This is a genomic window from Flavobacterium sp. 102, from assembly GCF_003634615.1.
In the GTDB taxonomy this organism is placed as follows: domain Bacteria; phylum Bacteroidota; class Bacteroidia; order Flavobacteriales; family Flavobacteriaceae; genus Flavobacterium.
The window spans coordinates 1,845,487-1,960,829 of the sequence record NZ_RBKX01000001.1 but is presented as its reverse complement, the minus strand read 5'-3'; the positions used below and the strand labels follow the sequence as shown (position 1 = coordinate 1,960,829).

General features: G+C 37.0%; 94 protein-coding genes, 4 tRNA genes and 3 rRNA genes (2 of these 101 only partly in view). 51 read left to right on the top strand and 50 right to left on the bottom strand.

What is annotated here, in order from left to right; translation table 11 throughout:
• From cmk to C8C84_RS08425, 10 genes are all read right to left on the bottom strand, one after another.
• A protein-coding gene (gene cmk / locus C8C84_RS08470; protein WP_121313118.1) for a (d)CMP kinase crosses the window boundary here: on the bottom strand, positions 1–586 show its 5' portion. It extends 110 nt beyond the left edge of the window; the window shows 586 of its 696 coding nt (coding positions 1–586); the start codon lies at positions 584–586; its stop codon lies beyond the left edge, outside the window.
• Positions 587–636: 50 nt separating this feature from the next.
• Positions 637–1,668, bottom strand: coding sequence for a type IX secretion system protein PorQ (porQ, locus tag C8C84_RS08465; RefSeq protein ID WP_121313117.1), 1,032 nt, complete (start codon positions 1,666–1,668; stop codon positions 637–639).
• Positions 1,669–1,797: 129 nt separating this feature from the next.
• Positions 1,798–4,251 (bottom strand): endopeptidase La, encoded by a 2,454-nt coding sequence (gene lon / locus C8C84_RS08460; RefSeq protein WP_121313116.1) that lies wholly within the window; start codon positions 4,249–4,251, stop codon positions 1,798–1,800.
• Between the two features lie 200 nt (positions 4,252–4,451).
• Positions 4,452–5,219 (bottom strand): hypothetical protein, encoded by a 768-nt coding sequence (locus tag C8C84_RS08455; protein ID WP_121313115.1) that lies wholly within the window; start codon positions 5,217–5,219, stop codon positions 4,452–4,454.
• 44 nt (positions 5,220–5,263) lie between these two features.
• The gene (locus C8C84_RS08450) at positions 5,264–6,556 is read right to left on the bottom strand and encodes an MFS transporter (RefSeq protein WP_121313114.1); all 1,293 of its coding nucleotides are present in this window, start codon (positions 6,554–6,556) and stop codon (positions 5,264–5,266) included.
• 71 nt (positions 6,557–6,627) lie between these two features.
• Positions 6,628–7,446 (bottom strand): M48 family metallopeptidase, encoded by an 819-nt coding sequence (locus tag C8C84_RS08445; protein WP_121313113.1) that lies wholly within the window; start codon positions 7,444–7,446, stop codon positions 6,628–6,630.
• Between the two features lie 79 nt (positions 7,447–7,525).
• Positions 7,526–9,925 (bottom strand): glycoside hydrolase family 31 protein, encoded by a 2,400-nt coding sequence (locus C8C84_RS08440; protein ID WP_121313112.1) that lies wholly within the window; start codon positions 9,923–9,925, stop codon positions 7,526–7,528.
• Positions 9,926–10,091: 166 nt separating this feature from the next.
• Positions 10,092–11,996, bottom strand: a complete 1,905-nt coding sequence (gene glgB / locus C8C84_RS08435; RefSeq protein WP_121313111.1) for a 1,4-alpha-glucan branching protein GlgB — start codon at positions 11,994–11,996, stop codon at positions 10,092–10,094.
• A gap of 157 nt (positions 11,997–12,153) precedes the next feature.
• The gene (locus C8C84_RS08430; protein WP_121313110.1) at positions 12,154–13,791 is read right to left on the bottom strand and encodes a trehalose synthase; all 1,638 of its coding nucleotides are present in this window, start codon (positions 13,789–13,791) and stop codon (positions 12,154–12,156) included.
• Positions 13,791–15,731 (bottom strand): alpha-1,4-glucan--maltose-1-phosphate maltosyltransferase, encoded by a 1,941-nt coding sequence (locus C8C84_RS08425; protein ID WP_121313109.1) that lies wholly within the window; start codon positions 15,729–15,731, stop codon positions 13,791–13,793. The genes C8C84_RS08430 and C8C84_RS08425 overlap by 1 nt, the downstream gene beginning before the upstream one ends.
• 75 nt (positions 15,732–15,806) lie before the next feature.
• Between C8C84_RS08425 and C8C84_RS08420 the strand changes: the two genes are divergently transcribed.
• The 4 genes from C8C84_RS08420 to C8C84_RS17035 all read left to right on the top strand — a co-directional run bounded on the left by C8C84_RS08420 (position 15,807) and on the right by C8C84_RS17035 (position 17,972).
• Entirely contained in the window at positions 15,807–16,670 is an 864-nt protein-coding gene (locus tag C8C84_RS08420) for an alpha/beta fold hydrolase (protein ID WP_121313108.1), read from the top strand.
• A gap of 3 nt (positions 16,671–16,673) precedes the next feature.
• Positions 16,674–17,315: an endonuclease III gene (nth, locus tag C8C84_RS08415; RefSeq protein ID WP_121313107.1), complete on the top strand. Its 642-nt coding sequence runs from the start codon at positions 16,674–16,676 to the stop codon at positions 17,313–17,315.
• A 127-nt stretch (positions 17,316–17,442) separates the two neighbouring features.
• Positions 17,443–17,805 (top strand): hypothetical protein, encoded by a 363-nt coding sequence (locus tag C8C84_RS08410; protein ID WP_121313106.1) that lies wholly within the window; start codon positions 17,443–17,445, stop codon positions 17,803–17,805.
• Positions 17,806–17,834: 29 nt separating this feature from the next.
• On the top strand, positions 17,835–17,972 hold the full coding sequence (locus C8C84_RS17035) for a hypothetical protein (RefSeq protein ID WP_158592557.1): 138 nt from the start codon (positions 17,835–17,837) through the stop codon (positions 17,970–17,972).
• A 163-nt stretch (positions 17,973–18,135) separates the two neighbouring features.
• Here C8C84_RS17035 and rrf read toward each other — a convergent pair.
• The 5 genes from rrf to C8C84_RS08385 form a co-directional block, all read right to left on the bottom strand.
• Positions 18,136–18,245 (bottom strand): 5S ribosomal RNA (rrf, locus tag C8C84_RS08405).
• Positions 18,246–18,414: 169 nt separating this feature from the next.
• Positions 18,415–21,295: ribosomal RNA gene (locus C8C84_RS08400) — 23S ribosomal RNA — on the bottom strand.
• A 132-nt stretch (positions 21,296–21,427) separates the two neighbouring features.
• Positions 21,428–21,501, bottom strand: a tRNA-Ala gene (locus C8C84_RS08395).
• Between the two features lie 154 nt (positions 21,502–21,655).
• Positions 21,656–21,729 (bottom strand) — tRNA-Ile (locus C8C84_RS08390).
• An 88-nt stretch (positions 21,730–21,817) separates the two neighbouring features.
• A 16S ribosomal RNA gene (locus C8C84_RS08385) occupies positions 21,818–23,329 on the bottom strand.
• Together the 16S, 23S and 5S rRNA genes with 2 tRNA genes alongside form the textbook arrangement of a ribosomal RNA operon.
• A gap of 596 nt (positions 23,330–23,925) precedes the next feature.
• On the opposite strand from C8C84_RS08385, the gene thrS reads away from it, so the two are divergent.
• From thrS to C8C84_RS08335, 10 genes are all read left to right on the top strand, one after another.
• Positions 23,926–25,872, top strand: coding sequence for a threonine--tRNA ligase (thrS, locus tag C8C84_RS08380; protein WP_121313105.1), 1,947 nt, complete (start codon positions 23,926–23,928; stop codon positions 25,870–25,872).
• A gap of 76 nt (positions 25,873–25,948) precedes the next feature.
• Positions 25,949–26,449: a translation initiation factor IF-3 gene (gene infC, locus C8C84_RS08375; RefSeq protein ID WP_199717202.1), complete on the top strand. Its 501-nt coding sequence runs from the start codon at positions 25,949–25,951 to the stop codon at positions 26,447–26,449.
• Between the two features lie 29 nt (positions 26,450–26,478).
• A complete protein-coding gene (gene rpmI / locus C8C84_RS08370) occupies positions 26,479–26,676 on the top strand; it encodes a 50S ribosomal protein L35 (protein WP_011921545.1) in 198 nt (65 codons plus the stop codon).
• 177 nt (positions 26,677–26,853) lie between these two features.
• Complete coding sequence (gene rplT, locus C8C84_RS08365; protein ID WP_121313103.1) at positions 26,854–27,198, top strand: 50S ribosomal protein L20; 345 nt, start codon at positions 26,854–26,856, stop codon at positions 27,196–27,198.
• Between the two features lie 122 nt (positions 27,199–27,320).
• Positions 27,321–27,731 carry a hypothetical protein gene (locus C8C84_RS08360; RefSeq protein WP_121313102.1) on the top strand — a complete coding sequence of 137 codons (411 nt, stop codon included), beginning with the start codon at positions 27,321–27,323 and terminating at the stop codon, positions 27,729–27,731.
• A 64-nt stretch (positions 27,732–27,795) separates the two neighbouring features.
• The gene (locus C8C84_RS08355; protein ID WP_147406828.1) at positions 27,796–28,209 is read left to right on the top strand and encodes a hypothetical protein; all 414 of its coding nucleotides are present in this window, start codon (positions 27,796–27,798) and stop codon (positions 28,207–28,209) included.
• Positions 28,210–28,443: 234 nt separating this feature from the next.
• Complete coding sequence (locus tag C8C84_RS08350; protein WP_121313100.1) at positions 28,444–31,362, top strand: pitrilysin family protein; 2,919 nt, start codon at positions 28,444–28,446, stop codon at positions 31,360–31,362.
• A 179-nt stretch (positions 31,363–31,541) separates the two neighbouring features.
• Entirely contained in the window at positions 31,542–34,151 is a 2,610-nt protein-coding gene (locus C8C84_RS08345; RefSeq protein ID WP_121313099.1) for a zinc-dependent metalloprotease, read from the top strand.
• 89 nt (positions 34,152–34,240) lie between these two features.
• Complete coding sequence (locus C8C84_RS08340; RefSeq protein ID WP_121313098.1) at positions 34,241–34,813, top strand: Crp/Fnr family transcriptional regulator; 573 nt, start codon at positions 34,241–34,243, stop codon at positions 34,811–34,813.
• A 78-nt stretch (positions 34,814–34,891) separates the two neighbouring features.
• Positions 34,892–35,326, top strand: a complete 435-nt coding sequence (locus C8C84_RS08335; protein ID WP_121313097.1) for a carboxymuconolactone decarboxylase family protein — start codon at positions 34,892–34,894, stop codon at positions 35,324–35,326.
• Positions 35,327–35,379: 53 nt separating this feature from the next.
• On the opposite strand, the gene C8C84_RS08330 is transcribed toward C8C84_RS08335, so the two are convergent.
• Together C8C84_RS08330 and C8C84_RS08325 are read right to left on the bottom strand one after the other, a co-directional pair.
• Positions 35,380–36,225 (bottom strand): isoaspartyl peptidase/L-asparaginase, encoded by an 846-nt coding sequence (locus C8C84_RS08330; RefSeq protein ID WP_121313096.1) that lies wholly within the window; start codon positions 36,223–36,225, stop codon positions 35,380–35,382.
• Between the two features lie 92 nt (positions 36,226–36,317).
• A complete protein-coding gene (locus C8C84_RS08325) occupies positions 36,318–37,190 on the bottom strand; it encodes a cyanophycinase (protein WP_121313095.1) in 873 nt (290 codons plus the stop codon).
• A 147-nt stretch (positions 37,191–37,337) separates the two neighbouring features.
• On the opposite strand from C8C84_RS08325, the gene rluF reads away from it, so the two are divergent.
• Genes rluF through C8C84_RS08295 form a run of 6 tightly spaced genes read left to right on the top strand, consistent with a single transcriptional unit; the run spans position 37,338 to position 42,446 of the window.
• On the top strand, positions 37,338–38,156 hold the full coding sequence (gene rluF / locus C8C84_RS08320) for a 23S rRNA pseudouridine(2604) synthase RluF (RefSeq protein WP_121313094.1): 819 nt from the start codon (positions 37,338–37,340) through the stop codon (positions 38,154–38,156).
• A 6-nt stretch (positions 38,157–38,162) separates the two neighbouring features.
• A complete protein-coding gene (gene crcB, locus C8C84_RS08315) occupies positions 38,163–38,534 on the top strand; it encodes a fluoride efflux transporter CrcB (RefSeq protein ID WP_121313093.1) in 372 nt (123 codons plus the stop codon).
• Between the two features lie 36 nt (positions 38,535–38,570).
• Positions 38,571–39,575 carry a bifunctional oligoribonuclease/PAP phosphatase NrnA gene (locus C8C84_RS08310; RefSeq protein ID WP_121313092.1) on the top strand — a complete coding sequence of 335 codons (1,005 nt, stop codon included), beginning with the start codon at positions 38,571–38,573 and terminating at the stop codon, positions 39,573–39,575.
• Between the two features lie 3 nt (positions 39,576–39,578).
• Complete coding sequence (gene gldI, locus C8C84_RS08305) at positions 39,579–40,145, top strand: gliding motility-associated peptidyl-prolyl isomerase GldI (protein WP_121313091.1); 567 nt, start codon at positions 39,579–39,581, stop codon at positions 40,143–40,145.
• A gap of 10 nt (positions 40,146–40,155) precedes the next feature.
• Positions 40,156–41,202 (top strand): peptidylprolyl isomerase, encoded by a 1,047-nt coding sequence (locus tag C8C84_RS08300; protein ID WP_121313090.1) that lies wholly within the window; start codon positions 40,156–40,158, stop codon positions 41,200–41,202.
• 23 nt (positions 41,203–41,225) lie between these two features.
• Entirely contained in the window at positions 41,226–42,446 is a 1,221-nt protein-coding gene (locus tag C8C84_RS08295) for a peptidylprolyl isomerase (protein WP_121313089.1), read from the top strand.
• Between the two features lie 49 nt (positions 42,447–42,495).
• Here C8C84_RS08295 and C8C84_RS08290 read toward each other — a convergent pair whose 3' ends face one another.
• From C8C84_RS08290 to C8C84_RS08265, 6 genes are all read right to left on the bottom strand, one after another.
• On the bottom strand, positions 42,496–43,944 hold the full coding sequence (locus C8C84_RS08290; protein ID WP_121313088.1) for an APC family permease: 1,449 nt from the start codon (positions 43,942–43,944) through the stop codon (positions 42,496–42,498).
• Between the two features lie 129 nt (positions 43,945–44,073).
• A complete protein-coding gene (gene mazG / locus C8C84_RS08285) occupies positions 44,074–44,847 on the bottom strand; it encodes a nucleoside triphosphate pyrophosphohydrolase (RefSeq protein ID WP_121313087.1) in 774 nt (257 codons plus the stop codon).
• Between the two features lie 111 nt (positions 44,848–44,958).
• Positions 44,959–45,471 carry a DUF5606 domain-containing protein gene (locus C8C84_RS08280; protein WP_121313086.1) on the bottom strand — a complete coding sequence of 171 codons (513 nt, stop codon included), beginning with the start codon at positions 45,469–45,471 and terminating at the stop codon, positions 44,959–44,961.
• Positions 45,472–45,594: 123 nt separating this feature from the next.
• Complete coding sequence (gene def / locus C8C84_RS08275) at positions 45,595–46,182, bottom strand: peptide deformylase (RefSeq protein WP_121313085.1); 588 nt, start codon at positions 46,180–46,182, stop codon at positions 45,595–45,597.
• Between the two features lie 30 nt (positions 46,183–46,212).
• Positions 46,213–46,629 (bottom strand): Holliday junction resolvase RuvX, encoded by a 417-nt coding sequence (ruvX, locus tag C8C84_RS08270; RefSeq protein WP_121313084.1) that lies wholly within the window; start codon positions 46,627–46,629, stop codon positions 46,213–46,215.
• 7 nt (positions 46,630–46,636) lie between these two features.
• A complete protein-coding gene (locus C8C84_RS08265) occupies positions 46,637–47,548 on the bottom strand; it encodes a copper resistance protein NlpE N-terminal domain-containing protein (RefSeq protein WP_121313083.1) in 912 nt (303 codons plus the stop codon).
• 201 nt (positions 47,549–47,749) lie between these two features.
• On the opposite strand from C8C84_RS08265, the gene C8C84_RS08260 reads away from it, so the two are divergent.
• Complete coding sequence (locus C8C84_RS08260; RefSeq protein ID WP_121313082.1) at positions 47,750–48,589, top strand: 2,3,4,5-tetrahydropyridine-2,6-dicarboxylate N-succinyltransferase; 840 nt, start codon at positions 47,750–47,752, stop codon at positions 48,587–48,589.
• Between the two features lie 16 nt (positions 48,590–48,605).
• Complete coding sequence (locus C8C84_RS08255; RefSeq protein WP_121313081.1) at positions 48,606–49,655, top strand: glycosyltransferase family 9 protein; 1,050 nt, start codon at positions 48,606–48,608, stop codon at positions 49,653–49,655.
• Here C8C84_RS08255 and C8C84_RS08250 read toward each other — a convergent pair.
• From C8C84_RS08250 to C8C84_RS08240, 3 genes are read right to left on the bottom strand one after another with little or no spacing between them, the layout of a single operon-like run.
• The gene (locus C8C84_RS08250) at positions 49,645–50,589 is read right to left on the bottom strand and encodes an NAD(P)-dependent oxidoreductase (protein WP_121313080.1); all 945 of its coding nucleotides are present in this window, start codon (positions 50,587–50,589) and stop codon (positions 49,645–49,647) included. The genes C8C84_RS08255 and C8C84_RS08250 overlap by 11 nt on opposite strands.
• 3 nt (positions 50,590–50,592) lie before the next feature.
• Positions 50,593–51,411: a glycosyltransferase family 2 protein gene (locus tag C8C84_RS08245; protein WP_121313079.1), complete on the bottom strand. Its 819-nt coding sequence runs from the start codon at positions 51,409–51,411 to the stop codon at positions 50,593–50,595.
• A 26-nt stretch (positions 51,412–51,437) separates the two neighbouring features.
• On the bottom strand, positions 51,438–52,256 hold the full coding sequence (locus tag C8C84_RS08240; protein WP_121313078.1) for a glycosyltransferase family 2 protein: 819 nt from the start codon (positions 52,254–52,256) through the stop codon (positions 51,438–51,440).
• A gap of 139 nt (positions 52,257–52,395) precedes the next feature.
• Between C8C84_RS08240 and C8C84_RS08235 the strand changes: the two genes are divergently transcribed.
• The 8 genes from C8C84_RS08235 (at position 52,396) to C8C84_RS08200 (ending at position 59,321) form a co-directional block, all read left to right on the top strand.
• Entirely contained in the window at positions 52,396–53,244 is an 849-nt protein-coding gene (locus tag C8C84_RS08235; RefSeq protein WP_121313077.1) for a glycosyltransferase, read from the top strand.
• Positions 53,245–53,248: 4 nt separating this feature from the next.
• The gene (locus C8C84_RS08230; protein ID WP_121313076.1) at positions 53,249–53,935 is read left to right on the top strand and encodes an NTP transferase domain-containing protein; all 687 of its coding nucleotides are present in this window, start codon (positions 53,249–53,251) and stop codon (positions 53,933–53,935) included.
• Positions 53,935–54,978 carry a CDP-glycerol glycerophosphotransferase family protein gene (locus C8C84_RS08225; protein WP_121313075.1) on the top strand — a complete coding sequence of 348 codons (1,044 nt, stop codon included), beginning with the start codon at positions 53,935–53,937 and terminating at the stop codon, positions 54,976–54,978. Before C8C84_RS08230 ends, C8C84_RS08225 begins: the two co-directional genes overlap by 1 nt.
• On the top strand, positions 54,979–55,545 hold the full coding sequence (locus C8C84_RS08220) for an L-threonylcarbamoyladenylate synthase (RefSeq protein WP_121313074.1): 567 nt from the start codon (positions 54,979–54,981) through the stop codon (positions 55,543–55,545). It begins immediately after the preceding gene.
• Between the two features lie 103 nt (positions 55,546–55,648).
• Complete coding sequence (locus C8C84_RS08215; RefSeq protein WP_121313073.1) at positions 55,649–57,070, top strand: CCA tRNA nucleotidyltransferase; 1,422 nt, start codon at positions 55,649–55,651, stop codon at positions 57,068–57,070.
• Between the two features lie 143 nt (positions 57,071–57,213).
• Positions 57,214–58,233 carry a COX15/CtaA family protein gene (locus C8C84_RS08210; RefSeq protein ID WP_121313072.1) on the top strand — a complete coding sequence of 340 codons (1,020 nt, stop codon included), beginning with the start codon at positions 57,214–57,216 and terminating at the stop codon, positions 58,231–58,233.
• 47 nt (positions 58,234–58,280) lie between these two features.
• Positions 58,281–59,051 carry a CDP-alcohol phosphatidyltransferase family protein gene (locus tag C8C84_RS08205; protein ID WP_121313071.1) on the top strand — a complete coding sequence of 257 codons (771 nt, stop codon included), beginning with the start codon at positions 58,281–58,283 and terminating at the stop codon, positions 59,049–59,051.
• Between the two features lie 87 nt (positions 59,052–59,138).
• The gene (locus C8C84_RS08200) at positions 59,139–59,321 is read left to right on the top strand and encodes a CsbD family protein (RefSeq protein WP_121313070.1); all 183 of its coding nucleotides are present in this window, start codon (positions 59,139–59,141) and stop codon (positions 59,319–59,321) included.
• A gap of 87 nt (positions 59,322–59,408) precedes the next feature.
• Here the strand turns inward: C8C84_RS08200 and C8C84_RS08195 are convergent, their stop codons facing one another.
• Together C8C84_RS08195 and C8C84_RS08190 are read right to left on the bottom strand one after the other, a co-directional pair.
• Entirely contained in the window at positions 59,409–60,014 is a 606-nt protein-coding gene (locus C8C84_RS08195; protein WP_121313069.1) for a thioredoxin family protein, read from the bottom strand.
• A gap of 6 nt (positions 60,015–60,020) precedes the next feature.
• Positions 60,021–60,506: a TlpA disulfide reductase family protein gene (locus tag C8C84_RS08190; RefSeq protein WP_121313068.1), complete on the bottom strand. Its 486-nt coding sequence runs from the start codon at positions 60,504–60,506 to the stop codon at positions 60,021–60,023.
• A gap of 474 nt (positions 60,507–60,980) precedes the next feature.
• On the opposite strand from C8C84_RS08190, the gene C8C84_RS08185 reads away from it, so the two are divergent.
• Entirely contained in the window at positions 60,981–61,841 is an 861-nt protein-coding gene (locus C8C84_RS08185; protein ID WP_121313067.1) for an OmpA family protein, read from the top strand.
• A 9-nt stretch (positions 61,842–61,850) separates the two neighbouring features.
• Here the strand turns inward: C8C84_RS08185 and C8C84_RS08180 are convergent, their stop codons facing one another.
• From C8C84_RS08180 to C8C84_RS08145, 8 genes are all read right to left on the bottom strand, one after another.
• On the bottom strand, positions 61,851–62,606 hold the full coding sequence (locus C8C84_RS08180) for a LytTR family DNA-binding domain-containing protein (protein WP_121313066.1): 756 nt from the start codon (positions 62,604–62,606) through the stop codon (positions 61,851–61,853).
• A 154-nt stretch (positions 62,607–62,760) separates the two neighbouring features.
• Positions 62,761–63,063, bottom strand: coding sequence for a 2TM domain-containing protein (locus C8C84_RS08175; RefSeq protein ID WP_121313065.1), 303 nt, complete (start codon positions 63,061–63,063; stop codon positions 62,761–62,763).
• Between the two features lie 2 nt (positions 63,064–63,065).
• Positions 63,066–63,365 carry a 2TM domain-containing protein gene (locus C8C84_RS08170; RefSeq protein WP_233549762.1) on the bottom strand — a complete coding sequence of 100 codons (300 nt, stop codon included), beginning with the start codon at positions 63,363–63,365 and terminating at the stop codon, positions 63,066–63,068.
• Positions 63,366–63,367: 2 nt separating this feature from the next.
• Positions 63,368–63,682, bottom strand: a complete 315-nt coding sequence (locus C8C84_RS08165) for a 2TM domain-containing protein (protein ID WP_158592556.1) — start codon at positions 63,680–63,682, stop codon at positions 63,368–63,370.
• Between the two features lie 2 nt (positions 63,683–63,684).
• Positions 63,685–65,022, bottom strand: coding sequence for a 2TM domain-containing protein (locus C8C84_RS08160; RefSeq protein WP_121313062.1), 1,338 nt, complete (start codon positions 65,020–65,022; stop codon positions 63,685–63,687).
• A gap of 98 nt (positions 65,023–65,120) precedes the next feature.
• Positions 65,121–65,306, bottom strand: a complete 186-nt coding sequence (locus C8C84_RS08155) for a hypothetical protein (RefSeq protein WP_121313061.1) — start codon at positions 65,304–65,306, stop codon at positions 65,121–65,123.
• A 94-nt stretch (positions 65,307–65,400) separates the two neighbouring features.
• Positions 65,401–66,021 (bottom strand): hypothetical protein, encoded by a 621-nt coding sequence (locus C8C84_RS08150; protein WP_121313060.1) that lies wholly within the window; start codon positions 66,019–66,021, stop codon positions 65,401–65,403.
• 198 nt (positions 66,022–66,219) lie between these two features.
• On the bottom strand, positions 66,220–68,373 hold the full coding sequence (locus C8C84_RS08145; protein WP_121313059.1) for a TonB-dependent receptor: 2,154 nt from the start codon (positions 68,371–68,373) through the stop codon (positions 66,220–66,222).
• 409 nt (positions 68,374–68,782) lie between these two features.
• On the opposite strand from C8C84_RS08145, the gene C8C84_RS08140 reads away from it, so the two are divergent.
• The 14 genes from C8C84_RS08140 to C8C84_RS08075 all read left to right on the top strand — a co-directional run bounded on the left by C8C84_RS08140 (position 68,783) and on the right by C8C84_RS08075 (position 88,247).
• Complete coding sequence (locus tag C8C84_RS08140; RefSeq protein ID WP_121313058.1) at positions 68,783–69,178, top strand: hypothetical protein; 396 nt, start codon at positions 68,783–68,785, stop codon at positions 69,176–69,178.
• Between the two features lie 49 nt (positions 69,179–69,227).
• The gene (locus C8C84_RS08135) at positions 69,228–69,857 is read left to right on the top strand and encodes a DUF998 domain-containing protein (RefSeq protein ID WP_121313057.1); all 630 of its coding nucleotides are present in this window, start codon (positions 69,228–69,230) and stop codon (positions 69,855–69,857) included.
• A gap of 63 nt (positions 69,858–69,920) precedes the next feature.
• A complete protein-coding gene (locus C8C84_RS08130; RefSeq protein WP_121313056.1) occupies positions 69,921–70,457 on the top strand; it encodes a hypothetical protein in 537 nt (178 codons plus the stop codon).
• Between the two features lie 94 nt (positions 70,458–70,551).
• A complete protein-coding gene (locus C8C84_RS08125) occupies positions 70,552–70,911 on the top strand; it encodes a four helix bundle protein (protein WP_121313055.1) in 360 nt (119 codons plus the stop codon).
• 47 nt (positions 70,912–70,958) lie between these two features.
• Positions 70,959–72,017, top strand: coding sequence for a nucleoid-associated protein (locus tag C8C84_RS08120; RefSeq protein ID WP_121313054.1), 1,059 nt, complete (start codon positions 70,959–70,961; stop codon positions 72,015–72,017).
• Positions 72,018–72,135: 118 nt separating this feature from the next.
• Complete coding sequence (locus C8C84_RS08115; protein ID WP_121313053.1) at positions 72,136–73,629, top strand: YfcC family protein; 1,494 nt, start codon at positions 72,136–72,138, stop codon at positions 73,627–73,629.
• 129 nt (positions 73,630–73,758) lie between these two features.
• Complete coding sequence (locus tag C8C84_RS08110; protein WP_121313052.1) at positions 73,759–75,549, top strand: hypothetical protein; 1,791 nt, start codon at positions 73,759–73,761, stop codon at positions 75,547–75,549.
• 136 nt (positions 75,550–75,685) lie between these two features.
• Positions 75,686–75,952: a hypothetical protein gene (locus C8C84_RS08105; RefSeq protein ID WP_121313051.1), complete on the top strand. Its 267-nt coding sequence runs from the start codon at positions 75,686–75,688 to the stop codon at positions 75,950–75,952.
• Between the two features lie 47 nt (positions 75,953–75,999).
• Positions 76,000–76,896: an ABC transporter ATP-binding protein gene (locus C8C84_RS08100; RefSeq protein ID WP_121313050.1), complete on the top strand. Its 897-nt coding sequence runs from the start codon at positions 76,000–76,002 to the stop codon at positions 76,894–76,896.
• Between the two features lie 11 nt (positions 76,897–76,907).
• Positions 76,908–77,744, top strand: coding sequence for an ABC transporter permease (locus C8C84_RS08095; RefSeq protein WP_121313049.1), 837 nt, complete (start codon positions 76,908–76,910; stop codon positions 77,742–77,744).
• Between the two features lie 71 nt (positions 77,745–77,815).
• The gene (locus C8C84_RS08090; protein ID WP_121313048.1) at positions 77,816–82,915 is read left to right on the top strand and encodes a T9SS type B sorting domain-containing protein; all 5,100 of its coding nucleotides are present in this window, start codon (positions 77,816–77,818) and stop codon (positions 82,913–82,915) included.
• A gap of 88 nt (positions 82,916–83,003) precedes the next feature.
• Entirely contained in the window at positions 83,004–85,286 is a 2,283-nt protein-coding gene (locus C8C84_RS08085) for a T9SS type B sorting domain-containing protein (protein WP_158592555.1), read from the top strand.
• A 30-nt stretch (positions 85,287–85,316) separates the two neighbouring features.
• Positions 85,317–87,329: a T9SS type B sorting domain-containing protein gene (locus tag C8C84_RS08080; RefSeq protein ID WP_121313046.1), complete on the top strand. Its 2,013-nt coding sequence runs from the start codon at positions 85,317–85,319 to the stop codon at positions 87,327–87,329.
• 3 nt (positions 87,330–87,332) lie between these two features.
• Positions 87,333–88,247 (top strand): alpha/beta hydrolase, encoded by a 915-nt coding sequence (locus C8C84_RS08075; protein ID WP_121313045.1) that lies wholly within the window; start codon positions 87,333–87,335, stop codon positions 88,245–88,247.
• A gap of 265 nt (positions 88,248–88,512) precedes the next feature.
• On the opposite strand, the gene C8C84_RS08070 is transcribed toward C8C84_RS08075, so the two are convergent.
• The 6 genes from C8C84_RS08070 to typA all read right to left on the bottom strand — a co-directional run bounded on the left by C8C84_RS08070 (position 88,513) and on the right by typA (position 97,702).
• Positions 88,513–91,317, bottom strand: a complete 2,805-nt coding sequence (locus C8C84_RS08070; protein ID WP_121313044.1) for a fibronectin type III domain-containing protein — start codon at positions 91,315–91,317, stop codon at positions 88,513–88,515.
• Between the two features lie 393 nt (positions 91,318–91,710).
• Positions 91,711–92,181, bottom strand: a complete 471-nt coding sequence (locus tag C8C84_RS08065; RefSeq protein ID WP_121313043.1) for a lipocalin family protein — start codon at positions 92,179–92,181, stop codon at positions 91,711–91,713.
• Between the two features lie 24 nt (positions 92,182–92,205).
• Entirely contained in the window at positions 92,206–92,886 is a 681-nt protein-coding gene (locus tag C8C84_RS08060; RefSeq protein WP_121313042.1) for a hypothetical protein, read from the bottom strand.
• 149 nt (positions 92,887–93,035) lie between these two features.
• On the bottom strand, positions 93,036–93,785 hold the full coding sequence (locus C8C84_RS08055) for a LytTR family DNA-binding domain-containing protein (protein WP_121313041.1): 750 nt from the start codon (positions 93,783–93,785) through the stop codon (positions 93,036–93,038).
• Positions 93,786–93,793: 8 nt separating this feature from the next.
• Positions 93,794–95,743, bottom strand: a complete 1,950-nt coding sequence (locus C8C84_RS08050) for a histidine kinase (protein ID WP_121313040.1) — start codon at positions 95,741–95,743, stop codon at positions 93,794–93,796.
• A 162-nt stretch (positions 95,744–95,905) separates the two neighbouring features.
• On the bottom strand, positions 95,906–97,702 hold the full coding sequence (typA, locus tag C8C84_RS08045) for a translational GTPase TypA (RefSeq protein ID WP_121313039.1): 1,797 nt from the start codon (positions 97,700–97,702) through the stop codon (positions 95,906–95,908).
• A gap of 162 nt (positions 97,703–97,864) precedes the next feature.
• Here typA and C8C84_RS08040 point away from each other — a divergent pair, with 162 nt between their 5' ends.
• On the top strand, positions 97,865–99,580 hold the full coding sequence (locus C8C84_RS08040; protein WP_121313038.1) for a PAS domain S-box protein: 1,716 nt from the start codon (positions 97,865–97,867) through the stop codon (positions 99,578–99,580).
• A 9-nt stretch (positions 99,581–99,589) separates the two neighbouring features.
• Positions 99,590–100,000 (top strand): response regulator, encoded by a 411-nt coding sequence (locus C8C84_RS08035; protein ID WP_121313037.1) that lies wholly within the window; start codon positions 99,590–99,592, stop codon positions 99,998–100,000.
• A gap of 72 nt (positions 100,001–100,072) precedes the next feature.
• On the opposite strand, the gene rpsT is transcribed toward C8C84_RS08035, so the two are convergent.
• From rpsT to proS, 4 genes are all read right to left on the bottom strand, one after another.
• Positions 100,073–100,324 (bottom strand): 30S ribosomal protein S20, encoded by a 252-nt coding sequence (rpsT, locus tag C8C84_RS08030; protein WP_121313036.1) that lies wholly within the window; start codon positions 100,322–100,324, stop codon positions 100,073–100,075.
• Between the two features lie 153 nt (positions 100,325–100,477).
• Positions 100,478–100,549, bottom strand: a tRNA-Glu gene (locus tag C8C84_RS08025).
• A gap of 18 nt (positions 100,550–100,567) precedes the next feature.
• A tRNA-Glu gene (locus tag C8C84_RS08020) sits at positions 100,568–100,639 on the bottom strand.
• An 82-nt stretch (positions 100,640–100,721) separates the two neighbouring features.
• The gene (proS, locus tag C8C84_RS08015) at positions 100,722–102,200 is read right to left on the bottom strand and encodes a proline--tRNA ligase (RefSeq protein WP_121313035.1); all 1,479 of its coding nucleotides are present in this window, start codon (positions 102,198–102,200) and stop codon (positions 100,722–100,724) included.
• A gap of 100 nt (positions 102,201–102,300) precedes the next feature.
• Here proS and C8C84_RS08010 point away from each other — a divergent pair, with 100 nt between their 5' ends.
• The 3 genes from C8C84_RS08010 (at position 102,301) to rimO (ending at position 106,251) form a co-directional block, all read left to right on the top strand.
• On the top strand, positions 102,301–103,233 hold the full coding sequence (locus C8C84_RS08010) for a hypothetical protein (protein WP_121313034.1): 933 nt from the start codon (positions 102,301–102,303) through the stop codon (positions 103,231–103,233).
• Positions 103,234–103,308: 75 nt separating this feature from the next.
• Positions 103,309–104,820 carry an OmpP1/FadL family transporter gene (locus C8C84_RS08005; protein ID WP_121313033.1) on the top strand — a complete coding sequence of 504 codons (1,512 nt, stop codon included), beginning with the start codon at positions 103,309–103,311 and terminating at the stop codon, positions 104,818–104,820.
• A 126-nt stretch (positions 104,821–104,946) separates the two neighbouring features.
• Positions 104,947–106,251 carry a 30S ribosomal protein S12 methylthiotransferase RimO gene (rimO, locus tag C8C84_RS08000; RefSeq protein ID WP_121313032.1) on the top strand — a complete coding sequence of 435 codons (1,305 nt, stop codon included), beginning with the start codon at positions 104,947–104,949 and terminating at the stop codon, positions 106,249–106,251.
• On the opposite strand, the gene C8C84_RS07995 is transcribed toward rimO, so the two are convergent.
• The 3 genes from C8C84_RS07995 to C8C84_RS07985 all read right to left on the bottom strand — a co-directional run bounded on the left by C8C84_RS07995 (position 106,245) and on the right by C8C84_RS07985 (position 111,512).
• A complete protein-coding gene (locus tag C8C84_RS07995; protein ID WP_147406826.1) occupies positions 106,245–107,123 on the bottom strand; it encodes a TorF family putative porin in 879 nt (292 codons plus the stop codon). The genes rimO and C8C84_RS07995 overlap by 7 nt on opposite strands.
• A gap of 8 nt (positions 107,124–107,131) precedes the next feature.
• Positions 107,132–109,216 (bottom strand): ATP-binding protein, encoded by a 2,085-nt coding sequence (locus C8C84_RS07990; RefSeq protein ID WP_121313030.1) that lies wholly within the window; start codon positions 109,214–109,216, stop codon positions 107,132–107,134.
• A gap of 112 nt (positions 109,217–109,328) precedes the next feature.
• On the bottom strand, positions 109,329–111,512 hold the full coding sequence (locus C8C84_RS07985) for a radical SAM protein (RefSeq protein ID WP_121313029.1): 2,184 nt from the start codon (positions 111,510–111,512) through the stop codon (positions 109,329–109,331).
• Between the two features lie 164 nt (positions 111,513–111,676).
• Here C8C84_RS07985 and C8C84_RS07980 point away from each other — a divergent pair, with 164 nt between their 5' ends.
• The gene (locus tag C8C84_RS07980; RefSeq protein WP_121313028.1) at positions 111,677–115,306 is read left to right on the top strand and encodes a T9SS type B sorting domain-containing protein; all 3,630 of its coding nucleotides are present in this window, start codon (positions 111,677–111,679) and stop codon (positions 115,304–115,306) included.
• Positions 115,307–115,311: 5 nt separating this feature from the next.
• On the opposite strand, the gene C8C84_RS07975 is transcribed toward C8C84_RS07980, so the two are convergent.
• Positions 115,312–115,343, bottom strand: partial view of a DUF4369 domain-containing protein gene (locus tag C8C84_RS07975; protein ID WP_121313027.1) — the final stretch only. It continues 709 nt past the right edge of the window; 32 of the gene's 741 nt are visible here — the last part of the coding sequence; the start codon falls outside the window, past its right edge; its stop codon occupies positions 115,312–115,314.

Here is a 115,343-nt window from a genome sequence, read left to right as displayed (position 1 = left end):
GAGAATCATCTCTGTGTGTATCAATATAATCGCGTTCTTCGACGTTCTTTAAAACAGCTTCGAATGAAACGTTTTGTCCTTTGGCTTGTAATTCGTCAAAACGACGACGTGCGCGCGTTTCCGGACTGGCGGTCATGAATACTTTGAGTTCAGCATCCGGAAAAACAACGGTTCCGATATCGCGACCGTCCATGACAATCCCTTTTCCTTTGCCCATTTCTTGCTGTTGTTCGACCAATTTGGCCCGAACTTCAGAAACTTCAGCTACTTTGCTCACAAAACCGGAAACTTCTATAGTTCTGATAGCCGATTCAACATTCTCATCATTCAAATACATTTCGGCGAAACCCAATTCTGAGTTGAACTCGAAATGTAATTTGATAAAAGGCAAAGAGTTGATTAAAGTTTCTTTGTCGAAAAACTCATCGCCAATACAACCATTTTGCATCGCAAAATAAGTCACTGCGCGATACATCGCACCCGAATCTACATAAACATATCCTAAGTGTTTGGCCAATTGTTTGGCTAAAGTGCTCTTTCCTGTGGAAGAAAATCCGTCAATGGCAATGGTAATTTTTTTACTCACAATTATAAAATTATTTTTTGATGTTCGTGAACCTGCGGTTTCATTAGTATTTAATATCTGTTCCCTGAAAAATCGATAGTCAAACCAAACAAACTCGTGTTGGCCGCCAAAGTATATCTGGAATAGGAATAATTGAATTTTAAATTATTGACTTTCAGTCCGAAACCAACCGAGATTCCGGAGAAATTTCGCTGCTCTAAGATACGTAATTCTTCTGCTCGTCTGAAATTGTAACCCAATCTGAGGTTGAATCCTTTGTCGGGAAACAATTCGGCACCAACAATAACATGTCGTAAAGCGTTGTTGAAAAATGAAACTTTTTCAGGTGTCGAACCGCCGTCTAAATTTCCTTCTGCCCTATTTGGGTTCGCAAAAGCCACTTGCCATTGTTGCATGTTTTCCAAAGTCAAGTGCCAACGAATCGGTACGTTTTCCATCAATTGAGAAACGCCAATTAATACTTCTAAAGGAAGTTTTTCACGAGTTTCAGCATAAGGTGTAATTTGGGTTCCAATATTTCTAATAGAGATTGCCCAATTGACATCATTTCGAGTGTCTATAAACAAGGCTCCAATATCAACTGCCGCCCCATAAGAATTGTAACTTTCTAAAGTAGAAGAAATCAGTTTGGCATTGGCACCAATATAAAAATCAGAAAAAGGAATGTTGTAAGCATATCCAAAAGACAAGGCTATTTCACTTCCGGTAAAGCTTGATGTTTGCTGACCGTTTTCGTCATAACCGTCAAATTTTCCATAGTTAACATAGTTTACGCCACCAAAAAACGTTTGCACATGTCGGTCATAAGTATAAGCGTAAGAGGCTGTTCCGTAAGTCACTTCGCCAAAATAACTACCGTAATTCAACGATAATTTATTGTCCATTTCGCCATTGATACAAGCCGGATTAAAATGCGCTTGATTGACATCTTGGTCGTAAAAAGTAATCACTTTTCCGCCAATAGCCGCTTGTCTTGGTGAAGTCACTAAGTTTAGAAATTGGTATACTGACTTTCCTCCAACTTGTCCGAAAGAGATCAAATTGGCGAGGCAAAATACAATACAAATTGTTGTTCTAAACATTAAAATAGACTTATGGCTATACACTATAACGGAAATGCGAAGATATTATTTTATATCGGAGGAAAAAAGTTAATAAAAAAAGGCATCAGCGTTATTTTGCTCATGCCTTTCAACCTTTTATTTTGAATTTTATTTTAGTGTTTTAGCATTTTTTACCTTTTGGTTGGTCAAGGCGAAATCAATCACTTCACTCATTTCTTTTACGTAATGAAACGTCAAACCATCAATATATTCAGGCTTGATTTCATCAATGTCGCTTTTGTTTTCGTGACACAAAATGATTTCTTTGATGTTGGCTCTTTTGGCTGCCAATATTTTTTCTTTGATACCACCAACCGGTAATACTTTACCACGAAGCGTAATTTCTCCGGTCATGGCCAAGTTTTTCTTTACTTTCTTTTGCGTAAATAATGACACTAAAGAAGTCAACATCGCAATTCCGGCACTTGGCCCGTCTTTTGGCGTAGCACCTTCCGGAACGTGTAAGTGGATGTTGTATTTGGCAATCATTTCAGGATCAAGCCCAAAAATTTCTGCGTTGGCTTTAATATATTCTAAAGCAATCGTCGCTGATTCTTTCATTACTGTCCCTAAATTTCCGGTCAAGGTTAAAGTCCCTTTTCCGGCAGAAATTAAAGATTCAATAAATAAAATATCACCACCAACCGATGTCCAAGCCAATCCGGTCACCACTCCGGCTACATCATTGCTTTCGGATTTGTCTCGGGCTAATTTTGGTGCACCAAGAATAGTCACGATATCTTCATCAGTTACTTTCTTGTTGTATTCTTCTTCCATTGCTACTGATTTGGCTGCATTTCTAATCACCTGAGCAATTTTGGCTTCCAAACTACGCACACCGGATTCACGAGTATACCCTTCAACAATTTTTTCTAATTGTCTTTTTCCTATCGTTAAATCTTTAGTAGTTAAACCGTGTTCCTTTAATTGCTTTGGTAACAAATGTTGGCGCGCAATTTCGGTTTTTTCTTCGATGGTATAACCGGTCATTTTAATGACTTCCATTCTGTCTTTCAACGCCGGTTGAATGGCTGACATATTATTCGAAGTTGCAATGAACATTACTTTGGACAGGTCGTAACCCATTTCGAGGAAATTGTCGTAGAATTCGCTGTTTTGTTCCGGATCTAAAACCTCTAACAAAGCCGAAGACGGATCGCCTTGGTGACTGTTAGACAATTTATCGATTTCATCCAGAACAAACACCGGATTGGAAGTTCCCGCTTTTTTCAAACTTTGGATGATTCTTCCCGGCATCGCACCAATATAGGTTTTACGATGCCCGCGAATTTCAGCTTCGTCACGCAAACCGCCTAAAGAAACGCGAACATATTCTCTGCCTAAAGCTTCAGCAATAGATTTTCCGATTGACGTTTTACCAACACCCGGAGGACCGGTTAAACAGATGATTGGCGATTTCATGTCATTTCGCAATTTCAAAACCGCTAAATGCTCAATGATTCTTTTCTTAACATCTTCTAAACCGAAATGGTCACGGTCTAATATTTTCTGAGCGCGTTTTAAATCGAAATTGTCTTTGGAAAAATGGTTCCAAGGCAATTCTAAAAACAGCTCTAAGTAGTTTCTTTGGATACCAAAATCGGGCGCTTGCGGATTCATGCGTTGCATTTTAGAAATTTCTTTCTCAAAATGTTTGGCTGTTTTTTCGTCCCAGGTTTTGGTTTTGGATTTGATGCGCATTTCTTCAATTTCCTGCTCATACGAAACGCCACCCAATTCTTCTTGGATGGTTTTCATTTGCTGTTGCAAGAAATATTCGCGTTGTTGTTGGTCTAAATCGAAACGAACTTTAGACTGAATATCGTTTTTCAATTCCAATTTTTGCAACTCTACATTCATGTAGCGCAAAGTTTCCAAAGCTCTTTCTTTCAAGATGTTGATCATCAATAAATCTTGTTTTTCTTTCACCGTAAGGTTCATATTAGAAGAAACAAAATTGATTAAGAAAGATTGACTTTCTATATTTTTTATAGCGAATGTCGCTTCGGTTGGAATATTTGGACTTTCCTTGATAATCTCGATAGCCAATTCTCTGATAGAATCCACTATGGCTTGAAATTCGGTATCTTTTTTGGTCGGACGCTTTTCTTCAACTTCTTTGATAGTCGCTTTCAGATAAGGACTTTCTGCTGTAACTTCGTTTATTTCGAAACGCTTTTTACCTTGTAAAATAACCGTAATATTACCATCGGGCATTTTTAAAACCCTTAGAATTTGGGCTACTGTTCCCACAGTATGAATGTCATTTTTGGTTGGATCTTCATCGTCTTCATTCTTCTGAGCGACTACACCGATAATCTTATTGCCGGCATTAGCATCATTGATTAACTTGATGGATTTGTCTCTTCCGGCGGTAATTGGAATTACTACTCCCGGAAATAAAACGGTGTTTCTTAAAGGCAAAATAGGTAATGAATTGGGTAATTCTTCCTTATTCATTTCCTCTTCATCTTCGGGAGTTAAAAGCGGAATTAAATCGGTTTGTTCATCGAATTCCTGCAATGACAGACTGTCAAGAGTTAAAATATTGTGGTTTGACATGTGGTACTTGATTTAGTCAAATTGACATTAAAAATAAATAATGCTTGACAAAAGTAGGACATCTTTAGATACAAATAAATTATAATCGACGTACTACAAATGATTTAGGTTTAAATAAACCTAAAACTTTATATCGTTAAGCGCAATGGTAGGACAAGGATTATGCCGAAAAAAAAATCCGCCAATTTGGCGGATTTGATTTAGTTTACGATGTGTGATTGTAACTCATTCGTTATCGTCTCTGTTCCGGTATCGTCGGTTGAAATTGTAACCGCCTTAATCGGCCCAATGTCTTTGGAAAACCAATACTCCGTTACAACATTACTTGTAGCTGTTCCCATTACAGTAACGGATTGGGTTAATTTCATTTTGATTACGTTAGTATAATTGATTCCATTTACAGTAACTGATGCATCTTTTTCGAGTATAACTCCGCTGTAGTTTGTAGCTTGTGTTGTACTTGGCAAACCTGTGAAAGTGGCTGTTTGTGAAAAACTACCTGACCATGTTTGGTTGACATTTAAATAATCTTTCAAAATCAACATTTCGTATCCCGTTAATAAACCTGTGATTCCCAAACCTGTATCAAAAGTGAAGTCTTCAATTTTAAGATAATAATCGCCTGAATTTTTTCTCAAGCGAGCTACAACTCCTGCTGAAACTCCGCTGCTGCCAGTACCGAATAATTGATCGAAAGTATAATAGGTAAAAGAACCGATACTATTAATCGAAACCATTTTCATGGGTGGTTGCACAACACCATCTTGTTTGAAAACCCATTGGTTATTTAAAGCTGTTGGCCAATAATCTCCTGTCGAAGTTCCGCCTCCGCCCGGATTTCCACCTCCACCGGGATTTGTTGGATTTCCTAAATCAATGGCGCTGTCAATCGGCTCGTTTTCACAAGAAGTGAAAGTAAAAGCAGTAAGGACTAAAAATATTCCAATTAAAAGTTTTATGTTTTTCATGACTTTTTATAAATTTTGTTCAAATATAATTTTTTTTGGATTTATTACAAGTGTTTTTTTGGTATTCTCAACAATAATAACAATCCTGATAGGAAAAATAATCCTAAAAAAACAATGGCAAATCTCGGACTGCCTGTAATTTGGTCTATCAAACCATAAACCATCATCCCGATTACGATTCCTATTTTCTCAGACACATCATAAAAACTAAAAAAAGAGGTTGTATCTTCCGTTTCCGGTAAAAACTTTGAATAAGTCGAACGGGCTAAGGATTGTATTCCGCCCATCACTAATCCGACTAAAGAAGCCATGATGTAAAACTCCATTGGAGTTGTAATAAAATAAGCAAATCCGCATAATAAAACCCAAAAAGCATTTAACACAATCAACACTTTAATATTTCCAAATTTACCGGAAGCTCTCGACGTTAAAAAAGCACCCAACACTGCAATCAGTTGAATTAAAAGAATGCAGGTAATCAATCCGGTTTGGCTTTCTTCGGCATTAGCCCAATTAATTTCTTGGGCTCCGAAATAAGTTGCCACCAACATTACAGTTTGCACTGCCATACTAAAGACGAAGAAGCTCAACAAATATCGTTTCAGCGGTACTTCGGTTTGAAGCTTATTCCAAACTTTTCGTAATTCTCTAAAACCATTAAAAATGACTGAACGAGTAACTTTTTGTTGGTTAGCATTGCCTTTTGGTAAATAATAATAGGTGTATTGACTGAAGACAATCCACCAAATACCCACCATAACAAATGAATATTTCATCATGTCGATTTTATCAGCTTTGTCGGCTGTCATAATCATGGCCAAATTAATTATCAAAAGTAAAACGCTCCCGAGGTAACCCATAGAATAACCTCTGGCACTAATTTTATCTTGTTGCTCTGTAAAAGCAATATCAGGTAAATAAGAATTGTAGAACACCAAACTTCCCCAAAATCCAATCAATCCAAAAAAGTAGAATACCAATCCCAAAAGGATATTATCCAAATCGAAAAAGTACAAGCCAATACAAGAAAAAGCGCCAATATAATTGAAGAGTCGCATGAAAACTTTCTTGTTCCCTGTATAATCTGCAATACCTGAAAGCAAAGGAGAAAAAATAGCCACACATAAAAAAGCACCAGCCGTAACAAAGCTAATCAGTGCCGAATTTTTAAAACTATAGCCAAACAAATTCACATAAGGATTGTTTTCATCAAACAAGGCATTGTAGAAAATAGGGAAAACTGCCGAAGCAATTACCAAACTGTAAACTGAATTCGCCCAGTCATAAAATGCCCAAGCGTTGAGTAATTTTGGATGACCTTTTGGAAGTGTTGCCATAAAATATCTTTAAATAAAAAAATCCCGATATAAATCGGGACTAAATATACTCTTTTTTTGAATTGACTGTGTTATTTAAACGTTACGCCAAACTTAGCAGCTTCTGCTTTTGCTTTAGGAATTAACTTCTTAAGGTTGGCAATTCTTGTAGCATCTGACGGGTGCGTACTCAAGATTTCAGCAGGTGCATTGCCTCCGGATTTCGCTGACATTCTTTCCCAAAAAGCTACTGAAGCATCCGGATTGTAACCGGCAATTGCCATTAAAGTAAGCCCTATTTCATCTGCTTCTGTTTCGTGACTTCTGCTAAAAGGTAACATGCCACCAACGCTAGTACCAACACCATAAGCTTGCATTACCAATGCTTGTGTTTCGGCACTTTTTCCGCCTACAACTGCTTGCGTAACACCGGCACCTAATTGTTGTGCTAATCCTGCACTCATACGTTGTTGACCATGATTGGCTAGGGCGTGTGCAACTTCGTGCCCCATAACTGTGGCCATTCCAGCATCATCTTTACAGATAGGAAGTATTCCTGAATAGAAAACAATTTTTCCGCCTGGCATACACCAAGCATTTACTTCTTTGTTATCAACCAATTTATACTCCCAAGCATATCCTTCTAACTGATCTGCTGTTCCTTTTGATTTCAATAATTTTTCTGCTGCAGCTCTGATTTTCATTCCAACATTTTCCACTCTTTTGGCATCAGTCGTTCCGGTAATCACTTTATTGGTTTTCAAAAATTCGCCATACTGACTAAAAGAAGAGGCGAAAATTTCAGAATTAGACACCAATGCCAATGTTCTTTTTCCGGTAACCGGATTTGTTGAGCATGATGCTACCACTAGAATCAGTAGCGAAGCAAAAAATAAAATTCCTTTTTTCATGTTTATATCATTTGAATGACAAATTTACACAATCTATGTTCCAAATTATTACATAATTTTAATAAAAAAATTACATAATTTATCCTCCGAACAAGTGTATTTCTGTGAAGTCTTTCCCAATGATTAAGGAATTATCTCCATTAAGTTGTACTTGATCCAAAGTTATTTTTTCATTGTCCAATTCAATTCTCTTTACTTTAAACGGCAATCCTTTTAAATTAATCTTGAATCTGGAATATTTCGTTTCAAATGTTCCTTCGGTATGTTGCTGAATGATTAGTTCCTTTTCTTTTCCGTTCAAAGTAAATGTTCTCAAGGAAAAACGACCTTTGTTATAATCATAACCATCTTGAGCATCTTCGTAAACGGTCGATTTTTCTTTGCCAAATTTGTAATAAGCATCCAAAGTCAGCTCATCAAATTGCAATTCACCCACATATTGTTGCACCGGATATTTCGGAATAATCGCTCCTTCTTTGATGAAAATCGGGATTTGATCGAAACTGGTTTTAATCCAAAGTTCTTTTTTTCCTTCAACCAATTCATTTGTCCAGAAATTGTACCAATTGCCTTTTGGTAAATACATTCTGCGACCTTGTGCGTTTGGTTCCAATATTGGACACACTAAAATTTGATTCCCAAAAATAAACTCATCAGTTCTGTAATGCGTATGGAAATCATCTTGATCGAAATACACCAATGGTTTCAACATCGGCGTTCCTTCGTTGACATACTGCCAAAACATAGTGTACAAATACGGCAACAATTGGTAACGCAATTCTACAAATTTTCGCGTAATATCAATGACTTCATCACCAAATGACCAAGGTTCTTGTTCGCCGTGATCACCCGAAGAATGCGTTCTGCAGAAAGGATGGAATACGCCAAGCTGAATCCAACGTGCATACAATTCACCCGAAGGTTGCTCGGCAAAACCACCGATATCAGAACCGGTAAAACCCATTCCTGACATTGACATGCGTTGCATTTGGATGTTGGCAATCCATAAATGTTCCCAACTGGCAACGTTATCGCCTGTCCAAGACGAAGTATAACGCTGCGCACCGGAATAAGCAGAACGAGTGATAATAAACGGTCTTTTCGGATAAGCAAAACGTTTTACACCTTCATAAGTCGCACGCGCCATTTGCGTTCCGTAAACGTTGTGTGCTTTTCTGTGGCTGCATGGATTCCCGTCATAATCGTGGCGTACGTCATTCGGAAAAGTTTTTCCGGGAACGTCCATTACGGCCGGTTCGTTCATATCGTTCCAAACGCCTTTTACGCCGATTTCCGAAATCAATTCTTTGAATAATCCAGCCCACCATTCGCGGACTTCCGGATTGGTATAATCGGGGAAATTGCATTCGCCCGGCCAAACTTTTCCTTTCATGTAAGGACCATCGGCACGTTTACAGAAATATTCATTTTTTAAAGCTTCTTGGTAAACCCAATAATCTTTATCAATTTTGATTCCCGGATCGATAATCACTACCGTTTTAAAACCAGCTGCCGCCAATTCAGCAACCATTCTTTTGGGTTCAGGGAAATATTCTTTGCTCCAAGTAAAGCATCGGAAGCCTTCCATATAATCGATGTCTAAATAAATCGCATCACAGGGAATTTTTAACTCTCTAAATTTACTCGTGACTTCTTTGACTTTGCTTTCAGGATAATAACTCCATTTACATTGGTGGTAACCTAATGTCCACATTGGCGGCAATTCAGGCTTTCCTGTTAAATGCGTATAATTAATAACAACATCGCTCATTTTCGGACCATAGAAGAAATAATAATTCATTTCTCCACCTTCTGCCCAAAAACTAGTAACATTTCTGCGTTCATGACAAAAGTCAAAGAAAGTTCTGAAGGTATTGTCAAAGAAAATTCCGTAAGCTTTATTGTGGTGTAAGCCTATGTAAAACGGAACAACTTTATACAAAGGCTCTTGGTCTTTATGGAAGGCATATTGGTCGGTTGCCCAATTTTCTACTCGTTTCCCTTTTAGATTTAAATGTGTTGGTTTGTCACCCAAACCGTAAAAACTTTCGCCATCTTTAGACACCTTACTCATTTTTACAATATTGCCACCATGTTCATAACATTCTTCCCAATGGAAACCGATTTCGTCTTCCAAAATGGTAAACCCATCGATATCATGTATAGAAATCTTTAAATCTTTTTTGTTGATTTTACAAAAAACCTTACTGGTTTTAATTAAGTAAAATTGTTGTTCTTCTATAACTTCTAATTGGTTGTAACCATGCGATTGGGTCTTGTCTATAGCATAAGAGAAATCGTTGCTAAAGTAGCCTTTGGTTGTATATCTGAAACGAATTAAGCTGTCGCGAAGTATGGTGATTTTTAATATTACGTTGTTGTCGGTATTGAAATAAATACTGTCAACATCTTGTTCGAAAGAAACTATTTTGGAAGGGAATTGATCGCCTTTAAATTCAAGTTCTTGGTTGGTAATCATAGGATTGTGTTTGTGTCTTGTGCCAAATTTACAAAGATGACAACGATAATTTTACATATAGGTAAAGTAGTTTTTAACTACAACGTTTGCGGATAAGGATAACTGAAAAGAAGTCAACTCTCCTGGTCAGAAAGTTAACTTCTTCTTTATTTGAATTAATAATGGTTTACGAAATCTTATAAACAGTAACGCCTAATGGTGGCAAAACCAATTCGGCTGAATAGTCTCGGTAATTCCACGCCGTTTTGTCGATTTTGATAGGTTTGGTCATTACAACGCCGCTTCCGTTGTATTCTGTACTGTCGGAGTTGAAAATTTGTGTAAGCTTTCCTTTCGTTGGTAGACCAATTCTGTAATTCTCTCTAACTACCGGCGTAAAATTGGCCACGACAATCAAATCATCTTTTGGGTTTAATCCTTTGCGGATATAACTCAAGACCGCATTTTCACTATCGGAATAATTGATCCATTCAAAACCATCCACGTGGAATTGCTTTTCGTGCATAGCCGGATTGTTTTTGTATAACGCATTCAAATCGGTAATGCATTTTTTGATGCCATTATGATAACCAAACTGTAGCAAATGCCAATCTAAACTGCCTTCAAAATTCCATTCGCTGCTTTGCCCGAATTCGGCACCTTGAAACAATAATTTTCCGCCCGGATGTGTGAACATATAGCCGTACAACAAACGAAGATTGGCAAATTTCTGCCATTCATCGCCGGGCATTCTGCCTAAAATGGAATGTTTGCCGTAAACCACTTCGTCATGTGACAACGGTAGCATAAAGTTCTCGGTAAACGCATACGTCATTGAGAAAGTCAAATCGTTTTGGTGGAAACGTCGGTAAACCGGTTCTTTTTTAAAATATTGTAACGTATCGTGCATCCAGCCCATCATCCATTTCATGCCGAAGCCTAAACCACCGATGAAAGTTGGTCGCGACACCATTGGAAAGCTGGTACTTTCTTCGGCTATGGTCTGTACATCCGGGAAAGCAGAATAAACTGCTTCATTGAAATCTTTTAGGAAACTAATGGTGTCTAAGTTTTCTCTTCCGCCGTAGATATTCGGTTCCCATTCGCCTTCCTTTCTAGAATAATCTAAGTATAACATTGACGCAACAGCATCCACTCGTAAACCGTCAACGTGGTATTGTTGCAACCAGAAAATAGCATTACTGATTAAGAACGAACGCACTTCATTGCGGCCATAATTGAACACCAAACTTTTCCAATCGGGATGATAGCCTTTTCTTCTGTCGGGATGCTCGTATAAGTTCGAACCGTCGAAAAATCCTAGTCCGTGCGCGTCATCGGGGAAATGGGATGGCACCCAATCCAAGATGACTCCGATTCCGGCTTGGTGTAATTTATCGACCAAAACCATGAAATCCTGCGGTTTACCAAAACGGGAAGTTGGTGCAAAATAACCCACCAATTGATAACCCCAAGACGGATCATACGGATATTCCATCACCGGCATGAATTCGACGTGGGTGAAACCGGTTTCTTTGACATAAGCGACCAATTGGTCGGCCATTTCCAAATACGTCAGAAAGTTGCCTTCGCTGTTTCTGCGCCACGAACCTAAATGTACTTCGTAAACGGAATAAGGTTTGTCTAAACCGTTTTTGTCTTTACGCGTGTCCATCCATTTCTTGTCTTTCCACTTGTAATCTAAGTCCCAAATGACCGAGGCGGTTTGTGGCGGATGTTCACAGTAAAGTGCAAACGGATCGGCTTTCTCCGTGATAATCCCGTTATTGTTGGATTGTATTTTGTATTTGTAAGTGGTGCCTTTATCAACGCCGGGAATAAATCCTTCCCAGATGCCTGAAGCATCCCAACGTACATTGAGTTGGTGTTCGCCTTGTATCCAATAATTAAAATCGCCGACTACGGAAACCGAACGCGCCGATGGTGCCCAAACGGCAAAGTAAACGCCTTTTACGCCATTCACTTCGGTGAGATGAGCGCCGAGTTTTTCATAGAGTCTGAAATGTTTTCCGGCTTTGAATAAATCGATATCAAAATCGGTAAAAAGCGAATGTACTTGTACTTGGTTCATTGTTTTGTGGTTTATTTTTACCGCGAATTCGCGACTGTCTTTTATTTTATATCAATTCAATTCCTATCTAGCCCCGATTGCAGTGGAAAGCTCCCAATTTATTGGGACTTGCAACGGAAAGCGGGAATTACCCCCGAAGCTTCGGGGCTGAAACTGCCTACACTTTCGCTTCAAATTCCATTATACTGGCGATTCCGGTGAGTGGAATTACGGCCCAGCGTGGTCTTGAGTTGAGTTCGTAACCGAGTTCGTAAACCGCTTTTTCTAGGATGCAATATTTGAGCAGGAAGTCGATTTCTTTTCGGTAACCAATGTTGAGATTGCCTCCTTGGGCGACTTCGGTGTAGGTTTGCAAAAACACGCCTACGAAATATTTGAACAAGATTTCACCTGCTTGGAACAACTCTTTTTGTTCGTATGGATATTTGTCCTTATTGTTAAAAAGCGTCGCGTAAATTGAATAATGGAACGAACGGAACATTCCGGCAACATCTTTCAGCGGCGGTTGTTTTACTTTTCGGTCGCGAATCGTACTTTCGGGTTCGCCTTCAAAATCGAGCAAATAAAAATCGTCACCGTTGACCAACACTTGTCCGAGATGGTAATCGCCGTGGATTCGGATGCGTTCGGATTTCATTTTCGTCCAGTCGAAATCGAGGAACAATTTTCTAATTTCTTTTTTATTATCGAGGAATTGATTGGCGAGTTCGAGTGCCAAACCGTCGAGTTTGTGCAAGTTATTTTCTAAAATATTCAATCGGTTTTGGAACTGATACGTCAGCCGATTTTTGAGCCAAACGGTGTAATCGCCGTTGTAGGTCGTTGGCGTAAAAGCCGTATCGCGAATGTCGCCACCGAGTGCGATGTGCATTTCGGCTGTTCTTGTGGCCAAAGTGTGAATGCGTAGAAAAATGCTCAATCCTGCCCAATCGATGATTTCGTGTGGCACTTCATTTATTTTTAAGCGCTTGAACAATTCGATATCCGGTAATTTGGCGATTTTGATTTTTTTGTGTTTGAGGTTATCAAAAATCCGGTCGACTTCTTCGAGCATGAATTGCCACGCATCACCTTGATTCGGCACCAGTTCTTGCATTAATCCCAAAGTAATATTGCCTTCGGATAAAACGACGCTGATGCTTCCGGTGTAAGCCGGCGAATGTTGGAAATCCATTGTTTCGGTCAAAAATCGACTGATTTCATAATCGGGATTCATGCTGATGTAGATTCTTCGGAAGATTTTCAGCACCAAAGTTCCATTGTAAATAATGGAAGTATTGCTTTGCTCTACGCCCATAAACTTGGACGATTTGTATTCGGTTTCTTCGAGTTTTTCGCCTTTGTGGAATTTGACTTTGTCGTCCTTCCCGGCGGAAGTGACGATTTTATCAAATAGTAATTTTCGAAAATCTTCTTGGTGTAATGCATCAACTAAAAATCCTTCTTGTCCGCCCATTTTTACAGGCGCGATGATGGTATTGGTATCCAATTCGTCTTCCGACATGAAGGAAATCGGCATAAAATAATGTTGATAAAAAGCCTCTTTAAAATTCACTTCCAACAAAACACCATAATAAGTATTCTTTTTAGAAGTGATTTTGAACCAATCCACAACTTCAATATACTTTAGTGTGCTGGCTTTTCCACCATACCATCGTTTGTTGATGATATAGTTTTCCAAGATATCTGAAGAGAAAACTTTTATAAACTCTTCGTCTTCAAAGGCTGTCTTCCAATCCGTTTTAAAAACGTACGGATTGATAAATTCATCTTCATTAATTTTAGCATCAATCATTATTTCTGAATTTTAAATAAATGAAATGGTAAAGCCGGATGCAATTCAACGAAATTCCATTCTTTATCCCAATAATAGCTGTTACCGGTAATTAAGTCGACCACTTTAATAGTTTGTCCGGGTTGAACTCCCAAAGCTTGTAAAGGCAATTGAATCCAAGTTTGTTTGGCATAGTAAGGATCAAGGCTACAAATCATTAATGTTTCATCTAATTTGGCATCGTCATATTTATAGTAAGCCAACACTTGGTCATTGTCCGTATTACAGAACTGTATATTATTGGTTTGTTGTAATGAAGGTTGTTCGTGGCGGATTCTGTTTAGTCTTGTAATCAGCGTAATTAACTTATTTTGGACGGTCCAATCCCAATGATAGCATTCGTATTTTTCTGAATTGAAATATTCTTCCTTTCCGGGCATTGCTTCCGACACCATGTATTCGTATGCCGGACCGTAAATTCCAACGCTTGAACTTAGTGTAGCCGCTAAGAAATATTTGTGAAGGTACACACTTTCGTTACCGCTTTGTAACGCATAAGGCAAAATATCAGGCGTATTGGGCCAGAAATTTGGTCGGTAGAAATCGGCTTGGTTGGTTTTGGTGAGTTCTTCAACATATTCGATTAATTCGGCTTTGGTATTGCGCCAAGTGAAATACGTGTAAGATTGTGAGAAACCTTGTTTGGCCAACTCGTGCATGACCTTTGGCGCCGTAAACGCTTCTGCCAAAAAGAGGACATCGGGATGTTTTTTCTTAATTTCGGCGATTAACCAACCCCAAAAATAAAACGGTTTGGTATGCGGATTATCGACTCTGAATACTTTAATATCACATTCTTCTACCCAGAACAAAGCCACGTCTAGTAACTCTTTCCAGAGGTTTTTCCAATCACCACTTTCGAAGTAAATCGGCTGAATATCTTGGTACTTTTTAGGTGGATTTTCTGCGTATTGCACTGTTCCGTCCGGACGCCATTTGAACCATTGAGGAAAATCTTTTACATAAGGATGATCCGGTGCGGCTTGCAATGCATAATCCATAGCGACTTCAATGCCTAAACTTTTGGCCGCTTTTACTAACGATTTGAATTCGTCTATTGTCCCTAAATCAGGATGTGTAGACTTGTGACCGCCATGTTTGGAACCAATTCCCCATGGCGAACCTACATCTCCTGGCTGCGCATTAGTGGCGTTGTTTTTTCCTTTTCTATTCACTTCTCCAATCGGATGGATTGGTGGAAAATACAAAGTATCGAATCCCATGGCCGAAACTCTTGGCAGTAACTTTTCACAGTCTTTAAACGTTCCGTGTTTCCTTTTTTCTTGCGACGCTGAACGTGGAAAAAATTCATACCATGTACTAAACAAGGCTTTTTTTCTATCGACATAAATTTTTAATTCTGCAGAAGTATTCGCTAATGTTCTGGTTGGGTAATTTTCAAATATGTAGTGTAGTTCTTTTGACAAGGCTATTACTGTAGCTTTATCGTATTGTTTTTCGTCTTGAAAGGCTTTGATAGCAGCAGTTAAATAGGCTTTCTCATCCTTACCGACTTCTTTTAAAATCGCTTGACAATATTCGGCACCTTCTAATAATTCAGATTTTACGTGTTGGTTGTCTTGGATTTTTCTTTCGGTTCCATGTTGCCAATTGAGTGCATAATCAACCCAACCTTCTACGAAATAAGTATAATGACCTTGTTTTTCTACTTTGAATTGGGCAGTCCATTCATCATTTCCTAAAGATTGCAATCTTACCTCTTGCCATTTTTTATCTTTTTCGTGTTTGTATTTTACACAGCAAGCAATCACATCATGACCATCGGCAAAAACATTGGCTTTTACGATCACGGTTTGTCCAACAATTCGCTTGATATAAAAAGCGCCTCCGTCTAATTGAGGCGTGACATTTTCAATAATTATTCGGGTTTGATTTTGCATTTTGACTTATATTTATGATGTTGAAATTTAAAAAAAAAATATTTTAACTTTTGGTTAGTTACAAAATTTATTGAAATGACAAAAAAATCCCCAATTAGCAACCAATCATTGCAAATTCCTAAGCCAATTCTACTTACGGCTAAATTATTAGAGGCATTTTCTCCAAAATGGGCCACATTATTCGCCGCTAAATTGTTTACGACTCCGATAAAATACAAAATTCCCAAGAGAGAACTTCAAATGGAACAAAATAGTCGTCAAAGCAAACTATTGGTTTCCAGCCTAAAAAAAGAAATCACGATTTATGAATATGGCGAAGGAGAAAAGAAAGTTTTGTTAGTTCACGGTTGGTCAGGAAGAGGCACGCAGTTGGTCAAAATTGCGGATGAATTAGTAAAAATGGGATACCAAACCATTAGTTTTGATGCGCCCGCTCATGGTAAATCTGAGGGAAAAACAACCATTATGACCGAGTTTATTGCCTCTATTTTAGCCATTGAGAAACAATTTGGACCATTCGAATTTGCAATTGGTCATTCACTTGGCGGCATGTCAATCCTGAATGCTATCAAACAAAATCTAAAAGTTAAAAAAGCGGTAATTATTGGCAGTGGCGATATTATTCAAGATATATTAGATGATTTTATATCGAATTTAAAATTGAATCCTAAAATTGCCGGAATGATGAAACAGCATTTTGAAAAGAAATTTGGCGAACCGATGGAAAGCTATTCTGCTCATTTTTCTGCTGAATCTGTTAAGATTCCAGTCCTTATAATACACGACCAAAATGACCACGATGTTTCAGTAAAAGCAGCATATAATATCGACAAACACCTTAAGTATAGTGAGCTGATGATTACGGAACACTTAGGTCATCGAAAAATATTAGGAAATGAATTGGTAATTAACCGCATTAAAGAATTTTTAAAAGCATAAGTTATGAGTTTATTTGAAACCACCGATTGGGTTCCAAAATTACAGCCCATTTTAGATTTATACCGAGACAAAAAACATCCGTTAGATTATGAAAATCTATACCAATTGATGGTCATGGTGATTTTGTCAGCTCAGGATTCTGATGCGAATATCAATAAAATTGCACCGGCATTGTTCAAAGAGTACCCAAATTTAGAAGCATTATCAACTGCTTCATTTGACAGTTTATTTCCATTGGTTAGCAAAGTTAGAAACTTCAGTACCAAATCCAGTTGGCTCATAGAAATTGCTCAAACGCTAAAAACAGACAGCAATATTCCAACAAATTTAACCGAATTAATCGCTTTAAAAGGCATCGGCAGAAAATCGGCCAATGTGATTATGCGAGAAATGAAAGTTCCGGCTGAAGGTATTATTGCTGATTTACACGTTATCCGAGTAGCGCCAAGAATAGGTGTCATTCAGGAAGCTAAAGATGGAAATAAAGTCGAAAAACAATTGATGGAAACGTTGCCAAAAGCCATTTGGGGAGAAATCGGGATGGCCACTTCCTTTTTAGGAAGGGAAACTTGTCGTCCAACCAATCCAAAATGTCCGCAATGTCCCATTCAAAATGATTGTCAGTATACTTTGAAAACTATATAATTTGGGCGTGTCCCCTTTTGCCTGCCTTGAGCCTGCCGAAAGGGGTCGGGCTATCCGCGCTACATGGTAGCTGCTCCACACGAGCAAAGCGACTGCCAAAGGAATCCCTCACGCAATTCTTAGAATCATGAAACAAATTCCGCTTTATTCAATTGTCCTCTTTCCAACACCTGAACAATCGGCTTTAATCAAATCCTATAAGCAATTGCTTAAAAATCATATTGGTTGGTTTGGCAGTGCCAATGCGGCAGCACATATTACAATAATTAACTTTGATAACGAATTCTCACTCAAACTTCATCTTGAACAGATAAAAGAATTTTGTAAGACTGTCGTTCCGCAAAATGTGATTTTAAACACTTGGGATTCTTTTGGAGAAAGAACCTTTTTCATTGCACCGAATGAGACTTCACAACAATACCTCAATCAACTCATTATCGATTTGCATCAATATATAGTTTTAAAATCAAAACTGCTCATGCTCATTTAAGCATAGCTCGTGGACTTGATGCCAAAAAAATGAAAGCAGCTTATGAATTATTTCAAAACAGTGAGGTTAATTTTGAATTTAGTTGTGATGCAATTTATTTGCGAAGATTCAACGATCAAACCAAACAATATTCAGATATTATAGAAAAAATCCCTTTCGGTAAATAGGCCAAACTTCTGTAAAACAAAAAACCCCTCATCGTTAGATGAAGGTTTTTAAAAAAAAGGCGGCGTCCCCCCGATAGCTATCGTCCCGAAAGCTTTCGGGACCACATAACTGTAGTACCTATAAACAAAAAAGTCCTTTACTTTCGTAAAGGACTCTCTAAAAAAAAGGCGGCGACATACTCTCCCACATAACTGCAGTACCATCTGCGCAATCGGGCTTAACTTCTCTGTTCGGAATGGGAAGAGGTGAGCCCCGACGCAATAACCACCTTAAGAGGTTATAATTGCTTGAGCAATTATTTCCAATGTTAACCATCAATTATTAATTGTTAATTATCAATTGGACAATATCTTAACATACTGAGATAAAGAAATTTTAATTACCGCGAAGCGGAAATATAAAGAAAGAAAGTTTCTCCAGCCTCTTGCGAGGCTGGATGACGTACATAAGCTTACGGGTTATTAGTACTACTCGACTATGACATTACTGCCTTTACATCTATAGCCTATCAACGTGGTCATCTCCCACGACCCTTAAAAGAAATCTCATCTTGTGGTGGGTTTCGCGCTTATATGCTTTCAGCGCTTATCCCTTCCCAACGTAGCTACTCTGCGGTGCTCCTGGCGGAACAACAGATACACCAGAGGTTAGTCCAATTCGGTCCTCTCGTACTAGAATCAGATCCACTCAAATTTCTTGCGCCCACAGTAGATAGAGACCGAACTGTCTCACGACGTTCTGAACCCAGCTCGCGTGCCACTTTAATGGGCGAACAGCCCAACCCTTGGGACCTTCTCCAGCCCCAGGATGTGACGAGCCGACATCGAGGTGCCAAACCCCCCCGTCGATATGAGCTCTTGGGGGAGATCAGCCTGTTATCCCCGGCGTACCTTTTATCCTTTGAGCGATGGCCCTTCCATGCGGAACCACCGGATCACTATGCTCTACTTTCGTACCTGATCGACCTGTATGTCTCTCAGTCAAGCTCCCTTATGCCATTGCACTCTACGCACGGTTACCAAGCGTGCTGAGGGAACCTTTAGAAGCCTCCGTTACTCTTTTGGAGGCGACCACCCCAGTCAAACTACCCACCAAGCAATGTCCCCCACATAAGCGGGGTTAGACCTCAGATAAGCAAAGGGTGGTATTTCAACAATGACTCCACAACGCCTAGCGACGCCACTTCATAGTCTCCCACCTATCCTACACATCACTTATCCAAGACCAATACTAAGCTATAGTAAAGGTGCACAGGGTCTTTTCGTCCCACTGCGGGTAATCGGCATCTTCACCGATACTACAATTTCACCGAGCTCATGGCTGAGACAGTGTCCAGATCGTTACACCATTCGTGCAGGTCGGAACTTACCCGACAAGGAATTTCGCTACCTTAGGACCGTTATAGTTACGGCCGCCGTTTACTGGGGCTTCAATTCAATGCTTCTCCGAAGATAACATCTCCTCTTAACCTTCCAGCACCGGGCAGGTGTCAGGCCCTATACTTCATCTTACGATTTGGCAGAGCCCTGTGTTTTTGATAAACAGTCGCCTGGACCTTTTCACTGCGGCCAGCATTGCTGCTGGCGACCTTTCTCCCGAAGTTACAGGTCTATTTTGCCTAATTCCTTAGCCATGAATCTCTCGAGCACCTTAGGATTCTCTCCTCGACTACCTGTGTCGGTTTACGGTACGGGTTCTTATAATCTAAGTTTAGAGGTTTTTCTTGGAAGCCCTTAGGCACACTATCTCTTTGCCCGAAGGCTCCGAGTACTATCGTATTTCCCCAAGCCGCGTGGATTTGCCTGCGCAGCTTATAGGTAGGTACTTCAACGAACTATTCCGTCAGTTCGCGGTGCTTTCATCACTCCGTCACCCCATCACAATTATAAGAAGTACGGGAATATTAACCCGTTGGCCATCGACTGTTCCTTTCGGATTCGCCTTAGGACCCGACTAACCCTCAGCTGATTAGCATAGCTGAGGAAACCTTAGTCTTTCGGTGTGCGGGTTTCTCGCCCGCATTATCGTTACTTATGCCTACATTTTCTTTTCTAACCAGTCCAGCATGCCTTACGACACACCTTCAACCCTGTTAGAATGCTCCCCTACCACTTGACATAGTCAAGTCCATAGCTTCGGTAATATGCTTATGCCCGATTATTATCCATGCTCGTCCGCTCGACTAGTGAGCTGTTACGCACTCTTTAAATGAATGGCTGCTTCCAAGCCAACATCCTAGCTGTCTGGGCAGACAAACCTCGTTTTTTCAACTTAGCATATATTTGGGGACCTTAGCTGATGGTCTGGGTTCTTTCCCTCTCGGACATGGACCTTAGCACCCATGCCCTCACTGTTAGTAAACATTATATAGCATTCGGAGTTTGTCAGGAATTGGTAGGCGGTGAAGCCCCCGCATCCAATCAGTAGCTCTACCTCTATATAACTTTACGACTAACGCTGCACCTAAATGCATTTCGGGGAGTACGAGCTATTTCCGAGTTTGATTGGCCTTTCACCCCTACCCACAGGTCATCCGAAGACTTTTCAACGTCAACCGGTTCGGACCTCCACTATGTGTTACCACAGCTTCATCCTGCCCATGGGTAGATCACACGGTTTCGCGTCTAACACTACTGACTAAAGCGCCCTATTCAGACTCGCTTTCGCTACGGATCCATACCTTAAGTACTTATCCTTGCCAGCAACGTTAACTCGTAGGCTCATTATGCAAAAGGCACGCCGTCACCCCACTAAAGGGCTCCGACCGCTTGTAAGCGTATGGTTTCAGGATCTATTTCACTCCGTTATTCACGGTTCTTTTCACCTTTCCCTCACGGTACTGGTTCACTATCGGTCTCTCAGGAGTATTTAGCCTTAGCGGATGGTCCCGCCAAATTCAGACAGGGTTTCACGTGCCCCGCCCTACTCAGGATACCACTATCCTTATCTTCTCTTACTTATACGGGACTATCACCCTCTGTGGTTAACCTTTCCAGGTTATTCTAATTCAATCCGCAAGAAATGTCGTGGTCCTACAACCCCAAAATTGCCGTAACAACTTTGGTTTGGGCTAATCCGCGTTCGCTCGCCACTACTTACGGAATCACTTTTGTTTTCTTCTCCTCCGCCTACTTAGATGTTTCAGTTCAGCGGGTTTGCTTTCCTTTCGGAATGACATGTCTTCAACATGCCGGGTTGCCCCATTCAGGTATCTACGGATCAATTCGTGTGTGCCAATCCCCGTAGCTTTTCGCAGCTTATCACGCCTTTCTTCGCCTCTGAGAGCCTAGGCATCCCCCATACGCCCTTATTTTGCTTATTGTACTTTTGCTTCTATACATTACTGCATAAAAACGTGTTCTTTCTACTTTTTAAATTTTCTTATCTCAATATGTCAATGAACTTGTGGCGAGTCGCCACTGACAAATAATTATCAGCGTGACTTTAGCCATTGTGGAGAATATCGGAGTCGAACCGATGACCTCCTGCGTGCAAGGCAGGCGCTCTAGCCAGCTGAGCTAATCCCCCGTTTCTCTAGTAGGCAGTGTTCAGTGTTCAGTTTCTCAGTAACCTAAACTACATGCAAACCAGCAGTGAATTTTCAACCTCCAGAATTTCCTTTTATAAACATAAACAGTCTTTGTAATTACCAATTATTAACTATCAATTGTCAATTAAAAAGTAGTCCCGCCCAGACTCGAACTGGGGACCCCTACATTATCAGTGTAGTACTCTAACCAGCTGAGCTACGAGACTCTGTTTTTTTGCTTATTATAATATTTGAACTAACAGCGAGAGTAAAAAATTCTTCCAATTTGAGGACTATCCTCTATATCGTCTCTAGAAAGGAGGTGTTCCAGCCGCACCTTCCGGTACGGCTACCTTGTTACGACTTAGCCCCAGTTACCAGTTTTACCCTAGGCAGCTCCTTACGGTCACCGACTTCAGGTACCCCCAGCTTCCATGGCTTGACGGGCGGTGTGTACAAGGCCCGGGAACGTATTCACCGGATCATGGCTGATATCCGATTACTAGCGATTCCAGCTTCACGGAGTCGAGTTGCAGACTCCGATCCGAACTGAGAACGGTTTTGTAGATTCGCTCCTGGTCACCCAGTGGCTGCTCTCTGTACCGTCCATTGTAGCACGTGTGTAGCCCAAGGCGTAAGGGCCGTGATGATTTGACGTCATCCCCACCTTCCTCACAGTTTACACTGGCAGTCTTGTTAGAGTTCCCGACTTGACTCGCTGGCAACTAACAACAGGGGTTGCGCTCGTTATAGGACTTAACCTGACACCTCACGGCACGAGCTGACGACAACCATGCAGCACCTTGTAAATTGTCCGAAGAAAAAACTGTTTCCAGTCCTGTCAATCTACATTTAAGCCTTGGTAAGGTTCCTCGCGTATCATCGAATTAAACCACATGCTCCACCGCTTGTGCGGGCCCCCGTCAATTCCTTTGAGTTTCATTCTTGCGAACGTACTCCCCAGGTGGGATACTTATCACTTTCGCTTAGCCACTGAACTTGCGCCCAACAGCTAGTATCCATCGTTTACGGCGTGGACTACCAGGGTATCTAATCCTGTTCGCTCCCCACGCTTTCGTCCATCAGCGTCAATCAATTGTTAGTAACCTGCCTTCGCAATTGGTATTCCATGTAATATCTAAGCATTTCACCGCTACACTACATATTCTAGTTACTTCACAATAATTCAAGTCTAACAGTATCAATGGCCGTTTGATCGTTGAGCGACCAGATTTCACCACTGACTTATTAAACCGCCTACGGACCCTTTAAACCCAATGATTCCGGATAACGCTTGGATCCTCCGTATTACCGCGGCTGCTGGCACGGAGTTAGCCGATCCTTATTCTTACGGTACCGTCAAGCTCCGACACGTCGGAGTGTTTCTTCCCGTACAAAAGCAGTTTACACACCATAGATGCGTCTTCCTGCACGCGGCATGGCTGGATCAGGCTTGCGCCCATTGTCCAATATTCCTCACTGCTGCCTCCCGTAGGAGTCTGGTCCGTGTCTCAGTACCAGTGTGGGGGATCTCCCTCTCAGGACCCCTACCTATCGTAGCCATGGTAAGCCGTTACCTTACCATCTAGCTAATAGGACGCATGCCCATCTTTTACCGTTGGAACTTTAATAATTAAATGATGCCATTCAATTATACCATGGGGCATTAATCCAAATTTCTCTGGGCTATTCCCCTGTAAAAGGTAGGTTGCATACGCGTTACGCACCCGTGCGCCGGTCTCTAGTATTGCTACTATACCCCTCGACTTGCATGTGTTAAGCCTGCCGCTAGCGTTCATCCTGAGCCAGGATCAAACTCTTCATCGTATGTTGTTGATAATTTCTTATCGTTTTTTTAGACAAAGGCTAGTCTTTTTCAAATCTTTCGACTCTCTTACTCTCTTTTATTTGTCCTAACATCTCTGTTAGAACGGCTGTCAATTCAATATGTCTATGAACGTTTTCTTCTTATTATATCGCCTCTCTTGCGGTTAGCGGGTGCAAAAGTAAGTAACTTTTTTATTCTGGCAAGCTTTTTTGAAAATATTTTTAAATTAATTTTCTCCCAACTTGTTTCTCCAGCTTTTCAATGAACTCCCTCTCTTGCGGGGTGCAAATATAAAAACTATTTTTCTCCCAATCCAAATAAAAACAACCCTTTTTTGAACTTTTTTTTAACCGTCTGATAACATGAATTTTACAAATGCAGTTCGCCAATAGTTTTATAAATCCCTGACAAACGAACCCAAAAGCCACCCCTTTAGCCCCGATTGAAACGGCGCCGTGCAGAGTGAAAAGCGGGAATTGCCATAACCAACAAAGACCAAACCTTTCGCTACTAATAAATCTTTCCTACTATTATACTATATATATTGTATGTGTTTTGTTAATCTCCTATATTTGCAGTCCATAAAATTTTAGGAATGATAAAGATTACACTACCTGACGGTTCGGTTAAGGAGTTTGAGAAAAATTCAACTCCAATGGATGTTGCAAGAAGCATCAGTGAAGGATTAGCACGAAATGTGATTTCGGCTGCTTTTAATGGTACAACCATTGAAACAGAAACAACATTAACGACCGACGGTTCTCTTATATTATATACATGGAATGACGCAGCTGGTAAAAAAGCTTTTTGGCATTCGACTTCGCACGTGATGGCGCAAGTATTGGAAGAAAAATTTCCGGGCATCAAATTAACCCTTGGGCCTGCGATTGACAATGGGTTTTATTACGACGTAGATTTTGGCGATAAAAAAATCACTGATGCTGACTTCAAGTCCATTGAAGACCGTGTATTGGAAATCTCAAGAGAGAAACACCAATTTAAAATGCGTTCGGTTTCTAAAGCAGAAGCTTTGGAAGTCTATAAAAATAACGAGTACAAAACTGAATTGATTTCGAATTTAGAAGACGGAACGATTACATTTTGTGATCATGCCAACTTCTTTGATTTGTGTCGCGGTGGTCATATTCCAAATACCGGAATTATCAAGGCGATGAAAATCATGAGCGTTGCCGGTGCTTACTGGCGCGGTGATGAAAAGAACAAGCAGTTGACTCGTGTTTACGGAATTTCGTTCCCTAAACAAAAAGACTTGACGGATTACTTAGAATTACTGGAAGAAGCGAAACGTCGTGATCATAGAAAACTAGGGAAAGAATTAGAATTGTTTGCTTTCTCTCAAAAAGTAGGTCAAGGTTTGCCATTGTGGTTGCCCAAAGGCGCTGCTTTAAGAGACAGACTAGAACAATTTTTGAAAAAAGCACAGAAAAAAGCAGGTTACGAACAAGTAGTAACGCCACATATCGGGCAAAAAGAATTGTATGTCACTTCGGGTCACTATGCCAAATACGGCGCCGATAGCTTTCAACCGATTCACACACCGGCTGAAGGCGAAGAGTTTTTACTAAAACCTATGAACTGCCCTCATCACTGTGAGATTTACAACAACAAACCTTGGTCGTACAAAGATTTACCGAAGCGTTATGCCGAATTCGGAACGGTTTACCGTTATGAGCAAAGTGGTGAATTACATGGTTTGACTCGTGTTCGTGGCTTTACTCAGGATGATGCGCATATTTTCTGTACACCGGATCAATTAGATAGAGAATTTAAAAATGTAATCGACCTTGTATTATATGTATTTGGTTCGTTAGGATTTGAAAACTTTACGGCTCAGGTTTCGTTAAGAGACAAAGAAAACAGAGATAAATATATCGGAAGTGATGAAAACTGGGAAAAAGCGGAACAAGCCATCATCAATGCAGCCAGCGACAAAGGTCTGAATTATGTAATTGAATATGGCGAAGCGGCTTTCTATGGCCCGAAATTGGATTTCATGGTCAAAGATGCTTTGGGCAGACAATGGCAATTGGGAACGATTCAAGTAGATTACAATTTACCGGAGCGTTTTGAATTGACTTATAAAGGTGCGGATGACAAATTACACCGTCCGGTGATGATTCACCGAGCGCCATTTGGTTCTATGGAACGCTTTATCGCTATTTTACTGGAACATACGGCTGGAAATTTCCCACTTTGGCTAATGCCGGAGCAGGCTATTATCTTGTCTTTGAGTGAGAAATATGAAAATTATGCGAAAAAAGTTTTAGAATTGCTAGAAAATCACGAAATTCGCGCCCTAATTGACAACCGCAACGAGACGATTGGAAAGAAAATCCGAGAGGCAGAAGTTCAAAAAATGCCGTTTATGCTGATTGTTGGTGAGGAAGAAGAAAAAAACGGTACGATTTCTGTACGTCGTCACGGACAAGAAGGAAAAGGGAATATCACGGTTACAATTGACGAATTTGCGAGAATTGTAAACGAAGAAATTGCCAAAACATTAAAAACATTTGAAGTTTAATTTAAATAAGTAAGCCATAGCAATTAGAAACAACAGAGGTTACCAACCTCGAGTAGAAAAAACAGCAGCCCACAGAATTAACAATTTAATCCGTGGTGTAGCAGAAGTTCGTTTAGTAGGAGAAAATATAGAACCGGGAGTGTTTAAGTTTTCCGATGCAATGCGTCTCGCAGAAGAGCAAGAAGTAGATTTGGTTGAAATTTCGCCAAATGCGGATCCGCCTGTATGTAAGTTAATGGATTATGGAAAATTCATTTATCAACAAAAGAAGCGTGATAAAGAATTAAAAGCAAAATCAACGCAAATCACCGTTAAAGAGATTCGTTTCGGACCTCAAACTGATGAGCATGATTATGAATTTAAAAGAAAAAATGCAGAAAAATTCCTTAAAGAAGGCTCGAAACTAAAAGCTTTTGTGTTCTTTAAAGGTCGTTCGATTATTTATAAAGAACAAGGTCAAATCCTATTGTTGCGTTTAGCACAAGATTTGGAAGAATACGGAAAAGTAGAAGCAATGCCTGTATTAGAAGGAAAGAGAATGATTATGTTCATTGCTCCGAAGAAAAAAGGAAAGTAAGTAAGTTAAATTAAATAAACTAGGAAAAGATGCCTAAAATGAAAACAAAATCCAGTGCTAAGAAGCGATTCAAAGTAACTGGCTCTGGAAAAATCAAGAGAAAACACGCTTTTAAAAGTCACATCCTGACTAAAAAATCTAAAAAGCGTAAATTGGCTTTAACTCACTCTGCGTTGGTTCACAAAACAGATGAGAAAAGTATCAAACAACAATTAAGAATTATCTAAATAAGGGATAAGTGAAAAGTAAAGAGGGATAAGTTTTAAAACTTTTGCCTTATGCCTTTTCCCTTTAAACTTTTTAAATTCTTTAGGTTAAAAAATTATTTAAAATAACCTTGGAGTATGGCTTTAAAGTTCCCTTGATTCAATTCGGGACGCCTGCTACAAAAAAACAGAAAAATTATGCCAAGATCAGTAAATTCAGTTGCTAAAAGAGCAAGAAGAAAAAAGATAATGAAGCAAGCCAAAGGTTTCTTTGGTCGTCGTAAAAACGTTTGGACAGTTGCTAAAAACGCAGTAGAAAAAGCCATGTGCTATGCTTACCGTGATAGAAAGCAAAACAAAAGGAACTTCCGTTCACTATGGATCACGCGTATCAACGCCGGTGCTAGATTGGAAGGAATGAGTTACTCACAATTCATGGGATTGGTTAAGAAAAACGGTATCGAATTGAACCGTAAAGTATTGGCTGATTTAGCAATGAATCACCCGGAAGCTTTTAAAGCTGTTGTGAAAAAAGTAAAATAAACGTTTGTACAAACTCAATTTAACTTACTTACATAGAAAAATCCCAATCGAAAGGTTGGGATTTTTTTTATAACTATTTTTATTACATTTGGAGTCTAACCTTTTAACCATAATTCCTAAATATGAAAACAAAATCTTTTTTTAAGCCTTTATTATTACTCTTTGTTTGCGTTAACTTACTGAGTAGTTGTTCTAGTGATAGTAGCTCTTCCGGTGGCGATGTTACACAACTATTTGATAAATGGTGGTACGATACTAATGATTTCACTGCTGATGTGTATTTTAATAGTAACGGAACCTATCAACAATATCTAAATTTTGCAGGCGCCGGATTTTCAAATACAGGAACATGGACTTGGGAAAACGAAAGTCAAAAAATAATGAAAGTTTCATATGAAACCGGACCAAACGCAGTAACTGAAGTCTTGTTTAAATTCTCAAACATACAAGAAAATAGTTTTACAGTAAAACAATCCGTTGATGACGGAGCCACATACAGTCAACCTGTCAACTATTCTGATACAGACGAATAACATTTATCCCAATCGAAAGGTTGGGATTTTTTTATTATTTCACATATATTTGACAAAAAAAGCCATGAAAACAAAATCGTTAATCAAAACATTGTTCTTACTACTTACTGTCACTTTGGGCAGTAGTTGTTCCAAAGAGAACAGCACCGCTGACGGAGATGTCAGCTTATTGTACAACAGATGGTGGTACGAAAGTAATAATACAAATCCGGCTCCAGATTTGTTCTTTAATTCCACAAGCGCCTACCAACAACACCAAGTAATTTCGGGTGTTAGCGTTTTTTATAACGGCACTTGGACCTGGGAAGACCAAGACCAAAAAATTATGAAAGTCATTCACGACAGCGGAACCGGAACGACAACAACGCTTTGGTTTCAATTTTCCGGCATACAGGAAGGTCGTTTTAAAGTCAAACAATCCTCTGACGGCGTCACCTTCTCGAACACCACTTTGGTATACTTATTTACCAACGAATAAAACCAAGTCCCAACGCATTGTTGGGACTTTTTTTATGGCGTGACCACAAGGGTCGCGCTGTCCGAAGTACACGGTACTTCGCTCCCATCGCTCACGCAACAACTTAGACTTCAAGTTGACCAATAAACAATCTTCTTCTTTATCATCAACAGCCAATCATACCAACTCATTTTAACATTTGTTTTTAAAAATAAAACATTTGTTTCCCTATTTTTGGACTAAACTAAACCATTTATGAAAAAAACAATTCTAGTTAGTTGTTTGCTGCTCGCAGTAACTACAATTAAAGCACAAAGTTTTTCCACAGAAAAGAAGCAAGATAGTCAAGGCTATACTTATGAAACTGTAAAAAATGACAAAACAGGCGTTAGAGTTTACACCCTGAAAAACGGCCTAAAAGTCTATTTAGCCCAAAACACTGACGAACCAAGAATTCAAACTTATATTCCCGTAAGAACCGGTTCCAATAATGATCCTGCGGACAATACAGGATTAGCACACTATTTAGAGCATATGGTTTTTAAAGGAACCAGCAAAGTTGGAACGCAAGATTGGGCAACCGAACAAAAACTCATCGCTCAAATTTCAGACCTGTACGAACAACACAAAGCCGAAACCGATCCTGAAAAAAAGATTGCCATTTACAAACAAATCGATCAAGTCTCTCAAGAAGCTTCTAAATATTCAGTAGCCAATGAATATGACAAACTCATTTCATCGCTTGGCGCCAAAGGAACAAACGCACACACGTCACTCAACGAAACCGTTTATAAAAATAACATTCCCGCTAATGAATTAGAGAAATGGATGATTGTAGAAAAAGAACGTTTCTCCGAATTGGTGTTGCGTCTTTTCCACACCGAATTAGAAGCCGTTTACGAAGAATTCAACCGTTCGCAAGACAACGATGGTCGTTTAGTAAACTTCGAATTAATGGCTGCCTTATTTCCGGATACGCCTTATGGTCAACAAACCACAATCGGTAAATCGGAACATTTAAAAAATCCTTCCATGGTCGCTATTCACAACTATTTCGACATGTATTACGTCCCGAATAATATGGCCGTAGTATTGGTTGGTGACTTAGATTTCGATAAAACCATCAAAATGGTGGACAAATACTTTGGCACATTCCAATACAAAGAATTGCCAATGAAGAAAAAAGTGGTTGAAAAACCAATGACAGCTATCGTTTCGAGAGAAGTTAAAAGTCCTACTGCAGAACGTTTGAACATGGCTTGGAGAACTTCGGGCGACGGAACCAAAGAAGCACAATTGGCCGAAATGGTAGCCGAAATATTGTCAAATGCCGGTGATGTTGGTTTAATAGACATCAACATCAACCAAAAACAATTGGCCCTGAATGCCGGTGGCTTCAGCACTACTTTCAACGAGTATGGCTATTTAGGCATGAGCATTACGCCTAAAGAAGGTCAAACATTAGAAGAAGCAAGAGACTTACTGCTTTCTCAAGTAGCTAAAATCAAAAAAGGTGAATTCGACGAGTGGATGATTCAAGCCATCGTAAACAATATGAAAGTGAATCGAATGAAAGCTTATGAATCAGGCGATGGATTAGCAACAAGCTTATACCGCGTTTTTATTCAAGGCAGAAGTTGGGAAGAAAATTTAGCCGAAATCAATGAGTATTCAAAAATCACCAAAGCCGATATCGTAAAATTTGCCAACGACTTTTTCAAAGACAACTACGTAATTGTTTACAAAAGAAAAGGCGTGAATGATAAACTGGTTCGTGTTTCTAACCCAAAAATCACTCCGATTCAATTGAACCGTGAGGCACAATCTGAGTTTTACAAAGATTTTGCCAAGCAAACACCCACTGATTTAGCGCCGGTATTTGTTGATTTCAAATCAGCAATCCAAACCAAAAAGGTAAAAAACACCAATATCAGTTTTATCAAAAACAATACAAACACCATTTCAAGCGTATACTATATCTTCAATATGGGTTCCGACCATGACAAAAAATTACAATTGGCGGCCGGAATGTTAGATTATTTAGGCACTGACAAAATGAGTTCGGAAGACGTGAAAAAAGAGTTCTACAAAATCGGAATCTCTTATTCAGTGAACTTTACTAATGATATGACTTACATATCGCTTTCAGGTTTAGAAAATAATTTACCAAAAGGAATTGCTTTATTGGAAGACTTACTGAAAAACGTAAAACCGGATCAGAAAGTATATCAAACCCAAGTGGAAAGCATTTTAAACGCCAGAAACAATGCTAAAAAACGCAAAGAAAACATCTTAAACGCCTTGGTAAATTATGCTAAATACGGTAAAGATTCACGCTTCAGAGATATCATTTCTGAACAAGAATTAAAAGAAATGGACGTGGCCAAACTAACTGATTTGGTTAAAGGAATGACCAATTACGAACACCAAATTTTCTTCTACGGAACTGATCTAAATCCAATAATAGCAGCTTTAGAAAAGCACCACAATTTGGCGGCCAACAAACCTATTCCGGCACCTAAGCAATATCCTGAACCGGAAACCACCAACAAAGTTTATTTTGCCAATTACGATATGGTTCAAACCGAAATGACCCGAGTGGCTAAAGGCGTAAAATATGATGCTAAAGTAGCAGGAACAGTAAATGTATTCAACTCTTACTTTGGTTCGGGCTTGTCTTCCATCGTGTTCCAAGAAATTAGAGAATCCAAATCTTTGGCTTATTCGGCTCGTGCCAATTATGTCATGGCTAATGATAAAAACCTAAATGATTACATGCAAGTAGCTATCGGAACGCAAGCCAATAAATTACCTCAAGCGGTTGAAGCCATTAATGCTTTATTGTCGGATATGCCCAAAATTGACAAGCAATTCAATAATGCCAAAGAATCAAGTTTGAAACAAATCGCGTCAAGCAGAATAATCAAAACTAGTATTTTCTTTAACCAACTCAACTTGAAAAAATTAGGCTTCGATTATGACATTCGCAAAGACATTTACAAAGACATCCAAGGGTTGACTTTAGACGCTACCAACGATTTTTTCAATAAGGAAGTAAAAACTAAAAATTACAACACCGCCATTATTGGTAAAAAAGAAAGTTTAGACTTTGAAGCGCTCAAAAAATTAGGGCAAATTGAAGAAGTGACTTTGGAAGAAATCTTCAACTATTAAAAGATTTCAAACAGATTATCATATAAAAATCCCAGTCAGATGATTGGGATTTTTTTGTTCCAGAATTTTACCCGTTAAAAAAATCATAACATTTGCTTGACACATCAAATAATGTAGTAAATTGGTTGGTTTTAATTCTAACACTTAACCTTATTCATCAATCTATTAAATTTTAAACTATGAACAAAATTAGACTTACGTTCATTCTTTCTTTAGCAGTTCTTTTGAGTTCAGGTTTGTCACAGGCACAAGACAAATCTAATCGGAAAAAGAAAAATGACAAAGAAGCTGCTGCTGCAAAAGCAGATTCCATTAAAAACAAAAAGCCAGCCAAGGTTTCCATCGCAGACAAGATAAAAACCAGCAAAAAATCGGAAGGCCTTTTTACCATTTACCAAGACACGGTAACGGGAAGCATCCAACTTTTTATCAAAAAGAACCAATTAGACAAAGAGTTCATTTATCAAAGTTATTCGATGAACGGACCAACAATGCTAGGTTTGAACCAAAGCATGCACAGAGCTACCAATATCTTTAACATTAAAAAAGCCAATGACAAAATCGAATTTGGTTTAGTCAACACCAGCTTTTACTACGATAAAAACAATGCAGTCAGCAAAACAGCGGGAACCGACATTGCTGAAGCCATTTTCTTAGCTGAAAAAATTGTAGCCAAAGACAGCACAGGATATTTGATTGCCGCTGATGGCTTATTCCTCAGTGAAAAATTAGATCCTGTAAAACCCATAATGCCTCCCGGAATTCCTCCCGGAGCTGTTTTTAATTTAGGTAATTTCAATGCGGCTAAATCAAAGTACCACAGCGTTCGTTCTTACCCAAACAATACCGATGTTTTGGTTGATTTGGCTTATGACAATCCGGCACCTTTAAATGGTGGTGGCGAAGATATTACCGATGCACGTTATGTTCGTGTTCGCATCCAACATACTTTTCTGGAAATCCCGGTTAACAATTTCAAATCCCGCAGAGATGATCCGCGTGTTGGTTATTTTGGACAAACCATCAATGACCAAACCAGCACAAAACCAACGCCTTACAGAGATATTATTCACCGATGGTATTTGACTAAAAAAGATCCTGTTGCTTTCCTAAGCGAACCGGTTGAACCAATCGTTTGGTGGGTTGAAAATACAACTCCTTTAGAATACAGAGAAACCGTTGTTAATGCCGGAAACAAATGGAACGAAGCTTTTGAAAAAGCAGGTTTTAAAAATGCAGTCGTAATGAAAATCCAGCCGGATGATGCCGATTGGGATGCAGGCGACGTGCGCTATAATGTAATTCGTTGGGTAGCTTCGGCTAATCCGCCTTATGGTGCGATTGGACCAAGTTTTGCCAATCCGCGTACCGGTCAAATTTTAGGGGCCGATATTACAATTGAATGGGCTTCAGGAAGTAATTCTCCTGCTTTAGACGAATTGTTTTCAGGACCGGGTTCAGAATCTAATGCACATCTTGATCATTATTTCCACAATGACGGAACGGCTTGTACTTTGGCGAACGAACTTAAAAATCAGTTCTTAATGGGTACAACAATGGCAGAAGCTTATGGAGAAGACGCCGCAACTATGCTAAAAGTTCATGAAGAATTTTTATACTATCTGGTATTACATGAAATGGGACATACTTTAGGATTGAACCACAACATGAAATCAAGCCAAATGTTAAGTCCGGCCGACTTACACAATAAAGCCATCACTGAAAAAATTGGTCTTATCGGTTCGGTAATGGATTATCCTGCTATCAACCTTTCTTTAGACAGAAGCAAACAAGGAAATTACTATACTACAAAGCCAGGGCCATATGACCTTTGGGCTATTGAATATGGTTACAAAGAATTTGATGAAAATTCAGAAGAAGCGGAATTAGCCAAAATCTTAAGTAGAAGTACTGATCCTAATTTGACATTTGGAAATGATGCTGATGACATGAGATCTCCGGGTAAAGCCATTGATCCTAGAGTAATGGTTAACGACTTAAGTAGTGATGCTGTTGGAAATGCTGAAGAAAGATTCAAATTGGTGAACAATGTAATGGCCAAATTGAAAACAAAATACAGCAAAACAGGACAAAGTTATGCCGAATTAAGATCGAGATACGGAATGTTAAATAACCAAAGAAGAAACATGGCTGCTGTAGTAAGCCGTTATGTTGGAGGTGTTTTTGTTGACAGAAGTTTTGTCGGACAAAATACTACTCAAAAACCTTTTACTCCTGTAACAGAAGTCCAACAAAAAAGAGCCATTGACATCTTAAATAAATATGTTTTTGCACCGGACGCTTTCGATGCTGACGTTCAATTGTATCCTTATTTACAATTACAAAGACGTGGATTTAGTTTCTTTTCCTCAACGGAAGATCCAAAACTAAGTGCCATTTATCAATCAATTCAAACAGATGCTACGCTAGGTCACATCCTTCACCCAACCACTTTGCAAAGGGTTTCGAATTCAAGTTTGTATGGCAACAGCTATTCTGTAGCTGAAGTAATGGGAGATTTAACTAATGGTATTTTCAAAGCGGATTTGGTGGGTAAAGTAAACCTACACCGCCAATATCTCCAAACGTATTTTGTCAAAGAAGTAGCTAAAATTGCTGATATCACTGATACCAGAAGCAGACATGACGACATCTCAAAAGCGGCTGCACGTCAAACGCTGAAGAAAATTAAGTTAATGTTAGCAACGGCGTCTTCCTTAGATGAAAGCACCAGAGCGCACAGAAATTATATTACTTTCTTAATAGAAAATGCTTTAACGATTAAATAATTGATTTGACTTAACAATAAAAAAATCCCAACCGAATGGTTGGGATTTTTACATTTAAAAAGTAACTTTGAGAAACACGAAAATAAAAAATGCCTGCTCGACTCATTGAACATATCAACAAACACATCCAACTTTCGCAACCCGAAATCGAACTTCTCTTAAGTAAGGTGATAGTAAAATCAGTTAAGAAAAAGGAATTGCTTCTGAAAGCCGGTGAAGTATGCAACAACCAAAATTTTATTCTGAAAGGTTGCGCTCGCAATTATATCATTAATGAAAAAGGCGTTGAACAAACACTGCAATTCGGAATTGAAAACTGGTGGCTTACAGATTACATGAGTTTTTCTACTCAAAAACCTTCTCATTTTTATATTCAAGCCATCGAGAATTCGGAAATCGTTTCGATTTCCAAGACCAATCTTGATGAACTTTATGCAGCCATTCCCCAACTCGAACGCTATTTCAGGATTGTACTTCAAAAATCTTTTGCCGCTTCGCAAATGCGTATTATGTTTTTATTTACAATGTCTGCTGAAGAGCGCTACCATCATTTCAACAACGTTGTTCCCGAATTTATACAACGCGTACCTCAATACATGATTGCTTCCTATTTAGATTTTTCAGCTGAGTTTTTGAGCAAAATAAGAGCTGGCAAAGTGTAAAAATGTTTTCTTGAAGTAGTTCAAGTTTTTTAGAGAACAGATGCAGGAACTTTGCATAGAACTTTAAAAAACAACAAAATGAATACTAGAATCCTTATGCCCAAAGTAGCACCCGAAGCTTATAACGCCTTACTAGGTTTAGAAAAATATTTGGCTTCTACTTCACTAACTCCAATTCACAAAGAGCTGATAAAAATCAGAGCCTCACAAATAAATGGCTGTGCTTATTGTATCAACATGCACACGACTGATGCTCGAAAATATGGTGAAACAGAACAACGCATTTATCTTTTAAACGCTTGGCGCGAAGCTGATGTGTATACCGAAGAAGAAAAAGCAATTTTGGCTTTAACCGAAGAAGTGACCATGATTAACAACCATGTTTCTGAGGCAACGTATCAAAATGCGGCCAAACTATTTGACGAAAAATATGTAGCCGATATCATCATGATGATTATCACCATCAACTCCTGGAACCGATTAGCGATAAGCACCGGATTGAGAGTTTCTTAATGCTTAACAAAAAATCCCAATCTCTCGATTGGGATTTTTTTATTTTGTAATTATCAATTAAAAACTTCTTCATTCTCGCCATCAAAACTGGCAAAAACCATACTCGGATGGGAATCTTGATGGAAAATATTGCCTTTATTATCAATGGCAATCGCACCGGCAAAACCATCAAAAGGTTTGAGTTCGTTAAACGTTTTTTCAAAAGCTTGGGCCAAAGTAAAGCCATCGGTAACACGAGTCACAATTTTCGCCGCAACAGCACCACTTACAATGTCTTCGCCTACTCCGGTTAAACTTACACCACAAAAGGCATTGGCATAATTTCCGGCCACGGTAGCCGAATCTGAGATTCGTCCCGGAATTTCAAATCCTTTTCCGCCGGTTGAAGTGGCAACTGCAATTTTACCTTCAGCATCTAAAGCCACACAACCAACTGTTCCGGTTCCGGTCGCTGCTAATTTAGCTTCATATTCTGCTCTTCGTTGTGGAATTTCGGTAGAAACTTTTTCAAATCCGTGTTGGCGAGCAAAGTTCGTTGCGCCGCTTCCACCTAAAACTTTATCATCATAATTCAATAAAACCTGAGCCACTTGCACCGGATTTTTGACTTCTTCTATATTAATCACACCGCTCATTTTCATAGACGAACCATCCATCAAAGAAGCACTCATTCTGATTTTACCATCAGATTGAATTTGGGAACCCATTCCGGCATTGAATAATTCATCATCTTCCAATAATGACGTCGCATACACTACCGTTTCCAAAGCTGAATGGTTTTGCAAATAAGCATACGCATCCTTTGCAATACGCAATAACGCTTGCTGTTTCGCCACTTTAGTTTCGTGATTGGTTGACGATTCTGAGAAAAATCCGCCGTGGATAATAATTCTAGACATTTTAGATTGTTAGATTTTTAGACTTCTTAGACAGCTTATACTCTTAGAAAACATCTGATTTTCTAACAATTTAAGAAGTCTAACGATCTAAATTAAACGTATTGTGAAGACTTAATCGTCATTTTAAAAGTAGTCAAATCAAAAGTATCATAAATACTCAAAACGTGCGTCACCAAATGATTGATAGAAATCGGTTGGCCTAATTCTACTTGCGTTAAATTAGTATCTTTTATTTCTCTTCCGTCAACTAATATTACCAATCCGGAACCAATGGCTTCCATTTTAGTATTGTGCGTAATCAACAAACCGGTATCTTCTCCTAATCCGATGCCTAAAACTTTAGGGTTTCCGACAACCGATTGGAACAACCGACCTATTCTGCCGCGTTGTACAAAATGCGTATCGATAATGACACCGTCAATTAAACCCAATCCGGAAGTGATTTTTACTTCGCCTTTTAACAAAGCTTCACTACTACTTCCTTGGTAAATCATATTATTAGAAGCCGCAGCAGCACCGGCAGAAGTTCCGGCATAGATAAATTCTTCGTTATGGTATTTGTCTAAAATAATATCATGAAACGGCGTTCCACCAAGGATTGAAGTCAATCGCAATTGATCACCACCGGTAAACATTACCACATCGGCCGCTCTTAATCTGGCTAAAACTTCTGGATCAGAAGCTTGTTCGCGTCTTTCGATATTGAGCACATCAACATTGTCTGCTCCTAAATAATGAAGGGCTTTCACATACTCCGGTCCAATTTCCCTAGGAATTTTTGAAGCCGTTGTAATGACTTCTATGCGAGATTCTTTTTTATGTTTAGATTCTTCAATTATTCGTTTTAAAATGCCGGCTTCAAAAAAGTTTAAATTCTTTGCCGCACTTTTATCTAAATCGGTTTCAGTGAAACTACCTTTATCAACAGCGCCACCTATTATTATTAATTTTCCACGTATATTCATGTCGGTAAAAATAACAAAATCTTAATACCTACAAAGTCTTTTTTTATCTTTTTGGCGCTAATTTATCAACGACTTATCAAGAAACAGTATTCTTAATTATGTTATATTTGCCACTCGAGACCGTTAGGTCGAATCGTACGAAGTAATATGGAAGTCAATCAAACCCGTATCAACAAATTTCTGTCCGAAAGTGGCTTTTGCTCACGTCGCGAAGCCGATAAACTATTGGAACAAGGTCGAATTACCATCAACGGAATTGTACCCGAGTTGGGCACCAAAGTTTCCTCAGCTGATGAAATCCGTGTCGATGGCAAACTCATTCGCGAAAAAACAGAAAAACAGGTCTATTTGGCTTTTAACAAACCTGTTGGTATCGAGTGTACTACGAATCAAAATGTACGCGACAATATTGTGGATTACATCAATTATCCGAAACGTATTTTCCCTATCGGTCGTTTGGATAAAGCCAGTGAAGGTTTGATTTTTATGACCAACGACGGCGATATTGTCAACAAAATTTTGCGGGCACGAAACAACCACGAGAAGGAATATGTAGTAACGGTTGACCGACCAATTACAGACAGATTCATCGAAAGAATGAGTAACGGCATTCCGATTTTGGACACTGTTACCCGAAAATGTAAAGTCGAGCAAATTAGCAAATACGTATTTAGAATCATCTTAACCCAAGGTTTGAACCGCCAAATCCGCAGAATGTGTGAGTATTTGGATTACGAAGTTACAGCACTGAAAAGAACACGAATCATCAATATATCCTTAGATGTTCATGTGGGTCGATACCGAGATTTAACCGATGACGAAATCAAGCAATTGAATAAATTGATTGAACCTTCGAGCAAAACGGAAGAAGCGAGTTTGCCAAAATCCTCCCAAGCCGGAAGTCGGAAATCGGAAGAGGAAAGAACAAAAACACCAATCCGAATTAGAAAAAATCCAAATTCATAAATTAATATGCTTAAAACCATTTTATACATAGCTTTAGGTGGCGCTATTGGAAGTGTTTTTCGCTTTTTGACTACTGTTTTGGTAGCCAAATTTTGGTCGAATCACTTTCCGTTAGCGACCTTTTTAGCGAATGTTATAGGTTGCTTCTTAATTGGATTGTTCATCGGTATTTTAGCAAAAAACCAGCTGACCGACAGCAATCTCAAATGGTTCTTAGTCACCGGATTTTGTGGTGGTTATACGACTTTTTCTACTTTTGGCATGGAAAATTATAATTTGTTCCAAAATAACAATTCTCTGCTGGCTTTTGCCTATATCGGTTTGAGCATTTTGCTCGGTCTTTTTGCCGTTTGGTTCGGACTTTTTGTATCCAAATAATTTACATTTCCTGAAAAAAATGTAACTTCGCCGTCTATGAAAAAAGAAGACATTTTTGCCATCCAACAATTATTGGCTACGCCGAAAAAAATTGCGATAATTCCACATCGAAGTCCTGATGGCGATGCCATGGGTTCGACCTTGGCTTTGTATCATTTTTTGTTGAAGTTGAATCATCAACCAGTGGTGATTGCACCCAATGATTTTCCGAATTTCTTGGCTTGGTTACCAGGTTCAGAAACGGTGTTGATTTATGAAAATGACAAGTTGAATTGTACCAAAATTATTCAAGAAGCTGAAATTGTTTTTACTTTGGATTTCAACGCCTTACACAGAACAGGCGAAATGGAACAAGTGCTGAATAAAGTTACCGTTCCAATGGTTATGATTGACCACCATCAAAAACCGGATAGCTACGCGACTTACACCTATTCGGAAACAATTTTTGGTTCGACTTGTGAAATGATTTATAACTTTATTACTTTTTTAGGCCATAAAGATTTAATCGATAAGACGATTGCAAGTTGTATTTACACCGGAATTACTACTGATTCGGGTTCGTTTCGCTTTCCGTCAACCACCGGAACAACGCACAGAATTGTTGCAGATTTGATTGATTTAGGGATTGACAATAGTGAAATTCACAACCAGCTTTTTGACAATAATTCGTACAATCGTTTACAATTATTGGGAAGAGCATTGCAAAACATGAAAGTGTTCCCGAAGTTTAAAACGTCTTACATAACGCTTTCGCAAAAGGAGCTGGACGAATTTCATTATGAAAAAGGCGATACGGAAGGCGTAGTGAATTATGGTTTGACCATTAGAGGCATACATTTTGCGGCTATTTTTATTGAACACCGAGATGAGAATATTATCAAAATATCGTTCCGTTCGCAAGGTGATTTTGATGTGAATCAGTTTGCCAGAGACAATTTCAGTGGTGGTGGACACATTAATGCAGCCGGCGGAAAATCATACGAGAGTATGAAAGAAACCATCAAAAAATTTGAAAATTTAATTTCGAAAATAACTATTTAGTATATGAAAAAGATAACCCAAATTGCCGTTTTACTAATAGTTTTTGCAGCAGTGATCAGTTGTAAACAACAACAAGCTCGTATGCCAATTTCACGTTCATCAGGTACTTTTATGAAAGAATCCATAGAGCGAAACAAGAAAATGATTGCCGGAGAAGAAGCCAAAATTGATTCAATTATCAAAAGCAATCCGAAGATAAAATACTTCGCTTCCAAAAAGGGCTATTGGTACCATTATGAAACCAAAAATGAAACCGATACGCTTCATCCCAAAAAAGGAGATGTAGCCAATTTTGACTACGAAATCAAAGATTTAAAAGGCAATGTCGTTTATTCTGAAGTAGAATTAAGACCACAAACTTATGTCGTTGACAAACAAAATATCATGATGGGATTACGCCACGGCATCAAGTTAATGCGTAAAAACGAAAAAGTTACTTTCTTATTTCCATCACACATGGCTTATGGCTATCATGGCGACAACAAACGAATTGGTTCCAACGAACCTTTGATTTGCACCGTAACTTTGCACGATTTTAAACCAGAAACTAAATTAAAAACCGAAAATTAATTACATCCAAATGAACAAATCAATTTGTCTTTTTGTATTGGCTTTCTCTTTAATGGTAAGCGCTTGTAAAAACGAATACAAAAATTTGAAAGACGGTTTATATGCCGAAATTATCACCCAAAAGGGAACCATTATTTTAGCACTAGACTATAAAAAAGCACCTATTACTGTCGCCAACTTTGTGACTTTAGCAGAAGGAAATAATCCATACGTAATGGAAGATTTAAAAGGGAAACCATTTTACAACGGAACTGTTTTTCACCGTGTTGAAAAAGGATTTGTAATTCAAGGCGGCGATCCTTACGGAAATGGCTCAGGCGATCCGGGTTATATCTTTAAAAATGAAATCAGTGATTTAAAACATGACAAAGCAGGTATTTTGGCCATGGCTAATTCCGGTCCTGACACCAATGGCTGTCAATTCTACATCACCCAAAAACCAAAGCCTGATCTCGACGGTAATTACAGCATATTCGGTCACATCGTTGAAGGCATGGATGTTGTAAACTCAATTGCTATAAACGACGAAATGATTGAGGTGAACATTATCCGAAAAGGAGAAGATGTAAAGAAGTTTGACGCAGTAAAAGTATTCTCTGATTTTTTCAAAAAACAAGAATCTACAAAAGACCAAAAAGCAACCTACTTTAAAGAGTTAAAAAAGTCAGCTACAAAATCGCCTTCAGGCTTGGAATATAAAATCGTACAAACTTCTTCGTCAGAAAGCCCAAAACCAGGAACGACTGTAACAATCAATTACTCCGGTTTCTTAGAAGATGGAACGCTTTTTGACACCAGCGATACTGATGTTGCTAAACAATTCGGGAAGTATGATGAGCAAAGAGCTTTAGAAAATGGGTATTCAAAAATACAGTTTATCATAGGTGGTCAAAATCAATTAATTCCGGGATTTGTTGAAGGAATAGAAAAATTAAAAGTAGGTGAAAAAGCAGTACTTTTCATTCCGCCTAGTTTAGGATACGGAGAACAAGGTGCCGGAAAAGTAATTCCACCCAATGCCAATATCATTTTTGAAATAGAACTTTTAGAAAAATAAATACCAACAAAATAAATTTAAACATGAAAATAAAATTCAGTATTCTTTGCTTACTTGTTATTGGATTGACAAGTGGTTTTGCACAAACCAAAAAAAAACCGGTAGCTACTAAAGCAACACCGGTAGTTCAGGCAAAAAAGCCTGCAACAAACAATGCTACAGATGGTATTTTTGCTGAAATCGAAACGGATAAAGGAAAAATTCTTTTGCAATTAGAATTTCAAAAAACACCTATTACTGTAGCCAATTTCATTTCATTGGTAGAAGGAACCAATACTTTTATCGCAGATGAAAAGTATAAGGGCAAACCTTTTTACGACGGATTGAAATTCCATAGAGTAATAAACGATTTTATGATCCAAGGTGGAGATCCTGCAGGAAACGGATCAGGCGGACCTGGTTATGCTTTTAAAGACGAAATCGTTGCTGACTTAAAACACAACCGTCCTGGTGTATTGTCTATGGCCAATTCCGGACCAAAAACCAATGGCTCCCAATTCTTTATCACGCACAAAGAAACTCCTTGGTTAGACGGTAAGCACACCGTATTCGGTTATGTTATCCAAGGTCAGGATGTAGTAAACGCCATCAAGCAAGATGACATGATTAAGAAAGTAACCATTACACGAAAAGGTGCTGAGGCCAAAAAATTTGATGCAACAAAAATTTTCGCTGATTATATGGCTAACAAAGCCGGTGATGAAGCAAAAGAAAAAGCTCTTACAGCAGAAAATAAAAGAAAACAACAAGAAGCAGAAGAACAAAGAAAAGCTGAATACAAAGCCAAATACGGATCTGTTTTAGCCGCAAAAGCCAAATATTTAAATGATGTAAAAGCGACTGCGACTGAAACAACTTCAGGGTTAAAGTATAAAATCATCCCAAATGCAACCGGAAAAAAACCAGCTGAGGGAACCAATGTATTTATTCACTATGCCGGTTATTTAGAAGATGGATCTTTATTTGACAGTAGCTATGAAAATGTTAACAAAGAATTTGGCAAATTCGACGAAAACAGAGCCAAACAAAATGGTTACCAACCTTTTCCTTTTCAATATGGTAAAAAAGAGGGTTTAATCCCCGGTTTTATAGAAGCCTTAAACATGATGAATTTCGGCGATAAAATTATAGCCTTTATTCCATCAAAATTAGGTTATGGAGAAAGAGGTGCAGGAAATGTTATTCCGCCTAACTCTAACATTATTTTTGAAATTGAAATGTTAGAAGCTGCTCCAGCCAAATAATTTTCAATTGTTATTATAAAAAAGAGTCCCGAAATTCGGGACTCTTTTTTTATACTTTTTTATTCATAAACAAATAATAGACCGGTATTCCTAAAGCCACTATGACCAAACCTAATCCGGTATTTACGGTATCATAAATCAATAAAGCAACACAAATCGCTGCTGTTATAATAATATACAGAGCCGGAATGATTGGGTAACCAAAAGCTTTGTATGGTCGTTCCGCATCGGGTTCTTTCTTCCTCAAAATGAATATGCCATAAATGGTTAGTATGTAAAACAGTAACGATGCGAAAGTAGCATAAGTCAACAAATCGCCATATCTTCCGGATATACAAAGAATACAAGCCCAAAGACATTGGAACCAAAGCGCTCTTTCCGGCACATCGTGTTTATTCAATTCGCCTGCTTTTTTAAAGAACAAATTGTCTTTCGCCATAGCATAAAACAATCTGCCACCTGATAAAACCAAACCGCTGTTACAGCCAAAAGTCGAAACCATAATCAAAGCGGCCATGACAAAAACACCAATATTCCCCATAATCATATTGGCAGCCGCCGCACCTACTCTATCTTGCGCAGCAAACATGATTCCGTTTTCAACCACTGAGCCGTCAGGATTTCCGGTTAAAGGCAATAAAGCCAAATAGGCAATATTGGCCAAAATATAAATGATGGTTACAATCAAAGTTCCTAAAAACAAACTCCTTGGTATGTTTTTCTTTGGGTCTTTAATTTCACCGGCAATAAACGTTACATTATTCCAAGCATCACTTGAAAATAAAGAATTGATAATCGTAGCGCCGATGGCACCTGCTATGGCAATGCCCGTAAGTTTTGTGACCGTAACTGTCTTTGTGGTTTCATCAAAAACCGTTTTACTGGCTTCCCAAGTGTTATTAAAATTATTAGAAAAAGCATCAGTACTGAAACCTATGTACAACCCGAAACCTATTAAGGCGAAGAGTGCAATTAATTTGGCAGAAGTAAAAACCAACTGAATTACCTTTCCGTTTTTAACGCCTTTAGTGTTGATATAAGTTAATAAAACAACACTTAACATTGCTAGAACTTGACTGTTTTTAAACACAAAAGAATCACCTATTCGGAAGATTTCGTCCTGTAAAATCGGAAAGAAAACCGCAGTATAATTGGCAAAAGTCACAGCCACTGCAGCAATAACTCCGGTTTGAATTACTGTAAAAACTGTCCAGCCATAAAGAAAAGAAGCCAGTCTTCCATAAGCTCTTTGGATGTAAACAAATTGTCCTCCGGCGGTTGGCATCATTCCTGCTAATTCGCCATAGCTTAAAGCGGCTGACATCGTTAACAAACCGGTGATTAACCACGTAACCAATATCCAAGCGGCCGAACCTAAATCGCGCGCCATGTAAACGGTTACTACAAAAATACCGGAACCTATCATGGAACCGGCAACTATACTGGTGGCGTCAATTAGCCCAAGGGAACGTTTTAATTCGTGTTTTTGTTCAGACATAAAGTTGGTTTTGTTTGGTTGGTTAATTTATTTTTTCGCTGCGCTCCAAACTGTCGGCTGCGTCTCGAGTCAAATATAGTGAAATAGATGAAAGGGAAAAGGGATAAGGGATAAGTCAAAAAAAACGTTTTACAACTTCTTCGCCTCTTCCCAAAAAATATCCATTTCTGCCAAAGTCATATCCATTAGAGGTTTTCCTAATTCACCTGCTTTGCTTTCGAGGTACATGAATCGCTTCATGAATTTTTTATTCGTACGTTCCAAAGCGTCTTCGGGATTGACTTTTAGGAATCTGGCGTAATTGATCATTGAAAATAAAACGTCACCAAATTCGGCTTCCATTTTGTCTTGATTGCCGGCTTTTACTTCAACCTGAAGTTCATTTAACTCTTCTTGAACTTTATCCCAAACCTGATGTGGCTCTTCCCAATCGAAACCAACACCTTTGACTTTGTCTTGAATTCGGCTCGCTTTTACTAAGGCCGGCAAGCTTTTCGGAACACCTTCAAGTACAGACTTTTTGCCTTCTTTGAGTTTGAGTTTCTCCCAATTTTGTTTCACTTCTTCTTCATCGGCCACAATCACATCTCCATAAATATGCGGATGTCTATCGATTAATTTATCACAAATACTGTTCGCTACATCGGCTATATCAAAGTCGTTGGTTTCGCTTCCGATTTTGGCATAAAAAACAATGTGCAACAACAAGTCGCCCAACTCTTTTTTGATTTCTTGTAAGTCATTGTCCAAAATGGCATCACCCAATTCATAGGTTTCTTCAATCGTCAGATGACGCAGACTTTCGAGCGTTTGCTTTTTGTCCCACGGACACTTTTCTCGCAAATCATCCATAATATCCAATAATCGACCGAAAGCTTCAAGTTGTTGTTGTCTGTTGTTCATCGTTTAAAATTTACTTTGTCAGTTAGGCCTTATGGCCTCGTGTGTATAAAAATAAAAAATCCTATCATTGAATTTCAACAATAGGATTTGTATTTATAAAGAAGTAATTAACTATTCTTCTTTCTTAGTTGCTTTTTTGGTTGTTTTTTTAGCTTTAGCTTCGCTCAATTCGGCTTTGCCTCGAGTTACTTCTTCCACTACTTCTTCTTTAATAGCTTCAGCGTTCTCAACTTTTGGTTCTTCTTTAGAAACCAAACCTTTTCCTTGAAGAATATTATACCAGTTCAATACTTTTTTAATATCCGAAGCGTAAACTCTTTCCTCATCGTAATCAGGCAGAATTTCTTTGAAATAGGCAATTAGTTTATTGTTGTCTTCTTTGTGAGAAATTGCCGGACCTTCATTTTCTTTGATAGCAATCGCTCTCATGATATCAGCTAAAGGTTTTTCTTCGCTATAAGTATACATCGAAATTTCAGAAAGCAAACTTACATTACTTCTCATTCCAACAGTGATTTTCTTTCCGTCTAATAACGATTCTGCTAAAAACCCGGAACGAGTTTGCAATTTCAATTCGAATAAACCCGGTTTTCCGGCAATAGCTAATATTTTCTCTACGTTCATTGTATAATTTTAATTAGGGCACAAATATAAATAATAAAAATCCCAAAGTTCAAAAAGCAAAATCCATTTTAAGTTAAATTTAATAATGCCGTTTGGTTTTTCTTTTTTTGGAATTTGAAGAAACTATCTTCCTTTTTTGTTGGCAAATTTCATTCGGTAATCAGGAAAAGCTTTGCCATCCATGATATTTTGCAATTTCTTCTTAATCAATGTTTTTTTCAAAGTCGAAATTTTATCCGTAAACAATACACCTTCAATGTGGTCGTATTCGTGTTGGATCACACGAGCGATCAATCCGTCAAAGACTTCTGTTTTTTTGTTGAAATTTTCATCACAATATTCAATCGTGATTCTTTCGTTGCGGTAAACATCTTCGCGAACATCAGGAATACTCAAACAACCTTCGTTAAAACCCCATTCTTCGCCTTCTTCTTTCAACATTTTAGCATTGATAAAAGTTTGTTTGAAGTTTTTTAACTGCACTTGTTCTTCTTTAGATAAATCATCGCTGTCGCTAAATGGTTCGGTATCAATTACAAATAATCGAATGGCCATACCAACCTGTGGCGCAGCCAAACCAACACCATATGCATTGTACATGGTATCATACATATTGGCGATAATTTCTTTAAGATTTGGATAATCGGGCGTGATTTCTTCGCCGACTTTTCTTAAAACTGGTTCGCCATATCCGTAAATAGGAATAATCATTTCTGAATTTTTTTTGCAAAAATAAGGAATTTAAATCATTTTTCTTGTCAAATAATCCTGAAGCAAAATCGTTGCGGCGATTTCATCCACCAAACCTTTATTTTGTCTTTGTTTCTTTGACAAGCCACTGTCAATCATGGTTTGGAATGCCATTTTGGAAGTAAATCGCTCGTCTACTCTTTCGATTTTCATTTCTGGAAAAGCCGAAGTAAAATTAGTTACAAACTTTTCAATCATTGGAGTACTTTCCGAAGGCTGCCCGTTCATTTGTTTGGGTTCGCCAATCAAGACTTTAGCCACATTTTCTTTGGAAAAATAATCTTTTAGAAACACAATTGCCGTTTCAGAAGGAATCGTAGTCAAACCCGACGCAATAATTTGCAACTCGTCGGTCACCGCTATTCCTGTGCGTTTCATTCCATAATCGATGGCTAGAATTCTTGGCATTCTTTTGTTATTTTGTGGGCTCAAAGGTAGCCAAAATTGTCGCTTTCCCTTTGTGCAACTTTAGAATATTGTCTTTAATGGTGTATCGGTCTGTTTCTTCGAGCACTTTTGAAAAACGATTTTCTAAATCCATATTCGGACAAGCCATTCTGGTCATAGCAACATAAGAAAAAGACAAACCAAAAGCTGACGGCATCACATAACTTCCCATCATTGTATTACAACCGGCATAAGCTGAAAATCTTCCGTCTTTAGAATTCAACTTAAGAAAGTAGTCCTTCTTCCCTTTTTGGTCCACCACTTTTCCGTTTAAGGTGATTAGTTTCCATTTGGTTTCTGCTAAAGTAGCTTTGCCTATAGCAGGATTTACTTTCTTGATCACGGTTTGTGATTCTATTCTATTATTCAAATCTACGGTTGATTTATTTTCTTGGGTTGTTTCAATAGCTGTGTTATTGTCTGGCTGTTTGGCTAAAATGTAGGCAGGTGCCAAATCGCCACTGATTTTTTTACCCGACAGATCCAATTGAGTCAAAGTATTTTCACCTACAAAATATTGATTGGGACCATTTTCAACATTCTCTAAAATAAGTGTATTGCCGGCTTGGTTCCAAGAAAAATTCCCTTTTTGTTCAAATATCTTATCTCCTTTTCCTTGGTATTTGGTTTTGATATTATAAGTATTGTTTTCATTGATACAAATAATCGTTTCCAAACCTTCACAGTCAGCACAAGGCAAAATTCCTTTATAGGTTCCGATGTAATCCAATGAATTTTTGGCATTATGTGCTTCTACATTATCCAACGAATCTACTTTGGCTATAGAATCTTTTGTAGCAATGTTGCTATCTGTTGTCTGTTTTTTACAGCTTATAAAAAAGCTTAACAATAAGGTAAAAAGTAAAAGTCTTGCTTTCATAAGCTTACAGATTCATCATGTTAAATTGGTCGAGACAAACTTACTTATTCTACCAACTACTAGTAGGAATTTAACATTTTTTTGATACAGTAGCCACAAGAAATAAATGCTTTGTTACTTTCTAAAATTGAAACTATCTTTGCTCATTCGAGTCTCGTTCTGAAGACGAGACGAACTGTACAAAGTAAAATAAATAAAAACATGACAACACTACAAAATATCATTGAAAAAGCTTGGGACAACCGCGCTTTATTACAAGAAGAAACCACTACTACAGCCATCAGAGAAGTTATTGCATTACTTGACGCCGGAACTTTGCGTGTCGCAGAACCAACTGCCGATACTTCGTCTTCGCTCAGTACAAGTTCTTGGCAAGTAAACGAATGGGTAAAAAAAGCTGTAGTGATGTATTTTCCAATCCAAAAAATGGAAACCTGGGAAGCCGGGATTTTTGAATACCACGACAAAATGTTATTAAAAACTGATTATGCTGAAAAAGGAATCCGAGTAGTACCACCGGCAACAGCTCGTTATGGCGCTTATATTTCAAAAGGTGTAATCTTGATGCCAAGTTATGTAAACATCGGGGCTTATGTTGATGAAGGAACGATGGTAGATACTTGGGCAACTGTTGGTAGTTGTGCCCAAATCGGGAAAGACGTTCACCTTTCCGGTGGTGTTGGAATCGGTGGCGTTTTAGAACCATTGCAAGCCGCTCCGGTTATCATTGAAGATGGCGCTTTTGTAGGTTCAAGATGTATCGTTGTAGAAGGCGTTCACGTGGGTAAAGAAGCGGTGCTTGGTGCCAATGTTTGTCTAACCGCATCCACCAAAATCATCGACGTAACCGGAAGCGAACCAATAGAATACAAAGGATTTGTTCCGGCACGATCGGTAGTGATTCCGGGAAGTTATACCAAATCTTTCGCTGCAGGCGATTACCAAGTACCTTGTGCTTTAATCATTGGAACCCGTAAACCTTCAACCGATTTGAAAACATCTCTGAACAATGCTTTGAGAGAATACGATGTTGCAGTTTAATCTTTAATACAGACAGATGAAAGTACTGGTAATTCAAATCAAAATGATTGGCGATGTTTTGGCCAGTACTGTCATTTGTGAAACCATCAAAAGAAATCGTCCCGAAGCCGAAGTACATTATCTGATTCAGAAAAATACTTTTGCCGTAGTCGATAACAATCCATTTATTGACAAGGTAATTTTCTTTGAACCCGAAGAACACAAAGGTTTCAAAAATCTATACCAATTCGGAAAGGAATTAAAAAAAGACCATTACGATATTGTTATCGATGCTTATTGTAAATGGGATAGCATTTTGCCAGCGTATTTTTCGGGTGCTAAAATGATTGTCGGGCATTACAAATGGTACACTACTTTTTTCTACACTAAAACCGTAGTTCCTGATGCCGATTGCAATGCGACGGCCAATGCTTATCGCTTATTGCTTTCCAAAACCGCTTTAGGTAAAGAAGTCGACATGATTTATCCGCAAATTCATTTGAGAGCTGAGGAAATTGAAAAAGCCAAAGCTGAGATCAATGCTAATTGTGACACTTCAAAACCGATTTTTATGATTGGTATTTTGGGTAGCGGAAAGAATAAAAGTTTACCACCAAAATACATGGCGGAAACGTTGGATATCATAGCTAACACCGCAGCTGTCCAAATGCTTTTTAATTATATGCCGAATCAATTCGAAGAAGTAAAAGCGATTTATGATTTATGTTTGCCTTCAACGCAGGCCAAAATCAATCTGGAGTTTTATGCTAAAAGCTTAAGAGATTTTATCGCAATTCAATCACAATGCGATGCTTTAATTGGCAACGAAGGCGGTGCGACCAATATGGCGAAAGCTTTAAATATTCCAACCTTTACGATTTACGCACCTTGGATTAACCGAACTTCATGGAATATCAAAGAAGAAACCGGTTTCTACGACATCGTTCACTTGAGTGATTATGAGCCGGAATTGTATCAAAAGCACGCCAAAAACTACAAAGCATTAGCCTTTGAATGGTATGAAAAATTAAAACCGGAATTGTTTGCAGAAAAGTTGAAACAGTTTGTCCTTCGAATTACGAAGTAAACTTATCCAAATACCATTGTACTTGTTGTTCTAAACCTTTTTTGAAGGTGACTTTGGGTTCGTAACCCAATAGTTTTCGGGCTTTATCAATCACCGCAGAAGTTCTTTCCTGATCGCCTTTTCGAGCTGGCTTGTGGTCGATAATTAAGGTTTTATTCATGATTTCTTCAACCAAATTGATACCTTGTTGTGTCGTGTGTACTTCGTCTGTTCCTAAATTGATGATTTCGCCATTGACAATAGCTTCTTTGCCAATAATAGCGGATAAACCATCAACAATATCGCCCACAAAAGTAAAACTTCTTTCATGCTTCACGCTGCCTTCAAAAAGTGGAAAAGGCTTGTCAGTATATAGGTTTTCAATCAGTTTGGTATACAATTTTTCCGGACGCTCTCTTGGTCCGTAAACAGAATACAATCGAATGGAACAAGCATTTAATTTTCCCAAACGCTGCAATCCCAACACCAATTGTTCCGCTGCCAACTTCGTACTTCCATAAAAGGAAATCGGTTTTGCCGGGACGTTTTCATCCACATTCGCCACCAATCCGTATACGGAAGACGTTGCAATATTGATAAAGGATTTTAAATTCGGATTGTATTGTAAAACCGCTTCGAGTAAATTTTGAGTGGCAAAAATATTATTGGTCACATAATCACTCAAAGGCGTTTCAGCTGAAATTCCGGGTTGTGCCGCTAAATGATAGATATAATCATAAGGTATTGAAAAAACCGGCTGCAGATTGTCATTCAAATCAATTTCGAAAACTTGAATTCCTTTAGCTTTCAAATCGGATGCGTTTAAGCGTTTTAGCGCCGGACTGTAATAATCATTAAAATTATCCAAACCAACCACTTCATGACCTAAATCATGTAGTTTTTCACAAAGATGTGACGCAATAAAACCTGCTGCTCCGGTGACTAATATCCTCATGAACTATGCTTTATCCTTTTTAATGCCAAAAGGTGTCCAAACTATTTTTTGGTCTTTTACTTCTTTTCGAATTGCCAAGTTGGCCGCCAAAGATTCGGGCGTTTTGTAACCTCTTGGATGATCTAAATGTAAAACTATGGCTTTATGGCGAATTTGTTTTCCTTTGATGCCATTATTTTCCAAACGCTCACCAAATTCTCTATCCGGACCGCCATATTTCATTCGCTCATCATAACCGTTAATCGCAATCATGTCTTCTCTGAATCCCGAGGAATTGCAGTTGTTAAATGAAGCATTGGTTGGCGAAAAGAAATCTAAAATATTCGCGGATAAATCAGTGGCACCGATTTTTAATTTATTAGAAAGGTTCAACTTATCAATGCTTTTGAGCCATTTCAAGTTAAAACATCTTCCGGAAAGTATATCGTCTTTGGAAATTTCCGAACTCAATTTCATCGATAATTTGCAATATCCACCGGAAAGAAACGTTCCTTTTTTGGCATATTTAGCATGAATTTCGACAAAGTCTTTTCTCGGAATACAATCACCATCAGTCATTAAAATATATTCATGCGAAGCTTCCATTATCGCTACGTTCAAGATTTCCTGACGGCGATATCCTAAATCCTCGTGCCACAAATGACGCACCGGAACCGGATAATTTTTAGCATAACTATCAATCAATTCCTTGGTTGAAGGTCTTGATCCATCGTCGGCAATAATCAATTCAAAATCTTTGTAAGTCTGAACGCTGTAGCCAATCAATACTTTTTCTAACCATTCTTCGGCATTGTAAGTACTAACGATAACTGATATTTTCATAGTTGGAAATTATATTGCAAAGGTAATTATATTTTCAATTTATCAATCCCATTCTCGATTCGGATTACGTGGTGTTTTTTGTTATAACGTCGGATTTCCATATTGTGCCTGATTTTTTCTTCATTGGCATAACCTCTGGCGTGGTCTAAATGCAGACAAATAGCACTGTAGCGAATTTGTTTTGACAACATTCCGTTATTGAACATGCGTTCGCCCAATTCCCTATCCATGCCGCCATAATCCATTTCTTCGTTGAAACCGTTGACATCTAATATGTCTTGCTTAAAACCCGAAGAATTGTGTCCGTTCCAAGAGCGTTTTGTTGGTGTCAACCAATTCATAAACGCGGCAATAAATCTATTGTGTGTAAGTTTGGAAACTTTAAAATTGGCTTTCAAACCTTGTTGGAGCAGCCAAGAAATTTTAAAACATTTTTGGCTTACAATATCTTCATCCGAAATCGCTTTAGAAATGCTCATCGGCAACTTAAAATATCCGCCGGAAAGAAAATAACCTTCCTGTTTTTGCTTGACATGAACCGCTACATAATCCTGGCGTGGAATACAATCGCCATCAGTAAAAAGCAAATAATTGGAGTTGGATTTGAGTATCGCTTTATTTAAAATCCTAGACTTTCTAAAGCCTTTATCTTCGTGCCAAACGTGTAAAATTGGGTATTGAAATTGACCTTGAAAAGACGCAATAATGTCAGCCGTTTTAGAAGTCGAACCATCATCAGCAATTACTACTTCGAAGTCTTTTTCGGTTTGAACGGTAAAGCCCAAAAGTACTTTGCGCAACCATTCTTCCGAGTTGTAAGTCGTAATAATAACTGATAATTTCATCTAAATATAAAAATGGAAATTACACTTTTTTGGGCAACCACCATTTATTTTTTGGGATATTTTTTAAAGCAATTTTCTTGGTAAAAGTAACCAATTGGCTTTTAGACTCAAACAAATTGATTATTTTTGGAAAAAAAATATGATTTTTGAGCATTACCTCATTACCAGATTCAATTTAAAAAACCCCAACTGGAAGTTCACTAAGAACAACGAATTGCTTCTGAATGATCAATGGATGGATGAAAGAATTGAGTTGTTTGCGAATTTTTGCTTACCATCAGTAGCTTCGCAGACAAATAAAAATTTCAAGTGGTTGCTTTATTTCGACACTGATACTTCCGAAAAACATAAAAACCTAATTGCCCAATTAATCCAACCGCATTCCTTTATTGAAGCCTATTATATCGATGGTATGCCGATGTTGGTCGAAACGATTAGAAATTATATATCGACTAACGTCAAAACCGAATATTTAATCACCTCCAGAATCGATAATGACGATAGCATCAACAAGAACTTTATTGATGTCATTCAGTCGAAATTTGACCAACAAGAACATTTGGCCATCGATGTGACTTTAGGCTATACTTTGAATTTATCGCCTTTGATGATTGGCAAAAAAGAGCATTTGTTCAATCCGTTTATGAGTTTGATAGAGAAAAGCGCCAATGCCAAAACCGTTTGGTTTTACGACCACAATATGTGGAAAAAAGAAAAAAACATCATTCACCTTTCAGATCAAAGACTTTGGATGTCGAACATTCATGAGAAAAACAAAGTCAATGAATTTGACGGTTATGGTAATGTGAGTTGGGCCAAAGTGAGTCAGGATTTTATCCTTTCACCCGAAAAGAATGCCGAAATTGCATCCAAAATAATTCCACAATCAAAATGGTTGTATTTAAGTTTTAAGAACCAACTTTATGTTAATTTTGGCTTTTATTTAAAACTCGTTAAAAAGAAATTAGGACTTTATAAAATCAAATAGCAATATGAAAATTGTAATTCTCGCTGCCGGAATAGGCTCTAGACTTGGAAATCCATTCCCGAAACCTTTAACGACACTTGATGACGGTAAAAGTATCATGGAAAAACAAATCGAAAATATCACACAATACTTCGACATCAATGACATTTTCATCGTGGTTGGTTTTAAAAAAGAACTGATTATGGAGCGATTTGACGAAGTGGCTTATGTGTATAATCCGTTGTTTGATTGTACCAATACGTCTAAAAGTTTGCTAAAAGTCCTGAAAAAATTCAAAAACGAACCGGTACTTTGGTTCAATGGCGATGTGGTTTTTGATGCCAAATTGCTATCCGAATTGATGCCGGATATCAAAGAAAATAATTCTTTCGTAGCGGTAAATACTTCCCGAGTTTCCGACGAAGAAGTAAAATATACCTTAACCGATGGCTATATCGACGAATTGTCTAAAGTGGTAAAAAACGGTTTGGGCGAAGCGGTTGGTATTAATTTTATTGGTTCCAATGATTTGCAGCATTTCGTAACCCGTTTGGAAGAAGTTGATGACAATGATTACTTCGAAAGAGGTTTAGAATTGGCCATCCAATTGGACAACTTGAAAATCAAACCGATTGACATTTCTAAATACGATTGTATCGAAGTGGATTTCAAAGAAGATTTGGCGAATGCTAATCAATTATTGAAAAAGTAATGAGAACAGTGCTATTTTGTGAACATGCGTATGCTTTTGGAATTTTAGAACCGATAGCCGATGTGTTGAAAGCAAAGCAATACGACTATGTTTGGTTCACGACCAAAGCTTTAGCACCTAAGTTTCCTTTCAAAAACGAACCACATATCAGTAGTATGTCTGACTTGAGGAAGTTCAAAAGCGATTGTCTTTTCATTCCAGGAAATTACGCACCGTTCTACATTCGTGGTTATAAAGCACAGGTTTTTCACGGTCTGGCCGGAGAAAAAGCGTCGCATTTTAAAGTCCGTGGTTATTTTGATGTTTACCTAACTCAAGGTCCGTATTTCACGGATAGATTCAACGAAATCAAAGCCAAACATCAAAACTTTGAAGTCATAGAAACCGGTTGGTGCAAACTCGATGTCTACGAAAAAAACAAAACAAGTTATTTAGCAGAAAAGACCGAATTGCTTACTGAACACAACGCCAAAAAGTTATTAGTCTTTGCGCCTACGCACAATGTCAGTATGAACTGCGCGCCATTTTTGATTGAAGAGTTTGAAAAATTAGCCACAAATAAAGACTATCTGATTGTGGTGAAATTTCACGATTTGACCAAACCCGAAGTGATGACAGCTTACGAGGAATTAGCTTCAAAGCTCGACAACATCGTGATGTCAAAAGACCCAAATATCAGCAAGCTGATTTACATTGGCGACTTACTGATTAGCGATACTTCTTCGGTGGTTTATGAGTTTATTTTGTTAGACAAACCGGTATTGACCTACAAATCAAAAGCAGAAAATATTCTTTGGGACGATGCCAAAGAGTACACTAATTTAAAAGAAAAAGTCAAGGAAAATTTGACCATTGATAATTTCAAAGACCAAAGAGCCAAAGTAATTGCCGCTTACAATCCGTATCACGATGGCAAATCATCCCTTAGAATGATTGAAGCCGTAGAGAAAATGATAGCTGAAAAAGGCGTTCCTAAATGGCGTAAAATGGGCATCGACAGAATGATAGAATCCATCAAGATTTTCAATATAAAAAACCGTTAAATGAATCTCAACGAAGAAGTACACAAAGCCTTTGAAGTCATCCAAAATGGTGGCATCATCCTTTATCCAACCGATACTGTTTGGGGAATTGGTTGTGATGCTACAAATGTGGAAGCCATAAAAAAAATCTACGCTTTAAAACAACGCGAAGAAACCAAAAGCATGATTGTGTTGATGAATGGCGAAAAAATGATGTACAACGTTTTTAAAGACATTCCTGAAGTCGCTTGGCAAATTTTGGATTTATCCGAAAAACCAACGACCTTAATTCTTGATAATCCGCGAAATGTAGCACCAAATATCGTCGCTGAAGACAAAACCCTTGGCGTGCGAATCGTTAAAGAACCATTTTGCTTCAAATTGATGGAACGCATGAAAAAACCATTGGTTTCCACTTCGGCTAATATTTCCGGAATGTTTACACCAAAATCTTTTAAAGAAATTAGTCCCGAAATTATAAAGGGTGTAGACTATGTAGTAAATTTGCACCACGAAAAAATCTGCGATAAACCATCGACGATTATTAAATTAACTAGTGATAGTCAGGTGACGATTATTCGAAAATAAGAAATAAGCCTATTTTGTCATTTCGACGAAGGAGAAATCTCATCCAGTGATTTTTATTATGTGATTTCTCCTTCGTCGAAATGACAAAACCGAAATAGAATAAATGAATTATACCAAAGCATTAGACAATCCGATATTTAAAATTATAGCACAAGCAAGTCAAGAACTTAACCTTGAAAGTTATGTGATTGGTGGCTTTGTCCGTGATTTTTTACTACAACGCGATTTCAAAAAAGACATTGATGTGGTTGCCGTTGGTTCCGGAATTGATTTGGCTATGAAAGTTTCTCAATTATTACCGAACAAACCTAAAGTTCAAGTTTTCAAAAACTACGGCACAGCGATGTTGCGTTACAAAGAAATTGATATCGAATTTGTTGGCGCCAGAAAAGAAAGTTACACGCATGACAGTCGAAATCCTTTGGTGGAAAACGGCACTTTAGAAGACGATCAAAACCGTCGTGATTTTACCATCAACGCCTTGGCTTTTTCTTTGAATCTAAATAATTATGGTGAATTAGTTGATCCATTTAATGGTTTAACTGATTTGGAAAACAAACTCATCAAAACGCCTTTAAATCCGGATATTACGTATTCCGATGATCCGTTGCGAATGATGCGTGCCATTCGTTTTGCGACGCAATTAAACTTTACGATTGAAGAAAAATCTTTGCAAGCGATAACCGATAATAAAGACCGAATCAAAATCATTTCCGGTGAAAGAATTGTGGACGAATTGAACAAAATTCTGGAAACACCCAAACCGTCGATTGGTTTTTTACATTTATACAAAACCGGCTTACTCGAAATCATTTTACCCGAATTGACCGCGCTCAACAACGTAGAAGAAATCGAAGGCCATACGCACAAAAATAACTTCTATCATACTTTGGAAGTCGTTGACAATATTTGCCCGAATACCGATGATGTTTGGTTGCGTTGGGCAGCTTTGTTACACGACATTGGCAAAGCACCAACCAAACGTTTCAACAAAAAACAAGGCTGGACATTTCACGGACACGAATTTTTAGGCGGAAAAATGGTCAAAAAAATCTTTGAAAGATTGCACATGCCATTGAACCAAAAGATGAAATTTGTCCAAAAAATGGTGATGATGAGTTCGCGACCAATTGTATTATCAGAAGATATAGTAACCGATTCGGCTGTGCGTCGTTTGGTATTTGATGCCGGAGAAGATGTGGACAATTTGATGACACTTTGCGAAGCGGATATCACAACTAAGAATCCAACGAAATTCAAAAAATACCACAACAATTTCGATATCGTTCGTCGAAAAATTATTGAAGTCGAAGAACGCGATCATGTGCGTCAATTTCAACCGCCCATTAGTGGTGAAGAAATCATGGTTCTGTTCAACTTACAACCTTCAAGAGAAATTGGTGTATTAAAAGAAGCGGTAAAAGAAGCTATTCTGGAAGGAGAAATTCCGAATGAATATCAAGCCGCATATGATTTTGTTTTGGCGAAAGCGGAAAAAATGGGGTTGAAGAAAGTTACTGAGTAGCTAAGTTACTAAGTGGCTAAGTCAGACCATTTTCTCAAAAAAATTAATAAATTATTATAATTTGTTTTTAGTCGAAAAAGACAAAAGCAATATAAATTTGCAACTCAGTTACTGAGCCACTCAATAACTCAGCTACTCAAAATATGAAAAAAGACAAATCAGTCATTTATTGGCTACTTTCCGGTTGTGTTTTAGTGTTTATTATGGTCGTGGTTGGCGGAATTACCCGTTTGACGAACTCGGGTTTATCGATGACCGATTGGCATTTGGTAACCGATACTTTTCCACCGATGAGTGACCAAAAATGGCAAGAAGCTTTTGACGCTTATAAACAATTTCCGGAATATCAAAAAATCAATATTCATAATGATTTTCAGTTGGATGACTACAAATTCATTTACTTCTGGGAATGGTTTCATCGTTTTATCGGTCGAATAATCGGCTTAGTTTTTATCATTCCGTTTGTATATTTTTTAATCAAAAAAAGAATCGACAGCGCAACTTTAAAAAAATGCTTTATCCTACTCGGAATGGGCGCTTTACAAGGTTTCTTTGGTTGGTTTATGGTAAAAAGCGGTTTGGTAGACAATCCTGATGTGAGTCATTTTCGCTTGGCTTTACACTTAACGTTTGCTTTTGTTACTTTTGCTTATACACTTTGGGTAGCTTTGGATTTAATTTATCCTGATAAGAAATTTGTTTTGGTTGATTTGAAAAAGTTAGCCAGAATAACAATGTTTTTCTTAATCGCTCAAATCATTTATGGTGGTTTCGTTGCCGGATTAAACGCCGGATTAGTTCACAACCATTGGCCACTGATGAGTGACGGACAGTTTTTCCATGACAGTATTGCTTTGGAGAAAGACAGTTGGTTACTACGTTTAACTGAAGGCAAAAGTGGCGTGCAATTCGTACACAGAACTATGGCTTATATAGTGGTTGGTTTGATTTTATTCTTATATCTCAAAAGCAAAAAATATGTACTTTCAGCCCAACAAAAAAATGGTTTGAACGCTTTGGTTTTATTGGTCTTTATCCAATTTGCTTTAGGAGTTTTCACTTTGTTGTATGCTGTTCCGCTTTGGCTAGGATTGATGCATCAAGTGATAGCTTTCTTTTTATTGACGGCAATGACTTACACCTTACATCGCCTATCAAAATAATACGCTTGCCCAGACTATATTGTCGTAATTCTTGTTTACCAACTTAAATGTCTAAACTTGCCGCTCAAGATAAATTTTTAGATTTGTCTGATTATGGAAGATCTTTCGGGAGATTTTTCGCGAATCAATTAAAAGATTCCCGCTTTACACCTATTCATGTTACCTTACTTTTTGGTCTTTCCGGACTGATTGCCTTTTATTGCATTTTGGAACATCATTATTTCCTCGCTGGCTTTTTCATCATTCTAAAATCGGGTATTGATGCAGCAGATGGAGAATTGGCCAGATTAAAAAACACTCCTTCTTATTCAGGAAGATATCTGGACAGTGTGTTTGATATTGTCTTAAACTTTATGTTTTTAATGGCGATTTGCTATGTTTCTGAAACTACCATTTGGTTTACAATCTTGGCTTTTATCGGTCTTCAATTACAAGGTACTTTGTATAATTACTATTATGTGATTTTAAGAAATAAATCTGTTGGTAGCGATAGTACCAGTAAAATATTTGAATACAAAACACCCAAAGCTTTACCGGGAGAAACGCAGAAAACGGTCAATATTTTGTTCAAAATTTATCAAATCGTTTATGGAAAGTTTGACAAAATAATTCACGCTTTAGATCCGGAAGCTTACAAAGTAAAAACCTTTCCTAATTGGTTTATGAGTTTACTTTCTTTATACGGATTAGGTTTTCAATTGCTAATTATAGCAGTAATGTTGCCTATGGGTTGGATCGAATTAATTGCACCGTTTTTTATTGTCTACACCTTACTAATCTTTGCTTTGATTGGCATTCGAAAAAAATACATTATGTGAATTATACAATCTTAACTTATAATTCTATAACATCTCTTTACTTGCAAATGCCGAAATTTATAGTATATAATTTTAAAACTATAAATCATGCCAAATTCAAAAGAGATTGAAGGAAATTGGGAACAGCTTAAAGGAAAACTTAAGCAAAAATACGCAGACTTAACCGATGATGATTTGCTTTATGACGAAGGCAAAGAACAAGAAATGTGGGGAAGATTACAGGAAAAGATAGGAAAAACAGAAAAAGAAATTAAAGCATTATTTGACTAAATTAAGTTATGCTTTAATTACATCCGGAAAAGCTGCATCAATGAGTTATTTACAAAAAAAAGTCCCGATTGATTCGGGACTTTTTTCTTATACTTTTTTCTTAGCTTTTATCGAACAACCAATTGCTTTGGTCTGTGCAGGAGAAGGATCACTTCCTTTATCCAACGCCGCGATGGCGTTTTCCAAGTATTTTTCTTTTACAGCAGAAGCATCATCTGAATTGTCATCAATAGCGCCAATGTATTTTACCACCAAGTTTTTGTCTAATAAAAAAACATGAGGTGTTTTTGTAGCGCCATATTGTGGGTAAATCTTTTGTCCTTCATCAACCAAATATGGAAATACAAAACCCTTTTCTTTGGCTTTGTCTTGCATTAAATCATAAGTGTCTGCAGGTTGAACAGCCGGATCATTTGGATTGATAGCTAAAAGCACATAACCTTGTTTTTTATATTTCTTTGCTATCGCGTTGATTCTGTCTTCGTACTTAACCGCAAACGGACAAGTATTACAAGTAAATACAACAATAAAACCTTTGGCGTCTTTGTAATCGGCCATGCTGTACATTTTTCCGTCAACGGATTTCAGTTTAAAATCAGTTGCTTTGTCTCCGGGTTGATAACCTTCGGAAACCGCATTATCTCCAGCAAACAAAGTGCTGAAGAAAACAATAAGTAAGGGTAAAAATTTCATGTTGAATTAATTTAGATTGATAAATGAGTTAACGTAGTCATTGAGTTCGGCAAAACTTTCAAACTCGCGTTCGGCGAATATTTTCTTTTTACCGTGTATAATTAATGTCGCCGGAATAGCACCCGACCAATCGTTGTCGATTTTAGACAACCAAGAATTGTAATCTTTGTCGCTTAACAATAAAACCTCTGCGGTTATTTTTTTCTTTTCCACAAACGGAATGAGCTTTTTTTCTAAGTCTTTTTGGCTATCGAGACTGACAAAAATAACTTTAATCTTCTTGTTATCCGTATGCAGCTTTTCAAAATAAGGCAACTCTTTGATACACGGTGCGCACCAAGTCGCCCAAAAATTAATCACATAAACAGTATCGTTTTCTTTAATAATAGCTTTTTCAAAAGCATCAAACTTTTCATAAACCGTTATTTGTGCCGATGAACTATTGACAAATGTCAGCGTGAAAAAGATGGATAAAGTGTAAAGTAATTTCATCGTAAACAATTAAGTGTAACGAAGTTAATGAGTTAGCCGTTTATATGGAAAGCTGTTAACAAAACTTTACAACAAGCTTAACTATGTCAAAAACCAACTATTGAGCATTTCCAACCCTTCGCAGCCTTCAAACGAGCTTCGGACTCTTAAAAACGAGCTTCGGACTCACAAAAATGGGCTTCGGACTCCTGAGAAAGTACTTCGTAGAGATTGGATCGAATTTCGGACTGGCAATAATGAGCTTCGGACAACTAAGAAAGGCTTACTAAATGTTAGAAACCGGCTTCGGAGAGACAGAATAATGCTTCGGATGACTTTTAGTAGACTATAGAGAATGCTTTTGCTTATGATTAAGATCTTAAATATTTTGAAACTCATGATGTATGAGTCATTTTTTAGACAAACTATTCTTAACAATGGACAATAATAATTAAAACCTTTCGTTTACTTTAAATATCTAAACACGAAGTCAATATGATTAAGTCATTTCTAATTCTTCTCTTCTTACATCCTTTCATTTTATCTTCTCAAAACCAAAGCCAATATCCCGATGTAATAATTGATTCCTACAACAGCAAAACCAAAACAAAGGATGCCTTTTACGGAGGTTCAAAAGTTCCATCAAGGCAAATCGTAGTCTCTTTAGATTCTCTTTTCTATAAAAATAATTGTTTTATAAGTTTACCACAAGGTAGTTATGTAATAGTAGGATTTACAAATAACTATATCATTGATGCTCCCAATCAAAATGATATTTTTATTGAAGAGGTTGGCGGTGCTGGAGAATATGCTGATGTGCTTGTAAGTTCCGATAATGCGGAGTACACATTTTTAGGAGTAGCCGGCAATGGGAGTGTTAATGAATTTGATTTGGCCAAAATCACTTATGAGAAACAGGTAAAATACATTAAAATTGTTGGTAAAGATAATAAAGGTGCCTCACCGGGTTTTGACTTGGGAAGTGTTTATGGATTGCCGGGAGCCAATAGATATGAAGAGGTTGTGATTTTAGAAAACGTATTGTTCCAAACCAATAAATCGGTTTTATTAGAGCAGTCTTATACACCGTTAGATAAATTAGTCCAACAATTACAAACTAATAAATTAATAAAAATAGAAATAAGAGGCCATACCGATAACGCAGGCAAGGAAGCTAAAAATCAAGTACTTTCGGAACAGCGTGCCAAAGCGGTTTTAAACTATCTTATTTCAAAAGGCATTGAAACCAATCGATTTTCCTGTAAAGGATTTGGGAGCACCCAACCCATTACCTCTAATGATACCGAAGAAGGACGAGAAAAAAACAGGCGAGTTGAATTCGTGAAAACGGAATAAAAATACAACTTATCCCAACCATTCCTTAAAATCATTCACCCTTTCTCGCGCCACGATAATCTCATCGTCTTTGTAAGTGGGCAAAATGACTTTTAGTCTTGAATTGCTGTGCAATTGAATCTCTTTAATGCCTTTCATCGGGATAATGAATTTGCGAGAAACACGGTAAAAATCTTTTGGATCGAGTTCAGTTTCGAGTTGTTCCAAAGTGTTGTCGAGCAAATAATCACGGTTATCTATTGTATGCAAATAAGTGCCTTTATTTTCGCTGTAAAAACATTCGACTTCCTCAATATTAATCATTTTTAGTTGTTGTCCCATTTTGATAGTGAAACGTTTTTTGTAAACCCTGTCAATAGGGTTAACCAACATTTTTTTAATCATTTCAAAGTCTAAAGACAAATTGGGCGCCGCTATATTTCGGGACTTGAATTTGTTAATGGCGGTTTCTAAATCGTCTTCGTCTATCGGTTTTAATAAATAATCAATACTGTTCAATTTGAACGCACGCAAAGCATATTCGTCATAAGCTGTCGTAAAAATCACCGCACTTTTGATGTCTATGTTTTCGAAAATTTCAAACGACAAACCGTCTGACAATTGGATATCCAAAAAAATCAAATCGGGATGCGTATTCGAATTGAACCAATGGATAGATTCTTCCACAGAATGTAACATGGTATTGACTTGCAAACCCAATTTTTCCACTTTGCGTTGGAGTAATCTTGCGGCCGGTTTCTCATCTTCAATAATGATAATATTCATTTTCTTTTTGCTAATTGAGGTCATATTGATTCCGAATGTCCACCGGACATTCTCCTTTTAATTTCAAATGTCTTCGATGATGATGATGTTCATATTTTTAAGGTTCTGAGGTTCTAAGATTCTGAGGTTCTGAGTTTTTTTCTTAGTACCTATTTTACTCCCATTTATTCTTCTTCTCCTTTTCCATCAATTCCTTAATCTTCTTGGCTTCCCAATCTTTACCGAAAATCATGGTTGGCATAAACACTGAAAATCCGTGTGCAACCAAACCAATTCCCCAGAATAAAGGCGTGGTTACGTTTTCCCAACGAAAAATACCTTCGGAGGAATTCTGAACATTTACAATCAGCAATATGATGTTAATCACCACATAAACAGCAGCATGCGTATAGAAACCTTTGATTTTCTTTACTCTTTTTACCGCTTCTTGGTATTTGATTTCGTCTAGATTTTCCATTATTATTCAAATTTATTTCTTTTATTTTCTTCTTCCATGTATTCTTTAATCTTTTTTTCTTCCCATTCTTGGTTGAAGAACGGAAACCAATTGAATACTTTCATAGCGTGAAATAACAAACCTATTCCCCAACCCATCATCGACCAAAAAAACCAAAGATATTGTGGTGTGTATTTTAAATTGATAAAGATTAAAACCGCCATTACCAAGATATAAGAAGTCAAATGTCCGTAAAACCCTTTGATTTGTTCGACTTGTTTTTTGGCGCGCTGGTATCTTTCGAAGTCGTTGTTTGTTTCCATGATTATTGCCATTTTTGTTTTTCAATTTTTTCTTTTTCGATTATTTTATGAATTCGCTTTTGTTCCCAATTAGTCCCAAAAACTTTTTGCACAAAAAACAATTGAAGTGCCTGAACAACTAGGAAGAATGTCCAAATCCACATTACAAACTCATTGATAAATCGGATAGGCCAAAAGTTAATCGGAACACCAAAATACGTTTTGGCCACATAAATCGTAATCCCAATGATATAGATGAACAAGTGAATGTAAAACTGTTTTAATTTTTGTACGCGTTCTCTAATCATTTGTTCCAAAAGCTCGTTCGAATTTTCCATGTCTAACTCCATTTGTTGTTTTGACTATTTTCTTTGTTTAAAATCTCCTGAATTTTCTTTTCTTCCCACGATTTTCCGTAGCCGAAAGTTTCTATAGCATGAAACGTTAATCCCATTCCCCAACCCAACATTGGGAACCAAAACCATTGAAATCCGCCGGTTCTCAAATTGATAAAAATTAAAAACGGAATCACGCAACAATACGAAATTAAATTCCCGTAAAATCCTTTGAGCTTTTCCACTCGCTCTTTGGCTTTCATGTAAGCCATATTTTCATTGTAGATATTTTTAGTTTCCATGATGACTATTTGTTTGGTTAAAATCGGAATTTTTACTTTAAACACAGTTTCGGTTTGATCGACCAAAACTTTGCGTGCCGAAATCAAAGCATAACGATTCACGATGTTCTGAAGTCCAACGCCTTTACGGTCTTGCAAGACTTCTTTCTTTTGTAAATTATTCTCAACGATTAAATAATTATTTTCAATATAAATCTTGATGTTCAACGGTTTTTGTTCACTCGCAACATTGTGCTTGATGGTGTTTTCCAATAAAAGTTGCAACGAAAGCGGTACAACCTTAGCCTCAGGATTCCCAAATTCAGGCGGCAATTCATAGTTGATGCTGTTTTCAAAACGCATTTTGAGCAAATTCATATACGTTTTGGCGAAAGCCAATTCTTCATCAACCGAAACCAATTCTTTGTCTTTTTGTTCCAAAACATAGCGGTAAATTTTAGACAATGAAGTCGTAAATCGCTGCGCATTATCCGGGTTTTCCTCTATCAACGAACTCAATACATTCAAACTGTTGAATAAGAAATGTGGGTCGATTTGGTTTTTTAAACTTTCAAATTGTGCCGATGCGGTTCCGGCGATAACTTTTTGCTCTTTGACTTTATTTTCGGCGTAAGCCTTATAAAAATAAAATGCGTGAAAAGCCAGTGTCACAATGAAAGTCAGAATAAAAGCTACCAAATAATTACTAAATGTTTCTTGGCTTAGAAAATCATTAAACGAAGTGCCTTCGACAATTACATCTTCAAAAATGTGTAATAAAAAAATAATCGCAATGGAAATTAGGAACGAAGAAATAAAACCAATTAATATTCTTTTGGGCGTAAATCGATCCGCTTTGAAAACTTTATCCAAATAGATAAAAATAGATGCATTGGCAAAGTATAATGAAAATCCGTAAAGCATGGTGTAACCAAAGTTTACCAGTAAAGCGTAATCAAACTGAACTTTACTTCCTGTGATTAACCTAATCATCAACAACACAAAAAAGACGCTGATGGAAATGATTATGGCTCTTGGAATTTCTTTTATCAATTGTTTCATTTTTTAGTTGCTTAGGTTTTGAGGTTCTGAGGCACTAAGGTAGTGAGGTTTTTTTAACTAAGAACCTTAGTACCTTAGCGCCTTAGTGCCTTTATCACTTATTTGTTTTTCTCCGAACGATACATAGCCGATGCTATAAAACCGACGCCAATTCCGGCTAAAGTTCCTACCGCTGTATTGTGAAAAAACAATCCGGCCGCTATACCGACAAACATAAATCCGACGAATATCATGCCTGATAAATTGTTTACTTCTTTGTTTTTGTTTTGGTTTTCGTTTTCCATGGTTTCTATTTTTAAAGGTTCTAAGACTCTGAGGTTCTAAGGTTCTGAGGTGTTTTCACTTAGAACCTCAGATTCTTAGTGCCTTAGCATCTCTTTATTTACAATTTTTCAAGGCTTCTTGTGCTCTTTCTAATCCCCAATTTGGATGAAAAGGCGTTTCTTGTTTGAACTTTTCAAATAACGGAATAGCGCTTTGCAAGTCTTGACATAATTTTTTCACATCAGCTCCGGTCCATGGTGCGCTATTGATTTCGAATTCGGCTTTGCAATATACCGCTCTTGGATTTTCAGGAGCGATGAGTTTTGCTTTAGTGTATAATTCCATCACTTTTGGTGAATATTTCATGCCGTTTACCATTGGATCTTGTACAATCAATGCAGTATAAATCATCGCCTGCATTACCAGTAACTCCGGATTATTTTGACTAATCATACTGGCTTCGTCTTGCGCTTTTTGGGCTTTCTCAATTAAGGCTGCAGCGTTAGCTTTATTCGCCGGTTTGAAGGCTTCCGTGGTGTTGATTAAAGCTACATAATAATTGGGTAACCAATTTGTTTTTTCTGCTGCCGCTATACGTTCCATCAAATCGGAAGCTTCTTGTGCTTTGCCTTCTCCCCAAAGTCCGAGAGATTTCCCCATTCCTTGTTCAAATTGTGTTTGTGCTGATAACAGCGAACAAACGAAAAATGCGATTGTAGTGATAATTTTTGTCATGTCTTTTAATTTTATTTGATGATTAAACCTCTTGTTATTTTATAGTCCAAAAGTATCTCGGTTTTTGTTGTTGTAAAACTTATAATTACTGAACTGTTGATTTTTGGGGATGAATTGTTTTGGTCAAGGGATTAGGGATAAGTTAAAAGGGAAAAGTTGATTCACTTATGCTTATGCCTCTTCCCTTATCCCTTTCTTTTAAAGATTATCCAACTGATTATCCTTCTTATTCTCACTAATTGTCCAAAAGAAACCTACAAAGAAAAACTGATCTGCTGTTGGTCTGATGGTTCTACGATTGTAAACTCCGTCAGTATTTGGAGAATTTGCGTATTCATACCCAAAAACGTTTGCTGTTCCCAAAACATTCGACACTGAAAAGTACAAAATCTTTTGTTGTGTCATTAAATATGCCCAACCCAAACTCAAATTATTATAGCCTTTGGTTCTTCCATTCATAAACTCAGCCTCATTCGGATTGTTATAGGGTCTTCCGGTGGTGAAAGAATTGGTAACACTCAATTGCGATTTTAATTTGTTAATCCACCATTTGCTGACCACGCTTAAACTATGATTGGCGACAAAACTTGGGGTAACTTCGGCTGAATAATTTTTATAATTTCTTTGCGTATCAATAAAAGAATACGAAACCCAATATTCTACATTTTTGATGGTTTTATTGTCTCTCCAAAAAATATCCAAACCTCGGGCATAACCGGTTCCTGTATTGCTAAAATTGGTATCAAACTGAGAAGCTTCAGTGTCGTATTTCACCAAATCAGAATACTCTTTTAAATAAATCTCGGAGCGAAAAGTTCTTCTGTCTTTGCTGTATTGGTAGTTTAAAATGTAGTGTTGTGCTTTTTCGCTATTCAAATAATCGGCATATTTCAAATAATCTTGTCTTGGCGCTTGGGTAAAGCTTCCGTAGGCAAAAGAAAACTGTCCGTTTTTAGAGATTTTATAGGCCAAAGAAGCTCTTGGTGCAACCACAGTTTCGTCAAGTAAATCGTTGTTGGATAATCTTGCGCCTAACTTAATTGCAAACTTTTTAGAAAAAAAAATATCCGTTTCGGTAAAAAATGCAGCTATGTTGGCATTGTAACCGCTGTTGAAAGTATCGCCTTCGTATTGCTTGAAATTTTCGTCAAATTTGGTAATGAAGTAATCGCCACCAAAGGACAACTTCACTCTGTCTGAAAAAGATTTCCTTAGTTTTAATTTCAAATGAGACGAATGTTCTAAATTGGATACTTTGTCTAAATTGATTCCGATTTTATTTTGGCTGTAACCATAACTCAAACCGGTAAACAACTGCCATTGGGAACCAAAATTACCTTTGTAGGATGAATTCAAATAGAAATTATTGTTATCTAAATCTACTCTGATTTTATCCGGATTATTGATAGATTCACTGTTGATGTCAAACTGGGACGCATCAAACGCCGCGTATAATTTAAACATTCCATTGGTAAAACTATGTCGGTAAACCGCTTCGCCGGAAAACGATTGAAAAGGCTTGTTCCAATCGGCACGTTGGGGAAACACTTTTTGATAGGGTTCCAAATTAATATATGCGGTATTAAAACTCAACGAATTATTGCCCCATTTTTGGGTATTCGCCAAACCTAAACCAACCGTCATCAACGAAATATCGGTTTTCTCTTCTGTGGCTTCGTCTTGCGTATTCAATAACAAAACACTCGACAACGCTTCGCCATACTCCGCTGAATAACCACCGGTAGAGAATGACATTCCGCTGAATAAAAAAGGGGAAAATCTACCCCGTGTCGGAACATTAGCCGTAGTTGCACCATAAGGTTGTGCTACTCGAATTCCATCTACAAAAGTTTGGGTTTCATCGGCTTCACCACCACGAACAAATAATCTTCCGTCTTCGGCAACGGTTTGTGTTCCGGGTAATGTCATCAGTGCCGAAACAATATCACCCATGGCACCGGCTGTGGTTACAATATCTAAAGGTTTTAAAACCGAAACTCTGGCTTTTTCGCCTGCGTCAAAAGTTCCTGCGGTTACGATAACGGCATCGAGTGTGTTGACACTTTCTTTGAGTTTGAAAGATTTGTTTTGGCAAGTCGCTACATCAATGGGCGCTTTTAAAGTTTCGTAAGTCAAGAAACTAATCACTAAAATCTGATTGCCTTTAACTGAAGTCGTAAATTTAAAATTCCCATTCTCATCAGACGAAGTACCGTCGTAAGTACCATCGATAAAAATATTGGCGCCGACTATAGGTTTGCTTTTTTCATCGAGTATTGTTCCTGAAACGATTTGTTGTGCATTACTTGCAAAAGCAATTAAAAAAAGAGCTAAAGTGTAAATTGTTTTCATTGGTTTTGTTTTGATGAAGCAAACTTGCAACAAAGATTAAAACTATGAAATTTAAGTTTACCGAATTGTTATATTGAATGGATGAACTGTAAATTTACAATCCAAACCAAAATCAAACCAGCATCTTATTTAGCTTAGTATAAATTGGTTTAGGCGGAAAACATTAACACACTTTCTGTTACAAATGAAAAGATTACACAGCACAATCTTATAAATTAGTCAGAGAAAAACTATCAACTAAGATTAAAAAAGAAATGATTTTAATACAATAATCGATTTAAAATCAAACATTTAAAATAGTATCTTCTGCAAAGATGGACAATCGTTAAAATTCTTCTCTCATTAATTTCCATTATTTAAATAAAAATAGTTAGACTTGTGCAACCTTAATCAAAACTCTACTTAACCAATGAAAATCATCAAATCGCTTTTTGCATTTGCTACGTTCTTTGCTTTTAATACTGCTTCAGGACTTTCACTTACAGAAAGATGGCCACAAATCAAAGCTTATCATGAAATAATAACAAAAACATTTCATTCTTCGGCAGAAGGAAATTTGAATCCAATTAAAACTCATTCAGAACTACTTTTAGAAAGAGCCGACGCCTTGTCGGTTGAAAACATGCCTGAAGAATTTAGAAGTCCGAAGTTGATTGAATCATTAGTTGTCTTGAAAAAGGAAACCAAAACCGTTAACGAATTGGTACAACAAAATGCAGGCGATGATGAAATAACGAAAGCCCTAGGCAAACTTCATGAAACTTTCCACAAAATTGTAAAGATGTGTCAAAACGAAAAAAAATAAAGAAAGAAACCTAGCTTAACCGTTAGGTTTTTTTTTTAATTTTGAAAATATGATAAAAAAAGCATCCGTTTGGACAGGAATTATTGGCGCATTATTATTCATTTTAACTACAATAATAGCAGGCTCTTTATATCCTAATTATAGTCATACTTCACAATTCATTAGTGAATTGTATGCTGTTGATGCACCAAATGTTGATAAAATCAGGTATTATTTTTATTTGCCAAGTGGTATTTTGTTTCTTTTATTTGCCTTATTCTCAAATGTTTCTTTACCCAAATCTGGTTTGAAAACTCTTGGTTTTTTAGGTATTGGATTTGGTTACGGAATTGGAACTATCGTTTGCAGTATTTTCAATTGTGATATCGATTGTAATCCGGAGTTTATAAACCCAAGTTTATCTCAGATTATTCACAATCTGATGGGAATGATAACCTATTTTATTGTTCCTTTCTCTATTTTCGCCATAGGAATTGCTTCAAAAAAATGGAATAATGCAACCAAGTTCACTACACTAAGTTACATTATTGCTGGTATTTCATTTGCTTTTGTATTGGTTTTGAATGTGAATTTAGAATCGCCTTTCAAAGGATTAATCCAACGAATTATTGAAGCAAGTATTCAAATTTGGATTGTTTTCTGTTCGCTTCAAATCAATAAAAATCTTATCAACAAATAGTAAGTCGCAAATCGAATATCTTAAATTAAATTTTACCTTTGTCGCCTCAATAAAATTACGATTATGATTTATAAATTCAGAGCAATTCTCGATGCCGAAGAAGATGTTTTCAGAGATATTGCCATTCAGGAAGAAGATACTTTAGAAGATTTGCACAATGCCATTGTTAACGCGTTTGGTTTTGACGGTTTGGAAGTCGCTTCTTTTTACACTTGTGATGACCAATGGAATCAGGAAGAAGAAATCCCGATGTTTGACACCGGAGATGTTGCCGGTGAACAAAAAATCATGAGTGATTATCCTTTGAACCAATTATTGGGAGAAGACCAAACCAAAATCATTTACGTTTACGATTTCATCAACATGTGGACATTCCTGGTAGAATTGGCCGCAGTAGAAGAAGCCGAAACCGGTTTAATCTATCCTAATCTATTATTCTCTCATGGCGTATTACCGGCTATAGCTCCGGAAAAAGAGTTTGAAGCTGAAGGAGAAGATTTCTACTCTGAATTTGAAGACGATTTAGACGAAGATGATCTGGATATGTTTGGCGGTGATGACAGCTTTGAGGATTTCGGGTTTGAGGAGAATTGGAATTAGTTTTTGAGGTACTGAGGAACTAAGGTTCTGAGGTGACAAGTCTGTTAATTATAAGATTTTTATTATTTTTAATTAAATTTTAAATCTATCAAAAATGAGCAACTTTAGAAATCTTCAAGTATGGCAGAAATCCATGACACTAACTACCAATATTTATTTTTCAACCAAGAGTTTTCCCAAAGAGGAAATATTTGGATTAACATCACAAATAAGAAGAAGTGCAATATCGATTCCCAGTAACATAGCCGAAGGCTTTGGAAGAGATAGCAACAAAGATTACCTTAGATTTTTAAACTTTTCAATAGCCTCATTATTTGAATTGCAAACACAATTAGAAATCGGAAAAAATATAGAATACATAACCACACAAGAATTTAACAAAATATACGAAGACAGTCGAGAACTAGAAAGAATGTTAGTTTCATTCATCAACAAAATTAAAGAAAGAGACTAAAACTTTAGAACCTCAGCGCCTCAGTACCTTAGAACCTTAGACCAAAAATGATAAACCTATTTAACGCCCACATCGAATCCTTATCCATACACCGAGTTGGAAACAAAAGTCGTAACGAAGCCATTTTCCTTTCAGACCAACCTTATGGTTTGAATGACGAAATTGTGCCACTTTTAAAAGAATATTTCTTTAAACCATTCCGTGAAAAGGAAGAAAATTACTTTCAGTTTGCACATGATGTCGATTTAGAATACAATGACATGTACAACTTAGCGACGGAGATTTTCACCAATCCGAATGATACACATGAAGTTTCTAAAAAAATCACTAAACACTTATTCGAACAATCAAACCATCCGCATATTAAGAATGGTGAAGTTTATGTAGCACATTTGACCAATGTTTCAATTGATAATAATGTAGTCGATGCGATTGGTGTTTTCAAAAGCGAAATCAAATCAGATTTTATGCAATTTGAAGAAAAAGGCACAACGTTAGAAATGATTTTGCAACAAGGAATCAACTTGAATAAATTAGACAAAGGTTGCTTGATTTTCAATTACAAAAAAGAAGAAGGTTACAAGATTTTAACCATTGACAGCAATCGTTATGACGCCCGTTATTGGTTAGAGCATTTCCTTTCAGTTGATGCATTTCAGGATGAAAATTTCTATACCAAAAAGTATTTAAAATTCTGTCAAGGGTTTGCCAAAGACGTCGTTCTTCCGGCTGAAGACAAGAAAGAAGAGGTGATGTTTATGAACCGTTCGGTAAATTATTTTGCCAAAAATGACGAATTCGAAGAAAGCAAATTCCTCAACGAAGTACTTGACAATCCCGATTTGATTCCGGAGTTTAAAAACTATAAAGTCGATAAGGGCGAAAAATACAGCATCGAAGACATCACCAATTTCCCTATTGCTAATGCGGCCGTAACTGATGCCCGAAAGTCAATCAAAAACGTGATTAATTTAGATACCAATATTCAAATCAAGCTCGATTTTATCAACCCTGAAAGTGCCGAGAAATATGTAGAAAAAGGTTGGGACGAAGAAAAGCAAATGTATTATTACTTGGTTTACTTCAACAAAGAACAAAAGAGTTAGAAGGCAGATTTAAGACTTCCAAAAGCAGAAAAAAATCCCTAATTGCTAAAAACGATTCGGGATTTTTTTTGCGTAAAAACTAAATGATTATCTTGCTTATTGAAAAGCCAATTTTATTATGAGAAAAATTAAATTCCCGTCAGCCCAAAGCATTTTATTAATCATCGCCGCTTTAGTAACAATAATGACTTGGATCATTCCGGCTGGGAAATACAACCAACTTTTGTATGATAAAGAAGCCAAAGTTTTTTCAGTAAAAAGTGCTGAAACTTCAAAAAATGTTCCGGCAACGACCAAAACGCTGGACAGTTTGGGTATTAAAATTCCTTTAGAAAAATTTACCAGTGGCGATATTTGGAAACCCATAAACATTCCCAATACTTACAAGCAATTAGAAGCAAAACCCCAAGGCTTTTTCGACTTCGTAAAAGCGCCGATAAAAGGAATCATTGCCGGAGCCGATATTATCTTTTTGATATTATTCATTGGTGGTTTGGTAGGATTAATGAACACTACAGGTGCTTTTGATGCCGGGATTTCTTGGTTGGCCAAAGTCTTAAAAGGCAGAGAATACATTTTGATTATTTTAGTTACAGCCTTAATTTCCATTGGTGGAACTACCTTCGGTTTGGCCGAAGAAACGATGGCTTTCTACCCGATACTGATTCCGGTTTTTTTGGCGGCTAAATATGATGCGATGGTAGGTTTGGCGTGTATTTTTGTTGGTTCTTCTGTCGGCAACATGTTTTCTACTACCAATCCTTTCAGTTGCATAATCGCCTCGAATGCTTCAGGGATTAATTGGACAACCGGTTTAACCACAAGGTTTATCGTTTTTGTGATTGGCACCATCATTTGTATCATTTACATTATGAGGTATGCAAAAAAGGTGAAAAATAATCCAACTCATTCTATTATTTATGACCAAAAAGAAGAAATCGAGACTTTATTCCACAAGAATTCAGGTACAACCATTTCATTGACTTCACGATTACGCCTTATCCTTTTGGTGTTTACGATGTGTTTTGTGGTGATGATTTTTGGCGTTGCCAAATTAGAATGGTGGTTTTTAGAAATGACCACTACTTTTTTTGTGGGTGCCATTTTAATTGGTTTCATATCCAAAATAGATGAAAATACTTTTATCGATTCTTTCCTAAAAGGCGCCGGAGAGTTATTAGGGGTTGCCTTAATCGTAGGAATCGCCCGTGGTATTACCGTCATTATGGAAGACGGATTAATTAGTGATACGATGCTTTTTTATGCTAGTGGCATGACCGAAGGCATGAACAAAGGGCTTTTTGCCAACATGATGTTTTTTATCTATGGTGGTTTATCCTTTTTTATTCCTTCTTCTTCGGGAATGGCGGTTTTGACCATGCCCATTATGTCACCATTAGCCGATACCGTTGGCGTTGGGAGAGAATTAGTAGTTGATGCTTACATCTATGGTATGGGTCTTTTTTCATTTATCAATCCAACCTCATTAATACTAGCTTCATTGGCAATGATTAAAGTAGGTTATGACAAATGGCTGAAGTTTATAATGCCGTTGTTTTTCATTTTAATTGTTTTCACCATGATAGTACTAACTATTTCTGCTTATACTTAACCGCTAAACTGTTAAAACGAGAACAATGTGATATTATATTTTATATCTTTCCAGATTAGTTATTGAACATCAATGTCCTCAAAGCATTATATATACTTCCTACTCCTGTTTTTTTGTTGCCAAAATTTATTGGCGCAAGAAACAAAAACCCATAGTGGTAATGACTCCACCTTAGTCTATAAGAAAATTGAGAAATACTCTAAGAAGAGTAAGTTCAATAAATTTATTTACAAATTACTTTTTAAATCCAATCGAAAAGCCAAACCAACCGCTGCAAGCACCAAAAGAAAGCGATTCTTGATTAAAAAAGCGTTTGACCGAAGCGAAGGCAAAATCATTCGAAACATCAATATTGAAACCTTAGATCCATTTGGATACTCGATTGATAATTATAAAGATGTTCCTGAAAAAGGATTTGAAAGATTTGGGAATAAATTACACCTTAAATCAAAAGTTTGGACGATTCGCAACCTTTTGCTTTTCAAAAAAAACCAGCCATTGGATTCGCTTATTGCGAAAGAATCAGAACGTTTGATTCGTCGCCAACGTTATACAAGAAGTGTGATTATCAAACCGGTAGAAATTCAAGGTAGTAAAGATTCTGTTGATATTTCGATACGCGTTTTAGATTCTTGGAGTTTGATTCCCACCGGAAGTTTATCAAGTTCCAGAGGTAATTTTGAGTTGACTGAGCGTAATTTTTTAGGTCTTGGTCATGAATTCAGAAACGATTTCACCAAACAATTTGATACCGGAAAAAGTGCTTACTTAAGTCAATATTCTATCAATAATATAAAAAACACTTTTATCAATACAGTCTTCACTTATGAAAACTCTATAAACAATAATACCATTAAAAGCGCCCGAGTTGAGCGTCAATTTATCTCACCTTTCACCCGATTGGCCGGTGGTGTCTTTTTTGAAAATAGATTTTATATTGATTCTTTATCCCTTGACAATGTTGATTTTGAAAACCACCGATTCAAACTGGAAACACAAGAATATTGGTTAGGCCATTCGTTTAAAATATTTAAAGGAAAAGATGAAGATTATAGGACTACCAACTTGGTCACAACAATTGGATATAAAAATGTTAATTACCTAGAAACGCCAACTTTAGTCTATGATCCGACACGATTTTTTGCTTCTGAAAAATTATATTTAGCCACTATTGGTTTGAATACCCGAAAGTTTGCCGAAGATAAATATTTATTCAACTTTGGCATCATTGAAGATATTCCTTACGGTCAGGTTTTCTCTATAACCGGCGGATTTCAGGATAAGAATGATAACCGGAGAAGTTATTTTGGTGGCCGATTTGCTTACGGCGATTATTTTTCGTTTGGCTATTTGAGCTTAAATACCGAATGGGGAAGCTTCTTCAATAATGGTTGTACTGAAGAAACTACCTTTAAGATTGAAGGAAACTATTTCACCAATCTACAATACCTAGGCAACTGGAAAATAAGACAGTTCGTCAAACCGAAATTAGTCATTGGAAATCACAGAGCACCAATTATGAAAGACCGAGTATTACTCTCAGATGACAATGGTATAATTGGGTTTAATAATCCGTTAATCAATGGCACCAGAAAAATTTCGATGGCTTTGCAAACCCAAACTTATGCGCCTGGAAATTGGCATGGATTTCACTTTAGTCCTTTTTACAACATGACTTTTGGCTTTTTAGGCAATGAAACCGACAGAACTTTTGACGGTAAATTGTATTCAAAATTCAGTGTAGGTGTTTTGATTAACAATGATTATTTGGTATTTAATAGTTTCCAAATTTCATTCTCTTATTATCCTTCAATTCCATTTGAAGGAGATAACGTTTATAAAACGAATTCTTTCAAAAACGACGATTTGGCTTTGCCTGATTTCCAAATTGGTCAGCCGATTATCGTTCCTTACAAATAAAAGACAGATTTAATATTTATTTTTTTGTAAGTTTTATACTTTATAATTAACAAAAAAACACGTATTTTAACGACTATTTTTGCTTTTAAACGTCTAACCGATTAAGTTTATCATACCTAAACCAAAACCCTATCCTATGAAACTAAACTACTTAACTCAAGGAATGGTGAAAAAAAGTTACCGCTGTTCCTTTCTTGGACATCGCTTTGTGGAAACCAAAAAAATAAACATTCACTTTAGCGAATATGAATGTGAAATCTGCAAATCTCAAGCGACTAATGACAGCAGAGGTCAAAAAATAACGTTGACTTCCAAACTCAAAGACATCAACGAAACACTGTTTTATTTGAATCTAAAAAAACAATTTATCACTAAATTCTACTTTCAAAAAAAAGAACAGTAACAAATTCAGATTTCAATCGTCATACGTGAAACCAAAAAAACTGACCATTGGAATCTACCATTCTCTCTATTAACAAACTCAATAAACGTTACGGCAAAATCCATGCTGTAAAAGACGTTTCTCTCGAAATACACAAAGGAAATGTTTACGGCATTCTCGGACCAAACGGAAGTGGAAAATCTACTACTTTAGGTATCGTCTTGAATGTAGTTAACAAAACTTCCGGAGACTACAGTTGGTTTGGCGGCGCAATGCAAACACATGAAGCTTTGAAAAAAGTAGGTGCCATCATTGAGCGACCAAATTTTTACCCATACATGACTGCCAAAGAAAATCTGGAATTGGTTTGTAAAATCAAAGGTATTACCTATACGAAAGTTAACGAAAAACTCGAAGTTGTCGGACTTTTAGACCGAAAAGACAGCAAGTTTAAGACTTTTTCTTTAGGGATGAAACAACGTTTGGCCATTGCTTCTGCGCTATTAAATGACCCAGAAATTTTAATTTTGGACGAACCAACCAACGGTTTGGATCCGCAAGGCATTCATCAAATTCGTGATATTATTCGATTAATAGCTTCGCAAGGCACGACCATTCTTTTGGCTTCTCACCTGTTAGACGAAGTAGAGAAAGTTTGCAGTCATGTGCTGGTTTTACGTTATGGCGAAATTTTATACAGTGGAACGGTTGACGGAATGGTAGCCCATGAAGCCTATTTTGAATTACAGACCAATGATCATAAAAAACTTATTGAAACCATCAACTTGCATCCTGAAGTAGAAAAAGTTTCGGAAGCGGAAGGCAAAGTAATCGTTCACTTCAAAAATGTAGTTGATGCAGCGCAATTGAACAAATACTTGTCTGAAAAAGGCATTTATCTCAATCATTTAGTGGTGAAAAAACTGAGTTTAGAAGAACAATTTTTAGCCTTAACCAATAAATAAACGCCACGATTATGAAAAGATTAATCTCTATAGAGTTACAAAAAATCTGGAAAAACCGCGCCAGTAAAGTTTTGACAATCGGTTATTTTGTCATTCTTTCTTTTATTGCCCTGATTGCTTCAATAAAGTTTGACATTGGAAATTTTAAAATTCATTTTGCCGAAATGGGCATCTTTAATTTCCCATTTATATGGCATTTTAATACTTGGATTGCTTCGCTGTTAAAATTCTTTTTAGCCATTGTTATTGTTTCAATGATGGCCAATGAATACAGTTACGGAACTTTGAAACAGAACCTTATTGATGGTATGAGTAAAAAGGAATTTATTCTTTCAAAATTCTTGACAGTAGTGCTTTTTGCCTTTGGCTCGACGCTATTCATTTTTGTAATGTCGCTACTGTTAGGTTATAGTTTTTCTTCTTACACCGAGTTTAGCATCGTTTTTTCCGGAATGGAATACCTGTTTGCCTATTTTGTGAAACTAGTTGGCTTTTTCTCTTTCTGTTTGTTTTTAGGTGTGTTAATTAAACGCTCGGCTTTTGCTATCGGATTTTTATTTATTTGGTTTTTGGTTGAGAAAATATCCTATGGTATTTTAAAATTTGAAATTTTCAACAGAAGTCCAAAAGTAGATGATTTTTATGCCTTTATGCCTTTAGAATCCATGAGTAACCTAGTTGTTGAGCCTTTTACGCGGTTAAGCGTTATCAAAAATATCCAAACTGCTGTTGGAGAAAATAATGTTAAAGATTATGATGTTCATTTTTCATCCTTGCTAATCGTTTTAGTCTGGGCAGCAATTTTCATTTTCTCATCTTATAAAATAATCAAAAAACGAGATTTATAATCAATTCTTAAAGAAAACATAAATAGGAAACTTCTTTTTATGTTTTCTTTTTTATTTGTTATTTTTAACAAATGAAAAAGAATTTATTTTTTTTATTATTTATTGCTTTCCTTACCACAAATTGTTTCTCACAATTTAGTAAAACACATTATATTCCGCCGCTTTCGGGTTCATCCAATGTAACAGCTGAGGACCAATTTATCTATATCTCTACGCCAAACATCAATCCAATCAATTTTAGAATTATTGAATTGGGCGGAAGTGTTATCAACGGAAGCGTTTCCAGAAGCACTCCATTTATTTACAATATTGGCTTTGGAAATGACACTCAATTGCATGTTGATGCCAGTCAAACCAATAATACTTTTAGCAATAAAGGCTATATAATAGAAGCTGATGATTTGATTTATGTGTCTGCCAGAGTAACCGCCGGAAATGGAAATCATGCCGGAGAATTGGTTTCAAAAGGAAAAGCATCCTTAGGAAATCGATTCAGGATTGGTGCTATAACTAACCTTACTGTGGATAATTATAATGATATTCACACCACATTTATATCGGTTTTGGCTTCCGAAAACAATACCACGGTAAACTTTAGTGATTTCAAACCCGGAGTTCAACTTATCAATAGTTCTACCGGAGATTCTCCATTTAGCATCGTTTTAAATAGTGGTGAAAGTTATGTGATTGCTGTACAAGGTCCGCTCAATCCAAATCGTGATGGTTTAATTGGTTCCTTAGTAACCTCAGATAAACCTATTGCCCTAAACTGCGGTTCATTTGGCGGAAGTAATGCAGCGGGTAATCTCGATTTAGGCTTTGACCAAATAGTTCCTGCCGAGCGTATTAATAATAACGAATACATTTTCATTAAAAGTACCGGTGTTGATATAGTTGAAACGGTTTTGTTAGTAGCCGATGTTGACAATACCGAAGTCTTTTTGAGTGGTTCAACTACACCGGATGTAATTTTAAATGCCGGTAATTATGCCGTTTTTAATGGTTCTAGTTTTGATTTGAACGGCAATTTATACATCAGAACCAATCAAAAGGTTTTTGCTTACCAAACCATTGGCGACAATAGTGCTTCCGATCAACGAAATCAAGAAATGTTCTTTGTACCGCCTTTAAGCTGTCAAACACCAAGAATTATAGATAATATTCCGTCAATTGACTATGTAGGAAGTAGACAGTTTACCGGGCGAGTAACCATAGTAACCAAAACCGGTGCTTCTTTAAACTTTATTATAGACGGCACAAACTATACTTTGGCTGAATTATCTTTGATAACCAATATAACAGGGCCAACAAATGTAGTGGGTAACAATAACTACCAAACTTATGTCATTACCGGATTGAGTGGAGATGTTTCCGTTTTTTCCACAGAAGAGTTATATTTAGCAGCTTATGGCACAAGTGGTGCGGCTACTTTTGGCGGATTTTATTCGGGTTTTACTTTTGAACCTGAAGTTTCGTTTACCCAATTAGATCTTAGTCAAGCCAATTGTATTCCAAACACTAGTTTATCGGTGAATACATTAAGTCCGTTTGACACTTTTCAGTGGTATTTTAACGGAAATATAATTCCGAGTGCCACTAGTAGTTCGTATGTTCCTTCCACTCTTGGACCGGGATATTATTACGTTTCGGCTACAATTTCTAACTGTTCTCTTCCGATAAATTCAAATGAAATACCGGTTAGCATCTGCTCTATAGATACAGATAATGATGGTACCAACAACAATATTGACCTTGATAATGACAACGACGGAATAACCAATTGTAATGAATCGTATGGAGACCAAGGTGTCAACTTAACCAATACCGCTATTGGCTCAGTTAACATTGACAATTACACTAATTCCTTTACTGGCTCCGTTGCTTTTTCCGGAACCGGAACGCCTTCAGCGACACCCATTGTTGGTGATGCCAATGGGAATTTCGTAACCGAAGCGGCCAATGGAAAGCAAAACAAAGTCAGCTTTACTACCTCTTGGAATAACCCTATCAGTTTGGCAGTTGAATACGCTACTACTGCTTTGGGTGACGATTTATTTACAACTTCCACCGAAATTAGAATTACGTGTCCAATCAATAAAACCTTGACTATCTTAAATCCTGACAATCAAGTGTTGGTTGACACCAATTACGACGGGATTTTTGAAAGCGGCATCACCGAATACTCTTCTTTCGAAATCCGCTTTCGTTTAAACGATAACGTTCCTTTAGTTGCCGGAACGGGAACATTTTCTGTTCGAGGAAATCTTATTGATGCTATCATTGTAACCAACGTAAACTTAGTTGACACCAATACGAGCAGAGCAGCGATGCGATTAATCGCGACTTGTGTTCCAAAGGACTCAGACAACGATGGTGTTCCCGACCAAATTGATTGGGACAGCGATAATGACACCATACCCGATTTCATCGAATCACAAGGGCAAAATATATCTCCATTAACCAATGTGGATACTAATAATGACGGAATAGACGACCTTTTCGGAGCCGGAACCACAGCCGCAGACTCGGATACAGATGGCATTCCAAACTATTTGGATTTAGACAGTGATAATGATGGAATTTTTGATATTATTGAATCCGGAAGTACCGGAAATGGTTCAAATACTAACGGTGTGACAATTAATCCAGTAGGAAGTAACGGTCTTGACAATGGTTTGGAAACCGCTTTAGATAACGGCATTATTAATTACACTATCGCTGATTCAGATGCTGATGGTGTTTTAAATTATATAGAAATTGATAGCGATGATGATGGTTGTAAAGATGTTACTGAAGCAGGTTTTACCGATACCAATAACGATGGCATTGTAGGTGATGATACTCCGACTGTAGTGGCCAATCAAGGACAAGTTATTAGCAGTAGCGGTTATGGTGTTCCAAATGGTGATTATACCATTAGTGCTCCAATTTCGATTTCCGCTCATCCGGTTGATGTAACTACTTGTGAATTGCAATCGGCTACTTTCACCATTACTTCTGTAACCGTTGACAGTTACCAATGGCAACTTTCTACTGATGATGAAACCAGTTGGACTGACTTGGCTAATAACGCTACATACGCGGGTGTAAATACTGTTTCACTTACTGTTTCCAATGTTTCCCCATCAATGGTTGGCTACAAATACCGTGTGTTTATCAATAAAAATGGCAACGCTTGTGGCTTGTATTCTGAAGCAGCAACTTTGACTACTTTTGCATTACCAGTAATCACAACTCCTATTTCCTTGATACAATGTGATGACGATACAGATGCCATTTCTGTCTTCAATTTAACGCAGAAAAACGACATGATTTCGGCTAATTATTTAAATGAAACCTTCAGTTATTTCACTTCATCGGCAGCAGCCAATACAGAAAATAGCTCTTTTGAAATTACTAACCCTTTGGCTTATACTTCCGGAAATGCTAGTGTATATGCCCGTGTAGAAAACAGTGATGGTTGTTTTCGGGTGGCTCAAATTAATTTGATTGTTTCTGTGACTCAAATTCCCGCCAACTTTGTGATTCCAAATCAATACTTGTGTGATGACTATCTCGATGCGGCAAATGACGACCGAGACGGTATTTCGGGACCATTTAATTTTACTGCTATTCAAAATAGTTTAGCTGCAATTTTACCAAACAATACAACTATTAAATTCTATAAAACGGAAGCCGATTTCTTAGCCGAAACCGATGCATCAGGAAATCCATTAGCCATTGCTGATATCACTAACTACAGAAATATTGGTTTTACCAATACGCAAAAGATTTGGGTTCGTGTCGATAGCACGATTGATAATTCTTGCTTTGGGTTTAAAACTTTTGATGTTGTAGTCGAAGCTTTACCGGTTGCCAATCCTATGAATGCCAATAATCTAATTCGTCAATGTGATGATGACCATGATGGCACTTTTGGATTTGACACGAGTGGAATTCAGACCGCTGTTTTGAATGGACAAACCGGTGTTAATGTAACGTATTTTAGAGCGGATGGAACACAAATTTTACCATTTACCAATCCGTATAATGTAACAGGAACGGAAACCATAACAATCCGGGTTAATAATAATATCACACAAACCGGTGGTCAGCCTTGTTATGACGAAGTGTCATTGCAATTTATAGTAGATGATTTACCGGAAGCTTTTGCAGTGCCGACCACTTTAACAACAACTTGTGATGACGAAGCGAATTCAATTGACCAAGATGGCCTTTTTGACTTTGACACTAGTACCTTTTTGAGTACTATCATTGGTACACAAACCGGCATGAATGTTTACTATTATGACGAAAACAATGTTCTAATTCCTAGTTCCATACCAAACCAATTACCTAATCCTTTTAGGACAGCAACCCAAAATGTAACAGTGGTAGTTGAAAACGCCATTAACAACTCTTGTTCGGTACAAGTTATCCTTCCGTTTGTGGTTAATCCGACGCCAAAAATTGACCAAGAAGAAACCGTAATAATTTGTATTCCTGCTACTCAAGTCCTTATTGATGCAGGTATTGTAGATGGTACTCCGACTTCTAATTATACTTACCAATGGTATTTTAACAACGTAATTATGCCGGGACGAACAAATTATTCACTAATTGCCAGCACACCCGGAATTTATAGCGTTACCGTAACCAATAGCTTTGGTTGTTCCAAAACCAGAATCATTACCGTAAACGGATCAGAAATAGCGACCTTACAAAGTATCGATGTAGTTGATTTGAGTGACATTAATTCTATTTCGGTAATAGTAAGTGGTTCTGGCGCTTATGAGTTTTCATTAGATGACATCAACGGACCTTATCAAGACAGTGGTCTTTTTAACAATGTTCCGATGGGATTACACCAACTCTACATTCGTGACAAAAACGGCTGTGGCTCTTTAGGACCAATCGGGATTCCGGTTTTGGGAATTCCTCAATATTTTACACCAAACGGTGATGGGTTTCATGATTATTGGAATGTAAAAGGGGTCAGTATGTTCTCCAACACCAATTCTATCATTTTTATTTTTGATCGGTATGGAAAGTTATTAAAACAACTTAATGCTTTTAGTCCGGGTTGGGACGGAACTTATAATGGAAACCAAATGCCTGCCGATGACTATTGGTATTCGATTCAATTTGATGATGGCCGAAATGTCAAAGGTCATTTTGCTTTAAAACGTTAAATAACATAAAACAATGGCTTTTATCAAGAAATCATTTTTTCTGTTTTCACTTATTTGCTTTCAAATCTGTTTTTCACAGAATGATTGCATGAATGCCATTGTTTCTTGTGGAAATACCAGCTTTAACAACTTGTCTGTTCAAGGACCTGGTATACAGGAAATACCAAACCTTTCTTGCGGAAGTCAAGAGAACAATTCTCTGTGGATTAAAGTTACCATCAAAACAGACGGAACATTGGGCTTTTTATTAACTCCTCAAAACAGTGCTCTCATTGTGGATTTTGACTTTTTTGTTTTTGGCCCTGACGCCACTTGCCAAAGTTTGGGTTCTCCAATAAGGTGCTCAACAACAAACCCTATTGCAGCCGGAACATCCGACAATCTAACCGGAATGAACGAAACAGAACCTGACTGGAATGAGGGTCCGGCCGAATTGGGAAATAATTATGTACAATGGCTTGATGTTCTTGAAGGTGAAACTTACTACATTGTAGTAGATAGAGCTGCTGGAAATGGTGATTTTTCTCTTGAATGGACAGGAACAGCCACTTTTAGTGAGCCGCCTATAGTTAATGGAAGCACTAGCGGTGCTTTGAATATTGCGTTATGTGACAGCGATCCTATTGACGACGGATCGACTGAATTTGATTTGACCCAAAGTGGAAATATAGCGATTGGAATTCAAAACAATATCATTGCTTCTTATTATTTGACAGAGAATGAAGCAACCATTGATTTGAATGCAATTCCAAATCCGACAACTTTCAGAAACACCGTTAATCCTCAAACAATATTTATTCGTTTGGAAAATGCGCTTAGTGGTTGTTTTACCTTGAGTTCTTTTACATTATCGGTAACCCCATTCAATTTTCCTGATCTTGCTGATTTAGAAGAATGCGATACTGATAATGATGGTTTTGTTGCTTTTAATTTATCCGATATCAGGAATCAGTTTAATACTGACCCAAACAATATTATCAGTTTCCATCATACCAATAATGACAATATAAACCTGCCAGACATTTATACAAACCAAACCGCCTTTGTTAATGAAGTCTTATGGGCCAAAATTTACAATTCGGTTGAAGGATGTACGGTATACAAACCTTTTACTATTATTATTAACCGAATACCTGATGCGGTTCCTTCACAAATAACTCAGTGCGATTTTGAAATTTTTCCTGATGGCATGACAACCTTTAATCTCACTCAGGCAAATTCAGATTTAACAAACGGTGAAAGCTCAATGACAACTCAATTTTATCTCAACACAACCGATGCCTTAAACAATCAAAACGAGCAAAATACTCTATTTAACAACACTGCCAATCCGCAAATACTGACGGTTAAAATTACCAACCCCTTAAATGGTTGCTTCAGTCTGACAACATTAACGCTCAATGTAAGTCTAAATCCAACCACTACAGTTACGTTACAAAGTTGTGATGACAATGTAGAAGACGGAATAGCCACTTTTAATTTGGCCGATGCCGGTTTTGAAACTAATGGCAATGCTGTAAGTTATTATTACAATACCAATGATGCTTTAATGGAACAAAACCCTATAACAACAAATCAATTTTCGGGACAAAATATTTACGTCCGAGTTGAAAACGGGAATGATTGCGTTGGTATTCACATTATCCAACTGGAGGTTTCTACTATTCCACAAGCTACCATTGATGCACAGGGAATCTTATGTACTAACCTGCCGAATCATCCTGTCACTTTGCATACCGCAGTCAATAACCCGGGAAATTATAATTTTTATTGGGCACCTAACGGAGAAACCTCGCAAAATATAACGGTAACTCAAGCCGGAGATTATACGGTAACCGTAACAGATACCTCAACATCCTGCTTTACAACAGTTGATATTCATCTGGATGCCTCAGAAGCTCCTGTTTTAGAAGCCGTAGAAGTTATCGATTTGGTCCAAATCAATTCTATATCCATTGTGGTCTCCGGAAATGGTGATTATTGGTACAGTCTTGATAACGGCAATTATCAGCAATCTAATTTTTTTGATGCGGTTCTTCCCGGCCAACATATAGTTTCCATAAAGGATATGAATGGTTGTGGCATAATTTATCAAACCGTTTTTGTATTGGGTATCCCAAATTATTTCACGCCAAACGGAGACGGATATCATGATTATTGGCAAGTTAGAGGATTGGACATCAATACCAATAGCCGTTCAAAAATTTATATTTTTAACCGCTTTGGGAAATTGCTAAAACAAATTAGTTTAGTAGGAGAAGGTTGGGACGGAACTTACAATGGACGCCAAATGCCTGCTGATGATTATTGGTATTCGATTCAATTTGATGATGGTCGAAATGTTAAAGGTCATTTTGCTTTGAAAAGATAATAGTAAATTTGCAGGCTAATAAAAAATCTAATGATTTTTAAAAAATATAGTTTTTTTATCCTTTTACTATTTGGTTCTGCTTCTGCGCAATATACAACCACTGACGAAAGTATGACACCTCTGCAATTAATTGAGAATGTCTTGATTAATTCGGGTTGTGCTTCTGTATCCAATGTTTCGGTATCCGGTGGAAATTTTGCTTCAGGAGAAAAAAGTTGGGGTTATTTTAATGCGAATGGTTCGAGTTTCCCATTTACAGAAGGCGTTGTTTTAAGCACTGGAAAAATTATCAATACCAACGGGCCAAATACTTTTATCTCTGATGATGGCGGCGGTATGGGTTGGAATGGTGATAACGACTTGAATCAGGCGTTGGGTTTAAATAATACTTTTAATGCAACAATTCTAGAATTTGATTTCATTCCTATAGGAAACCAGATTAGCTTCGATTATATTTTTTCCTCAGAACAATATCTAACCAATCCTAATCCTAACCAATGTAGTTACACAGATGGTTTTGTATTTCTATTAAAAGAAGTAAGTGGTTCCAGCTATGAAAATTTAGCCGTTATTCCAAACACAAATATTCCTGTAAAAGTCAATACGGTTCGAGGAACAGGCACCATTTGTCCGGCTGAAAACGAACAATATTTTGGTGGCTTTAACGGTGGTGAACATCCAACCAATTTTAATGGACAAACTACCATATTAACCGCAAGTGCTACTGTAATTCCGGGAAACCAATACCATATTAAATTGGTGATTGCCGATGAAGGAAATTATAGGTATGATTCCGCTATTTATTTAAAAGGAAGTAGTTTTTCTATAGGAGTTAATTTAGGCAACGACCGTACTCTTGCCAATCAAAATCCGGTTTGTTTTAATGAAAATCTAACTTTAAATGGCACTTCAAACGGCGCTCAAAGTTACCAATGGCGTTTTAACGGCAACCCTATTATTGGTCAGACCGGAAGTACGTTAACCTTTTCTCCGCCTTACAACAGCACTCAAAACGGAACGTATTCCTTAGCGACCACTTATTCTGCAACTTGTACTAATATCTCTGAAATCAACTTAGATTTTGCTCCGGAACTCACTATTGGTCAAACCGTATATTCCTATTGTGACAGTGATAGTAATCAGGATGGAATCAGTACCATTTTATTAAATGATATTGTTACTACCTTATTTCCTAATTTGCCTTCAAACTATCAAGTAGGCTTTTACAGCAGTCCAACAAGTACAACGCTACTTCCGAATTCGTTTCAAAACAGCACTGCAAATCAACAAATTATTTATGCCCGAATTCTTAACAACAATTGCTACAACAACGTTCCCGTTACACTAAACATTCTAAGGTTTAATGGTACCATAGCAGATGAAACCGTTGGTATTTGTGTTAATATACCGGCAAGTCTCATTGCAGATTCAGGCTATCAGAATTATTTATGGAATACCGGCGCGACAACTCCTACCATTCAGGTTGCTGTTCCCGGAATTTATACCGTTTCGTTTGAAAACTCGTCCGGTTGTTCCATAACTAAGACTTTTACGGTTGTCGGCTCCGAAATTGCGACTATCGATGACATCATCATCAACGATTTTAGTTCTAATAATACGATTGAAATTATAGCTTCCGGAATTGGTGACTATGAATATTCTATTGATGGCCTTCTTTTTCAAGATAGTCCGGTTTTTACAAATTTGAATGGTTTGCAATACACTGCTTTTGTCAGAGACAAAAAAGGTTGTGGTATGGTTTCCCAAATATTTTTCTTGGTACAAATTCCGAAATACTTTACGCCAAACGGTGACGGAATTAATGAAACTTGGTATGTTAAAAATTTAATCCAAAGAGGATTAAGTCAATCTATAATTACTATTTTTGATCGTTACGGAAAAGTAATTACGCAATTTTCGGGCACCGATTTTGGTTGGGATGGCACGTATAATGGTCGCCTTTTATTTGCCGATGACTATTGGTTTACTATTACCCATTTAGGCAAACTACTTACCAAAGGACATTTTGCTTTAATACGATAACTTATGAAATTGACCTTCTTATTTTTTATACTCTTAAGCTTGGTTACCAATGCGCAAAACATCAAAGTATCCAAAGGAAAAGTACAACGGTTTGAAAGTTTCAAATCCCAATTTATGGACGATCGAAATGTGGATGTTTGGTTGCCCAATGATTATTCAGAGAACGAAAAGTACGCTGTACTGTATATGCACGACGGTCAAATGTTGTTTGACGCCGAAACCACTTGGAACCAGCAAGCTTGGGAAGTAGATGAAGTTGCGGGCAAATTAAATGCAGAAAGCAAAGTCAAGAAATTCATTGTTGTTGGGATTTGGAATATCCCCGAGAAAAGACATCCGGAATACTTTCCGCAAAAGCCTTACGAAAGTTTGACACCAGTGCAAAGAGATACTATCACAGCTCAATTGCAAAAAGCAGGAAGAACTAAAGCGGTTTTCAAACCTTACTCCGATTTGTATTTGAAATTTTTGGTGACAGAATTGAAACCTTTTATTGACCTCAATTTTTCTACCTTAACAGATAAAGACAATACGTTCATTGCCGGTTCAAGTATGGGCGGTTTGATTTCGATGTATGCAATTTGTGAATATCCCGATGTTTTTGGTGCGGCAGCTTGTATTTCAACCCATTGGCCCGGGATTTTTGCCGTAGAAAACAATCCGATTCCGGAGGCTTTTTATACTTACTTGAGAAAAAATCTACCGAATCCTAAAACGAACAGAATTTACTTTGATTATGGCGACCAGACATTAGATGCTTTGTATCCGCCGTTGCAAGAGAAAGCAGATGCTGTTATGATTGAAAAAGGATTTACCTCTGACAACTGGCTGACCAAATTCTTTCCAGGAAAAAATCATTCAGAAGAAGCTTGGGCAGAACGATTGCCTATTCCGTTGGAGTTCTTGTTGAGGAAATAGAAAATTGCCTGACTTCTTTTTGGGAACACGGATGACACAGATTAGACTGATTTATACAGATTTTTTAAAGCTGTGAGTGAAAATGTGGACTAAAAATTGTGACTTAACACTAAACCCTAGCCCCGATTGCAGCTGGCTACCATGTAGCGCGGAAAGCGGGAAATAGCTCCACACGAGCAAAGCGAACTGATGAAGTAAATAAAAACCCCTCTCTCCCGAAGCTTCGAGACTGAAAGGGTTTTCTTTTGGTTTATAGAAATTATTGTTATTCTTTGATGACTTTGAGGGTTTTTAAATTCTCACCGGATAACACTTTAACAAAATAAGTACCTGCAGAGACTTCCGATAAATTGATGATTCCTGTCTTAGCTTGAATGTTTTGTTTTGCAACCAATTGACCTAAAATGTTATAGATAAACACACTATCAATTATAGTACTATAAGTAACATGTAGTAAGTTTGTGGTTGGATTGGGAAACAACAACAAGCTTTCCATTTGATTATCCTCTACCTCTAAAGTGTTCGAACATTTCACTGATCTTATTCTATTTACATTTTGAGAACCACAGCTTGAGTTTGTATGCAGATAAAACCTAACCACGTCAGTAACAGATCCCGAATTCCAGGTCAGTGGTGTGATTCCGCTCGTGTAAACCATTGTTTGATTTCCATCACCAATGGTGATAAAATCTGTTGCAACCGAACTGCTAAAAGTATAGGTTCTGTTAGGATAAACATCTACAAAAGAGAATTCTCCGGCATAAGCGTCTGTAACAATCGTTTGAAAACTTCCGGTGCAATTTGGAGTGAATTGTTGTTCTGGATATTGTCCGTATAAGGCATCAATACAAGCGCCTTGAGCTATTGTAGTGAAACTACCTCCATAAACCCATGCGCTGTTTGATGAACCACAATTGGAACGTACCCAAAAATAATAGGTTGTGCCGGCCGTTAAGTCAATTATATTAGCAGCTACGCCGGTTATGCTTCCAACCGGAGTTGTTGCTGCAGTGGGAGTTGTATTTGAAGTACTAAAATAAACATCGTATTGCGTTGGAGCTGGCGATGCTGCTGTCCAACTAATTTGTGCCGTACTACTTGTAATTCCGCTACTGGTCAAACTTGATGGCGGATTGCAAGTAGCTGCAAGTGTGGTAAAGCTACCTCCGGAAACCCAAACACTTTGTGATGCACCACAATTGGAACGCAACCAAATGTAATAGGTTGTTGCAGCAACTAAGCCAGAGAGATTCGTACTATTAGCTGTAGCATTTCCTGATGGTGTTGTTGAAACTATTGGTGCTGTATTAATGGTACTATAGTAAAACTGATAACCATTGCTTGGTGTTGGCGATGCAGCCGTCCAATTAATTTGAGCTGCACTACTCGTAATATTTGTCTTTGTAATATTGGAAGGCACGTTACAAGGAGTAGCCGTTGTCGTAAAACTTCCGCCGGAAACCCATGAGCTAACCAATGGATTACAGTTAGACCTTACCCAAAAATAATAAGTAGTTGATACGGATAAACTACTTAAGGTTGCTGCCGTTGTACCTATACTTCCGTTGGGTATTGTTGCCGCATTAGGAGCAGTATTTGAAGTGCTGAAATAAACATCGTATAATGATGGATTGGATACAGCTGCGGTCCAACTGATAGAGGCAGTTGAACTACCTACATTAAAACTCGATAAATTAGAAGGCGGAAGACAACTTGCTGTACTGTTACAAGTTATAGAACGGGTTCGTTCAATGTTTTCGCTATCACAAGCAACGCTTTTATGAAAATAATAACGTATAATTCCTGAGTTGGTTCCTGAATTCCACGACAAAGGTGTTGTTCCATTTGTTAAGAGTGTGCTTCCATCTTGACTCGTCAATGTAATATAATCGGTAGCAACAGAACTTGAGAAAGTATAATTAGTATTAGCATTAATGGCCACATTACTATATTCGCCCGAGTAGGCATCAATAGCAATATTTTCTGCTGTTCCTGTACAAGTAGGTGTAAATGTCGCGGAAGGATATAATCCATACTCTGCAACATTACAAAACTGTCCGTTCAAAGTAGTAAAAGAGCCTCCAAAAAGCCAAGGACTAAATATATTAAAACCGCAAACAGACTTTACCCAATAATAATAGGTCGTACTAGGTTGCAAGTTATTCAAGGTAACACTAGTATTATCAGTATCAAATTGAGTGATTGGTGTGGTGCCGGTAGTATTAAAATAATATTGATAGCCATCCGAAGGAGTTGGTGAAGGAGCTGTCCATGACAATAATGCAGAATTTCCTGTTATGGCACTTATTGACAAATTAGAAGGTTGGTTACAAATGGTTGCAGCGGTAGTAAAAGCACCATAATATACCCAAATACTATTTTGGGTTCCGCAACTAGATCGAACCCACCAACGGTAAGTGGTATTTTGATTGAGGTTATTAATAACTTTACTATTAGTTAATGAGTAACCTGTTGGAGGTGTTGAATCGGTATTAAGCGGCGGAGTACTGTCCTGACTGATATAATATTGATAACCATTTCCGGGAGGCGAAGCAGGTGGTGTCCAATTTAGAGTCGCACTGCTGTTAGTGATATTAGTGGTAGTCAAATTTGTTGGCGCGGAACAAAGAGAATTATAACTTACAATAGAATAATTATATTGTGCCACTGAAGTAGTACAATTAGAAGAACCGTGAATATAATATCGAATAACACCTGTATCTGAATTGGATTGCCAAAATAGAGGTGAACTCCCATAACCATTCGCTAAAACCAAAGAACCGTCTTCATTAGTAATGGTAATAAAGCCTGTATAACCATTGGATTGTTGATTTTGAAGAGAAGACACAAAAGTATAATACTTATTGGGTAGTATATTTACCTTGGCAAAGTGACCCGCACTAATACTTTGAATGGTTTCAATATTCCCCGAGTAATTGGGTGTAAAGGCTGAAACAGTTCCCGTTCCATTAGTACACTGTCCTAAAATTGTTGTTGAAAAAAAAAGAGCACTAGCAATTAAGACTATTGCAATTTTTTGGTGAAGATGATGGATAATAATCGCTTTCATTTTTATTCAGTTTTAAATGTTGTATTATAATACAGACCATAAAACTAAAGATTAAAAAAAAGCACCATAAGGTAAATGAACATTCGATATCCTTACATGAAAGTTTGCAGACTATTGCGGGAAATTCGTTTTAAGCGATAAGACTAAAGAGTGTCAATTAGTTCCAAAACTCTTTTTTTTGTGGATGTCAAAACGGAACTAATTTTTTGTCTTTCATCGCTATGGCATTTCTTTATTAGTCATTAAGAAACAATCCAAATGGCATCCATTGCTAAAATAAGTTAATCATCAATTACTATTATTTAGGTTATGAAAGTTATTTTTTGCCTGCTTTGTATAATAAAAAAACCACCAACTTGCGCCGATGGTTTTGAATTGAATTAAACCTTTTACTTATTTTGAAAAAGTCATTACAGCTTTTCTACCGCCTTGTTCGCTGGACAAAACCAGTTTTTCAGCCGTTAATTCTTCTACACTGATGGTTTCCGCTTTTTTGGTTTTATTGTCTGTAATAATAATTTTAGAATCTTCCTGTGTATAAGTTGCCGGCGTTTCCGGAACCATTGGGTTTTTGAAAGTCATCGTTCCGTCTGCATTGAAAGTATACACGGTTTCGGCAATCATTTTCTTTTTCATGTCTTCTAAGGCTTGCTCTTTGCCTTTTGGCGCTTCCATTCCTAAATCGATATCAGACAGTTTCCAAGTGCCTACGATGGTGGCTTCTTCAGGTTCGGCAGCTTTCTCAGGTTCAGCTTGAGTGCTTTCGACTGATGTCGCTTCGCCTTCTGTCTTGTTTGTTTTGTCGGCGCATGAGGCAAAAAATAATGCCGTTGTTGCTGTAATCACTAAGATTGTTTTCTTCATATTTCTAGTTTTAAATGGTTAAAATTACCAGCCCAATACTTTCTTGAGCACTTTTTTGCCTTTGCCTTTTTTCTCTTCTTCTTCGGCTGCTTTCTTTTGTTCTTCGGCTTTCTTGACGTCTTCAGCTTTCTTAGTATCGGCTGCTACTTTTTCAGCCTCTTTTTCTTTTTGCCCTTGTGCATAGAAATAAGCATTGTCAACATTGATGGTAAGTGGTTTTACCAATTCAACCGCATCTCCATATTTTTCATATCCAACCTTATCTCTAAAGAATAACGAAACTCTAATTTTAAGTGTTTTTTGGTCAGCCCAACGACCGGCTAGTAAAAAAAGTTCAGGAAGGCTTAATTGTTTACTCGAACTTCTGATTTTAAAGTTAAAAGAAACTTTACCATCGGCATAAAATGTTTTAAAATCGTTTACATCCATAAGAAACGCTTCTATAGCATTAGCGCCATCAACAGCAATGCGGTAATCTTCATACGAGTTGCCACTTTCTTTCAGAATTTCTACCCAAAAATAAAGTCGGCCTAGTCCATAGTAACTTAGTTTTTTGGGTTTATCGAAAGCCAGTTCCATTTTTGAGATGTCTTCAGCTTTGAACGAAGTGCCTTCTGTGACCAATTTATCGTTTACTTTTACTTTTATTTGAGCACTTACAGAATGACCGATTAAAATTGCGAGTAGTAAAACTATCTTTTTCATTTGTTTCTAATTTAGTTGGTTATTAATTCTTTACGATTTACAAATCAAAAGTAAAACTTAAAAAATCCTCAAATTTGGCAAATGAACATTCGGTAGTCGTACGTGAAAGTTTGCAGACTATGTGGTGAAATTCGTTTTAAGCGATAAGACTAAAGGGTGTCAATCAGTGCCAAAAATTCTTCTTTTTTACGGATGGCGAGTGGAATTTTGTTTTTGTTTTTCATCACAATGGTATTGCCACCATCAGTTTTGATGAAGTGATCAAAATAAAGCATGTTGATTAAATGCGACTGATGCGCTCTGAAAAAATGAAACGGTTTGAGTAGCGTTTCGTATTCTTTTAAAGTGGTAGAAACGACCAATTTTGGAGCATTGATAAAGTAAAAAGTGGTGTAATTTTTATCCGATTCACAATTCACGATGTCTTGGATATTGACCGAATAGATCTTCTCTGCGGTTTTTAAAACCAATTTTTGCAGGTTTTTTGGACGTTCTAAATTGGAGAATAAAGTGTTTAATTTGAGTTCCAATACGTCTTTGCTAAGTGATTCTTCGGCTTTGTTTACCGCTTCAATTAAATCATTGGGATCCAAAGGTTTTAGCAAATAATCAATGGCGCTAAAACGAAAAGCCCTGATGGCAAAATCTTCATAACCGGTAATAAAAATGACTTTAAAATTGATTGGTTTTAGCTTTTGAAGTAAATCAAAACCGGTTCCGTCTGGCATTTCTACGTCAAGAAAAACAATATCCGGAACAATTTGTTTTATCAAACTCACGCCGCTTTCTACACTATTCGCCTGACCAATTATTGCAATATTGGGACAATTCGATTTAATAATATCGATATTTTTTATTCGGATCGAATCAATATCATCAATAACAACAGCTCGTAACATAGGCGGATTTAATTATCGTAAATATAAGGAATCTCAAAAAATACTTTGGCACCGACAACTCTTTTTTGGTCGTCGACGCTGTTTTCTATTTGGACTTCAAAATTGCTTTTCTTAGAGATATTGACGAGTCGTTCTTTGGTGATTTTCATGGCCAATGACTTTTTATTGACGGTTTCATTCGCTGTAAAACCGACACCATTATCGAGTATCTCAAAAAACAGTTTTTCGTTAGCAAACTCAAAATTGATATTGATTTGACCTTTCTCAGTCGTGTTTTTTAAGCCGTGTTTGATGGCATTTTCTATGAAGGGTTGTGTCAACATCGGCGGTAATAAAATGTTCTCAGTATCAATAGAATCATCAACGTTAATATGGAAATCGAATTTGTTATTGTACAACAGTTGCTGAATCACCAAATAGTTGTCAATCATAGCCAATTCTTCACTTAAAGTGATGTAACTTTCGTTAGAATTTTCAAGAATCTGTCGGGTTAATTTGGAGAATTTGGTTAAATAATTGACGGCTGCTGCGTCTTGTTTGTTGTAAATCAGACTCTGAATATTATCTATGGAATTAAAAATAAAATGGGGATTCATCTGACTTAACAACAATTTCCGGTTGAGTTCGTTCTTTTCAAAATGGGCAATGGCTTGCTTTTGTTTGTAGTTTCGGTATAAAAAATAAGAGGCTATAAGTAGTATTAAAAGAACGGCTGCAAGTCCTATGAGCCAATTGTTTTTAACGGCGTTTTTTCTTTCTGTAGCGATTTTATAAAGGAACTCTTTCTTTTGATACTCATGTTTCATTTGTTGTTGCTTCAACTCATTCTTAACACCTTCTTCTTTGGTTGAGTCCGACATTTTAATGAATAACTCGAGCATTGCTGTCGACTCTTTGTAATTGCCTTTTAGCTTATTAATTTGGTATAGTAATTCGTATGATTGCTGTTGCAAATCAATATTTCTAAGAAATTTGCTTAACTTTAATCCTTCTGTAAGGTTTTTTTGGGCTTCCTCATAGTTTTTCTTTTTAAAATATACTTTACCCAAATTTACCAACGAATAAGATGTCGTCACCGGACTTGGTGACAATAATTTTGCCTTTAAGAGTTTTTGTTCTGCTTCGTCTAAACGGTTAAAATGCATATCAATCACCGCTAACTTTGACAAGGCTATACTGGTATTAAAATGTCCATTGTTTTTCTTCGACAATTCAATTCCGAGATCAAAATTAGCACCGGCATTTTTGTAATCTTTCATTTCCAGATACACCGAGCCTATATTGATATACAATAAACTTTTTTGCTCTTGATACTGTATGTGGTTATCAGTAGCAATTTTATCAATAAAGTAGATTGCCTTTTTAAAATATTTTATTGACATAGGGTTATTTTTTATTTTCCCAAACGTATAGCCTAACTTAGAATATACATATGAAATCCCTTCGTAACTTTTGTCTTTTTGAAATTCAAAATATTTTAATGCTTTATAATAACAGTCTATAGCTTTTAAACTTTCGTTTCTTCTATCCAACAATACGCCTTTACTAACCAGTGCATAGCTGGCTTCATCGTACATTTTTATAGAATTGTACAATTGTATTGACTGGTTAATATATTTTAATTGTTGCTCTTTATCTAATTCGTAGCGTGCACTTAGACTATGGTAATAGGAAGCCAAATAACTGGTATACTTTCTATGCAAATCCTCGTCTTTGATTTTTTTTTGCAGATTTTTTTTTGAAATTTCACCCAACAAATCAATATACTGCTTCAACTCTTTATCCTCTATAGTATTATTAATTACTATTGAAAGAGTAGCCAACTTAGTCGTATCATGAAGTTTGGGATTGGCAATAATCGTTTTTAAGGAATCAACATCATATTGCGCATTGACATTGGTTAAGCCTAGAAAAGTAAAAGCAAAAAGTAGTTTACCAATGAGTTTAATTTTTGGCATATCGATTTTTTAGATTTGAAAAAAGCAATGTCTTCTTTACACAAAAGTATTATTTTTTGAATAATAGTTTTGGAACCCGAAATTTTGAGCATAAAAAAACCTTTCATTTCTGAAAGGTTTTTCTTTTTTAAAATTCGACACGATAAATCATGTCGCTATTCATTATATTTTAAAACGTTTTCTGTCGTTTTCATTCAAATAGATTTTTCTCAAACGAATCGATTTAGGTGTTACCTCAACATATTCATCTTTTTGGATGTACTCTAAAGCTTCTTCCAATGAGAAAATAATCGGTGGAATAATTCTGGCTTTTTCATCATTTCCAGAAGAACGAACGTTAGATTGTTTTTTCTCTTTAGTTACGTTTACACTCATATCATCACCACGTGAGTTTTCTCCGATTACCTGACCTTCGTAAATTTCGGCATTTGGTTCAACAAAAAACTTACCACGATCTTGTAATTTATCGATAGAATACGGAATGGCTTTTCCTTTTTCCATAGAAATTAATGAACCTTTGTTACGTCCGGCAATTTCTCCTTTGAAAGGTTCGTATCCTATAAAACGGTGTGCCATAATCGCCTCACCAGCAGTAGCAGTAAGCAATTGATTACGCAATCCAATAATTCCACGAGATGGAATATTAAATTTAACAATCATACGTTCCCCTTTAGTTTCCATACTCAGCATTTCACCTTTACGCATAGTAACGAACTCAACAGCTCTACCTGATAAATGCTCTGGTAAATCGATAGTTAATTCCTCAATTGGTTCACATTTTACACCATCAATTTCTTTGATGATAACTTGTGGTTGACCAATTTGCAATTCATACCCTTCTCTTCTCATGGTTTCGATCAAAACCGATAAGTGAAGTACTCCACGACCAAAAACCATAAATTTATCCGCTGAATCGGTTTCACCCAATTTCATCGCTAGGTTTTTCTCTAACTCTTTAGTCAGACGATCTCTAATGTGACGTGATGTTACAAACTTACCTTCTTTACCAAAGAAAGGAGAGTCATTAATGGTAAACAACATACTCATTGTTGGCTCATCGATAGCAATAGAAGCTAACCCTTCTGGATTTTCAAAATCAGAAATAGTATCACCAATTTCAAAACCTTCAACACCAACAATAGCACATATATCTCCGGCAATTACTTCTGTTACTTTTTTACGCCCAAGACCTTCAAAAGTATGTAATTCTTTAATTCTAGATTTTGTAACAGTACCATCTCTTTTTACCAAAGAAATGGGCATTCCTTCTTTTAAGATACCTCTTTCTAAACGACCGATAGCAATACGTCCTGTAAAAGCAGAGAAATCTAACGAAGTAATTAACATTTGAGGTGTTCCTTCAGATACTTTTGGCGCTGGTACATGCTCAACAACCATATCTAATAAAGGCTCGATGTTTGACGTTTGGTTTTCCCAGTGGTCAGACATCCAGTTATTTTTGGCTGAACCATAAACGGTTGGAAAATCCAACTGCCATTCTTCTGCGCCTAATTCGAACATTAAGTCGAATACTTTTTCGTGTACTTCTTCCGGAGTACAGTTTTCTTTATCTACTTTATTAATAACCACACAAGGCTTTAATCCTAAGTCGATGGCTTTTTGCAACACAAAACGCGTTTGTGGCATTGGTCCTTCGAAAGCATCTACTAAAAGACAAACTCCGTCAGCCATGTTCAATACTCTTTCTACTTCTCCACCAAAATCGGCGTGACCAGGAGTATCAATAATGTTGATTTTAGTTCCTTTATATACAACCGAAACGTTCTTAGAAGTAATCGTAATTCCTCTTTCACGTTCTAAGTCATTGTTGTCAAGAATTAAATCACCTGTGTTCTCATTTTCGCGAAATAACTGACAGTGATACATAATTTTGTCAACCAAAGTCGTTTTTCCGTGGTCAACGTGAGCAATAATTGCAATGTTTCTAATAGATTCCATGTGTGCTTTTTTGTGGGTGCAAAGGTACACTTTATTTTTATATAAAAAACCAATAACAAATTAGTTTACACTTTATTAAAATTGAGCATAAAGTTTATAAAATACTTAATAAGTTTTTAGCTAAATTTTAAAACTTATTTGAAAATCTATATATTTGGAGTAATGAAAAATAATTCTACTAAAATAACATTAGCGTACGTCCTTATTTTAATGCTGGTGGCTGTACTCGGTCATCAATTTTTTTTAGATTATATCAAAACTTCTCCTGATTCCTCCATATACTTTTACATTCGGGACTTTATTTTTATTGCTATCTCGGGAATCATTTTAAATGTCATTCTCAATCAAAATTCCCAAAACAACAAATCTGTTTTTGAGAAACTACAGATTACCAATAATGAAATCATTGAATCCAACGAACGTTATGATATCGTTGCCAAAGCGACGAGTGACACCATTTGGGATTGGAAAATTGAAGATGATAGTTTTTTATGGAATAAAGGAATTCAAGGGGTTTTTGGGTATAAAAAAGAAGAAATAGGCAAAACTTCAAAATGGTGGTTTGAAAGAATTCACCCCGAAGACAGTTTAAAGATGTCTGTAAAACTCTATTCCTTTTTGGAACAAAAAACAGAGAAATGGCAAGACGAATACCGTTTTCAATGTGCGGATGGCACTTATAGATATGTTTTTGACAGGGGTTTTTTAGTAAAAGACAAAGAAGGCAAACCTATCAGAATGATTGGAGCCATTCAGGATATTACCAAACAAAAAGAAGAAGAACAACGATTGAGATTGCTCGAAACGGTAATTACACAAAGTAAAGATGCTGTAATGATTACGGATATCGACACTTCTAGTGAAGTAATTCCGAATATCATCTTTGTCAATTCGGCTTTTACCGATATGACTGGCTACAAAGCCAATGAAGTGATTGGGAAATCTCCGGTAATGTTCTTTGGTTCGAAATCTGACATTTTAGAATTTGACAGACTAAAAACAGCCATCCAAGACTATAAAGAATGTTTTATTGAAACCATTAGCTATAAAAAAAATGGGGAAGAGTTTTGGATTAACTTTTCTATGATTCCGGTAACTAACAAAGATGGGGAACACTCCCACTGGATATCGATTCAAAGAGATGTTACTGAAGAAAAGAACAAAGTAAAAGAAAGAGAGCAACTGATTCGTGAATTAACGCAAAACAATAAAGACTTAAAACAATTCTCTTATATCACTTCGCACAACCTAAGAGCACCTTTATCTAATTTAACCGGTTTGTTAAATTTGGTGGAAGACATGCCAATTGAAAACCCGGAATTAAAAGAAATCATTGACGGCTTCTCCAAGTCTACTCATTTATTAAATGAAACTATCAATGATTTGGTTAAAGTTGTTATTATCAAAGACAATCCGTCAATCCAAAAAGAGAAAGTATTAATTAAGGAAATATTTGAAAATGTCTTTAATCAATTGAGCTTTTTGATAGGATTGCACAAGCCTATATTGAAAATAGATTTAGAAGAGGTGACTATTTTAAATATTAATAAATCTTATTTAGAAAGTATTTTTTTAAATTTACTGACGAACGCTATAAAATACAGAAGCGAAGGCAAACAATTAAGAGTAAACATCTCCTCAAAAGTAGTAGATGATGATTTAATCCTTACGTTTAAAGACAATGGAATCGGAATTGATTTGGTTAGAAATAAGGATAAAATTTTTGGTTTGTACCAAAGATTCCACGATCACCCTGACAGTAAAGGATTGGGATTGTATTTAGTAAAATCACAAGTAGAAGCCATGGGCGGAACAATAAACGTAATAAGCACAGTAGGTAAAGGAACAACCTTTACCATAACATTTAAGAATAATTAATCCTTTCAAATGCTCGAAAAAATACTTTGTGTAGACGATGATGCCATAACTTTGATGCTTTGTAAAAAAGTCATTGAAAGAGTTGCTTTTGCCAATGAAGTACTGACTGCCAAAAACGGCGAAGAGGCCATTGACTACTTTAATAAATTGGCTCCGGAATACAAACTCGATGTGAACGTATCCTATCCAAAATTGATATTTTTAGACTTAAACATGCCTATAATGAATGGTTGGGAGTTTTTAGACAACTACCTTCAAAATGATTATCAGGATGTATTTAAAGAAGCTAAGTTTATTGTGCTATCGTCTACAATTGACCCTCAAGATGTAGTAAAAGCAAAAAGTTACCCTATGGTGATTGACTTTCTTTCAAAGCCTATAACTAAAGAAATGCTCGAGATTTTAAAACCCGGATTTTAGATTCCAGATTAATATAAAATAAAAAGTCCCGAGTTATCGGGACTTTTTTTTATAAGCTTACAATAAGTTAGATTATAACTTAGAAACGTGTTTAGTTAATTTAGATTTTAAATTAGCTGCTTTGTTATCATGAATGATATTTTTCTTAGCCAATTTGTCAATCATAGAAATAACAGCAGACAATTTAGCAGAAGCATCTGATTTATCTGTAGCCAATCTTAACGCTTTGATTGCGTTACGAGTTGTTTTGTGTTGGTATCTGTTCAACACTCTTTTCTTTTCGTTGCTTCTGATTCTTTTTAAAGCTGACTTGTGATTTGCCATTTTCTTGTAATTTAATTGTAATTAATAATAAAATATTTAGTTAAAAAAGAAAAACCTCCCACAATTAAACATAATCACTTTGGTTTTAACTAATAAAACAACAATTCGAGACACTGAACTCTTGTTCTATAAAACTAATTTACAACTAATCTGTAGCCCGTAGGGGAATCGAACCCCTCTTACATGGATGAAAACCATGCGTCCTAACCGATAGACGAACGGGCCATTAAGCCTTAAATATTGTAGCCCGTAGGGGAATCGAACCCCTCTTACATGGATGAAAACCATGCGTCCTAACCGATAGACGAACGGGCCAACTTTGCTTAAAATTGCGGTTGCAAAAATACAATTATTTTTCAATCACACAAGAGCGCAACTATTTTTTTTCTGATTTTTATTAATATGCTTTTGCAAAGAGCACTCTACCAGTGGATTTGCTTCCGGAAAAAACACAAGTTCCTTCTTCCTTTTTTTGATCTAAAGGAATACAACGTATGGTTGCTTTGGTCAAATCCTTGATTTTTTCTTCCGTTTCCGGAGTTCCGTCCCAATGGGCAGAGATAAAACCGGTCTTGCTTTCTAAAACTTCTTTAAACTCTTCAAAAGAATTTACTTCAGTAATATGCGTATTTCTAAAATCCAATGCACGATTGAATAAATCTTTCTGAATTTGCTCCAACAAGTCCGTAATATAATTGACAGCACCTTCTTTATCGACTACTTCTTTAGTCAAAGTATCACGTCGAGCAATTTCGAAAGTTCCGTTTTCTAAATCTTTTGGCCCAATAGCAATCCTCACTGGCACACCTTTCAATTCCCATTCAGCAAATTTGAAACCCGGTTTTTGAGTCGTTCTATTGTCAAACTTCACGGAAATGCCTAATTTTCTGAATTGAGCTACCAAATCATTAGCAACATCTGAGATATTATCAAACTCTTCATCTGTTTTGAAAATCGGAACGATAACCACTTGTATTGGAGCCAAATTTGGAGGTAACACTAATCCATTGTCATCGGAATGTGTCATAACCAACGCACCCATCAAACGCGTAGAAACACCCCATGATGTACCCCAAACATGTTCTTGCTTTCCTTCTTGGTTGGCAAACTTTACATCAAAAGCTTTGGCAAAATTTTGCCCTAAGAAATGGGAAGTACCCGCTTGCAAAGCTTTTCCGTCTTGCATTAAAGCTTCTATACAATAAGTTTCTTCCGCACCCGCAAAGCGTTCAGTTTCCGTTTTTAACCCTTTGATAACCGGAATAGCCATAAAGTTTTCAGCAAAATCCGCATAGACATGCATCATCTTTTCAGACTCTTCAATAGCTTCTAGTTTGGTGGCATGCGCAGTATGTCCTTCTTGCCATAAAAACTCTGCAGTTCTCAAGAATAATCTGGTTCTCATTTCCCAACGAACGACATTCGCCCATTGGTTGATTAACAAAGGTAAATCTCTATAAGATTGAACCCAATTTTTATATGTAGACCAAATAATGGCTTCACTGGTTGGACGAACAATTAGTTCTTCTTCCAATTTAGCATTGGGATCAACCATTAATTTCCCCGGTTTATCAGGATCGTTTTTTAATCGGTAGTGTGTTACGATAGCACATTCCTTGGCAAAACCTTCTGCATTCTTTTCTTCAGCCTCAAACATGCTTTTGGGTACAAAAAGAGGAAAATAGGCATTACTATGACCTGTTTCTTTAAACATTCTGTCTAATTCTGCTTGCATTTTTTCCCAAATAGCATAGCCGTATGGTTTGATCACCATACAACCTCTAACCCCTGAATTCTCAGCTAAATCAGCTTTGACGACCAGTTCGTTATACCATCTGGAATAATCTTCTTCTCTTTTTGTTAGGTTCTTACTCATATTGAATAATTTGGCATAAAAATTGTTTAACTTTTTTTAACTAAATAGTTCGACAAAACTAACTATTTTTGTATAGTCCAACAATAAAAATGCTATAGATATGAAAACTTATTATTTATTTAGTCGAAGATTGCCCCTATTTTACCTCTTAGGGATTGTGGCAATTACAATTACCTCATGTGGCTCCTACCAAAACAGTTCTTATTACGATTCTGATGGAGTTTATGGAAGTTCAGAAACTAAGAGACGAGAAACTGTGTCAAATGACAATTCTCAAAGCAATAAATACCAAGAATACTTTAGCGACCTGAATAAAGAGTCGGAAACATTTACAAATGTTGAAAACTATACTTCTGTAAGTAACGACTCAACAGCAAACAATACCCAAAACTATAACAACAACGCAAGTTGGGGAAGTAACCCACAGTCAGTAACCGTTAATGTTTATGACAACAGCTGGGGTTACGGCTACTGGAACAATTACTGGTACGGCAATTACTGGGGTTGGAGCAACTGGGGGCCATCATGGGGTTGGGGTTGGAACAATTGGTACGGTCCGGGTTGGAATGTTGGCTGGGGCGGTTGGTATAGCCCTTGGTATGGCGGCTATTATGGTTACAACAATTGGTATGGTGGTTACTACAACAATTATTATCACTATCACAATGGAGGAAGAAGAGGCTCTTCATTTGGAGTTGGAAACAGAACTAACAATTCAAGATATGGTGTCAGAAATGCGTCTAATTATGGTGTAAGAGGAAACAACTCTATCAATACCAGGAATTCCACCTTTAATCCTACTCGAAACAATTCTAATTCCACTCCAACGAGAAATAATTCTTCTACTCCAAGAAATTACAATAACACTTCACCTAGACCAAACACAAACACCTCTCAACCAAGAGGAAATGTGAGAACTGAATCTGCCCCTACACGTTCTTCAAGCCCAAGCAACTATGGCGGTGGTCGTTCCTCTGGAGGCGGTGGCGGAAGTTACGGCGGTGGAAGATCCGGCAGCGGCGGAAGAAGATAATTCACTAATTTATTATTTACCTATGCTTTGTTAAACTATTGCATAGGTTTTTTTTGAACAAAAATTAAAAATACTATGAAAAAGTACTTACTATTATTATGCATTGGAATGTCATTTTCCAATGTTCAAGCTCAAGAAACCACACCGGATGACGTTATACGTCTAGCCGTTGACAATCTTACCGGAACTGCCAGATTCAGAGGGATGAGTGGTGCCTTTGGAGCCGTTGGTGGTGATTTATCAGCCATTAATGTTAATCCGGCAGGTTCAATTTTTTTTAACAATAACTTTGCTACGATTTCCGGTTCTGTTTACAATGCCAAAAATAAATCTCGCTATTTTGGCACTTCAACCAATGACACGGATAGTACTCTAGACATCAATCAAGCTGGTGCTATTTTTATTTTTAAAAATGGTGCTGACAGCAAAAGTGATTGGAAAAAAATTGCCATTGGTTTAAATTATGAAAACGCTAATAACTTTAACAATAGCGTATTATCTGCAGGAACCAATCCATATAACTCTATAGGAAATTATTTTGTAAACATTGCTCAAGGCATTCCAACTAGTGTGCTAAATGATTTCAGTTATTATGATTTAAATTTTTATGAGCAACAGGCTTATTTAGGTTATGACACTTATATTTTTGAGCCGACCAATAATGTCCCTAACAACAATTCTTATTACACTAACATTCCGACTGGTGGAAACTATTACCAAGAAAACCAAGTTTTTACTACTGGTTATAATGGTAAACTATCCGGTAACTTTTCTGCTTCTTATAAAGATATTATTTTCCTTGGCGGAAATTTGAATTTCCATTTCGTAAACATTGAAAAGTTGTCTTCTGTATATGAAAGCAATGACAATCCGCTTTATGATACCGGTTCAACCATTTCAGAAATTCTTTTTGAAAACAGACTTTGGACAACTGGTTCCGGATTTTCATTCAACTTAGGGGCAATTGTAAAACCTATAGAAAGTGTTCGTATCGGTCTCGCGTATGAATCGCCAACGTGGTTCAGATTAACCGACGAATTACAACAAGGAGTTAGAACACGTAGTCTAAACAATCAAGACGGTAATGAATTCCCTTTTTCATTTCAAGATCCTATAGTGTATTTACCTTACACGGTTCAAACTCCCGGAAAATGGACTGGCAGTTTGGCATATATTTTTGGCAAAAAAGGATTATTAAGTGTTGATGTTTCCAGCAAAGATTACAGCGCTACAAGAATAAAACCTAAAAACGATCCAAGTTATATGGGCATCAACAATTTTATGAACAATGCGTTAGACAATGCTATTGAGGTTCGTGTTGGTGGCGAATTCAAAATCAAACAAGTGAGTTTAAGAGCAGGCTATCGATTTGAAGAAAGTCCTTATAAAGTAGACCAAGCTTTTGGTGACTTAACCGGATATACCGGTGGAATTGGTTATAATTTTGGCGAAAGCCGATTAGATTTAGCTTACTCTTATGACCACAGAAATAGCAATCAAGCTTTTGTCTCTTCGGGCATGACAGATCCGGCGAGAATCAGCAGATACAACAATAATGTAACGGTTAGTTATTCTGTGAATTTCTAATCCGCATCTACTACAAACCCAAACCATCTCAATAACGAGATGGTTTTTTTATTTTTGAAAGTCAACAGGCTAATTAGAAATAAAACCGTAATTTTGCACGCTTTCCCAATAATCGGAATTAAATCTATGAGAACTAAGTCTTTAAAGAAAAACAAAATCAATGTCATTACCCTTGGATGTTCTAAAAACACTTACGATAGTGAGGTTTTAATGGGGCAATTAAAAGCCAGTGGCAAAGAGGTAGCACATGAACAAGAAGGAAACATTGTGGTGATTAACACCTGCGGTTTTATTGATAATGCCAAAGCAGAATCAGTAAATACGATTCTTGAATATGCCGATAAAAAAGAAAGAGGCTTAGTAGACAAAGTTTTTGTTACCGGTTGTCTTTCTGAAAGATACCGTCCCGATTTAGAGAAAGAAATTCCGAATGTTGACCAATATTTCGGCACCACAGAATTACCCTTATTATTAAAAGCTTTAGGTGCAGATTACAAACATGAGTTACTTGGCGAACGTTTAACCACCACGCCAAAAAACTATGCTTATTTAAAAATTGCTGAAGGTTGTGATAGACCGTGCAGCTTTTGTGCCATTCCGATTATGCGTGGCAAGCACGTTTCGCAATCCATTGAAAAACTAGTCAAAGAAGCTGAAGGTTTGGCTAAAAACGGCGTAAAGGAATTGATTCTTATCGCTCAAGATTTAACGTACTACGGTTTAGATTTATACAAAAAAAGAAACTTAGCTGAATTGCTTGAAAATTTAGTAAAAGTAGAAGGCATCGAATGGATTCGTTTACACTATGCTTTCCCAACCGGTTTCCCAATGGATGTTTTGGATTTGATGAAACGCGAACCAAAAATCTGTAATTATATCGATATTCCGTTGCAACACATTTCAGATAATATTTTGAAATCTATGCGAAGAGGAACGACAAAAGAAAAAACCACCAAATTGCTAAAAGAATTCCGAGAAGCTGTTCCGGGAATGACCATCAGAACGACTTTAATCGTAGGTTATCCGGGAGAAACTCAGGAAGATTTTGAAATCATGAGAGATTGGGTTCAAGAAATGAAATTTGAAAGATTGGGTTGTTTTGCATATTCTCACGAAGAAAATACGCATGCTTATTCCTTGGAAGATGATGTTCCGGATGAAGTAAAGCAAGCGCGTGCTATGGAAATAATGGATTTACAATCGCAAATTTCTTGGGACTTAAACCAAGAAAAAATCGGGCAAACTTTCAAATGTATTATTGACCGAAAAGAAGGTCAGTATTTCATCGGAAGAACTGAATTTGACAGTCCTGATGTAGACAACGAAGTGTTGATTGACGCTGCGAATTTCTACGTTAAAACCGGAGAATTTGTCAATGTAAAAATCATTGATGCTACTGAGTTTGACCTTTATGGTGAACCAGTTCAGTAACTAAAACTTAGCGTTATTACCCAGAAATTTTTCCCGAAAAGCTCAGTGTTTTTTGAAGCGCCATTGTGTGTGTAATTCAAAGCAATTGGCATCGAAATACCGTGGCCTAAATCAAATTCTTTAGAAGCAGTTACACCTATATTTGTGAAAGAAACTTTATCATAATCGGCATAAGTATAATATGCTGCTTTGTTATTTAAAACTGCACCAACAACGGGCGAAATCTCAATATTTTGTAACACTTTTGAAGTTGCATTTTCAAAGAAAGCAAAAGTGTAGCCTAATTCAAGATAAGTTGTGAAATTTTGTTTTGGATTTTCACCATTGCTATCATATCGGAAGTCATTTCCGGCTACCAAAGTACTTATCGTGGCGTTGAAGGGATATTTATAACCTTCCGAAAAATCTAAATACAGCATCGCGTCAACCGTTTTCGAACCATCGCTTCCGTAATTGAAAAATCCGTTATCAACACCTTCTACCCTACTAACCGATGGCCAATAATAATCCCAAAGTTGGAATTGCAAAAAATCATTGATTTGATAAGTCAAATAAAAATCAATCTCTTGATATCCTTTGTAAGCCGAAACAGCATCGGGATAAAAATAGTCGCTTTTGAAATTGGTAGTAGCCCAAAAACCCAGTGTCAGTTTTGGTGTAACGGCATATTCAAAGGAAGGTTGAATCGCAACATAATCGCCGCCCCAACATTGTCCACGCCAAAGGTATCGGCTGGCAATATCTACCTTTAAATTCAGTTTCTTTTCGTCCTCCGCAATGCTATCGGCTACGACTATATTTTCTTGAGAAAAAAAAGGAATTGTAACCAAACTAAAAAACAACACGGCAACAATTTCTTTATAACTCATCATGCTTTTTTTTATAAATACTTGGTCAACAATTCAAACAATCGCTCTCTATCTAATGGTTTTGTAATATAATCCGTAAATCCGGCTTCTTCAATTTTGGCCTTGTCTTCTGAAGAAGAATAAGCTGTTTGTGCAATGATTGGCAAATTCGGACGCATCGGTTGGATTTGTTCGATAGCTTCAAAACCTGTCATAATAGGCATTTTTATATCCATTAAAACCAAGTCAATATTAGGGTTGCCCAAACAAATTTCTACGGCTTCCCTACCGTTTATTGCTCTGATGATTTCATAATTCTTATGCTGCATCATTTTTTGGAACAATAAGAAATTGATATTATCATCTTCGGCTATCAAAATTAATTTGCTGTCTGATTTTGTGACCTCAAGGTTGTTGACCGGTCTAACCATGATATTGTCAACCTTAGCATATTTTAACGGAATTGAAAAGTAAAAAGTAGAACCTTTCCCTACTTTAGATTCTAAGGAAATACTTCCGCCCAGCAGCTCCACATAAGCTTTCGAAATAGCCAAACCTAACCCTAAACCACCAACTTTTATAGAAACATCACTGTCAACTCGTTTGAATCGATCAAAAATATTTTGGTGTTCTTGTTCGTCAATTCCAAGACCCGTGTCTCTTACAGTGAAATGAATTTGCTCATTTTTTTCATCAATTTCGTAACCAAAAGTGACCATACCTACATCAGTAAACTTAATAGCATTGGTCAACAAATTAATAATAACCTGCTTCAGTTTTATATCGTCAGTAATAATATTAAACTCGGCCGGCATTGAACTTTTAATCAATATAAATTCAATCGATTTTTTTGGAATGGTAACTTTAATGGTTTCATAGAGTTCGCTAACGCATGATTCTAAATTGACTACAGTATAATTGGGCGAAATTTGATTGGAATCAATTTTTGACATTTCGATCAAATCATCAATAATGGAAACCAAATTTTTCCCACTCTTTTCTATCACATTCAGATATTCCAGTTTCTCCGTTTCGTTGATGTTTGTATTAATTATCAAATCCGTAAAACCATTGATGGCATTCATCGGTGTTCTGATTTCATGCGATAAATTGGCTAAAAAGGACGATTTTAATCGGTCGCTTTCTTCCGCTTTGATTTTGGCCGTAATCAACTCCAGTTTTTGATTATTATTTTCTTCGAATAAATTCCCGATATAACTAAACTCACCGTTTGATTCTTTTAACAGCTTGATGGCTTTTTTATTGCCGGTTTCCAGAACTCTTCTAATCAAATCCAACGGATAATAAACCAATCTTCTGGTGTAAATCAAATTAACCAGCAAACTGATAAAAAAAGTAACTATTATGATATACAGCAAGTTAATGGTGTTTTCGAAATAAATTTCAAAATTTCTTTGAAACAATAGTTGACCGATTACTTTTCCATTAGAATCTTTTAATTGAAACGCGGTAGCTATTTTGTTTTTTTCTTCCTTAATCACCACATTAGATCCCAGAAACTCTATCTTAGAATTCGTTATATGCTGTAAATTTTCAAAAAATTCTTTGTCCATTAATCTAACCACGAAAAAGTAACCCGAAGTTTTAGTTTTATTTTTCAATGGATCATCAGAAGGATGAATTGCGGCGCCGGTAACTTCAACAATTCCTTCCGGAATTTTTAGGTAAAACTTTTTTATTCCTTCTTTATCCAGCAAATCCATGGCTTTTTTCGGAATAAAATCTAACGTTTTGATTCTTGGTGTTGGCGTACGGATGATAAAGTTTTTTTGAGCATCATAAGCTCCTAAATATTCGGCGTCATAAATTTCCAATTCGTTACCAATAGTTTGATCAAACCAAACCTTGTCTTTGGATGCTATAAAATTGACAAACTCATCCCAATTGGAATCATTATTAATAGCAACTAATACAGGTTTCGACTCTAAATCAAGCAGCTTATGTATTTCATTATCAAAGTGTTCTACAGAATCTTTATAAACTTCTTTTTCTGCTTTTTTTGTATAATAGAAAAGGGCGAAATAAAGAATAATGAAAAAGATGCTAGAGGAAACTATTAACCAAAGAATTTTTGGGAAGGTTTTTTTAACGGTCATTGTAGTCTATTCTCTTTATATAATTTATAGTCTAAATGTATATTAAAAAAGGACAACAACTGTTTAGTTTGATAAAAATAATCAACAAGTTATCAAGAATTAAAATATAAATTTAAAGAACTAATAACCCAAATTCTCTGAGGTTTTTGAAAGACTTAGAGTACCAAAACAACTCAAAATCATCAAACTGTGTTTCAAAATCGGTTTTGAGTTCTGCAAAAGTAAGCATCTTCTGATTGTCGACATGAAGTAAATCAATCGCTTTTACAAGCCATTCGCCTTTGTCTTTTTCTATCTTGATTTCTAAGGTTTCTTTTTTGTCAAAAAAAACCAACTTTATCATTTCCCAAGAACTCCCTTTTTTGGACTTAGTGAAAATTTCGGACAATGGTTTTCGGCCTAACCAAATTATTTTGGCCGAAGGTTTTACATTAAAAAAATCTTCTTTTTCCAAACAATTAATAATAAAATCAGAATTTATAGTTGTTCTTGGAATTTTAAAATCAAACCAATCCTGCAATTCATAATCGAACCCAATGCCGTGCATATAATTGAACAAAGATTTCTTCAACCCAAAACTAAATTGGTCGTGATTGATACCGGTTTTGTCTTTAAATTCAATGTCATTGTTAGCAAAAGTAATGTCGTTTTGCTCCGGAATAACCCCAAATTCTTCAGGAAACATGCCAACCGGGCTGTGGGCTGTCATGGCAAATTGATGCCAAAAACCCGATTGCAAAACACCGACTTCAAACAATTGACGAACCATTTCCAAACTATCTACCGTTTCTTGAACTGTTTGCGTTGGATAACCATACATCAAATAAGCGTGAACCATGATGCCACTTTCTGTGAAATTTCTGGCAACTTGGGCTACTTGTTCCACTGTTACACCTTTTTTTATCAGTTCCAATAATCGGTCAGAGGCAACTTCCAATCCACCTGAAACCGCAATACAACCTGAGGCTTTTAGCAGAAAACACAAATCAAAAGTGAAACTTTTTTCAAAGCGAATATTAGTCCACCAAGTCACAGTGAGTTTTCGGCGAAGAATTTCTAAGGCAACTTCTCTCATTAAAGCCGGTGGCGCAGCTTCATCAACAAAATGGAATCCGTTATCGCCGGTTTGGACAATCATTTCCTCCATCCTATCGACAAGAATTTTGGCTGCAATTGGTTCGTACAATTTGATATAATCCAAAGAAATATCACAGAAAGTACATTTACCCCAATAACATCCATGCGCCATGGTGAGCTTATTCCATCGGCCATCACTCCACAAACTGTGCATCGGATTGGCGATTTCTATAACTGAAATATATTGATCTAAAAGTAAATCGGAATAATCAGGTGTACCCACTTCACTTTGCTTGTAATCGGATTGTATGGCGTTGTTTTTATAAACGACTAGATTGCTTTCAAGAAGAAAAGTTCTTTTTAAAGGCATCTCGACTGCGCTCGATGTGACAAAATGGTGTAATAATTCCACCGGTAATTCGCCATCATCAAGTGTTATGAAATCAAAGAACTCGAAAACCCTTTTATCCTTTAAATCACGAAGTTCGGTATTGGGAAAACCACCGCCCATGGAGACTTTTATCGTTGGAAACTGTCTCTTTATAAATTGCGCACAACGAAAAGCACTGTATAAATTACCGGGAAACGGAACTGAAATGCAGACTAATTTCGGTTGAACTTCAGCAAGTCTTTTCTCTAGAATTTTAAGCGTAATTTTATCAATATAAGTCAAGTCATTTTGCAAATGCGAATACATTTCATCAAATGAATTAGCACTTCTGCCTAATCGTTCCGCATAACGACTAAAACCAAAATTCTCATCAATGCATTCCACAATAAAATCGGATAAATCTTCAAGATATAAAGTAGACAGATGTTTGGCTTTGTCTTGCATTCCCATCGAACCAAATGCCCATTCCATATCGTCTAATTGCTCAAACCTTGAGGCTTCGGGCAGAAAATTACCGTTACAAATTTGACGTGCTAAAGTTTGATTATTTCCTTGTAGAAAATCGATGACAGCATCAATCGTTTGAACGTAATCTTCTCTTAAACTGTAAATTCGTTGAAGGTTAGGTGTTGGATGTTGACTGTTAGAGGAACCAAAAATAGTCGTCAAACCTTCTTTAGAAAACATTTTCAAAATCACTTCTATACCCAAATCCATTTGAAAAGCGGTAATGCTTTTGGTCTTCAAAAACCCTTTCAAATAAGCCGTTGCAGGATAAGGAGTATTGAGTTGTGTAAATGGTGGCGTTATAAGAAGGATGTCTTTCAAGATGAATTACTTTCTGCAAAAGTAAATGAAAAACCACAAACACAATACGGAAGGTTTTCGATGATTTAAAAAGTATGCGCTAACTTGCAAAATAAAAATGAAAATAATTCTCATAAAACAAGAACTTTCTTATATTTACCCAATCTGTTAGAAATTTAAGACCATTGAGAAATTTTACAACTCTATTTTGCCTGTTATTATTTGCTACTGTTTTTGGACAAAATAATGATTCAACTAATGCATATCTTGCTATACAAAAGAATAGGAAACTGGAAGACAGGCATGGTCGTCGTATAACAGATTCTATTCAAAGAAAGGCTTTTTTTGATAAAGCGAAAAGCAATATTGAATTCAATAACAAACGTAGTTTAAGGTCGGTATTGGCACAAACTGCAGTTCCTTTATGCACGAATGGAACGTTTGAAGAATTTGAAACCGTTGCTGGTACCAATTATCTGAAAAACTTTGAATATACTTTTGGAGATCCACTTAATCCTATGCAATGTCAAAACATTTACGGACAGGCGAATACCAAGATAGCACAATACAATCCTACAGATACTGATTTGATGGCTTCTACTGTGCCATCTAATTTCATTGATGAATTTATAGGTAACATTAATGCTTTTGACCAATATACTTTAAAAATCAATTATAAAGAATCAACACCGACGTTGGGATTAATACAGGCTAAACGTTTTAAGACCAATAATGAATCGACGCTAAAATTCAATTATAAAGCTGTTTTGCAAAGCATTATCGAAAGCGACCATGATAACGAACAGCCTTTTTTCAAAGCAAGGGTTATTTCCAATACAGGCGCAGTGGTTAGTGAGTTTTGTTTAATTGGCAATCCCAATGACTGTACTTTTACGCAGGCACCTTATCTGGAAGGAAACAGCATCATACTCTATAACCCTAATTGGCAATCGGGCATTTTAGACATATCCGGCATTCCGAACAATCAAGAGTTTACAATAGAATTCATTGCCTCCAGATGTGGTTTGAATGGTCATTTTGGGTATGCTTATGTTGATGATATCTGCCTTTTGCATTCTAATGAGAGTTTACAGGGAAGTATAGAGCTTGACCCACTGTATAAAATTTGCCCAACACTTCCTTTATCGATCTGTGGCAGCTTTAATTTACCTAATTCAGGTGGTCTTAACGCAATCGTTTCTTCGGTCACTTTAAATGTAAGAGATGAAAATAATAATGTTGTTTATTCTTCACAAACTCCCACTACACTCGACTTAATTACAAAACGTTTTTGTTTTGAGTTGACCGCGGCCAATCTTCCTAACATTACCACAGGAAGTTATAACGTAGGCGTTAGTATGAATTTCAGCATAGTGCAAACCAATTGTGTTGGGACAACATTTGCTTCTGTAACAGATAATGATGCAAATGCAGGATGGGATATTTGGTTTTTAAATTGTACTAATTGCCCATTGCCTCTCCAGACAGCAACCTTAACACTCTGTGATACCAATCATAATGGAAGTGAGTTTTTTAATTTATCCAATGTTAATACTATAATAACCGCTCCACAACCCGGATTAACATTTAGTTATTATAATTCACTTACGAATGCAACAAATAATACTAATCCAATCACCGCTTTTGTCAATTACGAAAGTCCGACCGGAACTGTATACGTTAGAGTTACTTTAAATCCAACCTGCTATAAAATCATTCCTATTTCATTGCTTGTCAAAAACCCAACAGCTACAATTAGTGGAATTTTAAACGTTTGCAGTGGCAGTACTGTACTAACAGCATCACCAGGCGTCAGTTATTTATGGAGTGGCAGCTTAGAAACAACACAAAGCATTTCGGTTACGGCCAATGCCACTTATTCCGTTACGGTAACGGATAGTGATGGCTGCGCATCAAACGGAAGCGTCACGATATTGCCTAATAGTGTCGCTCCGTTACCTTCTCTGACAGTTACACAACCAACATGTTCCAGCAGTACAGGTTCGATTCAGGTCACTTCGCCAGCATCAGAATATAGTTTTGACGGCGGTGTAACTTGGGGAACTAATTCAACCATGAGTAACCTGCCTTATGGAACTTACAGCGTTAGGGTCAGAACGGCTGCTGGTTGTACTTCCTACAATTCAAGTGTAAACATTGTTGCTTTTTTATCTTCATTCCCCAATTTTACATCTGTAGACCCGATCAGTTGCGGTGACCTTGGAAGCATTACGATAACTTCTACTGCAACCGAATATAGTTTTGATGATGGTGTAACCTGGACTACTAACAATACTGCCAATAATTTACCTTCTGGCATCTATTTAATCCGGACAAAAGATGCTTTTGGCTGTATCTCAAATTTTAATAGTGTGCATTTGAATAGTGAATTTTTAGATCCACCACTTTACATCAAAGACAATCCATTTTGTGGTAATTTGGGCAGTATAATAATTACTACTCCTGCTGTTTCTTATAGTTTTGACGGCGGAAATACATGGCAGACTTCTAATACTTTGAGTAATTTAACAAGTGGTAGTTACCTGATAAAAATCAAAAATGCTCAAGGATGTACATCTCCAAATACCTATGTTTATTTAAATGACCTTGAAAACAGCTATCCTGAATATGATATTGATGATGCCGGTTGTGGAACGTATGCCACGTTGACCATTACCACTCCAGGTGATTTTTATAGTTTTGATGGTGGTACAACCTGGACAACCAATCCTGTCCTTTCTAATCTGAACGGAGGCACCAATTATCAGATTGTGGTCAGAAAAGGCGCAAACTGTGAATCGTATACGCAAAATGCATATATCAACACTTATTATCTACTTCTCCCGGCAACCAATGATTATCAGACAACGCTTTGTGATGCGTTAAATGATGGCTCCGAAAACGTTGATTTATCATTATACAATTCAAACATAATAGCGAATGCTGCTAATTTCAGTTTTTCCTATTATGCCTCCGCATTAGCTGCAGATACTGCAAACAGTTCCTATTTAATATCCAATTTTACAAATTGTAATTTAAGCAATGCGAACAATACTGTGTATGTAAGAGTAACTTCATCAGATGGTTGCCATAGTGTAGCAGTACTCCGATTTACATTTATCGATTCCCCAAGAATCACTATGGAAGATGCGTATCCCTTATGCGAATTTAGAAACGTATTGATTCAAGCTGGTCACGGTTTTGACAGCTATTTATGGTCAACGACACAAACTAGCAATGCCATTGCAGCAACAGTTCCTGGCAATTATTGGGTTGTGGTAACAGAAGACCATGTTGGAGCGCCTACTTGCGACTCCCGAAAAGATTTCACTATATTCTTATCCAATCCGGCAACCATAACTTTTATAGAAACTGTAGACTGGACAGCCCATGAAAACACCATTGAAGTATTTGTTACAGGGTTAGGCAATTATGAGTATTCTTTGGACGGAATCCAATATCAGGACAGCAATATTTTTGAAAATCTTTACCCTGGAATTTACCAAGTATTTGTAAAGGACAAAAATGGTTGTGGCATTGTAGATGAAGAAGCATTATTATTGAACTATCCACAGTTTTTCACGCCTAATGGCGATGGATATAATGACACCTGGTATATTAAGTTTTCACAATTTGAACAAAAATTTGATGTAAAAATATTTGACCGATATGGTAAATTGCTTAAGGTTATGGACAGCCTTGATGCCTGGGACGGAACGTACAACGGAAGATTAATGCCTTCCGATGATTATTGGTTTTACGTTACCCGAGCTGATGGAAAAATCCATAAAGGACATTTTGCTATGAAAAGATAATAAGCTTATTTTTCAGCCTTTTTTCTTTCAGCGATAA

Excerpts from the sequence above, each read along its gene's own strand:
- porQ (WP_121313117.1), bottom strand. The coding sequence starts at position 1,668 with ATGTTTAGAACAACAATTTGTATTGTATTTTGCCTCGCCAATTTGATC.
- lon (WP_121313116.1), bottom strand. The coding sequence starts at position 4,251 with ATGTCAAACCACAATATTTTAACTCTTGACAGTCTGTCATTGCAGGAA.
- C8C84_RS08455 (WP_121313115.1), bottom strand. The coding sequence starts at position 5,219 with ATGAAAAACATAAAACTTTTAATTGGAATATTTTTAGTCCTTACTGCT.
- C8C84_RS08450 (WP_121313114.1), bottom strand. The coding sequence starts at position 6,556 with ATGGCAACACTTCCAAAAGGTCATCCAAAATTACTCAACGCTTGGGCA.
- C8C84_RS08445 (WP_121313113.1), bottom strand. The coding sequence starts at position 7,446 with ATGAAAAAAGGAATTTTATTTTTTGCTTCGCTACTGATTCTAGTGGTA.
- C8C84_RS08440 (WP_121313112.1), bottom strand. The coding sequence starts at position 9,925 with ATGATTACCAACCAAGAACTTGAATTTAAAGGCGATCAATTCCCTTCC.
- glgB (WP_121313111.1), bottom strand. The coding sequence starts at position 11,996 with ATGAACCAAGTACAAGTACATTCGCTTTTTACCGATTTTGATATCGAT.
- C8C84_RS08430 (WP_121313110.1), bottom strand. The coding sequence starts at position 13,791 with ATGATTGATGCTAAAATTAATGAAGATGAATTTATCAATCCGTACGTT.
- C8C84_RS08425 (WP_121313109.1), bottom strand. The coding sequence starts at position 15,731 with ATGCAAAATCAAACCCGAATAATTATTGAAAATGTCACGCCTCAATTA.
- C8C84_RS08420 (WP_121313108.1), top strand. The coding sequence starts at position 15,807 with ATGACAAAAAAATCCCCAATTAGCAACCAATCATTGCAAATTCCTAAG.
- nth (WP_121313107.1), top strand. The coding sequence starts at position 16,674 with ATGAGTTTATTTGAAACCACCGATTGGGTTCCAAAATTACAGCCCATT.
- C8C84_RS08410 (WP_121313106.1), top strand. The coding sequence starts at position 17,443 with ATGAAACAAATTCCGCTTTATTCAATTGTCCTCTTTCCAACACCTGAA.
- C8C84_RS17035 (WP_158592557.1), top strand. The coding sequence starts at position 17,835 with ATGAAAGCAGCTTATGAATTATTTCAAAACAGTGAGGTTAATTTTGAA.
- thrS (WP_121313105.1), top strand. The coding sequence starts at position 23,926 with ATGATAAAGATTACACTACCTGACGGTTCGGTTAAGGAGTTTGAGAAA.
- rpmI (WP_011921545.1), top strand. The coding sequence starts at position 26,479 with ATGCCTAAAATGAAAACAAAATCCAGTGCTAAGAAGCGATTCAAAGTA.
- rplT (WP_121313103.1), top strand. The coding sequence starts at position 26,854 with ATGCCAAGATCAGTAAATTCAGTTGCTAAAAGAGCAAGAAGAAAAAAG.
- C8C84_RS08360 (WP_121313102.1), top strand. The coding sequence starts at position 27,321 with ATGAAAACAAAATCTTTTTTTAAGCCTTTATTATTACTCTTTGTTTGC.
- C8C84_RS08355 (WP_147406828.1), top strand. The coding sequence starts at position 27,796 with ATGAAAACAAAATCGTTAATCAAAACATTGTTCTTACTACTTACTGTC.
- C8C84_RS08350 (WP_121313100.1), top strand. The coding sequence starts at position 28,444 with ATGAAAAAAACAATTCTAGTTAGTTGTTTGCTGCTCGCAGTAACTACA.
- C8C84_RS08345 (WP_121313099.1), top strand. The coding sequence starts at position 31,542 with ATGAACAAAATTAGACTTACGTTCATTCTTTCTTTAGCAGTTCTTTTG.
- C8C84_RS08340 (WP_121313098.1), top strand. The coding sequence starts at position 34,241 with ATGCCTGCTCGACTCATTGAACATATCAACAAACACATCCAACTTTCG.
- C8C84_RS08335 (WP_121313097.1), top strand. The coding sequence starts at position 34,892 with ATGAATACTAGAATCCTTATGCCCAAAGTAGCACCCGAAGCTTATAAC.
- C8C84_RS08330 (WP_121313096.1), bottom strand. The coding sequence starts at position 36,225 with ATGTCTAGAATTATTATCCACGGCGGATTTTTCTCAGAATCGTCAACC.
- C8C84_RS08325 (WP_121313095.1), bottom strand. The coding sequence starts at position 37,190 with ATGAATATACGTGGAAAATTAATAATAATAGGTGGCGCTGTTGATAAA.
- rluF (WP_121313094.1), top strand. The coding sequence starts at position 37,338 with ATGGAAGTCAATCAAACCCGTATCAACAAATTTCTGTCCGAAAGTGGC.
- crcB (WP_121313093.1), top strand. The coding sequence starts at position 38,163 with ATGCTTAAAACCATTTTATACATAGCTTTAGGTGGCGCTATTGGAAGT.
- C8C84_RS08310 (WP_121313092.1), top strand. The coding sequence starts at position 38,571 with ATGAAAAAAGAAGACATTTTTGCCATCCAACAATTATTGGCTACGCCG.
- gldI (WP_121313091.1), top strand. The coding sequence starts at position 39,579 with ATGAAAAAGATAACCCAAATTGCCGTTTTACTAATAGTTTTTGCAGCA.
- C8C84_RS08300 (WP_121313090.1), top strand. The coding sequence starts at position 40,156 with ATGAACAAATCAATTTGTCTTTTTGTATTGGCTTTCTCTTTAATGGTA.
- C8C84_RS08295 (WP_121313089.1), top strand. The coding sequence starts at position 41,226 with ATGAAAATAAAATTCAGTATTCTTTGCTTACTTGTTATTGGATTGACA.
- C8C84_RS08290 (WP_121313088.1), bottom strand. The coding sequence starts at position 43,944 with ATGTCTGAACAAAAACACGAATTAAAACGTTCCCTTGGGCTAATTGAC.
- mazG (WP_121313087.1), bottom strand. The coding sequence starts at position 44,847 with ATGAACAACAGACAACAACAACTTGAAGCTTTCGGTCGATTATTGGAT.
- C8C84_RS08280 (WP_121313086.1), bottom strand. The coding sequence starts at position 45,471 with ATGAACGTAGAGAAAATATTAGCTATTGCCGGAAAACCGGGTTTATTC.
- def (WP_121313085.1), bottom strand. The coding sequence starts at position 46,182 with ATGATTATTCCTATTTACGGATATGGCGAACCAGTTTTAAGAAAAGTC.
- ruvX (WP_121313084.1), bottom strand. The coding sequence starts at position 46,629 with ATGCCAAGAATTCTAGCCATCGATTATGGAATGAAACGCACAGGAATA.
- C8C84_RS08265 (WP_121313083.1), bottom strand. The coding sequence starts at position 47,548 with ATGAAAGCAAGACTTTTACTTTTTACCTTATTGTTAAGCTTTTTTATA.
- C8C84_RS08260 (WP_121313082.1), top strand. The coding sequence starts at position 47,750 with ATGACAACACTACAAAATATCATTGAAAAAGCTTGGGACAACCGCGCT.
- C8C84_RS08255 (WP_121313081.1), top strand. The coding sequence starts at position 48,606 with ATGAAAGTACTGGTAATTCAAATCAAAATGATTGGCGATGTTTTGGCC.
- C8C84_RS08250 (WP_121313080.1), bottom strand. The coding sequence starts at position 50,589 with ATGAGGATATTAGTCACCGGAGCAGCAGGTTTTATTGCGTCACATCTT.
- C8C84_RS08245 (WP_121313079.1), bottom strand. The coding sequence starts at position 51,411 with ATGAAAATATCAGTTATCGTTAGTACTTACAATGCCGAAGAATGGTTA.
- C8C84_RS08240 (WP_121313078.1), bottom strand. The coding sequence starts at position 52,256 with ATGAAATTATCAGTTATTATTACGACTTACAACTCGGAAGAATGGTTG.
- C8C84_RS08235 (WP_121313077.1), top strand. The coding sequence starts at position 52,396 with ATGATTTTTGAGCATTACCTCATTACCAGATTCAATTTAAAAAACCCC.
- C8C84_RS08230 (WP_121313076.1), top strand. The coding sequence starts at position 53,249 with ATGAAAATTGTAATTCTCGCTGCCGGAATAGGCTCTAGACTTGGAAAT.
- C8C84_RS08225 (WP_121313075.1), top strand. The coding sequence starts at position 53,935 with ATGAGAACAGTGCTATTTTGTGAACATGCGTATGCTTTTGGAATTTTA.
- C8C84_RS08220 (WP_121313074.1), top strand. The coding sequence starts at position 54,979 with ATGAATCTCAACGAAGAAGTACACAAAGCCTTTGAAGTCATCCAAAAT.
- C8C84_RS08215 (WP_121313073.1), top strand. The coding sequence starts at position 55,649 with ATGAATTATACCAAAGCATTAGACAATCCGATATTTAAAATTATAGCA.
- C8C84_RS08210 (WP_121313072.1), top strand. The coding sequence starts at position 57,214 with ATGAAAAAAGACAAATCAGTCATTTATTGGCTACTTTCCGGTTGTGTT.
- C8C84_RS08205 (WP_121313071.1), top strand. The coding sequence starts at position 58,281 with ATGTCTAAACTTGCCGCTCAAGATAAATTTTTAGATTTGTCTGATTAT.
- C8C84_RS08200 (WP_121313070.1), top strand. The coding sequence starts at position 59,139 with ATGCCAAATTCAAAAGAGATTGAAGGAAATTGGGAACAGCTTAAAGGA.
- C8C84_RS08195 (WP_121313069.1), bottom strand. The coding sequence starts at position 60,014 with ATGAAATTTTTACCCTTACTTATTGTTTTCTTCAGCACTTTGTTTGCT.
- C8C84_RS08190 (WP_121313068.1), bottom strand. The coding sequence starts at position 60,506 with ATGAAATTACTTTACACTTTATCCATCTTTTTCACGCTGACATTTGTC.
- C8C84_RS08185 (WP_121313067.1), top strand. The coding sequence starts at position 60,981 with ATGATTAAGTCATTTCTAATTCTTCTCTTCTTACATCCTTTCATTTTA.
- C8C84_RS08180 (WP_121313066.1), bottom strand. The coding sequence starts at position 62,606 with ATGAATATTATCATTATTGAAGATGAGAAACCGGCCGCAAGATTACTC.
- C8C84_RS08175 (WP_121313065.1), bottom strand. The coding sequence starts at position 63,063 with ATGGAAAATCTAGACGAAATCAAATACCAAGAAGCGGTAAAAAGAGTA.
- C8C84_RS08170 (WP_233549762.1), bottom strand. The coding sequence starts at position 63,365 with ATGGAAACAAACAACGACTTCGAAAGATACCAGCGCGCCAAAAAACAA.
- C8C84_RS08165 (WP_158592556.1), bottom strand. The coding sequence starts at position 63,682 with ATGGAAAATTCGAACGAGCTTTTGGAACAAATGATTAGAGAACGCGTA.
- C8C84_RS08160 (WP_121313062.1), bottom strand. The coding sequence starts at position 65,022 with ATGAAACAATTGATAAAAGAAATTCCAAGAGCCATAATCATTTCCATC.
- C8C84_RS08155 (WP_121313061.1), bottom strand. The coding sequence starts at position 65,306 with ATGGAAAACGAAAACCAAAACAAAAACAAAGAAGTAAACAATTTATCA.
- C8C84_RS08150 (WP_121313060.1), bottom strand. The coding sequence starts at position 66,021 with ATGACAAAAATTATCACTACAATCGCATTTTTCGTTTGTTCGCTGTTA.
- C8C84_RS08145 (WP_121313059.1), bottom strand. The coding sequence starts at position 68,373 with ATGAAAACAATTTACACTTTAGCTCTTTTTTTAATTGCTTTTGCAAGT.
- C8C84_RS08140 (WP_121313058.1), top strand. The coding sequence starts at position 68,783 with ATGAAAATCATCAAATCGCTTTTTGCATTTGCTACGTTCTTTGCTTTT.
- C8C84_RS08135 (WP_121313057.1), top strand. The coding sequence starts at position 69,228 with ATGATAAAAAAAGCATCCGTTTGGACAGGAATTATTGGCGCATTATTA.
- C8C84_RS08130 (WP_121313056.1), top strand. The coding sequence starts at position 69,921 with ATGATTTATAAATTCAGAGCAATTCTCGATGCCGAAGAAGATGTTTTC.
- C8C84_RS08125 (WP_121313055.1), top strand. The coding sequence starts at position 70,552 with ATGAGCAACTTTAGAAATCTTCAAGTATGGCAGAAATCCATGACACTA.
- C8C84_RS08120 (WP_121313054.1), top strand. The coding sequence starts at position 70,959 with ATGATAAACCTATTTAACGCCCACATCGAATCCTTATCCATACACCGA.
- C8C84_RS08115 (WP_121313053.1), top strand. The coding sequence starts at position 72,136 with ATGAGAAAAATTAAATTCCCGTCAGCCCAAAGCATTTTATTAATCATC.
- C8C84_RS08105 (WP_121313051.1), top strand. The coding sequence starts at position 75,686 with ATGAAACTAAACTACTTAACTCAAGGAATGGTGAAAAAAAGTTACCGC.
- C8C84_RS08095 (WP_121313049.1), top strand. The coding sequence starts at position 76,908 with ATGAAAAGATTAATCTCTATAGAGTTACAAAAAATCTGGAAAAACCGC.
- C8C84_RS08090 (WP_121313048.1), top strand. The coding sequence starts at position 77,816 with ATGAAAAAGAATTTATTTTTTTTATTATTTATTGCTTTCCTTACCACA.
- C8C84_RS08085 (WP_158592555.1), top strand. The coding sequence starts at position 83,004 with ATGAATGCCATTGTTTCTTGTGGAAATACCAGCTTTAACAACTTGTCT.
- C8C84_RS08080 (WP_121313046.1), top strand. The coding sequence starts at position 85,317 with ATGATTTTTAAAAAATATAGTTTTTTTATCCTTTTACTATTTGGTTCT.
- C8C84_RS08075 (WP_121313045.1), top strand. The coding sequence starts at position 87,333 with ATGAAATTGACCTTCTTATTTTTTATACTCTTAAGCTTGGTTACCAAT.
- C8C84_RS08070 (WP_121313044.1), bottom strand. The coding sequence starts at position 91,317 with ATGAAAGCGATTATTATCCATCATCTTCACCAAAAAATTGCAATAGTC.
- C8C84_RS08065 (WP_121313043.1), bottom strand. The coding sequence starts at position 92,181 with ATGAAGAAAACAATCTTAGTGATTACAGCAACAACGGCATTATTTTTT.
- C8C84_RS08060 (WP_121313042.1), bottom strand. The coding sequence starts at position 92,886 with ATGAAAAAGATAGTTTTACTACTCGCAATTTTAATCGGTCATTCTGTA.
- C8C84_RS08055 (WP_121313041.1), bottom strand. The coding sequence starts at position 93,785 with ATGTTACGAGCTGTTGTTATTGATGATATTGATTCGATCCGAATAAAA.
- C8C84_RS08050 (WP_121313040.1), bottom strand. The coding sequence starts at position 95,743 with ATGCCAAAAATTAAACTCATTGGTAAACTACTTTTTGCTTTTACTTTT.
- typA (WP_121313039.1), bottom strand. The coding sequence starts at position 97,702 with ATGGAATCTATTAGAAACATTGCAATTATTGCTCACGTTGACCACGGA.
- C8C84_RS08040 (WP_121313038.1), top strand. The coding sequence starts at position 97,865 with ATGAAAAATAATTCTACTAAAATAACATTAGCGTACGTCCTTATTTTA.
- C8C84_RS08035 (WP_121313037.1), top strand. The coding sequence starts at position 99,590 with ATGCTCGAAAAAATACTTTGTGTAGACGATGATGCCATAACTTTGATG.
- rpsT (WP_121313036.1), bottom strand. The coding sequence starts at position 100,324 with ATGGCAAATCACAAGTCAGCTTTAAAAAGAATCAGAAGCAACGAAAAG.
- proS (WP_121313035.1), bottom strand. The coding sequence starts at position 102,200 with ATGAGTAAGAACCTAACAAAAAGAGAAGAAGATTATTCCAGATGGTAT.
- C8C84_RS08010 (WP_121313034.1), top strand. The coding sequence starts at position 102,301 with ATGAAAACTTATTATTTATTTAGTCGAAGATTGCCCCTATTTTACCTC.
- C8C84_RS08005 (WP_121313033.1), top strand. The coding sequence starts at position 103,309 with ATGAAAAAGTACTTACTATTATTATGCATTGGAATGTCATTTTCCAAT.
- rimO (WP_121313032.1), top strand. The coding sequence starts at position 104,947 with ATGAGAACTAAGTCTTTAAAGAAAAACAAAATCAATGTCATTACCCTT.
- C8C84_RS07995 (WP_147406826.1), bottom strand. The coding sequence starts at position 107,123 with ATGATGAGTTATAAAGAAATTGTTGCCGTGTTGTTTTTTAGTTTGGTT.
- C8C84_RS07990 (WP_121313030.1), bottom strand. The coding sequence starts at position 109,216 with ATGACCGTTAAAAAAACCTTCCCAAAAATTCTTTGGTTAATAGTTTCC.